Raw genomic sequence first — 115,343 nt, forward strand, 5'->3', positions numbered from 1 at the left:
CACATCCGAGATCCGGGCCGTCGACCACGACATCGCCCCCGGCGTGTATCCGGACATGACCGAGCACGGCTTCGCGGCCGACGAGTGGCCCGCGCTGTACGAGCAGGTGATGGCGGCGGACATCCTGGTCCTGGCCGGCCCGATCTGGCTGGGCGACAACAGCTCCGTCACCAAGAAGGTCATCGAGCGGCTCTACGCCTGCTCCTCGCTGCTCAACTCCCAGGGCCAGTACGCCTACTACGGCCGCGTCGGAGGCTGTCTGATCACCGGAAACGAGGACGGCGTCAAGCACTGCGCGATGAACGTCCTCTACAGCCTCCAGCACCTCGGCTACACGATCCCGCCCCAGGCCGACGCCGGCTGGATCGGCGCGGCCGGCCCCGGACCCTCGTACCTCGACCCCGGATCAGGCGGCCCGGACAACGACTTCACCAACCGCAACACCGCCTTCATGACCTGGAACCTGATGCACTTGGCTGCCCTGCTCAAGCGCTCGGGCGGCGTCCCCGCCCACGGCAACCAGCGCTCCGAGTGGGACGCCGGCTGCCGTTCCGACGCGGCCAACCCCGAACACCGCTGAGGGGCTCACGCCCGAGGTGCACAGAGCCGGCGTAGCCAAATGAGCAGCAGAGTCCCCCTGCTATGGTGCGCCGATGTCAACGATCAAGCAGTTCCAAGTCACCTTCGACTGCGCAGAACCTGAGCGGGTCGCTCGCTTTTGGTGCGAGGTGTTGGGGTACGTCGTACCGCCGCCACCGGAGGGGTTCGCCACTTGGGACGACTTCAAAGCCGCGCAGCCTCCTGAGCAGCAGGGTTCATGGTTTGTGTGCCAGGACCCTTCAGGTGTGGGCCCGCGCATGTACTTCCAGCGGGTTCCTGAAGGGAAGGTCGCCAAGAATCGGGTGCATCTCGACGTACGGGTCGGCACCGGACTCGTGGGAGAAGAGCGCCTGGCCACGCTTGAGGCCGAATGCGCACGACTGGTCGCGCTCGGCGCCGTACATGTGCGAACGCTGGTGGCCGATGAAGAGAACGAGTCGTGCATCACGATGCAGGACGTCGAGGGCAACGAGTTCTGTCTCGACTGAACATCCGCTGAGTCGGCGAGGTGGCGAGCCGTTTCCCTTGGACCTCTCCTGCAGGGTGAGAGGGCTGTCTGAACGGCCAGGAGCGCTCCTCGCGGCAGACCTCGCCTTCGGTTGGCCGACCTTCCCGACAGGAGGCTCACCGATCGGGTCAACGGCGAGGGGGAGTCATGCACGTTGGCGGCGGTGTCACACCGGTGGAGAGGCCCGGTCGAGAGAGAGGACGCGACGACGTGGATGTGTATGAGGCCGTGGACAGTCGCCGGGCCGTGCGGGCGTTCAGCGATGAGCCGGTGTCGAAGGAGATACTCGAACGAGTGCTGACCGCAGCGACGCGGGCTCCGTCGAGCGGGAACCTCCAGCCGTGGCATGTGTATGTCGTGACCGGCGAGCCCTTGGCCGAACTGAAGAGGCGTGCGACGGCCAGGGCGCTCGCGGGAGACCCGGGTGATGACCGGGAGTATCCGATGTACCCGGCCGAACTGACCTCGCCGTACCTGGACCGTTTTTCCGCCGCGGCCGCCCAGCGGTACAAGGCCCTGGGAATCGAGCGCGACGACCCCGACAGGCCCAGGAAGATCGCCGCCTTGAACTCGGAGGCGTTCGGGGCGCCGGTCGTCCTGTTCTGCTACGTCGACCGGACGATGGGGCCCGGACAGTGGGCTGACGCGGGGATGTACTTGCAGACGGTCATGCTGCTGTTGAGGGCGGAAGGGTTGCACAGCTGCCCCCAGGTCATGTGGACCATGTACCGCAAGACCGTCAGCCAGGCAGTCGGAGCCGATGACGGGCTCGTACTGTTCTGCGGTGTCTCGGTGGGATTCGAGAAGGAAGGCGCGCCACGGCTGCGTACCGGGCGGGCGGACCTGGCAGAAACAGTCAGCTTCATCGACGTGTGACCGCCCTGAACCCCTCATCGGCTGAACCCGATGGCGTGGATCGATCTGCTCGTCCTCCTTAGCCTCGTCCTCGTCCTCCGCCTCGTAGAAGGAGCACAGCTGGCCTGCCGGTAGTACCGGGGCGACCCCGCGGACTTCCCCCAGCGAGCCACCGCAGAGGAACCCGTTCGTGAACCCCTTGGCGGAGTGCTGGCCAGGCCTATAACCCTTTGACGGGCGCGCCGCCCAGCTCCGACGATCAGGCGCATGTCCGCCGCCCTGGCGCCTCTGCGCCACCGTCCGTTCCGTCACCTCTTCATCGGTACGACGGCCAACCTGCTCGGCAACGGGGTGGCGCCGATCGCCCTGGCCTTCGCCGTGCTGGACGCCACCGGCTCGGTCGGCTCGCTCGGGTTGGTGGTCGGCGCCCACTCCCTCACCAGCATCCTCTTCCTGCTGTACGGCGGGGTGTTGGCGGACCGGCTGCCGCGCGGCCCGCTACTGGTCGGCAGCAGCGTGGTCAGCGCCGCGAGCCAGGCGGTGATCGCCGCCCTGGTTCTCACTCACAGCGCCGCCATCCCGCTGCTCATGGTGCTCGCCGCGGTCAACGGGGCGTCAAGTTCCTGCTACCAGCCCGCCGCTCAGGCCCTGCTGCCCCAGACCGTGCCGGCCGAGTCCCGCCGCGCCGCCCTCGCGCTCTCCCGGATCGCGGGCAGCAGCGCGATGATCGTGGGCGCCTCGCTGGGCGGTGTACTGGTCGCCGCGGTCGGCCCAGGCTGGGGCCTGGCCGTCGACGCGCTCAGCTTCGCGCTCGCCGCCGCGTCCTTCGCGCTGGTCCGCGTTCAGGTCGTGCCGCCTGCGCCCAGCCCCGGCGTGGTGCATGAACTCCGCGTCGGCTGGCAGGAGTTCACTTCCCGCAGTTGGGTGTGGGTGATCGTGGTGGCCTTCTGCTTCCTCAACGCCGGCATCACCGCCTCGTTCACCGTCCTCGGCCCGGCCGTAGCCGACACCACCGGGATCGGCCGCACCGGATGGGGCCTGGCCGTCGCCGCGGGCTCACTCGGCGCGGTCGCCGGCGGCGTACTGTCGCTGCACTGGCGGCCCCGGCGCGCGATCCTGGTCGGCTGCGCGCTGATGAGCCTGACGGCGATGACCCCGCTGCTGCTCGCGCTCGCCCCGTACACCTGGGCGCTGGTCGTGGCCAACTTCGTGGCGGGCGTGGGCGTCGAGCAGGCCGGCGTCGCCTGGTACTCGACCCTCAACGAGCAGATCCCCGAGGACCGTCTCGCCCGCGTCTACGCCTACGACGATCTCGGCTCCTACCTCGCGCTCCCGCTCGCCCAGTTCGCCGCCGGACCCGCCGTACTCCTCCTCGGCCTCCACGCCACCCTCTACGCGGCCGCCGCGCTCATCCTCCTCGCCACCCTCGCCATGGTCGCCACCCCCTCCATCCGCGCGCTGGTCCCGAAGACCGCAGAACCGCTGCCCGCCTCCGAAGATCCCGTGCCTCACTGAGCTCGACTCTGAGCGAGGTCCCTTGAGCCAGTCCCGATGCTTGAAAATGACGCGGCTGATCCGTCTTTCTGGATCTTTCAGCGTCCTGTCCGGTTACGCAGTCGATTCTCCCCAAGCGCTCCCCAGCGCGCAGGAACGCTGAGTGACTGGTGCAAGTCTCGCTGTGGCTTGAGGGTCAGAATTCGGCCAACTCTCCATTCGCCAAGGCAGTTGCGTGCATGGTCGTGTTTGCGCTCTGGCGGTTCCCGGATTTCGCCGTGAAGATGCCCGCCGTACCGGCGAACGGGGGGCGGAATGGGGTTCGGGTGGGGCCTGCGTGTGCGGCCAGGTGCGGCGGAGGACGTGGTCCAGGGGCGGCCCGCCTCGAAATTCTGCAACCCATCATCGACATCCCCATCTCCGTGCAGCCCTAGCGGCTGTTGAGCACTACAACAGCCGCCTACCGCTTGGGCGCGAGTAGCTCGCCCGAACCTCGGACGATCAGTCGGGTGGGAACAGTGATGGTGCGGGCGCGCGTGCGGTCGCCGTCGAGTCGGGTCAGCGCGGTGGTCGCTGCCGTTCTGCCGAGTTCTTCCGGGTCCTGGGCGACGACCGTCAGGGCCGGCTCGAGTGCTTCGGCGAGTGAGACGTCGTCGAAGGCGACGACCGCGACGTCCTTGCGTTTGCTGCGGGCGAGTTCGGCGACTATCCCCAGCGCCATGATGTTGTTGCCGGCGAACAGGGCCGTGGGGGGATCGGCCAGGCCGAGGAGTTGGGCGGTCGCAGCCTCGGCCCCTTGCTGGTCGTGGGCATTGGTGACCAGCGAGCGGTCGTAGGAGATGTCGGCCTCCTGCAGCGCCGAGCGATAGCCCGCCAGGCGCTCGCGGCGCGTGTACAGCTTCACCGGCAGGTCACCGACAAATCCGATGCGCCGGTGCCCGTGGGCGATCAGGTGGGCGACACCGTCGTGGGCTCCGGCACGGTTGGAGCTGACGATGCTGTCCGTGGCGAGACCGACTCCGGGTCGGTCGAGGAAGATCACGGGCAGTCCCGCCGTACGGTGGGCCTTGAGGTGGGCGTGGTCGGCGCCGACGGACGGTACGACGATCAGGATGCTGACGCGGCGGGCGAGGAACTTGTCCGTCAGGGCGCGTTCGCGGTCGGGGTCGTCCGCGGAGGAGCCCATGAGCAGGGTCAGTCCGCGTTCGCGGACGGTGTCCTCGATGGCGCGGGCCACTGCTCCGAAGAAGGGGTTGGCGAGGTCGGGGATGACCAGGCCGATGGTGGTGTCGGGTCCGCCGACGCGGATGTTGCGGGCCATGAGGTTCGGCTGGAAGCCGAGCTTGGCCACCGCGGCGAGCACCTGTTCCCTGGTCTGAGCGGAGGCGGGCCCGTCCTCGTTGAGGACGCGGGAGACCGTCTTGGCGCTGACGCCGACTTCTCGGGCGACATCGGCCAGGGTGGGGCGGCGGTTCGCTGCCATGGAGGAAACCGTCTCCTGAGGGCTCTCGGTTCCGGCCGCGGCCTCGGCCGGAAACTGCGAGAGCTGGGTCGTGCTGTCAGGTGGCCTGGACTCCGGCGGCCTTCGCCGCCTCGGAATCCGCTACGACAGTATCTCCGGCCGCATCGACGGTGAGAGCGCCGGTCATGATGGCGACGACCTCGGCCATGGAGTAGTCGGAGGGTTTGATAACGGCGGCGCGCCGTCCGAGGCGGTGGACGTGGATCCGGTCGGCGATCTCGAAGACGTGCGGCATGTTGTGGCTGATCAGGACGACCGGCATGCCCTTGTCCCGGACCCGGCGGATGAGGTCCAGCACTTGACCGGACTCCTTGACGCCGAGCGCGGCGGTGGGCTCGTCCATGACGACGACACTGCGGGCCCAGGCGACGGAACGGGCAACCGCGACCGCCTGCCGCTGTCCGCCGGAGAGCGTCTCGACCGCCTGCGTCAGCGAGCGCAGACCGATCTTCAGGTCGGCCATGTGCTCGGCGGCCTCCTGGCGCATGCGCTTCTTGTCCAGCATGCGGAAGACGTTGCCGAGGACGCCGGGGCGGCGGAGTTCGCGCCCGAGGAACATGTTCGAGGCGATGTCCATGGAGGCGGCCACGGCGAGGTCCTGATAGACCGTCTCGATGCCGTGGGCACGGGCACTCTGCGGCCCGGAGAACTGGATCGGCTTGCCGTTGAGGCGTATCTCGCCCGCGTCGGGGACCACGGCGCCGGTGAGCGCCTTGATCAGGCTGGTCTTGCCCGCTCCGTTGTCGCCGATGACGGCGAGGACCTCGCCGGGCATCAGGTCGAAGTCGGCGCCGTCGATGGCGGTGACGTGGCCGTAGCGCTTGACCAGACCGCGGGCCTGCAGCACGGGGGTGGGGGAGGAGGTGGCGGTCATCGGGCCTTCTTCCGGGAGAGCTGGTCGACGGTCACCGCGAGGATCACCAGGACGCCGGTGATCAGGGTCTGGTAGATGGAGGCGACGCCCATCAGCTGCAGGCCGTTGCGGAAGACGCCCACGATGAGGACGCCGATGAAGGTGCCCAGGACCGATCCACGTCCGCCGAAGAGGCTGGTGCCGCCGAGGACCACGGCGGTGATGCTGTCGAGGTTGTCGGTCTGGCCGGCCTGCGGGTCGCCGACTCCGGTGCGGGAAATGAGCAGCAGGGCGGCGATGCCGTAGAGCAGACCCGCCACGGTGTAGATGCCGATGGTCAGGCGGGAGGTGCGGATGCCGTTCAGCCGCGCCGCTTCCTGGCTGTTGCCCAGGGCGTACACGTGCCGGCCCCAGCCGGTGTTGCTCAGCGCGTAGGCGAGGAGGAGGAACAGGGCGATGGTGACGAGGGAGCCGTAGGTGATGTCGGTGTGGCCGAGCGGGAAGGTCTCGCCGAGCGCCGTCAGCGGGCCCGGCAGGTTGGTGACCGTCTGCTCCTCGGAGTAGATGTGGGTCAGCGCGAACGCCACGTTGAGCATGCCGAGGGTGACGATGAACGGCGGCAGCGGGATCTTCTGCACCAACAGCCCGTTGAGCAGCCCGAAGCCGCCGCAGACGACCAGGCCCAGGGCGATGGCGGCGAGCGGGGGCAAAGAGCCCTCGGCGGCCATCTTGGCGATCACGATGCTGCCGAACGCCATCACGGCACCGCACGACAGGTCGATGCCCGCCGTGAGGATGATCAGGGTCTGACCGATGGCGAGGGTGCCGACGACCATGACCTGCTGCACGATCAGCGAGAAGTTCCCGCCGGTCAGGAACTGGTCGGTCGAGAAGGAGAAGAAGGCGCAGGCCAGGAGGAGGGCGACCAGGGGTCCGGTGGTCGGTGCCGTGAGCAGTCTGCGGGCCGTGGTCGGTGCTTTGAGCTCGGCGTACGGCGAGGACGTGCCCGGGGGTGTGGTCGTGGCTGTCATGCGAGGTCCTTGTCGGAAGACAGTGGTCGTTGTCCTTCCTGGTCGGAGGACAAAAGGACGAGCGGGCGGCCGTCCCCTGGTCAGGGAGAAAGGGACGGCCGCCCCGCTGAGGGGGCTACGGATCAGGCGGGTGGCTCAGCCCCAGCAGTTCTCCAGGCCGTAGGCGGTGTCCTTCGACGTGACGCCGTCCTGGGCCTTGTCGCTGATCAGCGTGACGCCGGTGTCGGTGTAACCGGACGCCTTCTTGCCGTCCTTGGCGTACGCCACGACAGCCTTGACGCCCTCGGCGGCCATCTTCAGCGGGTACTGCTGAGAAGTGGCGGCGATCTTGCCGTCCTTGACGGCCTGGGTGCCGGTGCAGCCGCCGTCCACGGAGACGATCAGTACGTCCTTCTCCCGGCCCTTGGCCTTCAGCGCGGTGTACGCGCCCAGGGCCGCCGGCTCATTGATGGTGTAGACGACGTTGATGTCGGGCTCCTTCTGGAGACAGTTCTCCATCGCCGTCTGGCCCTTGGCCTGGTCGCCGCCGGTGTCCTGGGCGCAGGCGACATCCTTGTCGGTGGCGCCGAAGCCCTTGAGGAAACCGTTGTGCCGCTGGACGCCGACGGAGACGCCCGGCGCCAGGTCGAGGGCGGCTATCTTCGCGGTCTTGCCCTTCATGGCGGCCTTGGCGTACTCGCCGATCAGCTCGCCGGCCTTGAGGTTGTCGGTGGCGAAGAGCGCGTCGACCGCGCTCTCCGGGTCGGTCGGGGTGTCCAGGGCGATGACCAGGACGCCCTTGGCGCGGGCCTTCTCGATCGCGGGCACGATGGCCTTGGAGTCGCTCGGGGTGATCAGGATGCCCTTGACCCCGGCGGCGACCATGTTCTCGATGGCGGTGACCTGACCGGCGTTGTCCCCGTCGAACTTGCCTGCCGCGGTGGACAGTTGGGCGCCGTTCTCCTTGGCGGCCTTCTCCGCGCCCTCCTTCATCTTCACGAAGAACGGGTTGGTGTCGGTCTTGGTGATCAGACCGACCTTGATACTGCCCGATCCAGTGCTCGCGCTGCCCGATCCGGATCCGGATCCACAGGCGGTCAGGGCGAGGGCTGCGACACCCGTGCAGGCAGCGGCTCTGAGCAAGGAGGAGGGCAGACGAGAGGTGCGTGACATGAACGACTCCTGCGGGATTGCGGGCGAGCGGCCGGCATCGAGGCATGCCGTCCCAAGATGTCATCGTTGACTTATGTCATCGTTGACACTTCTTGGCGAGGATGATGGACTCCGCCTCCAGGCAACGTCAATGCCTTGCACCCGTCACAAATCGGCAACGCCCGGGGCTGCCGCCCGCCCGAAGCCGCTTAACGACTGCCCGCAACGTGCCCGTTCTGCCAGCACGTTCCAAGAGAAGAGCAGCCCATGACCCCGCCTCGGATCACCGTCCTGGGAGAGTGCGTCGCCGACGCGTTCACCGAACCCGCAAGTACCCGGAACGAACTCGCCCTGCGCGTGCTCCCGGGCGGCGGACCGGCCAACACGGCAGTGGCCCTGTCCCGCCTGGGCACCCCGGCCCGCCTCCTCGCGCGGCTGTCCGGCGACGTGTTCGGCCGCCTCTTCCGGGCCCACCTGGAGGCATCCGGGGTGGACCTGTCGCACGCCGTCGAGGCCGCCGAGCCCAGCACGCTGGCCGTGGCCGAGCTGAACACCCAGGGCCAGGCCACATTCTCCTTCCACGCACAGGCCACCGCCGACTGGCAGTGGACGAGCGCGGAACTGGCCGGGGTGGACCTGGCCGACACCGCCTGCGTACACACCGGATCACTGGCTCTGGTCAAGGAACCCGGCGCGGCGGTGGTGGAGGACTTCCTGGCATCGGCCGCGCCCCGGGCCACCATCAGCATCGACCCCAACGTCCGGCCGCTGCTCGTACACCCCGACGTCTACCGCGCCCGGCTGGCGCACTGGTGCAGCCTCGCCGACGTGCTCCGGCTGAGCGAGGACGACCTGGAACTCCTGCTGCCGGGCACGCCGCCCGAGGAAGCGTGCGACATCTGGCACGCGGCCGGGGCGCGGCTCGTCGTGATCACGCGCGGTGCCGACGGCGCCTTGGCCTCGCTCGACGGCGAACGGGTCCAGGTGCCCGCCGTCTCGACGAGTGTCGCCGACACGGTCGGGGCGGGCGACTCCTTCACCGCCGGACTGCTGCACCACCTCGGCGCTCGTGGGCTTCTGGGTGGCCGGCTGACGGAACTCCGCCTGGACGATGTCGAGGAAGCCTGCTGCTTCGGCACCCGCGTCGCAGCCCTGACCTGCTCGGTCGCCGGCCCCAACCCACCGTGGCAGAGTCAACTGGCGCAGCTTGCCGCCACCGACCACGCGTGACGGGTGAGCATGCCGCTCAACAGGACATCATGGCCGAACCGTTGACGCATTGGCCGGATTGCCTCCATCATCGGGCCACTCGGTGTCATCGATGACACAAGTCAACGATGACACCCCTCGCCGATGCCGTGGACGACGGCGCCGGAAGAGGGCGTCACCTTTCGCCGGATCCGCGCCGGGCAGCAGGCTTCGTTGCGCGGACGGCCGCAGCACAGGAGACAGCATGAGCTCTGGACGTGTATCCCGGCATGCCCGTATACGGATGATCGCGGCGGTGGCGACCGTCTGCGCCCTGTCGGCGGCCTCGCTCGCCAACCAGGCCGTAGCCGCCGACACCCCGCCGCACTCCGAGACCTACCGCCCCCGGTTCCACTACACGCCGGACAAGAACTGGATGAACGACCCCAACGGTCTCGTGTACTTCGAGGGCGAGTACCACCTCTTCTACCAGTACAACCCCAACGGCAACTCGTGGGGAGACATGTCCTGGGGGCACGCGGTGAGCAAGGACCTCGTGCATTGGAAGGAACTGCCGCTCGCCCTGTCGCACGACGACAACGAGATGGTGTTCTCCGGCAGCGCGGTCGTCGACCGGGACAACACCACCGGCTTCGGCACGAAGAAGAACCCGGCCATGGTGGCGATCTACACCAGCTACAACAAGGCCACGGGCGTCCAGGCGCAGTCGCTCGCCTACAGCACCGACCGTGGCCGTACCTGGACCAAGTACCAGGGCAGTCCCGTCATCGACATCGGCTCCAAGGACTTCCGCGACCCCAAAGTCCAGTGGTACGCGCCGACCAAGAGCTGGCTGATGACGGTGTCGCTGTCCGCCGAGCGCAAGGTGCAGTTCTACACCTCCAAGAACCTCAAGGACTGGAAGCTGCAGAGCGAGTTCGGGCCGGCCGGCGCGACGGGCGGCGTGTGGGAGTGCCCGGATCTGTTCCCCCTCGCGGTCGACGGGGACAAGAAGAAGATCAAGTGGGTCCTGGTCGTCAACATCAACCCCGGCGGCATCGCGGGCGGTTCGGCCGCCCAGTACTTCGTCGGCGACTTCGACGGCAAGAAGTTCACCGCCGACGACAAGGGCACGTACACCCCGCCCACCGGCACGGTGGTGCAGGACTTCGAGGGCACGGACTTCGGTTCGTGGACGACCACGGGCAGCGCGTTCGGCCAGGCGCCGACCGCCGGGGCGGTGGACGGTCAGGGCACAGTCGACGGCTTCGACGGCAAGGGCCTCGCCAACAGCTTCCACTCGGGTGACGGCGCCACCGGCACCCTCACCTCGCCCGAATTCACGGTCGACAGCTCCTACCTGAACTTCAAGGTCGGCGGCGGGCGGCACCCGCACGAGCCCGGAACCGTCATGGAGCAGGGACCACTGCCGGAGGGCACGGTCCTGGCCGACTTCGAAGGCGGCAGCTACGGCGACTGGACGACGACCGGAGACGCCTTCGGCTCGGCACCGGCCACCGGCGCCATCGGCAACCAGCAGGAAGTCTCCGGATTCCTGGGCGACGGCCTGGTCAACAGCTACCTGAACGGCGACACCTCCACCGGCACCCTCACCTCGCCCGAGTTCACCATCGACAAGAAGCACATCGACTTCCTCATCGGCGGCGGCAACCACCCCGCCGGTTCCGCCGAACCCACCGCCCTCGAACTCGTCGTCGACGGCGAAGTGGTGCGTAGCGCCACCGGAAAGGACGGCGAGGCGCTCAACTGGGCTTCCTGGGACGTCGGCGACCTCGCCGGCAAGCAGGCGCAGATCAGGATCGTCGACGACAACACCGGCGGCTGGGGCCACCTCAACGTCGACCACATCATGCTGTCCGACGCCCCGACCCAGCCCGTCTCCCAGGAGACGTCCGTCAACCTGATCGTCGACGGCCAGGTGGTCCGCAGCGCCACCGGCGCCAACAGCGAGACCCTGGACTGGGCCTCCTTCGACCTGCGCCCCTACGCCGGCAAGAAGGCGAAGATCCAGATCGTCGACATGAACCATGCCGGCTGGGGCCACCTCCTGGCCGACCGGTTCACCGAAGCCGACACCGCCGCCAAGTCCGTCGTACAGCGCGCCGACTGGGCCGACTACGGCAAGGACTACTACGCGGCCGTGTCCTGGGAGAACGCACCGGGCGGCAAGCGGTACATGGTCGGCTGGATGAACAACTGGGACTACAGCGGCGCCATCCCCACCTCCCCCTGGCGCGGTGTGCAGAGCATCCCCCGGGAGATGGCCCTGCGTACGGTCAACGGCCAGATCCGGCTGACCAGCAAGCCGGTCAGCAGCCTGGAGTCCCTCCGGAAGAAGCGCCCGGCGACAGCGACCCGCGTAACCGTCAAGAGCACCACGCAGACCCTGATCGGCCCCGCGGCCCAGGGCAAGGCCCTCGACATCGAGGCGACCTTCTCCCTCAAGGACGCCGACCGCTTCGGTCTGAAGGTGCGTACCGGCGCCGACGGCGAGGAGACCGTCATCGGTTACGACACCACGACACAGGAGCTGTACGTCGACCGCACCCACTCCGGTGCTGTCGACTTCAACAGCACCTTCCCCGGCGTCCAGACCGCGCCTCTGAAGGCGAAGAACGGCAAGGTGAAGCTGCGGATCCTCGTCGACTGGTCGTCCGTCGAGGCCTTCGGCGGCAGCGGCGAGGCCGTCATCACCGACCAGATTTTCCCCGACCCCGCCAGCCAGGGAGTGCAGATCTTCGCCGAGAACGGCTCGGTGAAGCTGGACCAGGCCCGCGTCTGGCCCCTCGACTCCTACCGCGACTGACGCCGACTGATCCCGACTGTCCCCGACCGACTTCGACCACAGAGGACACCACACCGTGAACAAGACCCTGTTCGCCGAGTTCACCGCCCGCGAGGGAGCGCAGGACGAGGTAGCCCGCCTGATCCTGGAGTACGCCAAGAAGGTGCGCGAGGAAGAAGGCAACATCGCCTTCGACGTCTACACCAGGTCGGCCACCCCACGCGGCTTCTGGATCTTCGAGGTGTACCGCGACGAGGACGCCTTCCAAGCGCACTTGAAGGCACCGTACGGCGGTCCGTTCAACGCGGCGCTCGTCCCGCTGATCGAGGAAGACGCCTCGGTGCTGACCTTCCTCGATCCGGTGACCTGACCTGACCTGACCTGACCTGACCTCGCCCGATCCGATGACTGACGTCGGGCGCCGACGAACCCCAGGTGGCCGTACGACCCGCCGACCCCGCTCCGCGCATTCCGTCACAACCGAGCGGCCTGTGTTCAAGGTCGGTTGACCATTCTGCTCAGAGATAGTCGGCCTTACGTTCCAGGCACGGGATGGTCGAGCCCTCCGTATGGTTGGGCCGCCCAGGGGGTGCCGGTCAGGTTCTGCATCGACATCCAGGCGACGAGCCTCGGGTTCCGGCCGCTGACCGAGGACCGCGGTCTGCCGGAGGACGCCTCAAACGGACTGCGGGACGCGTTCAACGCGTGGGGCGGGCCACAGGACGCGCACGGAACGACATGGATCACATGGGTGAGCTGGCAGCCGCCGACTGGGACGAGACCGATCGGTCCGGCACGCTCAGCTCTCCATTTGGGAAGCCGCTGCGGTCTCGACTTCGGCTCGTCCCGTCCGGCGGTGGTCAGCCGCTCGTTCCATGGTCTGCGTCACTCTTGCTCCGGAGGCTGAGCTGTGGCTGACTGGCAGCGGCGCCGAGGGGGTGGGCATGGGCAGCTGGGTCGTGATCGCGGAGTACTACAGCAACGTGTACAGGACCGAATTCATCTGCCGTGGGCTGGAAACGAAGGACCAGGCACTGAAGGCACTCCGTGCTGCCCTCCACACGTACGTACCGAGCAAAAATATCGTCGAGAAGCGGCGCCACGTGTACCGCTTCGCCGACCAGGAGTCATACCTGGTGGTGATCAAAGGCAAGCTGACGGTGTGGGAGTGCACCCTGCGCATCGCGGAGCTGGTTTCGGACTCGACCGACCCGGCCGTGGCCAAGCGGGCGCAGATGGACGACGGCGCGGCAGAGGTGGCTGACGGGCCGCAGGACCGGATGCCGCCCGGCTACTGAGCGACAGACCGAACTCCGCTCGGGTCAACTGTTTTCGCGACCCAGCCGGAACTGGCAAGGCGCGTGCCGGTATCTGATCGCCGACCGACTCGACATCTCCGGCGCCCGGTGGCGCCTCGACGGTGCCGAAGCCGTTCTCAAACTCCGGACCGTCCACGGGAACGGCGACTTCGACACCAAACTGGTCTACAAACTGGTCGAGGCCGTGGACGAGAAGAACACGCCGCAAGGCAGGCGCTCGCGCCCGCGTGAGATCGGCATGGGGTCAGGAATGAACCGACGTCAGGCCGCGCATGGACGGAGGGCCACGCACTTCTAGACGGAAGTCATGCGCTCCTGGACGGAAGAGGGATGCCTGACCGCCGACGGTCGCTCTAGCGTCGAGCGGACCGATGACGACCCGGCCCCCAAAGGATCCTCATGCCCGTAATTTGCGCTCCGGCCTGGCTGCCCCGGTCCCTGCCCCGGTTTCGGCACCGCTGGGCGGCCGTGGCCGGCCTGCTGGTGCTGTCCCCGATCAGCGCGGAGTACCTCATCGGCTACGGCGAAAGCACGGGTCGGCCACTGGAGCTGCTGGCGGGCCTGCTCATCCTCGCGCCGCTCTACGGAACCGTCGCAGTGCTCATCCGCGAGATCACTCGGCGCACAGGTCGCGGCTGGCCGACGATCCTCTTGTTGAGCGCGGCCTTCGGGGTGATCCAGGCCGGCTTGATCGACCAGACCCTGTTCGACAATGTGGTCGATGCCGATGGCCCCGACTGGGCCACCCAGGCGCTGGTCACCCTCATCCCGGGCCTGGGGGTCGATGCGGCGCGCTTGCTGAACTATGTCGGGGGGCATGTGATCTGGAGTTTCGCCGCTCCGATCGCGGTGGTCGAATCCTGTGCCCCGCGCATCGCGAACCGGCGGTGGCTGGGCCCGGTCGGAGTCGGCGTCATGGTGCTGCTGTGGGCGCTGAGCGCCGCGCTGGTCCACAACGACACGGCAGCAGCGGACTCCACCGCCGGCCCGGCGCAGCTGATCGGCGCCGTAGTGGTCGCCATCGCCCTGATCGCCGCCGCGTTCACCGTCCGGCCTGCGAGGACCCGGTCGTCTGCGACGGCGCCGTCGTGGTGGCTGGTCGGCGGTGTCACAGGGGTTGCCTGGTGTGCCAGTCAGCTGCTGCCGGCGACCTGGGCGGGGGTGACGGTGAATGTGGTCGTCATGGTCGTACTCGGCTGGCTGCTGCTGCGCTGGTCGCGCCGCCAGGGCTGGGACCGCCGGCACGTACTGGCCGCCGCGGGCAGTGCCCTCGTCGTCCGCGCCGGGCTGTCCTTCCTGGTCGAACCGCTCGGCGACAACGTGGATTTCACGGTGAAGTACGCGGTCAATGCCGCGATGCTCGGTGGTGTCTCCGTCCTTCTCCTCATCGCCGCCCACCGACTGCGTCGACAGGAGCCGAGCGCATGCTGACCGTCCGCGGCATCTCCTACCTGGTCGGCGAGGCGAGCACCGATGACGTGCGGCGGGACATGGAGGTCATCGCCCGGGATCTGCACTGCACCACGGTGATGCTCATCGGGGACGGGAAGCGGTTGACCGATGCCGCCCGCACCGCCCTCGAGACCGGTCTCGGCGTCTACATCCGGCCCAGCGTTCCCGAGCTGCCTCAGCCGAAGCTGCTGGAGCACCTGGACGCCGTCGCCGAGGCGGCCGAAGAACTCCGCCGGGAACACCCGGACCGGGTGACGCTCCTGGTCGGCAGCGAGTTCTCCCACACCGTGCCCGGCATCGTCCCCGGACCCCGGTCGTTCCTGCGCCTGAAGCTCATCGTGCGTTTCCACCGCCTGCTGCGGCGCAGAATCGACCGGCGGCTCCACAGGCTGCTCACCACCGCCGTGACCACCGCGCGGCGCCGCTTCGGCGGGCCGGTCACCTACTCCGCAGCCGGGTGGGAACACGTCGACTGGTCGCTGTTCGACGTGGTCGGCGTCAGCTTCTACCGTTCCGGCCGCAACCGCACCACCTACGCAGACCGCCTGCGTGCCCTGGTTCGCGACCACGACAAGCCCGTCGTCATCACCGAGTTCGGGTGCGGTGCCTTCACGGGAGCCGACCAGCGGGGAGCCGGGTCCTTCTGGATCGTGAACTGGTTCGCCGTACCGCCGCGTATCCGCGGCGACCACTCCCGTGACGAGGCCGTCCAGGCCCGCTACCTCGGTGAACTCATCGACCAGTACGACGCCGAGGGCGTGCACGGCTGCTTCGTGTTCACCTTCGCCATGCCCGACTTCCCGCGTCACGAAGATCCGCGTCTCGACCTCGACAAGGCCGGCTTCGGGATCGTGGCAGTGACCGGCGACGGCGCGTGCAGACCCAAGGAGGCGTTCCACGAGGTCGCGCGGCGCTACGGCGACACAGCCGTGGAGGAATGACCGAGTGAGCGGAGCGGCCAGCATCCAACACCGAACCCCGAACGAGCCACGCAAACACTGCTCCAACGGGACAAGGGCTTCGCCGACGCCCTGCGTCTCGCAGACCGGCCGAGGACGCTCACATGACGGCGCCGTCGACCAGATCGAGGTCGGGCAGGTTCAGTGAGCAGATCCGCGCGGCCTCGTCGGCGGGTAGACCGAAGCGCCGCAGTAGTCCGCGGACGACCAGGTCCGCGGACGACGCGTCGTCTCGTTCGGGCTGCGCGTGCAGCAGCGATCCGAGGGCCAGTTGGGCGCTGACCGTCATCGCGAGGGCCAGGTCCAGATCCTCGACCTCGAATCGCCCTGCCGCCGCCGCGGTGCGGATGTCGCGCAGCGCGCGCGGCGCCAGGCCGCGATCGGAGTGGGCGACTTCAAGGCCGTGGTTGAGCAGAACCCGGCTGAGCTGTGGGTAGCGGCGGTGCAGCCGGCCCGTCATCCGGAAGCTCTGCGCGAACGCGACCGCCGGGTCCTCGATGTCCGCGGTAAGCCGGTCCACGAACCCGCCGAACCACTCCAGCGCGTCCTCTACCGCGAGACGGAACAGGTCCTCTTTGGTCTCGAAGTGGTTGTAGAAGGTGCCGACCCCGACATCGGCGAGCTCGGTGATCTCCAGGACCGCGACGTCGGTCCGCCCCGCAGGGCGCCCGGCCCGGAGAACACCCCGGACGGGCATGGACCCGGCGACCGTCCCGCTGACCTTCTTCCGCAAGACCTCGGGCTCCATCACCGGCCCGTACGACGAGATCGTGAAGCCCGCCCACGTCCGGTTCCTCGACTACGAGAACGAGCTCGGCCTGGTCGTCGGACGCCCCCTGGAAGTCGGCGCCACCGTGATCGCCGCCAACTGGAAGGACCACATCGCCGGCCTGGTCGTCACCAACGACGTCTCGACAGCCGTGCCGCCATGGACGACCTGCTCAAGTCGGAGCAGGTCGCCGGGATCGTGGCCGACCAGCAGACGGTCCTGACGGCCGTCCACGCGTACACCGTGGAACGGAGTGTGCCGGTCATCCGCGTGTGCGGCGGTCCCGCTTCAGCCCGGGGTTCTGCTTGACCAGCGTGCGCAGCAGTACGCGTCGGGGTGTCAGCCGCCCAGCTCCGCGCGCACGCCCTCGCTGTAGATCTGCACGAACGCCTTCGTCCCGGCGTATCCGGCCTGACCCGGCTGCGGGAGGAAGCCGCGGCGACCGTGTCGAACAGCTGCGCCCGCTGCCCGGCATCGGCCACGTCGCAGGCGATGACCTCGACCCGGACGGTGCCGGACAGTTCTTCGGCGAGATCGCGCAGCCGGTCCTCGCGCCGGGCCACCAGCGTGACGTCGTGCCCGCGCCGGGCCAACTCGCGTGCGATGTCGGCACCGATGCCCGACGAGACGCCGGTCACGACTGCGGTGGTGGTCGGCGTCGGCCGCTCGGCCATCGTCTCCCGTGTCACCCGCAGCCGCGACCACGTCTCCCGCTCGGCCTCCAGCCGCGCCGTCAACTCCGTGATCTGCGACTCAAGTTCCTACACCCGCGCCCGGGCAGCCACTTCCCGGGATCCAACTCCTCGAACAATGAGCCAGCGGCACCTCTCTGGCTCAGTGGTCCTAAAACGGCTGATCCTGGCGCATGACGTCGCCAATGACGGAGGCGACGTAGGGAAGGTCCCAGTAGACCGAGTGGGTCCACATACCGGTGCTGGCCTGGTGGCCGACGGGGAGGTCCACGGGAGCGGTGCCGTCGTGCAGACGGAACACCTTGGAAGCGGCGAAAGCCAGAACGTCCAGCGGCTCCCAGAGATTGGTCCAGCGGTTCAGGGAAGCCGGCAGGTGTACAGGCGTGTGTCCGGCGTAGGGAGAGAGTTGCCCTCCTCGGGGATCGCACACATGGAAAAAGGCTGCCTGGGAACCGAACGTGACAAGGGACTCGGTCCACAGAGGCACAGTGGCAGTGGCCATATCGACGGCGATGACACCGCCCAGGCTGTGGGCTGCGACACGCACCGGACGGTCAGGGCTGCGCCCGAGATCGGGGTGTACGTCGTCGATGACCTCGCGTACGCGGGCGTGGACGGCAGCCTGGTGGCGTTGGTAGACGAGCACGTCACCGAGGAAACGCGTGGTGCCGGGCCCGAACCGGCTCCGTACGGCATGGTTCAGCCGCGCGCCCACTGCCTGAACGGCTGCGCCGGCGACACGGTCCAGATCCTTCAACCGACGGCGCACCAGGGAACGGAGACGGCTGTCACCGTCGGCTCCTTGACCACGCAACCCGTAGTACGAGTCCTCCGAGTCGGAGTCAGCCTCATCCAGGAGCGCATGTGCCAGAGCGCGCCCGGTCTCGCCCAGCAGCTGAGCGTCGCTGGTACGAGAGAGCCACTCAGTGTCGGGCCACAGCTCCGCCACGTACTCGAGGATCTGATCCGGATCGAGACGATGACGGCTGCGGTCCCGCAGCCCGTCGTCCTCTCCGTCATCCCATTCGACGAGATGTGTCCGTAGGCTGGCCTCGACCTGCGAAAGCTGCTGGTTTTGGTCGACGGCTTCGGTGAACACCGGAGTGGAGAGGGGGGCGCCCACGACGTGCTCCGGTGCCTCGCTGTCGCGCAATATCTCCGGACCGGTCCGGTAGGCAGGAAGCGCGGCGTCGATGAACTGGTCCTGCGCGCCCAGGTCACCCCAGTGGACCGGAACCATGTCGACGCCGGACGCGGTGGCGAGTGCCGACACTGCCGTGGCGAACTCGTCTCGATCGCGGTTGGCGACGCCATGGATGACGAAGACCGGATCCTTCACGTAGTGACTCCCTCTATGCAGTGGTGTGTGCTGTCGCAGCAGGACTGCCGTACACGGCGTAGGCCAACCACGTCGGATCGCCGCCGTGAAGGTCACGGATCGTCTGCCGGGCCGCGAGAGAAGCCTGGCCGAGTGGCTGGCGCCGGCTGATCAACTGGTCGTAGAAGGCTTCCGCGAACTGCAGAGCTGACCGCGACCGTACGGGCCAGAGAGTGCCAACGAAGGCGCCTGCCCCCGCATTGAGGAACTGAGGTGCCCACCCCAGGCTCTCGCCGAACCAGTCGATCTCCCCAGCACTACGGCAGGCGTTGAAGAACACGAGTGGGCGATGAGGGCGCAGGGTGCGCAGTTGTGCCGCCGACGCCAGGTCGATGGGATCGAAGGGGCCGTCGGCCATCGTCACGCACGAGCCGGCTCCCGTGAAAGCGTTGTGGCAAGCGAAGTGGAGCAGGCCCGCATGTCCGCCCTCGATCAGTGCGGTCAGCGCCGCCCGCTCGGTCAGCACACCGCCGTCGGCTACCTCCTCGCCCAGCCGGGCCCGCAGGGAAGTCACTTCCTCGCTCGCGTCGGCAGGGGAGCCCGGCGGAACGACGAACGCCACGCCCGGCAGGCGCAGGCTGCGGACTCTGTCCTGCCCGAACACCCGGCGCACCACCGGAAGCCACTCGGCCAGGAAACCTCTGTCGTCCCGCCCCTCGTTCAACGGATACAGCAGCTCCCAGGGGACCATGTCGTGTTCCCCCAGGACCGTGAAGGCCGTCACGTGGTCGGCCTCATCCCAGAACTGGCTCTGGACTGCCTGGGGAACCGCAGACGTCCAGAGCTGTACGCCGTGACTGCGCAGGCGGTCTCGCAGCCGCCGCGCATCCCTGTCGCCGCCGTTGTTGTCCGCAGCGGCCCTTGCGGCTCTCCGCAGCTCGGCGTAGATCTGCTCGCTGGCCTTACGGGAGTCGCCGGCGAAGTGAATGATCTCCGGTGGGTGGAAGGTCTCGCCGATCAGTTGGAAGCTGAGCGTGCCGGCTGCCTCGTCCTTCAGCACCTGGAGAGTGACCTCCCCCGGATCGAAGGCCATGGAAGGCAGCGGCACATGGCGCTGAGGACCGTCCCTGGTGACACCGCCGTGCCCGACCGACAGCTGACAGGTCACCTCACCGAGGAAGGTGCCGCCCCGGAAGGCTCGCACGGTCACCCTGTGCAGCCCCGGCATCGGAGCCTTCAGTCGGAACAGCAGCACGTCTGAGTCCCGGCCGGGCATGACGTCCAACTCCTGCTGTAGTTCATCGATGACCACCAGACCGGGAGCATGGATGGTGATCAGGACTCGGGCACCGTCGGGAGGGAGGAATAACGGGCGAAGCGGTTGCACAGCTCGTCCACCCCGCCCGGTACCTCGGACGATCTGTACGTGCAGGGGCACTTCCCGCCCAGGAGACGTTTGCTCGGCCAGTTCCGCGACCAACTGGTGCGGTTCTGCCCAATCACCGGTGGCTGTCATGTCCGTCATAGGGGGACGGGGCGGCGGCGTGACGACGCGCTCGAATGCCGAGGGGCCTGAGCGCACGGCCGCGTCGTCTGGGGGAGGCTCGGGCGATCTGCCGCTCACTTCTTTCGACGGATCCTCACTGGAGTTTTGTGTGTACCAGGCCGGTGGTGTGTGGTTGACGTCGAGCTCGCCTGTGAGTTCAACGGCGCTCTCAGCATCGCGGTGGTCGTCCTCGGCAGGAACGGCCCATGCCGACGGCTGGTTATCCCGGTCTCTGGAAGGGATGGCAGGGGTGCGAGACTTGTTTTTTCTCGGGCGGGTGGACGGCTCGTCGGCCTCGTCAGCTTCTTCCGCCCAGGACCATCCGTCGTCCTCGGCACGTCTGCGTCGACGCGGCCGCTCCTGGGGGGCCGGTGCTGATCCGACGGTGCCTTGGATGGGGTGGCGCCGGTCCGGGTTGAGGAGGTTGAGGACCTGCGCCTCCATGTCGACGGTGGCGAGTTCGCCGCGGACGGCCATGGCGAAGAGCTGGGCGACCCGGTCCTTCTCGTCCTGTCGGCCCTCCTGGCGGATCTTCTCCAGGAAGTCCTTGGCCCCGGCAGGGTCGGCCGCCAGCATGAAGCTGAGCTGCTCCAGCTCCTCGCCGTGCAGCATGCGCCGGAACACTTCTTGCCGCTCCCGGGTCACGGCGGTCTCGACGCCCCGCAGGTTCTTCGCGTGCTCGATGGCGTGGTTGTCCGCTCCCAGGCGGACGTACAGCCGTACACGCAGCCCGAGTTCGGCCCCCAGATCGCTCCAGCGACCGCCGATGCACTCCCGGGTGATGACGCGGTTGGCCTGTTCGGCATCGGTCACCAGGTACGAGCGCGTGACCTCGCCCAGCCGTTCCAGGATCGGGGAGGTGAGCCGCTTGGCGACATCCGTTACCGCCTGGACGGCGACCAGATGGGGATCGTCCACCTTCCACTGGATGTCCACCTCGGCCTTGAAGAAGGCGGTGCTGCCGGCGGCCGGAAGCTCGATGCGTAGGGGCGTCACGAAGGTGCCGACCGCGATCTCGCAGACGGTGACGGGCCGGGCCAGCATCGGCTTGTCGACGTGCCGGACACCGAAGGCGGTGACCACGCTGTAGCCGCCGTTCCGGTAGAACACCACCGACGTTCTCTGGGCACTCACCGGTGGCACACCGCCCGTCGGCGAGTACTCCCGCAGGAGCGGGCCCGTAGGCCCCGCGCCCCCGGCCGCTGCGTCCGCGTCCTCAGCCATACCTTTCCTCCCCGTGCGTCCGCGTCCACTCCGGCAGCGAGACGGTGAGCCACCACAGGGCCGCCTGCGCGTTCGGGGGCGGATACTCCTGATCGCTCATCATTTGGCGTAGCAGCTAGCTCAGCCGCCAGTCCTGCTCCTCGATCGCCGGCGCCGCGAGTCCCGGCCGGGTCCACCGCCTCGGCTCGAAACTGTCGTCCGATTGCCTTCTGTTGGCGACTGCAGGAGGGCGTGCGGCGCCAGACTCTCCAACTTCGCGTCCATCAGCCCCTCTTGCTCACCTGGCTCTCGAAGACAACGGTACTCAGAAGCGGTCCGGTCCGATGGTTTTCGTTGGGTGCGGCTCCTCCTCCGCGGTGAGATCGTCGGTCAGGGCTGGAGTCCGGCGTTGTGCTGGTCGGGCGAGGGATAGAGGCGTTCGCGTTCTCTCGGGGCGTGGGTAGGCCCAGTAGGCCGGGAAGCCGCCGTCGCTGATGACGGCACGGAGGGTCTGCCGGTGATGTCGAGGCGGTCGGCGATCAGGTGGCGGGCTGCTCCAGGCCCATGCGCCCGCGAGGCTTGCCCAGGTCGCATGAGGTCATCCCGGACCAGGCCAGGTGCAGCGGCAGGTCGACGACCCCTTGGGCCGGGCCGTGCAGATCGTCCAGCGATTCCGGCAGACGACGCCGGAACGTTCTCCCGGTACAGCGCGAGATCGCCGACGACCTCGCCGCCTGTTCCGCCCGAAGAAGAGGGATGGGTTGTTGGTCATGACGCTCGGTTGACGCTCTGGGCGCCCCCACGCGAGGCAGTGAGCCGATGAACAGGCTCTGACCTGATCTTGTTCGGGCCTTGTCGAGGTCGACACCTTTCCGATGACGGACAGTTCCACGAGACCGGATCCGGCCGGTACGCCTACACTCGGGCGGCACCGCACGCTTTGTCGACGCCTTCGTCTCGCGCGCGACGGTCAGATCCGCTGACGGGATGACAGGCCCTGGCCCGTTCCGAGATGTTGGGTGTTCCGGGACAGTCCACGACGCGTGTTGGCCGTGGCGTGGGCGCGCAGGGCCCTGAGCAGAGGTCTGTCGTCGTCGGCACGGGTGGCCAGGACGACCCGGCTGGGTTCGGCGCCTTTCAGCGGGACCGTGGTCAGGTCGGGTCGGACCTCCTTGGCCAGGACGCTTGCCGGGGCGAGGGACACGGCCTGGCCGGTGGCGATGAGTTCGAGCTTGTCCTCCATGGCCGTGACGACGGGGCCGGTGGGCGCCCTCCTGCCGTGGGGGCGGGGGTCGACGCACCAGAACGCGTTCCAGTGGTCGTCGGGGAAACGGGGGAGGGGTTCCTCGGCGATGTCGTCGAGCGTGACGTGGTTCCGGTCGGCCAGTCGGTGGCCGACGGGCACCAGCAGCACCCGGGGCTCCTCGTAGAGGATCGTCACGCTCAACCCGTCGGGAGGGAAGGGCAGCCGGCCCAGCACCGCGTCCACCCGGCGTTCCAGCAAGGCCGGCTGGGGCTCGTTCCAGGCGAGGTAGCGGGTGTGTACGTCGGCGTCCGGGTGGCGGCGGCGCAGTTCGCGTACCGCCGGGGTGACGGTGAGGCCGGTGGTGAAGCCGATGGTGACGCGGTGCTGTTCGGCGGCGGCACGGGTCTGGGCCACCGCCTGGGCCGCCGAGCGCAGTAGCGGACTGGCCAACGGGCTTGCACAGAAGGCCGGTTGAGGAACAGCGACGAGGTGGACCGCCTCGCGCGGCACGATCGAGGGCACCCCGGCGTCGGCGTCGTAGCCCTGGCTCAGTTCGTGCTGCCTCCCGCTTCGGCGGACAGTTCCGCCCACTCCTCCCCTTCTCCCCCGTTCGAGGCTGGAGCCACTGGGTGCGAACGTCGCGCGCAGTCCAGGCATCCGAAGTGCTCGTGGTTGATCGAAGGAATCGCGCCCCCCAACCCGGTTACGCGACCGCCGGTCGCGCCCCGCATTCACATCAACTCCTGTCCCGGCGACGGCATCCGCGTCTGGCTCGCCTACCCGGCCACGAATGATCGAGTCATGAACGTCCTCGGCACCCCCCATGCTTTCGGCCAGCCCCCTCACAAGTGTGGGATCGCCTTGTGGGTGAAGGTGGGCGACGTCCCCGGGTTCGCCCAGGAGGCGGTCAGTTCGCTGGAGGGGAAGAACTGGAGGAAGCGGGGGTCGGCCTGGGAGCGGTCGACCAGGGTCTTCTCGACGATCAGCGAGTTGTACTGGTCGGCGGTCGTCTCGAGTGTTGGCGTTGAGGACGACCTCGTGGCCCCAGGTGCGGGCCCAGCGGGCGATGCCCGGCATGCGGGAGTGCTCGGGGGTCAGGCACTCGGCGGCGGTGACGTTCTCGCTGCTCGCCCAGATGCCGGTGGAGGTGTTGAGGACGATGGTCTGGTTGCCGAGCACGTGCCCGGGGTCTCGATCACGGCTACGCCGGGGCCGAGGATCAGGGAACCGTCGACGGGGAGGAAGGCGTCCGGCCGTACGTCCTGGTAGGTCTCCGGCTGGTACCAGGGCTGTTGCAGCGGGTGCAGTTGGGACATGGCCAGCAGTTCGTGGCGCTGCACCATGACCTCGGGGCCGCGGCGTCGGTCCACGACAGGGACTCCGGCACCGTGATCACATGCCGGTGGTCGACCAGGGCGTAGGGGGCGAAGGCGCCCAGGGTGACGCCCATGACCCGGTCGCCGACGGACCTGTGCCGCACGTCGGTGCCGATCGCGTCGACCTCGCCTTGGGCCGGGCTGACCGTCGTGCGGGGCTCCCTCGACGACCGGGCCGTGATGGCGAAGGCCTTCGCCGGCAGCGACGCCGTGATCTCGGCCATCGGGGTCGCCCTGCGCGCGAAGAAGCCCATCGACCTGATGCAGCGCACCCTGCCGGTCGTCACCGCCGCGGCGCAGGACGCCGGTGTCGAGCGGTTCGTGCTCGTCTCAGCGTTCGGTGTCGGGGATACGGCGGCGAAGGCGTCGTTCCTCGGGCGGCTTGTCTACAAGACGGTCGTTGCCGCGATCTTCAAGGACAAGGAGCTCTCGGAGGAGAGCCTTCCCGCGAGCGGTCTGAACTGGACGATCGTCCACCCGGTCAACCTCCAGGAGGCTCCGGCCGCATCCGCCGCCACGGTCAAGCGCCTCGACCGGGTCGCCAAGGTCCCCGGTCTGCCCACCCTTCCGTTCGTGAACGTCGCGCGCGCCCTTGTAGAGATCGCCGACGACCGCGGTCTCGCCGGGCAGCGGGTGCTGGTCACGACCGAGAAGGGGTGGAAGCCGCAGGGGGCACGCGGTCTGCGAGGGGCGTTCGTGGGGCGTTGCGCGCGGCCGGGCACCTGCGGGATCACCGCCATCCTGAAGACGTACGCGTGCGTACCTGGCGAAGCCCCGCCGTCTGGAACCGCGGGGCTTCCCTTGAAGCCGGTGCTGTCCATCTGGTCGATGAAGGCCTGGTCCGTGGCCTGACCCGCTGCGAAGGAGTACGAGGTCGCCGCGTTCTCGGCCTGGGTGTCGATCGCGGCCGTGGTGCCGCCGGCCTGGTTGAAGACCTGTTGCAGCGTGGTCTGGCCCCCCGGCCCGTGCGTAAACCTGGTCCCACAGTTGGAGTGTTCCCGCGTCGCCGCCGACGGCCAGGGTGCGGCCGTCGGGGCTGATGGCGAGGGCGTTGACCGCCTCGGCGGTGCCGCCCAGCGGGGCGGGGAAGACGGTGCGTAGCACACCCGCGCGATGGCGGAGGCTTCCGTCCCACAGGGCGACACGTCCGGTCTGGTCGCCCGCCGCCAGACGGGAGCCGTCGGTGGTGAAGGCCAGGGCGCCGATCTCGTCGCCCTGGACCAGACCGCGTCGGGTGACGGAGCCGGAGGGCAGGCGGGCGGTGTGGTTGTCACCGACGAGCAGTCCGCCGTAGGGACGGACGGCCAGGAGGTTGCCGGCCAGGCCCGGGAGCACGGCGGTCCGGTGGTGGTGCACGGTGTCCCACACTCGTTGCTCAGCTCCCCGAGGGGAAGTGGGGGAGGTGCGGGCCGTGTAGAGGCCGCGGCCGCCCGGCTCCGACGCGATGGAGACCACCGCCGCGTCGGAGCCGGGGGTCGTCAGGTCCAGCGTGGTTTGCGTACGGCCTCGGGTCATGTCCCAGACCGTGCGGAACGGGCTCCTCCATGGGAGAGGAGGATCTCGCGGCTGGTGTCGGAGACCGCCCTCGTGACCCGAGTCTCAGCTTTGTGTCGTTTCCTCTGCGGAACCGTCTTGATCGGAGTAGATCGCTGGGCTTGTGATCTGAGCTGTCGCGGGCCTCCCAAGTCGGCAGTCCATAGGTCTCGCATGCGTCGATGCCGTCGGCGAGGGCCCGCCGGCCTGGACGCGGGCTGCCGGAGCGGAACTCGCGCGGACAAGCCTCCGGGTGTGTGACCCTCTCGACTGCGCGGTGCGGTCGATGAGCTTTCCCGAGTTCCGCTCCGGATGGGTGGATCAGCGCAGTCCGGCGAAGAGATCGTTCTCGGGTACGGCCGCGCCGGTGGCGTCCTGGACACGTACGAAGGTCTCCATGCCCATCAACTCGCCGAACCTCTCCTTGCCCATCTTGAGGAAGAAGATGTTCTCGCCCTGACTGGCGTGCGCGGCCAGTGCGTCGAACTTCTGGCCGCTGAACGCGGTTGTGTCCACCCACGTGGTGATCTCATCGTCGGGGAGGCCGATCTCGGCCATCGCGGCGGCCTCGGCAGGATCCGGCTCCGGCATGTCCGGATGAAACTCGCGCATGATCTCCCCGAACCGCTGCATCCCTGAGCGGGGCATCGTCGTCCAGTACACCTTCGGTGTCAGCGCGGTCATCTCCAGTGCCGCCATCGTGATGCGGTGGGCCTGGATGTGATCGGGGTGGCCGTAGAAGCCGTTCTCGTCGTAGGTGACGACCACATCGGGTCGGTAGTGCCGCATGAGTTCCGCGAGTCGGGCCGCGCCTTCCTCCACGGGGGTCCGCCAGAAGGATCCGGGGGCGTCGTTGTTCGGCCAGCCCATCATCCCGGAGTCGGCATACTCCAGCATCTCCAGATCGCTGACCTTAAGGACGTCACAGCTCGCCTCAAGTTCTTGACGGCGCATCAGGGCGACGGCCGCCGGATCGTGCCCGGGATCGCCTGGCTTGACACCCCCCGGTCCGTCACCGCAACCGCCGTCGGTACACGTCACGAGAACCGTGCGGATGCCTTCCGCCGCGTACCGCGCGAGGACCCCTCCGGTTCCGGTGGCCTCGTCGTCGGGGTGGGCGTGCACTGCCATGAGCGTCAAAGGCCGGTCAGTCATCAAGCAGTCCTCCTGCAGAAATACGTCTTGGTCCGAGTGCGCCGCGGGCATCCCGCGACCTTGGGGCCCGGATCCTGCCGGGGCGGACGACCTTGCGATCTCCGTGTTCCCCGCCGTACGGCGCCGGTCCCTTGATCGATGCAACCGCGCCGGCCGGACCAACTGTTCCCGGCGCGGCCGCTTGGCCTTCCAGGCGTCGGCGTTTCAACGCCAGCGAGGTGCAGGCGCGACCTGCTTGTCTCAGCGCCACGTCGGATTTCGAGAGAGTCTGTCGCCAAGCGGTGAGAACGCACTCTTCCTCAGGAGAGCGATGTCGCTGAGTTTGGGAAGCACCTCGGTGCTTCCTTCGGGACCATGGTTGTGCTCTGCACGATGAAGGGCCCGAGTGTTGCCGAAGTCCAAGGTCGATCTGTACGCGGGGATCCGTCGTGACGCCATGACCACCTCATCACCGGCCTGGCCACGGCACTGAGCACCGGCATCGCCTCGCTACTCGCTGCCGTCTGGGTCTTGCTGCCGCCCGACAAACGTCCTCTGCCATCCGTCGCCTACGACCAACTCCCGCGGCCCCGCAGGCCCCGAGCTGTCGAAGACCGCCGAACGCGAGCCGATGTCCCATCTCCGCTCGGCTTCCTGGCCGAACTCCTCCTGTCCGAGTGCCTGGCGCGTGGGTGTCGCGGCTCTCTGGAGGGCTGCAAACCGCACCCCCGCCGATCGGCGGGGGATGGGCCTGCCATGTGGCTGGACTTTTGCATCGTGAGTAGTGCTTGGTGCTCTGTGAATAGCAGGTAAGACGCAGGTCATAGGGGTGGGGTCAGTTGTGGGGTCAGTTGGGGGGTGTCCCCACCCGTTGTGTCTCAAGCAGGACAGGCCTCCCCCGATCGGGCCTACTGGAGTGAGAGGTGTCGGCTGCGACCCGAACCTCGGGTTGATCTTGATCGCATTCTTTGAATGCGCAGCCCGACCCAGTGATCCGATGCGGCCGGCGGTTGGGGCCGCACTGAGGTGAACGACTCATGCGTTCGTGGATTTGTTACCGGATCACGGCTCATGACTCTGTGGCCTGTGCGTGGCCCGGGTCGGCTGCGCATATGTGTCAGGGTCGCCAGATTGCCGCCGTGACGGGCACCGGTCGGAACGGCTGGGAGGAACTGCCGTGACCTGCAACTCCCCTGACGGAGGTCCCGGGATCTGCCCGGACGATGCAGTCGCCGTCGAGCACCCTGCTGCCACGGGCAACGCTGGGGCCCGTACCGAGGCGGCGCTGGCGGCGGTGCTGGCCGAGGTCCTGCACACCGAGCGCGTGCCGGTGGACGGTCACTTCTTTGCCGATCTCGGCGCCGACTCCCTGGTCATGGCGCACTTCTGCGCCCGCCTCCGCAAACGCGACGACCTTCCCACCGCGTCCATGAAGGACATCTATCAGCACTCCAACATCCGTGACCTGGCGGCCGCACTCAACGGCACCCACCTGGCCCCCGCCCGCGCCGACGCACCATCCGGCACAGCGGTGCAGGCGCCGGCCAAGTCATCGAGCGACATGGAAGCGCCACTGGCCAAGGTGCTGGCCGAGGTCCTGCACACCGAGCGCGTGCCGGTGGACGGTCACTTCTTTGCCGATCTCGGCGCCGACTCCCTGGTCATGGCGCACTTCTGCGCCCGCCTCCGCAAACGCGACGACCTTCCCACCGCGTCCATGAAGGACGTGTACCGTCACTCCACGATCCGTGACCTGGCGGCCGCCCTCTTGCAGACCGACACATCTCCCGCTCCCGTCACGGCTGGTTCTGCGGAACCCGTGCAGAACGTCGAACCGATCGACACCCATTCCGGTCGGCCGTCCGGTACATGGCAGTACGTGCTGTGCGGCGCGGCCCAGTTGTTGACCTATGGCAGCATGTCGTGCCTGGGCGGCCTTGCTTTCGTCCGGGGCTATGCGTGGATCGTCGCCGGTTCCGGCACGGTGGACGTCTACCAGCGGGCGGTCCTGTTCGGGGCGGCGGCCTTCCTGGTCATGTGTGCCTTCCCGATCGCGGCCAAGTGGCTGCTCATCGGCCGCTTCACTCCACGCGGGATCCCGGTGTGGAGTTTCGGCTACCTGCGCTTCTGGTGGGTCAAGACCCTCATCCGGTCCAGCCCGGTCCGGCTCTTCATCGGCTCACCCGTGTACGCGATGTACCTGAAAGCACTGGGCGCGCACATCGGCAAAGGCGTCACGATCCTCACTCGTAACGTTCCGGTCTGCACCGACCTGATTTCCATCGGTGACGGTACGGTCGTCCGCAAGGACGTGTTCTTCTCCGGCTATCGCGCGTACGACGGCTGGATCGAGACAGGGCCGGTGACCCTCGGTGCTGATGTGACCATCGGTGAGCAGTCGGTCGTCGACATACATGTGTCGATGGGTGACGGCGCCCAGCTGGGCCACGCCTCTTCCCTGCACCCGGGACAGACCGTGCCGGCCGGCCAGGCGTGGCACGGCACGCCCGCGCAGCCAACCGACACCGACTTCCGGACTGTCGGCCCGGGGGCCTGCGGCACCCTGCGCAGGGCGCTCTACGGTTCGTGGCAGCTCGTCGGCGTGCTTCTGCTGTATCTGCCGCTGACCGTGGCGGGCGTGAGCATCGTGGTGTCCGCGGTGCCACAGCTCAACGCTGTGGCGACCATCGGATTGGCGGCCTTCGGCAGCTCGGCGTTCTACCTGGAGGCACTTGTCGCTTCCCTGATCGCCTTCTTCGGCGGCCTGCTGATCGGCCTGCTGGCGATCAGGACACTGCCGCGCCTGCTCAATCTCGTGCTCAAGCCGGGCAGGACCTACTCGCTGTACGGCTTCCACTACGGCGTTCAGCGCATGGTCACACGCATCACCAACATCAGGTTCTTTACCACCCTGTTCGGGGACAGCTCAGCGATCGTCCACTATCTGCGGTCCATCGGATACGACCTGTGCCGCGTCGAACAGACGGGGTCGAACTTCGGCTCGCTGGTCAAGCACGACATCCCGTACCTGACTCAGGTCGGCAGCGGAACGATGATCGCCGACGGCCTGTCGGTCATCAACACCGAGTACTCGGCCACCTTCTTCCGCGTCAGCCGAACCACGATCGGGCCACGCAACTTCCTGGGCAACAACATCGTCTATCTCCCACGAGGCCGGACCGGCGACAACTGCCTGCTCGCGACCAAGGCCATGGTCCCCGTCGACGGACCCGTCCGCGAAGGTGTCGGCCTGCTCGGCTCTCCCAGCTTCGAGATACCCCGCACCGTGATGCGCGACCGGCAGTTCGACGACCTGGCCACCGGCGACGAACTGCGCCGCCGCCTGGCCGCCAAGAACAAGCACAACGCGCTCACCGCGATCCTGTTCCTGCTGGTGCGCTGGGTGCACTTCTTCGGGCTCAGTGTCATCGCCATGGCCGCCGTCGACCTCTATCTCACTGTCGGCGCGGGAGTGTTCGCCCTGGCCGGCCTGCTCACACTCGCGTTCACCGTCTGCTACTTCGCGCTGGTCGAACGGATCGTCACGGCAATCCACCCTCTGAAACCGCTGTACTGCTCGATCTACGACCTCTCCTTCTGGCGGCACGAACGCTACTGGAAGCTGTCCTCCCACCGATTCGAACAGATCTTCAACGGTACGCCGTTCAAGACCATGGTCTGGCGCCTGCTGGGGGTCAGAATCGGAGGCCGGGTCTTCGACGACGGCTGCGCGCTGCCCGAGCGGACCCTCGTCACCATCGGGCACGGCAGCACCCTCAACGCCGCCACTGTCATCCAGTGCCACTCGCAGGAGGACGGCGCCTTCAAGTCCGACCGCATCACTCTGGGTGCGAACGTGACCGTCGGCGTCGGCGCCCTCGTCCACTACGGCACCACGGTCGGCGACAACGCAGAACTCACCGCTGACGCCTTCCTGATGAAGGGCGAGGAAGTGCCCCCTCGGGAGCAGTGGGGCGGGAACCCCTCGCGGGAGACGGGTGTCGTATCTGCACGGCGGAGCGATCGGCAACTGACTGATGGGGGGAGCGGAGCCAAGGAGTCTGTCCGAGTTCCATCCCGCCATGCGGTGACCTGAACTGCCCGCAACTCCTCGGCGGGCGCTTGTACTTCACCCTGCCGATGGGCGGCGAGACGCGTGGGCGCGTAGAGAGCCACCCTCCACAACCCGCGAAACGGATGGGCACAGCACCTCGCTGTGCCCATCCGTTTTGGTGTTTCAGCCCCGAACGGAGCGCAGCTGCACACGCTCAGGGCGGCAGCCCTCCAGGACGCTTACTCAGAGCCAATCTCGTCGCTTGAAAATGACGTACAAACTGGTACAAACAACCGCCATCAGGGCGATCGCAAAGGGGTATCCGAACACCCAGTGCAACTCCGGCATGTGCTCGAAGTTCATCCCGTAGATCGTCCCGACCAGCGTCGGAGCGAACAGAATCGCCGCCCATGACGAGATCCGTTTGATCTCCTCGTTCTGCTCGAACCCCGCCTCCGCCAGCGCCCGCATCTCCGCGTTCTGCTGCTGCGTGACCAGCGTCGCGTTGACCGTGAGGATCTCGGTGAGAGCCTGGCGGAAGCCGTCGACGCGCTCGCTGGTGTGGGTGACGTGGTCGGCCACGTCGCGGAGGTAGCGCTGGAGTTCCTCGTCCGTGCCGTATTTGGAGAAGCCGGCCATCAGGCCGTGCAGCATGCCGACCAGCGGGCGGGTGGCGCGCTGGAATTCGACCATTTCCCGGGAGAGTTCGTAGATACGGCGGGAGACCTCGGGGTCGCCGCGGAAGACCTCGGTCTCGATCTCGTCGATGTCGATCTGGACGCCTGACACCACCGGTTCGTAGCCGTCGACCACCGCGTCCAGTATCGCGTAGAGCACCGCTTCCGGGCCGAGCTTGAGCAGCTCCGGCGTCTCCTCCATGCGTCGGCGCACCGCCGACAGATCGGGGGCCGCGCCATGGCGGACCGTGATCACGAAGTCGGGGCCGACGAACACGTGCAGTTCACCGAAGTCGACCTCCTCGGGTGCGTCCAGGTAGCGGGCCGCTCGCAGGACCACGAAGAGCGTGTCGCCGTAGCGCTCCAGCTTGGGTCGCTGGTGTGCCTCCATCGCGTCCTCGACCGAGAGGGGATGCAGGTCGAACTCCGCGGCCAGGGAGAGAAGCTCCGCCTCCGTGGGGCGGGCCAGCCCGATCCACGCCATGCCGGACGGCTGGTCGCGCAGCTCGCGGTAGGTCTCGGCGAGGGTGGCGGGCGACGACACACGCACGCCGTCCCGGTACAGCGCCGCCTGCACGACGCTCGGCACTTCGGGGGAGTCGGGAGCGGTGGAATCCTCCGAAGGCGCCTGCTCCGGTGGCTTCGGTGGCTGCGGCGGGGTGGCGGCTCTGCGCCAGACGGACTTCATGGGGTTCTTCGAGGCGGGGCGTGTGCGTCGCTCGGACATCTCGGCTGCCTCCCGGTCGAGACGACGAGTGTGTGTGCGTGGTCTCGGAGCAAGATGTGCTTGATCTCGGAGCAGGATATACGGGGCGAATGGCATGGGCGGGGCGAGGCGATCCCGGCTTCCGTGAGAGTTTCCGTGAGGGTTGCGGACAGAAGGTGTCCGCAAGCCTCGCTAGCGTGCCCGGTATGACGAAGCGCAGCGCCAAGAAGACGACGGCCGCAGCGGGCCCCGTGCTCAGCACCCGCGCCCTCAATCGCGCCACCCTCGACCGGCAGCTCCTGCTGCGCCGCTCCCCGCTGTCCGCCCCGGCGGCCGTGGAGCATCTGGTCGGCCTCCAGGCCCAGGAGGTCAAGCCGCCGTACTACGCGCTCGCCGCGCGCCTGGACGGCTTCAGGCCCGAGGAGCTGTCCGGGCTGCTGGCCGACCGCGCTGCCGTGCGCATCGTCACCATGCGCTCGACGATCCACCTGCACACCGCCGACGACAGTCTCACCCTGCGCCCGCTGGTGCAGCCCGCCCGGGACCGCGAGATCAACTACTTCCGCGAGGGCCTCGTCGGCGTCGATCTGGACCGGCTCGCCGTACTCGCCCGCGACCTCGTCGAGGCCGAGCCGCGCACGATGAAGCAGCTCCGTGAGGCCCTCGGCGGTGAGTGGCCGGACGCCGACCCGCAGTCCCTGGCCGTCGCCGCCCGCTGCAAGCTCCCCCTCGTCCAGGTCACCCCGCGCGGAATGTGGGGCCGCAGCGCCCAGGTCTCCCTCACCACCGCCGAGCACTGGCTGGGCCGCCCCGCCGAGCCGGCCGCTTCCGCCGACGCCACGGTCCTGCGCTATCTGGCCGCCTTCGGGCCCGCCTCGGTGAAGGACATGCAGACCTGGTCCGGGCTGACCCGGATGCGCGACGCCTTCGAGCGGCTCCGCCCCGAGCTCGTCACCTTCCGGGACGGCAACGGCGTCGAACTCTTCGACCTCCCCGACGCCCCGCGCCCGGACCCGGAGACCCCGGCGCCGCCCCGCTTCCTGCCCGAGTTCGACAACCTTCTGCTCTCCCATGCCGACCGCACCCGGGTGATCCCGCCCGCGAACCACGGCCGCACCTGGCAGGCGAACACCGTCTACTGCCCGCTCCTGGTAGACGGCTTCCTCGCGGGAGTGTGGCGGATCCTCGGCGAGGACCTCGTCATCGAGGAGTTCACGAAGCTCACCCAGGCCCAGCGCGGGGAGGTGACCGAGGAGGCGGAGCGCGTGCTGAAGGTCATGCACCCGGAGACGCCGTACGACATCCGGTTCGGGACCGTCATCCCCTAGGGTCTGCCGTCGGCACGCCCGGCCCCGCCCCCGTCGTCATTCCGCCCGCCCCGTCACCGCGACCGTCACCCCGAGCCCGATCATCGTGCACCCGCCCGCTCCGCCTATCAGCGACAGCCGGCGGTCGGAGCCGGCGAACCAGGTGCGGGCCGCCGACGCGGTCAGGCCCCACAGGGTGTCGGTGACCAGGCCGATGGTGATCGGGACCAGGCCCAGCAGGAGCATCTGCAGGGCGACATGGCCCGCCGAGGGGTCCACGAACTGGGGGAGTACGGCGGCGAAGAACACCACGCCCTTGGGGTTGGTGACACCGACGAGGGCGCCGTCGAGGACCGTCCGCAGATCGCCGCGTGACGGTCCCGTCGGCTGAGCCTGTATCGCGGCCGCCTTCAGCTCCTTGCGGTGGCGGAACGCCTGCACGCCCAGGTAGACCAGATAGGCCGCGCCGGCCAGCTTCACCGTCAGATAGATCGCCACGGACCGCTCCACCAGGGAACCGATGCCCACCGCGACGGCGATCACGAGCAGATACGAGCCGAGGACATTGCCGAGGGCGGTCGCCACGGCGGTGCGGCGGCCGTGTGCCAGGGCGCGGCCGATGACGAACAGGACGCTCGGTCCCGGAATCACGATGACCAACAGCGACATCGCCGCGAAGGCCAGCAACCGGTCTGCGGACACCATGCCCATCACCTCCATCCGGCACCCATTCAAACAGGACCCACCGACAACGGGCATGGATACGGACATGTATGCGGGTTTACGAGGCGATCGGACATACGGGTATACGGGGCGTCGGACATGGATAGGGGGCGTTGCGGGCCGCTCGTGGAGGCCCGCAACGCCCCCTGGTCTTTCACCTGAGGTGTGCTCAGGAGACCTTCTGGGCGCCGTTCCCGGCTACGACTCGACCTGTTCGGTCACCTCGTCCGAGAAGGTGGTCAGCCGGGTGTAGACACCCGGGTAACCGGCCTGGGCGCAGCCCTCACCCCAGGAAACTATCCCTGCCAGGACGCCCCCGATGAGCAGGGGACCGCCGCTGTCGCCCTGGCAGGTGTCAACGCCGCCGGAGGAGTATCCGGCGCAGATCATGTCGGACTGGATGAAGTCCGAACCGTACGAGCTGCCGCAGCTGGAGTCGGAGACGGTCGGCACGGTCGCCGTCCGCAGCTGGTTGGAGGAGCTGCCGCCCGAGGAGGTGGTGCCCCAGCCCACGATGCGCGCGGTGGTGCCGGCCGCGTACACACCGGTGTCCGAGGAGTCGACGTAGGAGGCCGTCGTGTACGGCATCGAGGTCGAGAGGGTCAGCACGGCCACGTCGTTGCCGTTGGTGGCGTCCGTGTAGTCCGGGTGGATCCAGATGTCGCTGACCCGGCTGACCGTGCCGTTCGTGCCGTTGCGGTAGGTGCGGCCGCCGACGACCCGGACGCTGCTGGTGGTCTCGTCGACCATACAGTGCGCCGCGGTGACGACCTTGGTCGCGGAGACGAGCGTGCCACCGCAGAACTGGCTCTGCGAGGCGTCCGTGATCTGCATGACGTACGGGTATGCGGACGCCGTGGTCGTCGTGCCGCCCACGATGCGCGTGGACGCGGCCTCAGCGGTGGGGGCGCTGAGCAGGGCGGCCGCGGCGGCGGCCACGGTCGCCGTGACGACGGCGGTGTTTCTGGCACGGGTGAGCCCGAACATGAGTCTCCTCATTGGGGGTTGCCGGTGGGGGGTCGCGCGGGTGTGGGGGGTTGAGCACGAGGGCCGCGGGACCGGCCTCCGTGTGCCCGGCGAGCGGCACATCCACAAGGTAGGTCCCGGAAGTTCCCCTTCCCAATGAGGGAACCCCCTAAGGGAGTTGGGCAGGGAAAACCCTCGGTCGTGCCGGATAAACCCGCGCAGGCCGACAAGGACGGGTGAACTCAGGTCGTACGGCGCCTCGAACGCGCGGCGCCTCGAACGAGCGCCGCCCGGCGCCCGGACTCAGGTCGTACGACGTCCCGCCGCGAGTCTGACGATGTCGACCCGCGATCGGATCCCCAACTTGCGATAGACCCGGGTAAGTGTCGCTTCGACCGTTTTGACGCTGATGAACAGACGTCCGGCGATCTCCCGGTTGGTCGCGCCCTCCATGACGAGCGCGGCGACCTGACGCTCCATCGAGGCGAGGCCGTCCAGCCCCTCCAGGCCGTCCGGCGCGGCGACGGGGGCGGGCGCAGGCTCCGCGGGGCGCGCCTCGGAAGCGGCCTCGACCGCCGCTGCGACCCGCCGCAGCCAGGGCAGTGCCCGGCAGCGGCGGAACAGCCGGGCCGCCTCGTCGTACGACGTCGGGCCGGGAGCGCCGGTGCGCAGTTGGGCGAGGGCGAAGGCGGCCCTGGCCTCCTCCAAGCCGTAGCCCAGCTTGCCGAGCCGGTCCTGTGCCGACGTCAACTGGGCCATGGCGGCGTCCTGTTCGCCCCGTGCCGCGCGGATCAGCGCCTCGGCGCGGTCGAGGACGGCCAGCACGCTCTCCCGGTTCAGCCGCAACGCGTGCTCGCGCGTGACGCCGATGAGGTCCTGCGCCTCCGCGAACTCCCCGCTGCGCACCAAGGCCTCGGCGAGGTCGCCGTGCCAGCGGCCGCGCGCCGGGTCGGTGATGCCGAGGCCCTGCTCGACCTCGCGCACCCGGCGCAGCGAACGGACCGCCGCCTGTGTGTCCCCCGCCACCAGCTGGGCGTGGCCGAGGGCGGCCAGGGCACGGGAGACGTACATCTGGTCGCCGTCCTCCTCGGCGTGCTCCACCGCTTCCCGCGCCAGCGCGAGGGCCCGGTCCACCTCCCCGCCCGCGGCCTCCGCGAGCGAGGTCAGCACCGCGGAGGCCACCTCGCCGATCCCGGTGTCGCGGGCCAGCCGCAGGCTCTCGCGGGCCAGGTCGAGGGCGCGTCCGCAGTGGCCGGAGTGCAGCTCGGTCTCGGCGACCCCGCGCAGGAAGTGCACCTCGCTCTCCACCCACCCGTGCCGGCGCACCTCACGCAGCAGCGCGGTGACCGCCGCCCGCGCCTCGGGCAGCTGGTCGCTCATGATCAGCCAGCGGAAGCGGGAGTACCCGGCCCCGTTGTGATGGCACGCCACCCTCGGGTCCTGAGGCTCCTCCAGCGCACGCCGGATCGTCGCGGGGGCGTCCGGGTGGCCCATGAGCGTCTCGATCTGGGCCCGGAAGGCGAGCGCCATGAGTTCCGTGTACCGGTCGCCCGCCCGCGCGGCCAGCTCCGCCGAGTACGCGGCCTCCTCCCGGGCCTCGTCGAAGTCGCCCTTCACGAGCAGGGCGCGCCACGTCAGTTGGTAGTGGACCAGGGCGAGCAGCTGCGGGTCGTCGCCGGCGTCGGCGAGCGCCTGCGGGAAGATCGCGTCGACCTCGTTCATCGCATGGCCCGCCGTGTCGATCACGGCGATCCAGGCCCGCACCCGTTCCGCCGGCACGGTGGTGCGGGCGAGCACCTCGCGGGCGATGTCCCGGGCGAGGTCAAGCTCGCCGGCGGTGATGGCGTCCTCGACGGCCTGCAACCGCAGGGCCTCCGGGCTGGGACCTGTCGTTCGGGCCGGCCCGGAGTCGTGGGGGGCGGTGCGCTCTCCCTCGGCGGGGGCATCCCCGGCCGCGTTGTCGTCGGTCGCCGGCTTCCCCCCGGCTTCACGGCGCTGTTCCTCGCCGTCGGCCTGATCCGAAGGGCGGACCCTGTGTGCACCGTCCGCCGGGGTGTGCCGGGCGGCGAGCAGGCAGAGCTGCGCGGCGACCGACGGTGCTCCCCGGTCCCGGGCCAGGGTGGCGGCCTCGGCGAGGCTGGCGGCGACCTCGGGGTCGGTGCCGGTGGTCGCGAGGGCCAGGTGCCGGGCGCGTTCGATGGGGTCGGAGGCGGCTGTGGACAGCGCGGCGTGCGCGGCGCGGCGCTCCTGCGCGGGCGCCTCCGCGTACAGCGCGGCGGAGATCATCGGGTGCGCGAACCGTACGGCGGGCCCCTCGGGCTCGGTCGCCAGCAGCCCCAGCCCGGCGGCCTGGGCGGTCTCGGCCTCGGCGTTGTCACGGCCGGCCGCGTGCAGCAGGGCCAGCGTGGGGCGGGCGCCGGCGCTCGCGACCAGGAGGGTGCGGCGGGCCTCCTCCGACAGCATCTCCAGACGGTTCAGCACCAGGGCGCGCAGCGAGGTGGGCACCGGCAGAGGTTCGCCGGGGCGGGGCGGGGTGGGGTTCTCGGCGAGGGCGCGGCCCAGTTCGAGGGCGAACAGGGCGTTGCCGCCGCTGGTGCGGTGGATGTCCCGGACCGTGGAGCGGGGCAGGCCGGTGAAGCCGCGGTGGTCGAGGAGGGTGGACATCTGGGCGCGGGACAGCGGGCCCAGCCGTACGGCGAGGGTGTCCGGCGGGGACGCGCGTAGATGGCGGTCGTACTCCTGGCCCTCTGTCCGGACCGCGAAGAGCATCCGCACCGGGGTGTCCCCGAGACGGCGGGCGGCGAAGCCGAGGAGTTCGGCGCTGGCCGGGTCGAGCCACTGGAGGTCGTCGGCGACGACGAGGACGGGGCCGTTGTCGGCGAGGGCACGCAGGGCGGACAGCACGGCCAGGCGCAGGGCGAGGCCGTCGCGCTGGAGGGTGGACTCGCCGCGGCCGGTGAGTGCCGATTCCAGGGCGGTGAGCTGGGCGGCGGGGAGCCGGTCGGACACCTCGTCCAGGACCAGCCCGAGGAGGTCGGCCAGGGCGAGGAAGGGGAGGTGGGATTCGGACTCCGTGGGCGAGCAGCGCAACACGGTACGTGCCGTCCGGCCGCATTCCGTGGCCAATGCCCGCAGGATCGTCGACTTCCCAATTCCGGCAGGCCCGTGAAGCAGCACGCTGCCGCCCCGCCCGAGCTGCTCACGCGCCGCGCTGACCAGCTCCTCCCTGCCGATGACCTGGTCGGGGCGGCAGCTGGCAGGCTCCTTGAAGTCCCGTCGCACGGTCACCGCTCCCCTCCGTGTGTCGTGTTCGGGCCAATATTAGGCAACGGATCTTTGAAATTCGGACCGAAGGCATGGTGAGGCAAATAACAACCGGGGAGCATGGGGAAATTCAAGTCTCGGGTGAATGAATGAGAGGCGTCCGAGCGGGCCGGCCGGAGGGCGGGCGACCTGCGGCCCCGCGCATCGGCGGTCGTACGGCCCCTGCCGCTCTACGGCAGCAGTCTCGCCCGGCGAGCCGCCACCACCGCCTCACCGCGTGTGTGGGTGCCCAGCTTGCGCATGGCCGAGCGCAAGTAGCCCTTGACCGTCTCCGCCCGCAGCCCCAGCCGCTCGGCGGTGGCCGCGTTCGTCGCACCGGCGGCCACACACGCCAGTACGTCCAGTTCGCGGGGCGCCAGCCGCACGGCGTCCTGCGCGGCCCCGTCCGTCAGCAGGCCGCAGGCGGCCAGGAGCTCCGCGCGCAGGGCGGGGTCGCCGATGCGCGGGGCCAGCGCCCGCAGCGCGGCGTGCGCCTCGCGGACCTGCTCCCACGCGGCGTCCCGAGCGGACGGCACCGTCTGCGGACGCGCCGCCGCCAGCAGCCCCCGCACCTCGTCCCGCACCGCCAGCGCCTGCTCCACGTCCCGCGCCGCGTCCACGGCCGCCGTCAGCGTGCGGTCGCCCAAGGGCTGGGCGGTGCGCAGGGCGCCGTACAGGACACCGCGCACCCGGCGCCGTACGACGACCGGGACCGCCACCACCGAGCACAGCCCCTCCACGGCGACGGCGGCGTCGTACTCATGGGTGATCTGCCGTGAGGCCGAGTAGTCCGTGACCGCGCAGGGGCGGGCGAGGGCGACGGCCTTGCCGCCCAGGCCGTTGCCGGCGGTCACCGCGAGTCTGCGCAGGGAGTCGGTGGCCGTGCCGTTCAGTTCGCTGATGCGCATCCGACGGTGCCCGGCCTCGACCAGGCCGCCGAACGCGACCGGGAGGCCGGTCGAGCGGCGCAGGCGCACCAGTGCGCCCCTTATTTCCACCGATGCGGCCGCGTCCACTGCCACGTGCTCGCCCTTTCACCCGCTGTTTCCCGAGCGCACACCCCCGTTCGGGGGTAGTGAGACCCACGTCACGGATTACACGATGACAGAGAGCCGCCCGGCAAGGTCCGGTATCTAGGAGGACAGATGACGACGGGGACGGAGCTGTTCCGCAGCGCGCGGGACTTTCTGCTTCAGCACCGCGAGGATTACGCCACCGCCTACGAGGGCTTCGCCTGGCCGCGCCCCGACCGCTTCAACTGGGCGCTCGACTGGTTCGACGTGATCGCGGCGGGGAACGACCGCCCCGCGCTGCACATCGTCGAGGAGGACGGCACCGAGGTCCGGGTGTCGTTCGCCGAGATGGCCGAGCGGTCCGCCCGCGTCGCCAACTGGCTGCGGGCCCGAGGTGTGCGGCCCGAGCACCGCGTCCTCGTCATGCTCGGCAACCAGGTGGAGCTGTGGGAGACCGCCCTCGCCGCCATGAAGCTGGGCGCGGTCGTCATCCCGGCCACCCCGCTGCTCGGCCCGGCCGACCTGCGCGACCGGGTGGAGCGCGGACGCGTCCGCCAGGTGCTGGTGCGGGCCGAGGACACCGGCAAGTTCGACGACGTACCCGGCCGCTACACGCGCATCAGCGTCGGAGGGGAGCGGGAGGGGTGGCAGACCTACGAGGACGCGTACGCCGCCTCCGCCGAGTTCACCCCCGACGGGCCGACCGGGGCCGACGACCCGCTGATGCTCTACTTCACCTCCGGCACCACCGCCCGCCCCAAGCTGGTCGAGCACACCCACGCCTCGTACCCCATCGGGCACCTGGCCACCATGTACTGGATCGGCCTCAAGCCCGGCGACGTGCACCTGAACATCTCCTCGCCCGGCTGGGCCAAGCACGCCTGGTCGAACCTCTTCGCGCCGTGGAACGCGGAGGCGACCGTCTTCATCCACAACTACACCCGCTTCGACGCGGCCCGGCTGATGGCCGAGATGGACCGCGCGGGCGTCACCACCTTCTGTGCCCCGCCGACCGTCTGGCGCATGCTCATCCAGGCCGACCTGAGCGCGCTGCGCACCCCGCCGCGTGAGGTCGTGGCCGCCGGAGAGCCCCTGAACCCCGAGGTCATCGAGCAGATCCGGCGCGCTTGGAACGTCACCATCCGGGACGGCTTCGGACAGACCGAGACCGCCGTCCAGGTCTCCAACAGCCCCGGTCAGCCCCTGAAGACCGGCTCCATGGGCCGCCCCAGCCCCGGCTTCCGCGTCGAACTCCTCGACCCGGTCAGCGGCGCACCCGGCGCCGACGAGGGCGAGATCGCCCTCGACCTGTCCGGCCGCCCCGTCGGCGTGATGACCGGCTACCACGGCGACGCCGACAGGACGGCGGAGGCGATGGCCGGCGGCTACTACCGCACCGGCGACATCGGCTCCCGGGACGCCGACGGATACATCACCTACGTCGGGCGGGCCGACGACGTCTTCAAGGCGTCGGACTACAAGATCAGCCCCTTCGAGCTGGAGAGCGCCCTGCTGGAGCACGAGGCGGTGGCCGAGGCGGCCGTGGTGCCCGCGCCGGACGAGCTGCGGCTCGCGGTGCCCAAGGCCTACGTAGTCCTCGCGGAGGGCTGGGAGCCGGGCCCCGACACGGCCAAGGTGCTCTTCGAGCACTCGCGGGAGGTCCTCGCGGCGTACAAGCGCGTCCGCCGACTGGAGTTCGCCCCGCTGCCCAAGACGGTCTCCGGCAAGATCCGCCGCATCGAACTGCGCGAGGCCACGGCGGCAGGCTCGGACGCCGAGTACCGCGAGGAGGACTTCCGGTGACCGCACAGCTGTCGTACACGCACGGCACGAGCGGGACCGCTCTGCTCGGGGACACGATCGGGGCCAACCTGGACCGGGCGGTCGCCGCCTGGCCGGACCGGGAGGCGCTGGTCGACGTGGCGTCCGGGCGGCGCTGGACCTACGCCCGATTCGCCGCCGACGTCGACGAGTTGGCGTACGCGCTGATCGCGAGCGGGGTCGCCAAGGGCGACCGGGTGGGCATCTGGGCGGTCAACTGTGCCGAGTGGGTGCTGGTCCAGTACGCCACCGCCCGCATCGGCGCGATCATGGTGAACATCAACCCGGCCTACCGCACCCACGAGGTCGAGTACGTCCTCAACCAGGCCGGCATCTCGCTCCTCTTCGCCTCCGTCGGTCACAAGACGAGCGACTACCGGGCGATGGTCGAGCAGGTACGGGGCAGGTGCCCGCGGCTGCGGGAGACGGTGTACATCGGCGACCCGAGCTGGGCGGCGCTGATCGCGCGGGGAAGGCCGGTGCCGTACAAGGCGCTGTCCTGCGACGACCCGATCAACATCCAGTACACGTCGGGCACGACGGGCTTCCCCAAGGGGGCCACCCTCTCCCACCACAACATCCTCAACAACGGCTACTTCGTGGGCGAGATGATCGCCTACAGCGAGCAGGACCGGGTGTGCATTCCCGTGCCCTTCTACCACTGCTTCGGCATGGTCATGGGCAATCTGGCCGCTACGTCCCACGGCGCCTGCATGGTCATCCCGGCCCCCTCCTTCGACCCGAAGGCCACCCTGGAGGCCGTCCAGCAGGAGCGGTGCACCTCGCTGTACGGCGTGCCGACCATGTTCATCGCGGAGCTGAACCACCCCGACTTCGCCTCGTACGACCTCTCCTCGCTCCGCACCGGCATCATGGCGGGCTCGCCCTGTCCGGTGGAGGTGATGAAGCGGGTGGTCAGCGAGATGAACATGGCCGAGGTGTCCATCTGCTACGGCATGACGGAGACCTCCCCCGTCTCCACACAGACCCGGCGCGACGACGACCTGGAACACCGCACCGGCACGGTCGGCCAGGTCCTCCCGCACGTCGAGGTGAAGATCGTCGACCCGGCGACCGGAGTGACCCAGCCGCGCGGCACGGCGGGGGAGCTGTGCACCCGCGGCTACAGCGTGATGCTCGGCTACTGGAACGAGCCCGAGAAGACCGCCGAGGCCGTCGACGCCGGTCGCTGGATGCACACCGGCGACCTCGCGACGATGCGCGAGGACGGCTACGTCGAGATCGTCGGCCGTATCAAGGACATGATCATCCGGGGTGGCGAGAACATCTACCCGCGTGAGATCGAGGAGTTCCTGTACGCCCACCCCAAGATCGCGGACGTCCAGGTCGTCGGCGTCCCGCACGAGCGGTACGGCGAGGAGGTGCTGGCGTGCGTCATCCCGCGCGATCCGGGTGACCCGCTGACGCTGGAGGAGCTGCACGCCTTCTGCGACGGGCAACTGGCGCACTACAAGATCCCGAGCGGGCTGCGGATCCTCGACTCGTTCCCGATGACCGTGTCGGGGAAGGTGCGGAAGATCGAGCTGCGCGAGCGGTACGCCACGGGCGGCCAGGGGTCTGTCCGCCGGGAGAGGCCCTAGTCGCGGCGCATACAGACCCGGGGCCACCGGTCGAGGCCGAGCTCCGCCTCATGGGCGCGGATCCTCCGCAGCCCGGGGGTGAGCTCGGTGTCGTCCAGGACGCGGAAGCCGAGGCGTGTGTAGTACGGCCCGTTCCACGGCACCTCGGTGAAGGTGGTCAGGGTGAGGCCGGTCAGGCCTTCGTCGCGGGCGCGGTCGGCGGCGTACGCGAGGAGGGTCCGGCCGACGCCCCGGCGGGCGGAGTCCGGGTGCACCGAGACCTGCTCGACGTGCAGGGCGCCGTCGACGGGCTCGCCGATCAGATAGCCGATGGGGCCGTTGCCGTCGTCGCAGGCCACCCACGCGCGGCCCGCCCGCCGGAAGCCCTCCAGGACGTCCAGGGCGGGCGGCTCGTCGTCGGCGATCGCCGCCATGCCGAGGGCGCGGAAAGGGGCGCCCGCGGCGCGCTCCATGTCCTGGAGGGCCGGGAGCTCGGCGGGTGTGGCGGGGCGGATGCGCATGAGGGGAGTGTCCGTCGCGGACCACGGGGAGCGCGAGCGGATTACCGGGCGCCCGTCGCGTCCAGCTCGTCGGCGAGGCTGTTGACCGGCTGCGGGGTGCCCGTGAGGTCGAGGACGAACAAGGGGACGCCCAGGGTGTCGGCCCGGGTGCGGGCGTCGGGGGCGTATCCGGCGAGGGAGAAGTAGACGCAGGCCGTCGACTCCGTCATGGCCGTCAGCCACAGACACTCCACGTCCCGCAGGGAGGCCGGCTGTACGGTCGGGTCGACCTGGGCGAGCAGGCCGTGGGCGGCGATACCGATGCCGGTCGGTGGCCGCTGGTCGGCGCGGCGGATGTCGCGGTAGCCGAGCCAGCGCAGATAGACGGCGGCCGCCGTGACCGCGTCGCGCGCGGTGCGGATCGTGATGGGCTGGAAGGCACGGCGCGCGGCGGGCGCCTCGCGCGGCGGCGGCTCGGTGGCGTCCTGCGTGGTGCCCGTGGCCTTCTGCTGCCCGCCCGAGGCCTCCTGCGCCACCGGAACGCGCAGCACCGTCCCGCAGGGACAGCCCAGCTCCGGGCGGGGCCATTCGCCGTCCCGGCCGCACGCCGTACAGCGCACGCTGATCCATTCGTCGTCCCAGGTGCGATGGACGGCGGCCGTCGCGGTCCCGGTCGGGTCCAGGGACGGCGTGACGGGCACCCCGCACTCACACGGATAGGCGGGTGCCTCGTAGAGATGCTCGCGCCGGCAGGCCGGGCAGCGCACCGACACGCTCTCGGACATGGCCACTCCAGGACGACCTCGCATCGGGACAGCGGTCCCATCGTCCTCCAGAACGTGCCTGGTTGTCCGCCCCTTGACGGTCTTCACCCACCCACCTACATTACTTCCAGATAGTAGAAAATAGTTTCCGCGATACGGAATAAATGGCTCGCGGGACTGTCATCGTCACGGAATTGCTCACCGCGGGGCGCGACGGGAGTGCGAATCCGACAGCCGAAGCAGGAGTACTCAATGGCTCGTATGACCGCTGCCCGAGCGGCAGTCGAGATCCTCAAGCGCGAGGGCGTCAGCAACGCGTTCGGCGTGCCGGGCGCGGCGATCAACCCCTTCTACGCGGCGCTCAAGGCGTCGGGCGGCATCCAGCACACCCTGGCCCGCCATGTGGAGGGCGCCTCGCACATGGCCGAGGGCTACACGCGCACGCACGCGGGCAACATCGGTGTCTGCATCGGCACGTCCGGGCCCGCCGGCACCGACATGATCACCGGTCTCTACTCCGCGATCGGCGACTCGATCCCGATCCTGTGCATCACCGGCCAGGCGCCGACCGCCGTGATCCACAAAGAGGACTTCCAGGCCGTCGACATCGCCTCGATCGCCAAGCCGGTCACGAAAATGGCGGTGACCGTCCTGGAGGCCGCACAGGTCCCCGGCGTCTTCCAGCAGGCCTTCCACCTGATGCGCTCCGGCCGTCCCGGTCCGGTCCTCATCGACCTGCCGATCGACGTCCAGCTCACCGAGATCGAGTTCGACCCGGAGACCTACGAGCCTCTCCAGGCCTACAAGCCGGCCGCTTCCCGCGCCCAGATCGAGAAGGCGATCGGGATGCTGAACGCGTCCGAGCGCCCGCTGATCGTCGCGGGCGGCGGTGTCATCAACGCCGACGCCGCCGAACTCCTCGTCGAGTTCGCCGAGTTGACCGGCACCCCGGTCGTCCCGACCCTGATGGGCTGGGGTTTGCTGCCCGACGACCACGAGCTGAACGCCGGCATGGTGGGCCTGCAGACCTCGCACCGCTACGGCAACGCGACCTTCCTGGAGTCCGACTTCGTCCTCGGCATCGGCAACCGCTGGGCCAACCGCCACACCGGCAAGCTCGACGTCTACACGGCCGGCCGGAAGTTCGTCCACGTCGACATCGAGCCCACCCAGATCGGCAAGATCTTCGCCCCGGACTACGGCATCGCCTCCGACGCGAAGGCGGCCCTGGAGCTGTTCGTGGAGGTGGCGCGGGAGTTGAAGGCGGCCGGCAAGCTGCCCGACCGCTCCGCCTGGGCCGCGTCCGCGCAGGAGAAGAAGGCGACCCTCCAGCGCCGTACGCACTTCGACGACATCCCGATCAAGCCGCAGCGCGTCTACGAGGAGATGAACAAGGCCTTCGGCCCGGAGACCCGGTATGTCTCCACCATCGGCCTCTCGCAGATCGCCGGCGCCCAGATGCTGCACGTCTTCAAGCCGCGGCACTGGATCAACTGCGGCCAGGCGGGCCCGCTCGGCTGGACCATCCCGGCCGCGCTGGGTGTTGCCAAGGCCGACCCGGAGGCGCAGGTCGTCGCCCTGTCCGGCGACTACGACTTCCAGTTCATGATCGAGGAGTTGGCGGTCGGGGCGCAGCACAGGATCCCGTACGTCCACGTCCTGGTGAACAACTCCTACCTGGGCCTGATCCGTCAGGCGCAGCGGGCGTTCGACATCGACTTCCAGGTCAAGCTGGAGTTCGAGAACGTCAACTCGCCCGAGCTGGGCGTCTACGGCGTCGACCACGTCAAGGTCGCCGAGGGCCTCGGCTGCAAGGCGATCCGGGTGACGGACCCTGCCGAACTGGGCGCGGCCCTGGAGCAGGCCAAGAAGCTCGCCGCCGAGTTCCAGGTGCCGGTCGTCGTCGAGGCGATCCTGGAGCGTGTCACCAACATCTCCATGTCGACGACCAACGACATCAGCAACGTCGTCGAGTTCGAGGAGATCGCGACGGAGCCGGGTCATGCACCGACGTCGATCAAGACGCTGAAGGTCTGACGCCGCAGACCCTGAGGGGCGGTCCAACCGGAAGGTTGGGCCGCCCCTTTGGCGTTCCCCCGTGTTCCCCCGTGCTCCCCCGTCGCGGTGCCCGCCGCCCCCGTGTCGGCGGGCCCCGCGTGAGAAGAATGTGCCCGCTGCAGGGGGTGGTTGAAGCCTCCCGACGCCTGTTCAGAGGTTGATCTGAGGGTTCCGTAGCGGGAGTACGTCCGATGGCGTACGCGGTCTACTCCTCCCTCGCGGCTCACTCCTCCCTGAACACGCCGAAGAGCGCCGGGTACGGGACCGTCCGTACCCGGCGCTCTTCAGCCGGTGAGGTATTCGGTTGTGGCCGTCCGACGGCGCGAGGCTGGGCGCGACAGGACATTCGCGCCGCCGGACGGGGTCTGGAGGAGGAGGGCTTGGGACCGCGGCGGCAGCGATGGCCCCGGGGGCTCCTTCCCTCTGGTCGAAGAAGGAGGCCGGGACCTTCACCACCGCACTGGCTCGCACGCCGCCGCGGTCCTCACGTTGCCCGCGCCCGATCCGAGCGACCACCCCTCATCCGGGTCGATCGGCGATGGGGCGCGGGCGTGCGACCGACTCTTGACCTCCCGTCAGGAGTCGGACGCAGCCTGGGAATCCTGGGGGATCAGTCCTCGCGCAGGGCGCGGACCGCCTCCTCCACGCGCTTGCCGTACTCGGGGTCGGCGGCGTGGAAGTGGGCCAGGTTCTTCTCGATCACGTCGTCGCGGGAGACCTGGGAGAGGCCGCCGGCGATGTTGGCGATCAGACGCGACTTCTCCTCGGCCGACATGAGGCGGTACAGCTCGCCGGCCTGGAAGAAGTGGTCGTCCTTGGTGTGCAGGGGCGCCTCGTGGGTGCCCGTGTGGCCGTTCACCGCGAGCGGGGCCGACAGGGGACGACCGGTCTCCACCGGGCCGTCGTAGGAGTTCGGCTCGTAGTTCTTGGCGTGGCGGCCCTGGGGGTTGGTCGCCATGAAGCCGTCGCGGCCGTAGTTCTGCGCGGTCGTCGCCTTCGGGGCGTTCACCGCCAGCAGGGTGTGGTTGACGCCCAGACGGTAGCGGTGGGCGTCCGCGTAGGCGAACAGACGGCCCTGGAGCATCTTGTCGGGGGAGGGGCCGATGCCCGGCACGAAGTTGTTCGGGGAGAACGCGGCCTGCTCGACCTCGGCGAAGACGTTGTCCGGGTTGCGGTCGAGGACGAGACGGCCCACGCGCTGCAGCGGGTAGTCCTTGTGCGGCCACACCTTGGTGAGGTCGAACGGGTTGAAGCGGTAGTCGGCCGCCTCGGCCGCCGGCATGAGCTGGACATAGAGCGTCCAGGACGGGTGCACGCCCCGCTCGATGGCCTGGAGCAGGTCCGTCTGGTGGGAGTTCGGGTCCTTGCCCGCGAGCTCCGCGCCCTGCTCGGCGCTGAGGCAGCGCACGCCCTGGTTGGTCTTGAAGTGGTACTTGACGAAGAAGGCCTCGCCCTCGGCGTTCGTCCACTGGTAGGTGTGCGAGCCGTAGCCGTTCATGTGGCGGTACGACGCCGGGATGCCGCGGTCGCCCATCAGCCAGGTCACCTGGTGCGTGGCCTCGGGGGCGTGCGCCCAGAAGTCCCAGACGTTGTCCGGCTCCTGGCGGCCGGTGAACGGGTCGCGCTTCTGGGAGTGGATGAAGTCGGGGAACTTGATCGGGTCCTTGATGAAGAACACCGGGGTGTTGTTGCCGACGAGGTCGTAATTGCCCTCCGCCGTGTAGAACTTGAGGGCGAAACCGCGCGGGTCGCGGACCGCGTCCGCGCCGCCGAGGCTGTCGGCCACGGTCGAGAAGCGCAGGAACACCTCGGTCCGCTTGCCCACCTCGCTCAGGAAGTCGGCGTGGGTGAAACCGGTGACGTCGTCGGTCACCTCGAAGTGGCCGTACGCGCCGGAGCCCCGGGCGTGCACCACGCGCTCCGGAATGCGCTCACGGTTGAAGCGGGCCAGCTTCTCCAGGAGGTGCTGGTCCTGGAGCAGGAGCGGGCCGCCGACGCCGGCGGAGGCGGAGTTCTGGTTGTCGGCGACGGGGGCGCCGGACTCGGTCGTGAGCACGCGCTTCGACATCGTGGACCTTCCGTACGAGAGTCAGCGGGAAGCTTCGGAAAAGAACTTCCGCTTTGTGGAGCCTAGGTTTGGGGCGATCTGGACGTCAACACTTTGTTGAAATGGTTTCCGGGCGACACCACCGCCTGGGCGCGACAGGACAGGTGTCAGCGGCGGCGTCGCCCGGAAGTCTGGGAGGGGCTGCGAGCCCCTTAGAGCTGCGCTCCGGAGAGGCGCTCGACGGCCCGCAGCAGGGCCGAGTGGTCCAGGCCGCCGTCGCCCTGCGTGCGCAGGGACGCGACCAGCTGGGCGACCACGGCGCCGACCGGCAGCGCGGCGCCGACGTTGCGGGCGGCGTCCGTGACGATGCCCATGTCCTTGTGGTGCAGGTCGATACGGAAGCCGGGCTTGAAGTCCCGGTTCAGGAAGTTGTCCTTCTTCCGCGTCAGCACCGTCGAGCCCGCCAGGCCGCCGTTGAGGACGTCCAGCGCCGCCTTCAGGTCCACGCCGGACTTCTCCAGGAAGACCACGGCCTCGGCGCACGCCTGGATGTTCACGGCGACGATCAGCTGGTTGGCCGCCTTCACGGTCTGACCCGAGCCGTGCGGACCGCACAGCACGATGGTCTTGCCGAGCGCGTCGAGGATCGGCTGAGCGGCGTCGAAGTCGGCCTGCTCGCCGCCGACCATGATCGACAGTACGGCCTCGATGGCACCGGCCTCACCGCCGGACACGGGCGCGTCCAGGACGCGGATGCCCTTGTCCTTGGCCGCCTTCGCCAGGTCGACCGAGGTCTGCGGGGTGATCGAGGACATGTCGACCAGCAGCGCCCCGGACTTCGCGTTCTCCAGGATGCCGTCGGGGCCGTAGGAGATGGCCTCGACCTGCGGGGAGGCCGGAACCATCGTGATGACGACGTCGGCGTCCTTGACGGCCTCGGCGATCGAACCGGCGACGGTGCCGCCCGCCGCGGCGAGCCGGTCCAGCTTGTCCTGCTCCAGGGTGAAGCCGGTGACCTGGTAACCCGCCTTGATCAGGTTCTCGGACATGGGGGAGCCCATGATGCCGAGGCCTATCCAGGCGATCTTGGGGAGGTTGCTCATGATGGGGTGCCTCTCAAATACGGGGGTGTGTTCAGCGGGCGGCGCGCGCTTCGCGGGGCAGCCACTCGAAGACCTCGGAACTCGGCTGGTCGCCCGGCTTGTACTCCAGGCCGACCCAGCCGTCGTAGCCCGCCTTCGTCAGCTGGTCGAGCAGGTCCTCCAGCGGCAGTGTCCCGGTACCCGGAGCGCCACGGCCCGGGTTGTCCGCGATCTGCGCATGGCCGGTCTTCGACGCGTACTGCTCGATCACCGACGGCAGGTCCTCGCCGTTCATGGACAGGTGGTAGAGGTCCATGAGGAAGCGGGCGTTGCCCAGCCCCGTCGCCTCGTTGACCTTGTCGACGATGGCGATGGCGGCCGGCGCCGACACCAGCGGGTACAGCGGCGACTCGGGCTTGTTCAGGGCCTCGATCAGCAGGATCGCGCCGATCCGGTCGGCCGCGCGGGCCGCGAGGACCAGGTTCTCCAGCGCGAGCGCGTCCTGCTCGGCCGGGTCCACGCCGTCGACGCGGTTGCCGTACAGGGCGTTGAGCGCCTTGCAGCCGAGGGAGGCCGCGAAGTCGGCCGCCACGTCGATGTTGGCGCGGAACCGCTCCGACTCCTCGCCCGGGATCGACAGGGCGCCGCGGTCCGGGCCCGGGAGCTGACCGGCATAGAAGTTCAGCCCGGTGAGCTGGACGCCCGCGTCCTCGATCGCCTTCTTCAGGGCGTCGAGCTCGGACTGCTCGGGGGTGGGGGAGTCGATCCAGGGCCACCACAGCTCGACCGCGGTGAAGCCGGCCGCGGCGGCGGCCGCGGGGCGCTCCAGGAGCGGGAGTTCCGTGAAGAGGATCGACAGGTTGACGTTGAAGCGCTGGTCTGCGAATCCCATCGGGGGCCGCGCTCCTTCCGTGGTTTGAAATTCCGTATTACGGAAGTTGTTTTCTGCTTACTGGAAGATTGCCGTCGTGTGTCGCGGCTTGTCAAGAGGGTGTGTGGGCATGGCGGGGTGATCGCCGACCTGCTGTGACTTCCCCCACCCACCCTTGCCGCGGCGAGGAAGGCTTACCTACGTTCGATCGCATGTCCTCCCACGGCCCCGCTCCCGTCGAGTTCGCCGTCGACCTGAGCGCACACGAAATGCTCCGGCGGGCCCACGTCCTGGACGCCCTCGGCCCCGACTGGGACCCGGGCGAGGCGCTGCGCGGTGAGGAGGAGGCGTACGCACTGCTCTACTCCGGCCTCGACGCGGAGCAGCAGCGCGTGTACGACGAGCTGGTCTCGGCCGGTGTGCTCCCGCCGCGAGGGGACGGGCATGCTGCCCCGTGACCCGCAGGCGGACATCGGTCGCCGCGCCTGGGTTGCCTGCCCGAACTGCAACGACCATCGCGGGTGCGGCGACTGCGAGCAGGCCCGCACCTGCTCCGAGCACTGGCGCTACCTGCTCTCCAACACGGGCAGCCTGCTGCACCTGCAGTGCCGTTCGTGCACCCATGTGTGGACCCACGAGACGGGTTTCGGCGCCACCCGCTCCATCTGGCAGCGCATGACCGGCGCCTAGTGAGGCCGGTCGGCGGATCGCCCCCCGCTTTTCGGATGACCTCACCGTCTGGCACCACGGACGGCAAGCCGACCTGACCGAAGATCGCGGTCGGCGGTCATCCCCGGCCGCCGCCCGTCCGCCCGGAGGCAGCCGTGCAGATCCTGCTCATGGCCAGCGCGTTCAACAGCCTCACCCAGCGCGTCCATGCGGAGCTACGCGACCGCGGCCACCAAGTGGCGGTCGAACTCGCCCTGCCGGACGGTTCGTTGGCGGAGGCCGTGCGGCGGCACGCACCGCAGCTCGTCGTGGCGCCGATGCTGAAGACGGTGATCCCCGAGGAGGTGTGGGCGGCGTACCCGTGCCTCGTCGTTCATCCGGGGCCCGTCGGCGACCGAGGGCCGTCCTCCCTGGACTGGGCCATCCACGAGGGCGCCGACCGGTGGGGCGTCACGGTTCTGCAGGCCGACGCGGAGATGGACGCGGGCGACGTGTGGGCCTCCGTGCCGTGCCGGGTTCCTCCCGTGGCCAAGAGCGACCTGTACCGGGGCGAGATCGCCGACGCCGCGCTCGCGGCCGTCCTCCTCGCCGTGGAGCGCTTCGCGAGCGGAACCCACACTCCGTGCAAGCAGGACGAGGCGGGCCTGGCGGGCACCGCGTTGCGTGTCCGGCCGTACCTGGACCAGAGCGTCCGGCGGATCGACTGGGCCGCAGACCCCACGGCGACCGTAGTCCGCAAGCTGCGGGCGGCGGACTCGCAGCCCGGAGTGCTGGACGTGCTGCTCGGCGGTGAGTGGTACCTGCACGGGGGCCACTCCGAGAGCGCGCTGCGCGGCCGCCCGGGCGAGCTCCTGGCCACCAGGGCCGGAGCGATCTGCCGGGCCACCACGGACGGCGCCGTGTGGATCCCCGAACTGCGGCCCCGACGCCTGCCCGGGCGGCCGCCCACGTTCAAGCTCCCCGCCGTGCGGGCCCTGGGCGACCGGCTGCCGCCCCTGCCGGAGCTGGCGCCACCCCTGCTGCCCGACGAGCGGGAGGGCGCCTGGACGGACATCCGCTACCGGGAGGACGGCAGCGTCGGCTTCCTCTCGTTCTCCTTCCCGGGCGGCGCCATGAGCACCGAGCAGTGCGGGCGCCTCCTGGCCGCCTACCGGGAGGCATGCGCCCGCCCCACCTCGGTGCTGGTGCTGGGCGGGCAGCGGGACTTCTTCTCCAACGGGATCCACCTGGGCGTCATCGAGGCCGCCGCCGACCCCGGAGCCGAGTCCTGGGCGAACATCAACGCCATCGACGACCTCGTCGAGGCGATCCTGACCACCGCCGACCGGATCGTGGTCTCGGCCGTCGCGGGCAACGCCGCCGCGGGCGGGGTGATGCTCGCCCTGGCGGCCGACGAGGTGTGGTGCCGCTCAGGCGCCGTACTGAACCCCCACTACCGCCTGATGGGGCTGTACGGCTCGGAGTACTGGACGCACACGCTGCCGCGCAGGGTCGGGCCGGGCGTGGCCGAACGGCTCATGCGGGAGGCGCTGCCCGTCAGCTCGGCGAGCGCCCAGCGGCTCGGACTGGCCGACCGGGTCATCGACTGCGGTCCCGGCGAGTTCGCGCACGAGGTCGGCACCCTGGCGGCGCGGCTCGCGGCACTGCCGGGGACGGCGTCCCGGATCGCCGCGAAGAAGGCGGAGCTGGACCGGCAGGAGGCCACGACCCCGCTCGCCGCCTTCCGCGAGCGGGAGCTGGCCCGCATGCGCCGCACCTTCGACGACCCGGACGCTCCCTACCACGCCCTGCGCCGCGCGTTCGTCCACAAGCGGCGGCCCGGGTGCACCCCGCCGCACCTCGCTCCGCCCCCGGTTGCGTAAACCGGCTCTCCCACCACTGCCGCTCCTGTCACCGGAATGGCCCACAGTCGCGTTTCACCCCCACCGGACGGCTGATACGAAGAATCAGAGGGTCCGAAATGCTGGCCTTCATCCCTTACCTCCCTGGGAGGCGGTCTCATGACTGAGGCGACGCCGGATACGGTCGGCGCTGCGCGCACCACGGGCACGCCCGCCGACGAGACACCCACGATCCACATCCTCTGGATCAACGCGGGTCTGAGCTGCGACGGCGACTCGGTCGCGTTGACGGCGGCCATGCAGCCGAGCATCGAGGAGATCGTCCTCGGCGCGCTGCCGGGTCTGCCGAAGATCGCCGTCCACTGGCCGCTCATCGACTTCGAGTGCGGTCCGGTCGGCGGTGCGGACACGTTCATCGAGTGGTTCTTCAAGGGCGAGCGGGGCGAGATCGACCCGTTCGTGCTGGTCGTCGAGGGATCCGTGCCCAACGAGGCGATCAAGCCCGAGGGCTACTGGTGCGGCTTCGGGGACGACCCGGAGACCGGCCAGCCCATCACCACCAGCGAGTGGATCGACAGGCTCGCGCCGAAGGCCCTGGCCGTGGTCGCCATCGGCACCTGCGCGACGTACGGCGGCATCCACGCGATGGCCGGCAACCCGACCGGCGCGATGGGCGTTCCGGACTATCTCGGCTGGGACTGGAAGTCCCAGGCCGGCATCCCGATCGTCTGCGTCCCCGGCTGCCCGATCCAGCCCGACAACTTCGCCGAGACGCTCACCTATCTGCTCTACCAGGCCACCGGCGCCGCCCCGATGATCCCGCTGGACGACAAGCTGCGTCCGTCCTGGCTGTTCGGGGCCACCGTGCACGAGGGCTGCGACCGGGCCGGCTACTACGAGCAAGGCGAGTTCGCGGAGACGTACGACTCGCCGAAGTGCCTGGTCAAGGTCGGCTGCTGGGGCCCGGTGGTGAAGTGCAACGTGCCCAAGCGCGGCTGGATGAACGGGATCGGGGGCTGCCCGAACGTCGGCGGCATCTGTATCGCCTGCACCATGCCCGGCTTCCCCGACAAGTTCATGCCGTTCATGGACGAACCCCCCGGCGCCAAGCTGTCCGTCTCGGGCAGCTCCGCCTACGGCGCCGTGGTCCGCAAGCTGCGGAACATCACGGCCAGGACGGTGGACAAGGAGCCCAAGTGGCGCCGTACCGGAGAGCGGATCACCACCGGATACCGGCCGCCGTGGTGACGCCCCGCCACCCCTGATCCGCCTCAGCTTCGTGCCCCCCGGCACACCACACATGAACCCCCGCACAACGAAGGGCACGGCAAAAGACGATGGCAGCGAGGACGAAGGCGGCCGGCGACGGCAGCGGCCTGGTGGAGATGTCCTGGGACCCGATCACCCGGATCGTCGGCAGCCTGGGCATCCACACGAAGATCGACTTCAAGCAGAAGCGGGTCGCGGAGTGCTACAGCACCTCGTCGGTCTTCCGCGGCTACAGCGTCTTCATGCGGGGCAAGGACCCGCGCGACGCCCACTTCATCACCAGCCGCATCTGCGGGATCTGCGGCGACAACCACGCCACCTGCTCGGTGTACACGCAGAACATGGCGTACGGCGTGAAGCCCCCGCACCTCGGTGAGTGGATCATCAACCTCGGCGAGTCCGCCGAGTACATGTTCGACCACAACATCTTCCAGGAGAACCTGGTCGGGGTCGACTACTGCGAGAAGATGGTCAAGGAGACCAACCCCGGCGTCCTCGAACTCGCCGAGCGCACCGAGGCCCCGCACGCCGCGGAGCACGGCTACCGCACCATCGCCGACATCATGCGCTCGCTGAACCCGCTGGAGGGCGAGTTCTACCGCGAGGCGCTCCAGGTCAGCCGCTACACCCGGGAGATGTTCTGTCTGATGGAGGGGCGCCATGTGCACCCCTCCACGCTCTACCCGGGCGGCGTCGGCACGATCGCCTCCGTGCAGCTCTTCACGGACTACATGAGCCGCCTGATGCGGTACGTGGAGTTCATGAAGCGGGTCGTGCCCCTGCACGACGACCTGTTCGACTTCTTCTACGAGGCCCTCCCCGGCTACGAGGAGGTCGGCCGCCGCCGTGTCATGCTCGGCTGCTGGGGCGCGCTCAACGACCCCGAGTACTGCGACTTCACCTACGCCAACATGACGGACTGGGGCCGGCGGATGTTCGTCACGCCCGGTGTCGTCGTCGACGGCAAGCTCGTCACCAACGACCTCACCGAGATCAACCTCGGCATCCGCATCCTGCTCGGCAGCTCCTACTACGAGGACTGGCAGGGCCAGGAACAGTTCGTCACCCACGACCCGCTCGGCAACCCGGTCGACCCGCGGCACCCGTGGAACCAGCACACCATCCCCGCCCCGCAGAAGCGGGACTTCGACGACAAGTACAGCTGGGTGATGTCCCCGCGCTGGTTCGACGGCAAGGACCACCTCGCCCTGGACACCGGCGGCGGCCCCATCGCCCGCCTGTGGTCCACGGCCCTGTCCGGACTCGTCGACATCGGGTACGTCAAGGCCACCGGCCACAGCGTGGTCATCAACCTGCCCCGCACCATGACCAAGCCCGAGACCACCTTTGAGTGGAAGATCCCGCAGTGGAGCAACGCGCTCGAACGCAACCGCGCGCGCACCTACTTCCAGGCGTACGCCGCCGCGGTCGCCCTGCACTGCGCGGAGAAGGGCCTGGAGGAGGTCCGGGCCGGACGCACCCAGACCTGGGAGAAGTTCGAGGTCCCGGACGAGAGCATCGGCTGCGGCTTCACCGAGGCCGTCCGCGGCGTCCTCTCCCACCACATGGTGATCCGCGACGGCAAGATCGCCAACTACCACCCCTACCCGCCGACCCCCTGGAACGCCAGTGTGCGTGACAGCTACGGCACCCCGGGCCCGTACGAGGACGCCGTGCAGAACACCCCGATCTTCGAGGAGAACCCCCCGGAGAACTTCAAGGGCATCGACATCATGCGCGCCGTCCGCAGCTTCGACCCCTGTCTGCCCTGCGGCGTCCACATGTACGTCGGCGGCGGCAAGACCGTGAAGAGCCTGCACGTGCCCACCGGCCTGAGCGGACTGGGCGGATGAGCGCGAGCACGACGGCGCGGCCGGTGTCTGCGGAGGAGACCGGCCGCCGGGTCGAGGAGGTGCTCGACCGGTTGGCCACCAGCGGCGACCCGGCCGTCGCCGCCGCGGCCGAGGAACTCGTCCGGTCCCTCATGGACTTCTACGGCTCCGGACTGGCCCGTGCCCTCCACCTGCTGTCGGCCGCGCCCGGCGACCCGCTGGCACGGCTCCTCGGTGACGAACTCGTCGCGAGCCTGCTCGTCCTGCACGACCTGCACCCCGAGGATCGGGACACCCGGATCGGCCGGGCCCTCGACAGCGTGCGGGAGCATGATCTGGACCTCGTGGGCTTCGACGAGGACAGCGGCACCCTGACGTTGCGGGCGGCCGCCGCGGGCGGCGGCTGCGGCTGTGGCTCCGGGGCGGGCGCCCGGGAGGCCGCCGAGGCGGCGCTCGCCTGCTTCGTACCGGAGGTCAGGGCCGTCGAGGTCGAGGTGGAATCGGCGCCGACCCTGTTGCAGATCGGGACGAAGACCCGGTGACCGCGGCCACGGTCGGCCTGCGGAGGTTTCTCACCGAGCGTCCGCCGCAGCCCGAGCGGTGCGAACTGTGCGCGGTCGTGGTGCCCGAGGACCACCGCCACATGGTCGACACCGAGAAGCGCGCCCTCGTCTGCGTCTGCACCGCCTGCGCGGTGCTCATGGAGCGGCCGGGGGCTGCCGCGGGCCGCTTCCGCGCGGTCCCGGCCCGCTACCTCACCGACCCCGGGCACCGCCTCGACGAGCGGGCGTGGGAGGCGCTGCGGATTCCGGTCGGCGTCGCCTTCTTCTTCCGCAACGCGGCGCTCGACCGACTGGTCGCCCTCTACCCCAGCCCGGCGGGCGCCACCGAGAGCGAACTCGAACCGGACACCTGGACCGAGGTCCTCGGCGACAGTCCACTCGCCGCGCTCCTCGAACCCGACGTCGAGGCGCTCCTGCTGCGCCGCACCGACGGCCAGATCGAGTGCCACCTCGTCCCGATCGACGTCTGCTACGAACTCGTCGGCAGGATGCGCCTGTTGTGGCAGGGCTTCGACGGCGGCGCCGAAGCCCGGGCCGCCCTGGACGCCTTCTTCGCGGACGTCCTGCGCCGCGCCCGGCCCCTGGACGAGGCGGAGCGGCCGTGACCGAGTTCTCGTTCGCCTGCACCGGCGTCCGCGCCGACCGGTACGCCGCCGGACCCACCCTCGTCTTCCGGCTGCGCGTCACCGCGTCCGGCGACACCCCCGTGCACGCCGTCGCCCTGCGCTGCCAGATCCGCATCGAACCCGCCCGTCGCGGTTACGGCCCTACTGAGGCCGACGGGCTCACCGACCTCTTCGGCGAGCGCTCCCGCTGGGGCAGCACCCTCCAGCCCGTGCAGTTCGCCCAGGTCCCGCTGATGGTCTCCGCGTTCACCGGCGAGACCGAGGCCGACCTCGTCGTCCCCTGCACCTACGACACGGACATCGCCGCGACCCGCTACCTGGACGCCCTCACCGACGGGGAGGTCCCGCTGCTGATGCTGTTCTCCGGCACGGCGTTCACCGGAAGCGGCGGGTTCCGGGTGGAGCCCGTGCCGTGGGACCGCGAGGCGGCCTTCCGGATGCCGGTCGCCACCTGGCGGGAGGCCATCGAGCAGCACTTCCCCGGCTGCGGCTGGATCCGGCTGCCCCGCGACACCATGGACGCCCTCCTCGCCTACCGCTCCCGGCACGCGCTGCCCTCCTGGGAGGCGACGCTGACGGCACTGCTCGACACGGCCGCCCCACCGGGGAACGACCCGCTGCGCGCGCTCACCGCCACCGTCGGAAGGACCGAACCGTGACCGCCACCGCGTTCGCCCCCGCGACCGAGGAGCGCCTCGCCCTCGCCCGGCAGGTGGCCGACGCCGTGCTCTTCGAGGGGTACGTGCTCTACCCGTACCGCGCCTCGGCGGCGAAGAACCGGCTGCGCTGGCAGTTCGGAGTGCTGGTGCCGCCCGCCTGGGGCGCCGACTGCGAGGAGCACGACTTCCAGCACACGGAATGCCTGATGGAACCGAAGCCGGGCGCGACCCTCGCGGTCGAGGTCCGCTTCCTGCACACCCGGCGCCGCGCCGTGCAACGTGCCCTTTCCGATGGTGACTTCGAAACCGTGGCCGAACTCCACCTCGACGATCGGGTACTGGTGCCCTGGGACGAAGGAGCCGAGGAGCGCGTCGAGTTGGTCACTCCGGTCGGCCAACTGCTGGGCGATGGCGTCGAACTCCCCTTCCGTAAGCCGGCCGTCGAGGACACCGAGCCCGTCCTGGACGCCGCTGGCCGGACCGTGGGCCGACTGGTCCGGCGCGGCGCCGAGGTCAGCGGGGTGGTGCGGCTCTCCGCCCGCGAACTCGACGGCCCCTACCGGACGATGCGGCTCACCGCCGTCGTCGAGAACACCACCCCGTGGACGGCCGCGGAGGACGGCGCCGCCGACCGGGACGCGGCGCTGCCGCACTCCCTGGTCGCCACCCACCTCCTCATGGCCCTCGACGCGGGCTCGTTCCTGTCGATGACCGATCCCCCCGAGTGGGCCAAGGGCGCGGTCGCCGCCTGTCGCAACCTGCACACCTGGCCCGTCCTCGCCGGGGAACCCGGCCGCGCGGACCTCGTGCTCTCCTCGCCGATCATCCTGGAGGACCACCCGGCCATCGCGCCCGAAAGCCTGGGTGCCCTCTATGACGCCACCGAGATCGACGAGATCCTCGCCCTGCGCACCGCCGCCCTCACCGACGAGGAGAAACGCGAGGCCCGCGGCACCGACGCACGGGCCGCCGCCGTCATCGACCTCGCGGACTCGATGCCGGCCGAGGTGCTGGAACGCCTGCACGGCGCGGTGCGCGGCCTGCGGGAGGTCACCGGGGAGTCCGCCGGTTTCCCCGACGAGTTCGGAGTGCGGCGCCCCGACACGCCCTGGTGGGACCCGGCGAGCGACGCGGGCTTCGACCCGGAGCACGACCGGGCCATGGTCGACGGCCGGCCGGTCGGCAAGGGCAGCCGCGTCGAGCTGCGTCCCGGCCTGCGGCACACCGACGCACAGGACCTGTTCCTCCAGGGCCGCACCGCGACCGTCGAGGCGGTGCTGCACGACGTCGACGGCACGGTGCACCTCGCAGTGACCGTCGACGGCGACCCCGGCGCCGACATCCGCCGAGAGCAGGGCCGCTACCTGTACTTCCAGCCGGACGAGGTCGTACCACTGGAGGATCCCCGATGACGCGGACGCTCGTGGCCGGCATCGGCAACATCTTCCTCGGCGACGACGGCTTCGGCGTGGAAACCGCACGCCGGCTGGCCGAACGGCCCCTGCCCGCACACGTCGAGGTCGTCGACATCGGCGTACGCGGGGTGCACCTCGCCTACCAGCTCTTGGACGGCTACGACACCCTCGTCCTCGTCGACGCCACGGCACGCGGCGAGGCCCCCGGCACGCTGTACGTCATCGAGCACGACGGCCCCGGCGACGACGACACCGATGACGCCGGCGATGCCGCTCCCGCGATCGACGGCCACCGCATGACCCCCGACGCCGTCCTGGCGCTGCTGGACACCCTGTGCGCCGGCGCCGGCGGACAACCGCCGCGGCGCGTCCTGATCGTGGGATGCGAACCGGCCTCGATCGACGAGGGCATGGAACTCAGCCCATCGGTGGCCGAGGCCGTTCCGCAGGCCGTTCGGCTGATCGAAGAGTTGCTGGAGAGCGGCCCGTCGGCCTGGTCACAGGCCCCGACCGCCGAAGCTTCGACATGAGGAGAAACGGGATGAAGAAGATCATCGCTGCCGGCGCCGCCGGTGCCGCCCTGGCCGCAGCGGCCGCTGTCGTCACACAGGTGCTTCCCGACCTCAGGCGCTACCTCCGGATGCGCCGGATGTGAACCCACTCCCGGCGGGCCGCTGCCGGGCGACAGCCGGCGGTGTGCCGCCGCCTTGCGTCGAACGGCGTACCCGAGGGCCCGGCCACGGCGTGCCGGGCCCGACCGCCCGGGGCGCTCGCCTCTAATGAAGGCCGGCCCCGGGAGGACGAGGACCCATGCACGAGATGTCCGTCGCTCTGGCCGTGATCGACCAGGTGGAAACCGCCGCCGCGCAGACCTCGGGTGTCACCGCGGTGCGCTCGGTACGGCTCGAGGTGGGTGAACTCGCGGGTGTCGTACCCGACTCCCTCGCCTTCTGCTTCGAACTCGCCTGCGCCGGAACCCTGCTGGAAGGCGCCGAACTGGTCACCGAACCGGTGCCCGGACGGGCCCGCTGCACGCCCTGCGCGCACGCATGGGCGGTCGGCATGCCGCCCCGGCTGACCTGCCCCGCGTGCGACGGGGCGGACGTCGAGCTGATCTCGGGCCGGGAGCTGCGGATCGCCGACGTGCGGTGGGAGGGCGGCGACCCCACGCACGCGGCCACCCCTGAACCGATCTCCGAGGAGTGCTGAACCATGTGCCGTGTCGTCGACCTCCAGCAGGCCGTGCTCGCGAAGAACGACGCGACCGCCCACCTCCTGCGCACCCACCTCGACGCCCGGGGCACCACGGTCGTCAACCTGCTGTCCAGCCCCGGCAGCGGCAAGACCGCGCTGCTGGAAGGCGAACTGCTGCTGGCCCGGGAGCGGTCCGTGCCCGTCGCGGCGCTCACCGCCGACCTCGCCACAGAGAACGACGCGACACGCCTCGCGCGATCCGGAGTTCCGGTCAAGCAGGTGCTCACCGACGGGCTGTGCCATCTGGAGGCGGCGATGCTCGCCGGGCACCTGGACGGATGGCTGCCCGACGGCACCCGGCTGCTGTTCGTGGAGAACGTCGGCAATCTGGTCTGCCCCGCCTCGTACGACCTGGGGGAGACCCTGAGGGTTGTCCTCGCCTCCGTGACCGAGGGCGAGGACAAGCCGCTCAAGTACCCCACCGCCTTCGGCCTGGCCCATCTGGTCGTGGTCACCAAGACCGACATCGCCGAGGCGGTGGAGTTCGACGAGAGCGCGTTCCGCGCGAACGTGGAGCGGGTCAATCCGGGCGTGGAGGTGGTCCTGACGTCGGTGCGCCGGGGGCAGGGCGTCGGCGTGCTCCTCGACCGGGCGCTCGCCGCGGCCGGGGGCGGGCCGCTCCATACGCCGGTCATGGCCCGTCGGCCGGACACCGGTCACACCCACGCGCACTCGCACACGGACGCGGAGTACGCCGGTCATCCACACGTACACGCACCCGCGGCAGACGCGGTCGCCGCCCCTGCCGCCCCTCGCTCGTGAGCGCTCCGCCACAGTCCGCCGCTCTCGCCGCGGACCCGCCGAGCCGTCGCCGGGTGGTCGTGCGGGGCGTGGTGCAGGGCGTGGGCTTCCGGCCGTACGTGTACGGCCTCGCCACCGAACTCGCCCTCGTCGGGCATGTGACCAACACCCCGGACGGCGTCGTCGCCGAGGTCGAGGGCAGTGCCTCGGCCGTGGCCCGCTTCTGCGACCGGCTCGCGGTCCAGCCGCCTCCGCTGGCCCGCGTGGAGTCCGTCCACCACCAGGAGCTGCCCGCCGCCGGAGGCGAGGCGTTCACCATCCTCGCCTCCCGCACCGGCGGCCCGGCCCGCACCCTGGTCTCCCCGGACACGGCCACCTGCGCCGACTGCCTCGCCGAGCTGGCCGACCCGGCCGACCGGCGCCACCGCCACCCGTTCGTCAACTGCACCCACTGCGGGCCGCGCTTCACCATCGTCACCGGCGTCCCGTACGACCGGGCGAACACCACGATGGCCGGCTTCCCCATGTGCTCCGACTGCGCCCGCGAGTACGGCGATCCCGCCGACCGGCGCTTCCACGCGCAGCCGGTCGCCTGCCCCGCCTGCGGGCCCCGGCTGCGCCTGATCGTCCCCGGGTCCGAGAGCCCCGCCGGGGCGGACCCGGTCACCGAGGCCCGCGCCCTGCTCGCCCGCGGCGCGATCCTCGCCGTGAAGGGACTCGGCGGCTACCACCTCGCCTGCGACGCCACCGACGACACCGCGGTCCGTCTCCTGCGGCAGCGGAAGGCGCGGGGCGACAAGCCCTTCGCCCTCATGGCGAGGAGCGCGGACGAGATCGAGCACCTCGTCCGGCTGGGCCCCGAGGAGCGGAGCCTGCTCGAAGGCGCCGTCCGGCCCGTCGTACTGCTGCGGCGGCGCCCGGACCCGTCGTACGCCGCCGGGTCGGCGCGCCCCGCCGAGGCCGTCGCGTCCGGCAGCCCCGACCTCGGCGTGATGCTGCCGTACACCCCCCTGCACCATCTCCTCCTCGGCCTGCCCGGCGACCTGGACGGTCCCCGGCTGCTCGTCATGACCAGCGGAAACGTCTCCGGCGAGCCGATCGTCACCGACGACGCCGAGGCCCTGGAGCGACTCGCGCACCTGGCCGACGCCTGGCTCACGCACGACCGGCAGATCCAGGTGCCGTGCGACGACTCCGTGGTCCGGGTCTGCGACGGAGAGCCGCTGATCATCCGGCGCTCCCGTGGCTACGCCCCGCTGCCGGTCGCCCTTCCACTTCCCGTCCGCCCTACCCTCGCCGTCGGCGGCGACCTGAAGAACGCCTTCTGTCTCGGCGAGGGGCGGCAGGCGTGGCTGTCGGCGCACATCGGCGACATGGACGACGTCGAGACGCAGTACGCCTTCGAACGCGCCGTGGAGCAGCTGGAGTCCATCACGGGCGTACGGCCGAAGAGCCTGACGTGCGACCGGCATCCCGGTTACCGCTCCGCCGGGTGGGCCGACCGGAACGCGGCTGGCCGGACCGTCGTACGCGTCCAGCACCATCACGCCCACATCGCCGCCGCGATGGCCGAACACGGGCTGGACGGCACCCGGCAGGTGATCGGCGTCGCCTTCGACGGCACCGGGCACGGCGACGACGGTGCCGTGTGGGGCGGGGAGTTCCTGCTCGCGGACTACGACGGCTTCACGCGGTTCGGGCATCTCGCGTACGTCCCCCTGCCCGGCGGTGACACGGCGGTGCGTAGGCCTTACCGCATGGCGCTGGCCCAACTGCGCGCGGCCCGGATCGGCCGGCTCGACGACCTCGCCTGTACGGCCGCCTGCCCGCCCGACGAACTGCGCCTGCTGGAACGGCAGTTGGAGCGCGAACTGAACTGCGTCCCCACATCCAGCATGGGCCGGCTCTTCGACGCGGTCTCCTCGCTTGCCGGGGTCTGCCACCTGGCCGGCTACGAGGCGCAGGCCGCCGTCGAGCTGGAGGCCGCCGCACTGCGCGCGCCCGGCGACGACACCACCGCGTACACCTTCGAGCTCCTGGGAAGCGACCCGGTGCGGGCCGACCCGGCGCCTCTCTTCGCGGCGATCGTCGCCGACCTGCGGGAGGGCGTCGAACCGGCACGGGTGGCGGCCCGCTTCCACCGCGCCGTGACCGCACTGGTGCGCCGGATGTGCCTGCGGGCGCGGGAGCGGTACGGCTTGGACACGGTGGCCCTGACGGGCGGCGTGTTCGCCAACACGCTGCTCTCATCGGCCTGTTCGGCAGCCCTGCGCGAGGACGGCTTCACGGTTCTGCGGCACCGCCTGGTGCCGCCCAACGACGGCGGGCTGGCGCTGGGCCAGCTGATGGTGGCCGCCCGGAAGACGCCCCACGACTGAGCGACCACGACTGAGCGACCCGCGACCCCACAGCGAGGAGAGGCCCATGTGCCTGGCGGTACCCGGCAGAGTGCTGGACATCGAGGAGCGCGACGGCACCCGGATGGCCACCGTCGACTTCGGCGGCGTGGTCAAGGAGGTGTGCCTGGAGTACCTGCCGGACCTCCAGGTCGGCGAGTACGCCATCGTCCACGTCGGTTTCGCCCTGCAGCGGCTGGACGAGGAGTCGGCGAAGCAGACGCTGGAGCTCTTCGCCGAACTCGGCATGCTCCAGGAGGAGTTCGGCGACCCCTGGGAGATGGCGGCGGCGGAGGCGGGCGTGGAACCGGTGGAACCGGTGGAAGGGGTGCGTGGCCAGTGAAGTACATCGAAGAGTTCCAGGACCCGGAGCTGGCCCGTCGGCTCCTTGACGACATCCGGGCCACGGTGACCAGGCCGTGGGCGCTGATGGAGGTGTGCGGAGGACAGACGCACAGCATCATCCGGCACGGCCTCGACCAACTCCTGCCGGACGAGGTCGAGTTGATCCATGGGCCGGGCTGTCCTGTCTGTGTGACCCCGCTGGAGGTCATCGACAAGGCGCTGGAGATCGCCTCGCGGCCGGGGGTGATCTTCTGCTCCTTCGGCGACATGCTGCGTGTGCCGGGCACCGGCCGGGACCTGTTCCAGGTGCGCGGCGAGGGCGGGGACGTACGCGTCGTCTACTCGCCGCTCGACGCCCTGCGGATCGCACAGCAGAACCCGGACCGCGAGGTGGTGTTCTTCGGCATCGGCTTCGAGACGACCGCGCCCCCCAACGCCATGACGGTCCATCAGGCCCGCAAACAGGGCATCAAGAACTTCAGCATGCTGGTGTCCCATGTCCGCGTCCCGCCCGCCATCGAGGCGATCATGTCGTCGCCGAGGTGCCGGGTGCAGGGCTTCCTCGCGGCCGGGCACGTGTGCAGCGTGATGGGCATGGGGGAGTACCCCGAGCTGGCGGAACGCTTCCGGGTGCCGATCGTCGTGACGGGCTTCGAGCCGCTCGACATCCTCGAAGGCGTCCGCCGGACCGTACGGCAGCTGGAGCGCGGTGAGCACACCGTCGACAACGCCTATGCCCGTGCCGTGCGCGCCGAGGGCAACCCGACCGCCCGGGCCATGCTGGAGGACGTCTTCGAGGTCACCGACCGTGCCTGGCGGGGCATCGGGGTGATCCCCGACAGCGGCTGGCGGCTGTCGCCGAAGTACCGCGACCACGACGCGGAGCACCGCTTCTCCGTCGACGGGATCCGGACCGAGGAGCCTGCGGAGTGCCGTAGCGGAGAGGTTCTGCAAGGCCTGCTCAAGCCGCACGAGTGCGAGGCCTTCGGCACTCTGTGCACCCCCCGTACGCCGCTGGGCGCCACCATGGTCTCCAGCGAGGGCGCCTGCGCGGCGTACTACCTGTACCGGCGGCTGGACGTGCCCGCCACCGCGCCGGCCCGGGAGGCGAGCCCCGTTGTCTGACACGACCGATCTTCCCGCCCCGTCCCTCGACGTCGAGGGGTGGACGTGCCCGGCGCCCCTGCGCGACCGGCCGCGTGTCGTCATGGGCCACGGCGGCGGCGGAGCCCTCTCCGCCGAACTGGTCCAGCAGATCTTCGCCCCTTCGTACGGCGGCGAGGCGCTCTCCCAGATGGGCGACGCGGCCGTGCTCTCCCTGGGCGGGGCCCGGCTGGCGTTCTCCACGGACTCCTACGTCGTACGGCCGCTGTTCTTCCCCGGCGGCAGCATCGGCGACCTGGCGGTCAACGGCACCGTCAACGACCTTGCGATGAGCGGGGCCCGGGCCGCCTACCTCTCCTGCGGATTCATCCTGGAGGAGGGCGTCGAACTGGACACGGTCACCCGGGTCGCCGAGGCGCTGGGCGCGGCCGCGCGCACCGCCGGCGTGGAGGTGGCGACCGGTGACACGAAGGTGGTGGAGGCCGGACACGGCGACGGGATCTACCTCAACACGGCCGGCATCGGTGTCGTCCCGGCGGGTGTCGACCTGCGTCCGCAGCGGGTCGTCCCCGGCGACGTCGTGATCGTCAGCGGCGCCGTCGGTGTCCACGGGGTGGCGATCATGAGTGTCCGCGAGGGCCTGGAGTTCGGCGTGGAGATCGAGAGCGACTGCGCGGCGCTCGGCGGCCTGGTCGACGCCATGCTCGCGGTCACCGCCGATCTGCACGTGCTGCGCGATCCCACCCGGGGCGGCCTCGCGGCCTCCCTCAACGAGATCGCGGTCGCGTCCGGCACGGGCGTCGTCATCCGGGAACGCGACGTCCCCGTCCCGCCCGCCGTGGCGGGCGCCTGCGCCATCCTCGGCCTGGACCCCATGTACATCGCCAACGAGGGCAAGCTGGTGGCCTTCGTCCCGCGCGAGCACGCCGACGCCGTTCTGGCGGCGATGCGGGCCCACCCCCTGGGCGCGGACTCGGCGATCATCGGTGAGGCCGTCGAGTCCCACCCCGGCATGGTCGTGGCCCGGACCGGGCTGGGCGGAACCCGCGTGGTCGACCTTCCGCTCGGGGAGCAGTTGCCGAGGATCTGCTGAACCGGATCCGGGCGTCGCGGGAGCCGGCGGTCGGACGGCCGGGGCAGCCGGCTGACCCGGCCCCGCTCCAGCCGGCTCTCCGGGCGACGAGGAACGGCGGGCTCGGCACACGCGTGGTCGGGCGGTCGAGCGGCGGTCCGCGTGATCGGACGCGCGGGCGTGCCACAGCACCCGCGCCTGCCGGGTGTCGGCTCGTGGTCGACTCGGTCGGCGAGGGGTGCGGCGCCCGCAGGAGCGGGTCGGTGGCGGGCGCCGGAGTGGGCGGGAGACCCGGGGCGGGGTCGTGGCCCGGAGCGGCTGAGGCACGTGGCGCGAACGGTGCTCAAGTGATGCCTCTCGGACCCGGCGGGTCGGGCCTTCGTCGGCTACAGTCGCTGCTGGGCGGACGACCCGGCTCCGCCGCCATGAAAGTGATCGGCCTGCGGTGCATCGTGGCCCTGGTGCTGTCGATCGGTGCCTCCTGTAGAGCCCTGATGTGCCCTCGCGGTGGGCAGTCCGCCTGAAGTGCAGGTCAGAGGGGTGTCTTGGGGGCAGCATGCGATTGAGAGTGGAGTTCACCACCGAACCCTTCGACCTCGACGAGGCGCCCGCGCACGCGCTGGTGGCCCGTGAGGTCATCGAGGCGGCCGAGCTCGACGAGGTGGATGTCGGCCCGTTCGGCAACACGGCGGAGGGCGGTGCCGACGCCGTGCTCACCGCCCTGGACGCCCTGCTGCGCAAGACCCTGGAGGCCGGTGCCACCCGGATCTCCCTGCAGATCAACGTGATCGGGGAGGGCGAGCAGTGACCGGCACCGGCGAGGAGCCCTTCATCGCGGCCGTGAAGCCGCTGGTCGACGCCATGGGCGGCGAGATAATCCCGCCGGACGAGGCCGGCGCCGAGGATGTCGTGCTCTCCTGGGACGGCGCCGACGTCCTCGCCGTACGCCTGCCTCAGCTGGCCGACTCCCTGGACCACATCCTGGCCGCCATGGAGCGCCGCAAGGGCAAACCGCTGGCCGACCTGGACCGCAAGGCCAAGCAGGAGGTCGTGCGGATACTCGAGGCGCGCGGTGCCTTCTCCGTGCGGCACGGCGTGGAGACCGTGGCGAGCGCGCTCGGGGTGAGCCGCTTCACGGTCTATAACTATCTGAACCGTGAGAAGAACGCTTGAACCGGGGGAAGTGCGTCTGAACCGGGGGAAGTGTGCCTGAATCGGGAGAGGGGCGTCTGAGGCCTGGGGGGAGAACGGCTGAGGCAAACCCGCTCGTGTTTCGGCGGCGCGAATTTTCAACAAAGTGTTGACGTCTCGTCGTCGTAGGGCGTTAGCTATCGGCACGCCCGTTCAGCACGAAGGCCCTTCGCGGCCACGGAGGCTCCCGTGACGTCGAATTCCACGCCCCCGGGCCTGGCCCGGTTCAACGCCCTGGAGGAGCACGCGGCACATGCCGCTCTCCACGAGGCGTGCGCCGCCACGGCATGGGTCAAGCGGCTGCTCGCCGACCGCCCCTACGCCACCGCCGACGCCCTCTACGAGGCCAGCGACGCCGCCATGGCAGCGCTGACCGCCGAGGACCTGGCCGAGGCGATGTCCGGGCACCCGCCGATCGGCCGCCCCAAGCCGGGCGACCCGACCTCGGCCCGGGAGCAGCGCGGCATGGCCGGCGCCTCCGAGGAACTCAAGTCGGAGATGCTCGAACTCAACCTGGCCTACCAGGACCGGTTCGGCCATGTCTTCCTGATCTGCGCCACCGGCCGGACCGGTGAGCAGATGCGCGACGCGGTCAAGGAACGGATCGGCAACTCGCCGGAGCAGGAGCGGGAGATCGTCCGCACCGAGCTGGGCAAGATCAACCGTATCCGGCTCGCCCGCATCGTCGAAGAGGACTGACAGCAGCATGAGCACCAGCACCACCGCCTCGGTGTCCACCCACATCCTGGACACCAGCATCGGCCGCCCCGCGGAGGGCGTCGCCATCCAGCTGTCCGCCCGCTCGGGCCGGGACGCGGACTGGCAGACGCTCGGCGGTTCCGCGACCGACGCCGACGGGCGGTGCAAGGACCTGCCGGCCCTGCCGGAGGGGACCACACACGTACGGCTCGACTTCGCCGTGGAGCCGTATTTCGAGAAGAAGCAAGCCGATGCGCAGCAGGACGCCCCCGCGAATCGGGACAGCGGTGCCGTGTTCTTCCCCGAGGTGGCGATCACCTTCGCCGTGAAGCCCGGGGAGCATTACCACGTGCCGCTGCTGCTCAACCCGTTCGGCTACTCCGTTTACCGAGGGAGCTAGCAGACATGCCCACGATCCTGGGACAGAACCAGTACGGCAAGGCCGAGAACCGAGTCGTAAAGATCACGCGGGACGGCGCCACCCATCACATCAAGGACCTCAACGTATCCGTGGCGCTCTCCGGCGACATGGACGAGGTCCACTACTCCGGCTCGAACGCCAACGTCCTGCCGACCGATACCACCAAGAACACGGTGTACGCGTTCGCCAAGGAGCACGGCATCGAGTCGGCCGAGCAGTTCGGCATCCATCTGGCGCGGCACTTCGTGACCAGCCAGGAGCCGATCAAGATCGCGCGGATCCGCATCGAGGAGTACGCCTGGGAGCGGATCGACGCCTCCGACGCCAACTCCCAGTTCATAGGCGCGGACGAGGTCAAGCACTCCTTCGTCCGCAAGGGCCAGGAGACCCGGGTCACCCAGATCACCTACGACGGTGAGAAGTGGGAGGTCGTCTCCGGCCTCAAGGACCTCGTCGTGATGAACTCGACGAACTCCGAGTTCTGGGGCTACGTCAAGGACAAGTACACGACCCTCAAGGAGGCGTACGACCGCATCCTGGCCACCCAGGTCTCCGGCCGCTGGCGGTTCAACTGGACCGACGACGAGCAGCGGATGCCCAACTGGGAGAAGTCCTACGAGCAGACCAAGAAGCACATGCTCCAGGCCTTCGCCGAGACGTACTCGCTGTCGCTGCAGCAGACCCTGTACCAAATGGGTGCGCGCATCATCAACAACCGCAGCGAGATCGACGAGGTCCGCTTCTCCCTCCCGAACAAGCACCACTTCCTGGTGGACCTGGAGCCGTTCGGGCTGAAGAACGACAACGAGGTGTACTTCGCCGCCGACCGTCCCTACGGCCTGATCGAAGCCACCATCCTGCGGGACGGCTGCGAACCGAAGATCCCGGTGGACCTCACCAACCTGTAAGCCGACAACTCCATTTCGGCACCCGCGGCCGGAGGGGCGAGCCTGTGAGGCTCCCCGGCCGCGGTACTCAAATCCCCCAGGGTCCTGCCGTGCCCTCCGCTTCAGCACACATCGTCGAAAAGGGACGAATCATGGCAGCAGCCCAGCGCATCGTCATCGAGAACTGTGCGATCGCGACAGTGGACGCGAGCGACACCGAGTACGCCACGGGTCATGTCGTCATCGCGGACAACCGCATCGAGTCGCTCGGCGCGGGCAAGGCCCCGGAGGGCCTGGAGAACGTCGTACGCCGTATCGACGCCACCGGGCACCTGGTGACCCCCGGTCTGATCAACACGCACCACCACTTCTACCAGTGGATCACCCGCGGCCTGGCCACGGACCACAACCTCTTCAACTGGCTGGTCGCCCTCTACCCGACCTGGGCGCGCATCGACGAGCAGATGGTGCGCTCCGCCGCGCAGGGCTCGCTGGCGATGATGGCCCGCGGGGGCGTCACCACCGCCATGGACCACCACTACGTCTTCCCGAAGGGCTCCGGCGACCTGTCCGGCGCGATCATCGGCGCCGCCCGTGACATGGGCGTCCGCTTCACCCTCGCCCGCGGCTCCATGGACCGCAGCGAGAAGGACGGCGGGCTGCCGCCGGACTTCGCCGTCGAGACCCTGGAGGGTGCGCTCGCCGGGACCGAGGCGACCGTCAAGGAGCACCACGACTCCTCCTTCGACGCGATGACCCAGGTCGCCGTCGCCCCGTGCTCGCCGTTCTCCATCTCCACCGAGCTGCTCAGGCAGGGGGCCGAGCTGGCCCGCCGGCTCGGTGTGCGCATGCACACCCACGGTTCGGAGACCGTGGAGGAGGAGAAGTTCTGCCACGAGTTGTTCGGCATGGGCCCGACCGACTACTTCGAGTCCACCGGCTGGCTCGGCGAGGACGTGTGGATGGCGCACTGCGTCCACATGAACGACTCCGACATCGCCGCCTTCGCCCGGACGAAGACGGGTGTCGCGCACTGCCCGTCCTCCAACGCCCGCCTCGCGGCCGGCATCGCCCGTGTCCCCGACATGCTGGCGGCCGGCGTCCCGGTCGGCCTCGGCGTCGACGGCACGGCGTCCAACGAGTCCGGCGAGCTGCACACCGAACTGCGCAACGCCCTGCTGATCAACCGCCTCGGCGCCCACCGCGAGGCCGCACTGAACGCCCGGCAGGCGCTGCGGCTCGGGACGTACGGCGGTGCCCAAGTCCTGGGCCGCGCCGCCGAGATCGGCTCGCTGGAGCAGGGCAAGCTGGCCGACCTGGTGCTGTGGAAGCTGGACACGCTCGCCCACGCCTCCATCGCCGACCCGGTGACCGCGCTGGTCTTCGGCGCGGCGGCCCCGGTCACCGCGTCGTTCGTGAACGGCCGCCAGATCGTGGAGGACGGGCGGCTGCTCACGGCCGACGAGGACGCGATCGCCCGCTCGACGCGGGAGGAAGCGCAGCGCCTGGCGAGGATCGCCGCGCAGTAACTCCGTACCGCGAACTCCGTATCGCCGTACGGCACTTGATCTCCGGCCAGGAGGGACGGCTCCCGGCCGGTAGCCGTGGACCCGAGCGGGGTCCATGGCGGCCGTCGCCGGGGCGCGTGTTGGACGCACGCGCCCCGGAACGGTCTCCGTTTCCCCCAGAACGGGCCCGTCCCCGGTCCCGCACGACCATTTGCACCACCTCCATGAACCCACGTCAAAGCCGACGTGTTCAACCGACCGGAGGAGAGCCGCAGTGTCCGCCCAGAAGTCCGCTCACCCAGTCGACGAGAAACTCCCCGCCCTGAAGATGGCGACCACCGGTCTTCAGCACGTGGCCGCCATGTACGCGGGAGTCGTCGCCCCACCCCTGATCGTCGGCGCGGCCATAGGCCTGTCCGCCACCGACCTGACCTTCCTCACCGGTGCCTGCCTCTTCACTGCGGGCCTCGCCACCTTCCTCCAAACCATCGGCGTCTGGAAGATCGGCGCCCGGCTGCCGTTCGTCAACGGCGTCACCTTCGCCGGCGTCGCCCCGATGACCGCGATCGCCGCCTCCACCGAGCACAAGTCCGACGCCCTGCCGATCATCTTCGGCGCGGTGATCGTGGCAGGCCTCCTGGGCTTCCTGGCCGCCCCCTTCTTCAGCAAGGCGGTCCGCTTCTTCCCGCCGGTGGTGACGGGTACGGTCATCACCCTGATCGGCATCTCCCTGCTCCCGGTCGCCTTCGGCTGGGCCCAGGGCCCCAACCCGGCGGCGCACGACTACGGTTCGGCGACGAACCTGGGCCTTGCGGCCGCCACCTTGCTGATCGTCCTGCTTCTGCGCCGCTTCACCACCGGCTTCGTCAAGCAGATCGCCGTCCTGCTCGGCCTGGTCCTCGGCACGCTGATCGCGATCCCGTTCGGCGTCACGGACTTCGGCCCGGTGGCGGACGCGGACGTGATCGGCTTCCCGACCCCGTTCCACTTCGGCGCCCCGCAGTTCCAGCTCGCCGCGATCATCTCGCTGTGCGTGGTGATGGTGGTGTCGATGACCGAGTCGACGGCCGACATGCTGGCGCTGGGTGAGATCGTCGAGCGCCCGGCCGACGAGAAGACCATCGCGGCGGGTCTGCGCGCCGACACCCTCGGCTCGGCGATCAGCCCGCTCTTCAACGGCTTCATGTGCAGCGCCTTCGCGCAGAACATCGGCCTGGTGGCGATGACGAAGATCCGCAGCCGGTACGTCGTCGCCGTGGGCGGTGGCTTCCTGGTGCTGATGGGCCTGTGCCCGATGGCAGCGTCGCTCATCGCGGTCGTACCGCGCCCGGTCCTGGGCGGCGCGGGCGTCGTCCTGTTCGGTTCGGTGGCCGCCAGCGGTATCCAGACCCTTGTCCGGGCCGGCCTGGAGAAGGACAACAACGTCCTGATCGTCGCTGTCTCGCTGGCCGTCGGCATCGTCCCGATCACGGCGCCGGAGTTCTACCACGCCTTCCCGGAGACGGTGCGGATCGTGCTGGACTCGGGCATCTCGACGGGGTGCGTGGCGGCGGTGGCGCTCAACCTCGTCTTCAACCACCTGGGGAGGGGCCGGGACGCGCAGGACGTCACCCACCCCATGGAGGCGGGGGAGGAGATCACCGGGTCGGCGACCCGGGCCCCGGCCACGCCATGAGGTTGGCGAACAGCTCGGCCTGCTCGACGGCGTCGTCCAGCGCATGGTGGGTGTGACGGCGCCTCGACAGCAGCTCGCGCGGCATCGTGCCCTTCGCCACGGCCCGCAGGGGCAGACCCGCCTTCGTCGCGTACAGCGTCTTCATGTCCATACAGCCGGAGTGCCCGAAGGGGCTCGCACCGGTGAACCGGATCAGATACCAGTACAGGAAGGTCCAGTCGAACGACGCCGGATAGCCGGCCATCACCGGCTGGGCGCCCGCGCTCACCTCGCGCACCCATGCGGTGAACTCGGTGAGCGCGGCGGCAGGTTCGGCACCCTCGGTGCGGAGCCGCTCCCGGTCCAGGCCGCTCACCGCCAGGGCCTCAGGTACGAACTCCTCGCTGATCGGGCGGAGTTCACGGTAGAAGGTGTGCTTCTCCGGGTCGGCCGCCGTGAATGCGTCGGCGTCCTGCACCCCGGCGACAGCGGCGCCCAGGCTGAGCATGGAGTACGGCCCCGGGATCGGGCCGTCGGCCTCGATGTCGACGGAGATGTAGAGGCTTGGTTTCGTGCGTCGTGCGGACATGGTGGGGGAGCATCCCAGGTGTACGGGGCTTCCCGCATCCGAATTCCCCGCACGGCGACACACGCTCGCCCCGGCGGAACTCCGCGAGTCCTGCCGGGGCGAGTCGTACCGAGGTGCCGGGTCAGCGGGTGTAGGTGACCCGGTGCTCCTTCAGGGCGCCGCAGTTGGAGCCCGTGACCTGCACGTACACGTTGTTGATGTGGCCGCCCCAGTCGACACAGTGGGCCTTGCCGTAGACGTAGGTCGGTCCGGCGTACGACGTGTAGCGACCGTAGTCCTCGTCGTACTCCTCGGTGTCGGGGACGTAGACCCACGCGGACATGTCCACGGCGGTGCCCGGGTTGGTGCGGATGGTCGCCACGCAGTTCTCGCCGTTGGAGGCGTTGTACGTCAGGTAGACGGTGCCCAGCGAGCCGACCGGCGCCGAGTTCACGGTCTTGTAGCCGCTGCCGCAGACCTTCTGCGGCGTGGTGTTGGGCGCGGCGGAGGCGGGCGCCGTCAGGGCGGCCGTGGTCCCCACCGTGAGGGCCGCTAACGCGGCGGCGGACATCACAGAACGGGTGAATCGCATATTTCCCCCTAGTGACCATTGCGGGTGGTTGCTCCTGCATGATGTGACCCGCGGGGGATGCGAATGGTTGTGCTCAGTTCTGTTGTTCCCTCAGAGCCCGAACAGGCTCGGATCCGAGGCCAGTTCCTTGAAGTAGTCCTGCGGGTTGGCCACCATCCTGCGTTCCTTGAGATCCAACAGGCCGCCGACCGCCGTGAGTTCGGCCGCCACGGTGCCGTCCGTCTTGCTCATGATCTGCCGGATACGGAAGGTCTTGCCGCCGGACCACTCGAAGGCGCAGGTCACGTCGACCTCGTCACCGGCGAGCAGCTCCCGCTGGTACCGGATGGTCGTCTCCAGTGCGACGGGACCGACCCCCTTGCCTATGAGGCCCGTCTGGGTGATGCCCGCGGCCTGGAGCAACGACCAGCGGGCGTGCTCGGCGTAGTTGATGTACACGCTCTGATTGACGTGCCCCTGCACATCGGTCTCATAGCCGCGGACGGTGATCCGGACGGAGAACGGCTCGCTCACTGCTTCCCCTTGTCGCATTCGATGCCCTGTGCACTGATCGTTGCATGCAAGTCATGCCCGCCGCGGGGAAGCCAGCAAATATCGCACCCTTGTGCGGGGTTCGGTGTACTCGCCGACCTGCCAACCCGCCTCCTCCAGTGTGGCCGCGCAGGCCCGCAGGCGCGCGCCGTCGGGCTCGCGCACGGCGACGGCCTCCGGCTGCGGGGTCGCCCGCACCCGGTACCCCTCCTCGGAGTCCGGCTCGGCCGGAGGATGCCCGGCGGCCTCCAGCGCCAGCGCGGCGGCCTGCACCAGATGCGTACGCTCCCACGCGCACGGTCGGTCCATGGCCCCGTCCGGATGGGTCATCCGGCGCAGCTCCAGCAGCCCCTGCCAGGCACCGCGCACCTCACGCAGCCGGGCGGGGCCCGATTTCGGGGCGGCCTCCTCGCCGCCGATCCGCGCGGCGAACACACCGCCGGCCGCCGGAGCCTCGGACTCCGAGGGCGCCGTCGGCTCCGCATCCCGTGCCCGATGCCCCGCCGGCGTCAGAAAGTGATCGTGCGGCGGGCGCGGGTGCCGGAAGGCCAGCCCTCGCTTCACCAGCGCCGCGAGCTGCGCCTCCGTACCTCTGACCCGCCCGGTCACGGGGTCGGCGGCATCGATGACACGTCGCTGAGCTGCGGTCGGCGGTCTCGTCACGGCGTGCTCCTCCCCGGGCGCCAGGACACCGACCCCACCCCCTGTGAAGGCGTCGGCACCATCTGCTGGGAAGGCTACGACCCGGGTCTGACATTCCACCCCGAGATCACCGGCCGCCCATGCTCGGTGCCCAGTCGGCACAGCGCCCCCGTGGCCAGCTGGAACAGCGCCCCGTCCGCCGGCGGCAGCCCGAGCCGGCGGGCCGTGAGTACGCGCAGGAAGTGCCCGTGTGCCACGAGCATCACATCCCCGTCGTGGTCGCCGAGCGCCGCGTCCACCTTCGCCAGCATCCGGTCGGCACGCTCCCCGACCTGCTCGGGGCTCTCCCCGGGATGATCGGGCGGCCCGGGCGTGACCCCGTCCGTGAACAGGAACCACTCCGGCCGCTCGCGCTGGATGTCGACGGTGGTGATCCCCTCGTAGCCGCCGTAGTCCCACTCGCGCAGATCCGCGTCGACCCGCACGTCGTCCAGCCCGATCAGCTCGGCCGTCTCCCGCGCCCGCTGCAGCGGGCTGACGAAAACGGCACCGATCCGCTGCGACCGGATCAACGGCACCAGCCCCCGCGCCTCCTCCCGCCCGTGCTCGGTGAGAGGCACATCCGTCCATCCCGTGTGCCGCCCGGACCGCGACCACTCGGTCTCACCGTGCCGGACGAGAAAGAGGTCAGTCACGTGCGCACCCTTCCAGCTCACCTCCCCGGCACCCTGCCACAGGTGCGCGGCGGCCCGCAGGACGGACTGGGCCGGACGGCCGATCGTGCGAGCGCCGGGCGCACGTAAGGGATGAAGCGCCTCCCGTCAAGCGACGAACAGTCGGGGCTGGGGCGCCTGCCGGTCACAGGGGGAGCGTGGCAGACGACCGCCCGTGCGACCGCCGGAGCGGGGAGCGGACCGCGGAGGAGGACACATGTACCGCTGGCTGGGTGCCATGGCGATCCGTCGTCCCCGACTGGTCCTGCTCGCCGCGCTGGGCTTCCTCGTCCTGTCGGTGGTGGTCGGCTCGGGAGCGCCGGACCGGTTGAAGACCCAGGGATACGACGACCCGTCGTCCGACTCGAGTTTCGCGGCCCGCATGACCGCCGAGTACCGGGGGACGGCTCCGAACCTGGTCGTGGTGGCGCGGGCCCCCCAAGACGGTGTCGACGGCCCTGCCGCCCGCAGCGCCGGGCGGGAACTGACCCGGCGGCTCGCCGCCCAGCCACAGGTGAGCGACGTGTCCTCGTACTGGAACGGTGGCGCGGCCGAACTGCGCAGCCCGGACGGCCGCTCGGCCCTGCTGCTCGCACACGTCGACGGCGAGGGAGAGCAGCTCGGCTCCCGCGCCGAGCAGGTGCGCGAGACCCTGTCGGCCCCGACTGCGGATGGATGGTCCGCACTGACGGTGCACGTGGGTGGGGCGGCGCTCGCCGAGGCCGAGATGCAGGACATCACCGGCTCCGACCTGAAGCGGGCCGAGGCCGTCGTCCTGCCGGGCACGCTCGTGCTGTTGGTCCTGGTGTTCGGCGGTGTGGTGGCCGCGGCCCTGCCCCTGCTGATCGGGATCCTGGCCATCGGCGGGACCCTGCTGGTCCTGAGCCTGCTCGGCAGCGTCACCGATGTGTCGGTGTTCGCGCTGAACCTCGCCACCGCGCTCGGCCTCGGCCTCGGCATCGACTACGGGCTGCTGATCGTCTCCCGGTTCCGGGAAGAGCTCGCCGCGGGGCACGCGCCGCGCGAAGCCGCCCTTCGGACCGTGAACGCCGCGGGACACACCGTCTTCTTCAGCGCCGCGACGGTCTGTGCGGCGCTGGCGACCCTGCTGGTCTTCCCGCCGTACTTCCTGCGCTCCTTCGCCTACGCGGGCATGGCCGTGGTGGCCGTCGCGGCGGTGGCGGCCACCACGGTCCTGCCGGCCCTGCTGGTGCTGCTCGGCCGGCGCGTGAACGCGTGCGCGGTGCCGTGGCGCCGCAGCGTCAGGGCCGGCTCCGCCTCGCGATTCTGGGAGCGGCTGACCCGGATCGTCGTACGCCGCCCGCTGCTCGCCGCGCTTCCGGTCCTGGCCCTGCTGGCGGTGCTCGCGGCGCCGTTCACACACGCCGGGTTCGCGACCCCCGACGACCGGGCGCTGCCGCAGAGCGCGTCCAGCCGGCAGGCCGGGGACCTGGTGCGCAGCGAGTTCGCCGGCGGGAACGCGGGCGCCCTCACGGTGTTCACCACCAGCCCCACGCCCGAGGTCGCGCTCGACTACGCCCCACGGCTGTCCGCCCTGCCGGACGTGGCCGAGGTCAGGGGGCCGTCCGGAGTGTGGCGTGACGGTGAGCCGGTCGCCGAACCCGGCCGTGCCGCGACCGGCCCCGCGCCGTCCGAAGCCGGCGCTCCGGCGATCCTCTCGGTGGTGCCCTCGGTCGACCCGCGCTCGGACGCCGCCCAGCAACTGGTCCGCGACATCCGCAGGACGCCCACGCCCGCGGGCACCGAGATCCACGTCGGCGGTCCCAGCGCGGTGCTGGTCGACGCCAAGGACACGATCGCCGGGCGGCTGCCACTGGCGGCAGCCATGATCGGCGTCAGCACGTGCGTGCTGCTGTTCTTCTTCTCCCGCAGCCTGCTCCTTCCGCTGAAGGCGATCGCGCTGAACTGCCTGAGCCTCGCGGCGGTCCTCGGCGCCATGGTGTGGATCTTCCAGGACGGACACCTGGGGACCCTGCTCGGCTTCACGCCGGGACCGCTCAGCACCACCATGCCGGTGCTGCTGTTCTGCATCGTCTTCGGGCTCTCCATCGACTACGAGGTCTTCGTCCTGGCCCGCATCAAGGAGGCGCACGACGCCGGGCGGGACACGGCCGACTCGATCGTGACCGGGGTGGCCCGTACCGGCGGCATCGTCACGGCGGCCGGGGCCCTGCTCGCCTTCACCCTGCTGGGCTTCGGCACCTCCGAGGTGGCCCTGCTGCAGTTCTTCGGGATCGGCGCCGGCTTCGGCGTCCTCCTCGACGCGACCCTCGTGCGCGGAGTCCTCGTACCGGCGCTCATGCGGCTCGCCGGCGCCCTGAACTGGTGGGCGCCGCGTGCCCTCGGCGGCAGGACGCCGACTCGCCCGCCCCCGCTCCCTTGGCCTCCTCCACCACCCCCTCCGCCCCCGCCCGAACCCCTCTCCCACGACCCGTCCCGCACCGCCGCCCGCCTCGGGCACCCGAGCCAGAGCAGGTTTCCCCATGACTGACATCGCCCATGACAGCCCCGATGACATCGCCATAGTCGGACTCGGCTGCCGCTTTCCCGGCGCCCGCGACAGCCAGGCGTACTGGAAGCTTCTCCTCGACGGAGAGCGGCAGTTCGCCCCGGTCCCCAAGGACCGCTGGAACCACGACACGTTCCACGCACCCGCCGACCGGCGCGCAGACGACTCCGCGTACACCGACCAGGTCGCCTTCCTGGACGATGTGGACCGCTTCGCCGCCCTGCACTACGGCCTGCCGCCCCGCCGCGTTGAGGCCATGGACCCGCAGCACCGTCTGATGCTCGACGTGACCCGCGAGGCCCTCGACGACGCAGGGCTGGGCCGGGGAGGCTTCGACCGGGAGAGCACCGGCGTCTTCTTCGGCCTCTCGGTGTCCGACTACAAGGAGCTCATGGCGGCCCGCCTGCGGGCCATGACCCTGGCCGACGGGTCGCTCGGCGGCGCGGCCGACCCCGGCCTCCTGCAGGCTCTGAAGGAGGCGGCCACCGAGCAGCTCGGCCCCGTCCAGGCCTTCGCCCTGCCGGGAAGCCTGCTCAACATGGCGCCCGCCACCGTGAGCCGGCACTTCGACCTCGGCGGCCCCAGCTTCGCCGTCGACGCCGCCTGTTCCAGCGCCCTCGTGGCCCTCGACCAGGCGGTCCTCCACCTGCGCAGCGGGTCCTGCACGACGGCTGTCGTCGGCGGTGTCTACCTCAGCCTCACCCCGGACAGCCTCGTGGGCTTCTCCCGCCTGGGCGCCCTGTCGGCCAGCGGGGTGTGCCGCCCGTTCGACGAACGGGCCGACGGCTTCGTCCTCGGCGAAGGCGCCGGCGCCGTCCTCATACGGCCGCTTCAGGACGCCCTCGCCGCCGGTGACCGCGTCTACGCCGTCATCAAGGGCATCGGCTCGGCGAACGACGGCACCACCCCCGGACCCCTGGTGCCCAACCCCGAAGGCCAACTGCGGGCCATGCGCCGTGCCTACGCCGACGCGGGAGTGCCGCCCTCCGCCGTGGGCTTCATCGAGGCGCACGGCACGGGCACCTCCGTCGGCGACCGCGTCGAGGTGGAAGCGCTGCGCCGGCTGCGGACCGAGCACGCGGGCGGGGACCCCGGCCCGTGCCACCTCTCCTCGGCCAAGGCCCTCATCGGGCACTCGCTGTCCGCGGCCGGCATCGCCGGGCTGATCAAGACGGCCCTGGTCGTGCACCGCCGTACGGTCGTGCCTCAGCCGGACTTCAGCCCCCACCCGGATCTCGGGCTGGACGCCGCCGGTCTGCGTATCGCCGACACCGCCCGGCCGTGGCCGGACGGCGACGCCCCGCGCTGCGCGGCGGTCAGCTCGTTCGGCTTCGGCGGTACGAACGTCCATGTGGTCCTCCAGGAGGCCCCGGCACCGGCCCCCGCACTACGGCCGGTCCGCACCAGGTCCGTGGCCGAGCCCCACCTCGCCCTGATCTCGGCGGGCGGGCCGGAGACGCTCCAGGAGCACATCGGGGCGCTGCTCGACACCCTGGAGCACACGCCCACGCCGTCGATGGCCGAGGTCGCCCACACCCTGGGCGGGCGCGAGCCGCTGCCGAGCAGGCTCGCGATCGTGGCCGCCGACCCGGCCGAGTTCACCGAGCGGCTGCGGCGGGCGCGTCGGCAGCTGGCCGACGGCGCCCGGGGCGATCTCGGCGACGGTGCCTTCGCCGCCGACGCTCCGCTGCCGCCCGCCGAGCGGCGTATCGCCTTCGTCTTCCCCGGTCAGGGGAGTCAGCGGCCGGGCATGATGCGGGACCTCCACCAGAGGTTCCCCGAGTTCCGGCAGGCCGTCGACGGGCTGGGCGCGGTGGCCCGGCGGGCCGCAGGCGTCGACGTCGCCGGTCTGCTGTACGGCGGGACGGCGAACGGCCTCGACGAGGACCCGGAGCTCGGGCGGCGGCTGTCCCGCACGGAGGTGTGCCAGCCCCTGCTGGGCACCGTGCAGATCGCCGCCACCCGGCTGCTGGCCGCGTGCGGGGTCGAGCCCGACCTGGTACTCGGCCACAGCGTCGGGGAGTTCGCGGCGGCCGCGGCGGCCGGTGTGCTCACCGACGACGAGACCGTACGGCTGCTTGCCCACCGCGGTGCGGTGCTGCGGGACGCCGAGGGCGAGCCCCGTGGCGGGATGCTTGCCGTGCAGGCCGATGAGGAGACCTGCCGTGAGCTCGTGCGGGACATCGACGGCGTATGGCTCGCGTGCTTCAACCAGCCGCGGCAGATCGTGGTCAGCGGCGGCAAGGAGGGGCTCGACGCGCTGCGCCGCGTGTGCGTGGAGGCAGGCGTCGTGGCGGCCCCGCTCGACGTGTCGAACGCCTTCCACTCCCCGCGGCTGGCGCGCGCCGACGACGCCATGCGCACGGACCTCGAACGGCGTCCCCTCGCCGCTCCCCGCATGCCGTTCGTCTCGGCGGTGAGCGGGACGGTGTGCGACGAGCCCGAGCTGCTGCGCGAGCTGTGGTCGCGGCACGCGTCCGCACCGGTCCGCTTCGGTGACGCCGTGCGCGCCGCCCACGACGCGGGCGCCCGCGTCTTCCTCCAGGTGGCGGGCGGCGGTTCGCTCCTCACCTCGGTCCGCCGCAACCTCGCCGACCAGGGCGACGTCCACGTCGTCGCCGCCGACGGCACGGCGCCGGACGACACGTACGGGTTCCTGTGGGCCCTCGCCCGGCTCGCGGTCCTGGGCGTCCCGGTCGACCCCCGGGCCCTGGTGCGGGAGCGGGAACGCCGGCTGCTGGACCTGCCGGTGGCCCGGCTGGAGGCGCAGCCCTACTGGGTGCCGCAGGCGCGGCCCGCGCGCGACGAGCCTCGCCGCGGCGCCCCCGTTCCGACCCCGCCCGACACGTCGACGGGCGACCCGAACCAGGAAGACCGGATGACCGAGGAGAACCCGATGACCAAGGAGAACCCGATGTACGAACTGCTCGACCTCATCCAGCAGCAGGTGTCGGCTCTCAGGCGCCTCAGCGAGACGCTGCCCGCAGCCGCTGCTCCGGCCCCCGCTCCCGCCCCCGCCCTCGCTCCCACCCCGTCCTCCCAGCCGTGCGCCCCACCCGGTGCCGGCGCCGGTGACGAGGCGCAGGACGCCGTGTTCGAACAGGTCGCCCGCATCAGCGCGTTTCCGGTGGACCATCTGCGCGTCGACCAACTGCTCGTCGAGGAACTCGGGTTCGACTCGCTGATGCTGACCGACCTGTTCGCCTCGCTCAAGCGACGGTGGCCGTCCCTGACGGTGGACGAGGGATGTGCCCGGCCGACCGTCGGAAGCGTCGTCGCGATGATCACGGGCACCGCCGAGACGGCCGAACCGGTCACACCTCCCCTCACAGCCCCCGCCACCACAGCCCCCGCCCCCGCGGTCCCCGCACCCCCCGAGGAGCAGACCCGCATCGAGTGCTTCCCGGAGGTCACCGCACACCACGAGCGCATGGACACACTGCGCCGACTCCAGTTGCCCAACCCCTACTTCCTGGTCCACGAGGGCGGCATGACGGACCGGACGGTCGTCGACGGCCGGGAGCTCATCTCCTTCTCCGGCTACAACTACCTGGGCCTGGCAACGCACCCGCAGGTGACCGAGTCGGTGAAGGAAGCCGTCGAACGGTGCGGTACGTCGGCGTCAGCCAGCCGGCTGCTGTCCGGGAGCCGTCCGCTCCATGTGCGGCTGGAGACCGAACTCGCCCGCACGCTCGGGACGGAGGACGCGATCACCATGGTGAGCGGACACGCCACCAACGTCACCGTGATCGGGCATCTCGTCGGGCCGGGTGATCTGATCGTCCACGACGCGCTCGCCCACGACAGCGTCCTGCAGGGCTGCCGGCTCTCCGGCGCGACCCGGCGTCCCTTCCCGCACAACGACGCCGGAGCCCTGGACACCCTCCTCACCCAGGTCCGTCACCAGTACCGCCGGGTGCTCGTCGTGGTCGAGGGCGTGTACAGCATGGACGGCGACATCGCCGCCCTACCGGACCTCATCGAGGTCAAGCGCCGGCACGGGGCGCTGCTGATGGTCGACGAGGCGCACAGCATCGGAGTGCTGGGAGCCACCGGGCGGGGTGTCGGCGAGTACTTCGACGTCGAGCGGTCGGACGTCGACCTGTGGATGGGCACCCTGTCCAAGGCCCTGGCCGGGTGCGGTGGTTATGTCGCCGCGAGCCACGCCGTCGTCGAGTACCTCAGGTACACCGCTCCGGGCTTCGTCTACAGCGCGGGCATGACGCCCGCCAACACGGCCGCCTCGCTGGCCGCGCTGCGGCTGATGCGGGCCGAGCCGGAGCGGCTCGCGCGGCTGAGGGACAACTCCGCGCTGTTCGTGCGTCTGGCCCGCGAGGCGGGCGTCGACACCGGGGACAGCCACGACACACCGATCGTGCCGTGTGTCGTCGGGGATTCGGAGCACACCCTGCGGCTGGCCAGGGCGCTCTTCCGGCGGGGCGTCAGCGTCAACCCGATCCTGTATCCGGCGGTCCCCGAGGAGTTGGCCCGGCTGCGGTTCTTCGTCACGTGCGACCACACGCCCGACCAGATCCGGTTCACGGTGGCGGCGTTGCAGCGGGAACTGCGGGAACTGGGGGAGCTGCGGGACGTCGGCGTCGCCCGCGCCGCGTGACCCCGCGCCGCGTGACCCCGCGCCGACGTCCCCGCGCCGACGTCCTCGCACCGCGCTACTGGCGGTACCCGCTCAGGAACCGCCCGATCCGCCCGATCGCCGCCTCCAGGTCCTCCGCGTACGGAAGGGTCAGGATCCGGAAGTGGTCCGGGGTCGGCCAGTTGAAGCCCGTGCCCTGGACGACCTGGATCTTCTCCCGGAGCAGCAGGTCCAGGACGAACTTCTCGTCGTCGTGGATCTTGTGCACCTTGGGGTCGAGGCGCGGGAAGGCGTAGAGCGCGCCCTTCGGCTTCACGCACGACACGCCCGGGATCTCGTTGAGCTTCTCCCAGACCACGTCGCGCTGTTCGCGCAGACGGCCACCGGGATTGGTGAGCTCCCGGATCGACTGGCGACCGCCCAGGGCGGCCTGGATGGCGTACTGCGCGGGCGCGTTGGCGCACAGGCGCATGGAGGCCAGCATCGTCAGGCCCTCCAGATAGTCCTTGGCGTGCTGCTTCGGGCCGGTGACCACCAGCCAGCCGGAGCGGAAGCCCGCCACCCGGTACGTTTTCGACAGGCCGCAGAAGGTGAGGACCACCAGATCGGGGGCGAGGGCGGCGGCCGAGTGGTGCACGGCGTCGTCGTAGAGGATCTGGTCGTAGATCTCGTCGGCGAAGACCATGAGGCCGTGGCGGCGGGCCAGGTCGAGGATGCCCTCGACGATCTCCTTGGGGTAGACCGCGCCGGTGGGGTTGTTCGGGTTGATGATGACCAGGGCCTTGGTGCGGTCCGTGATCTTCGAGGCCATGTCGTCCAGGTCGGGGTACCACTCGGCCTGCTCGTCGCAGAGGTAGTGCACCGCCTTGCCGCCGGCGAGGGTCGTCACCGCCGTCCACAGCGGGAAGTCCGGGGCGGGGATGAGGATCTCGTCGCCGTCCTCGATCAGCGCCTGTACGGCCATGGAGACCAGCTCGGACACGCCGTTGCCGAGGAAGACGTCGTCGACGCCGACCTCCAGGCCGAGCGTCTGGTAGCGCTGGGCGACGGCCCGGCGGGCGGAGAGGATGCCGCGCGAGTCGGTGTAGCCGTGCGCCTGGGGGAGCATCCGGATCATGTCCTGGAGGATCTCCTCCGGCGCCTCGAAGCCGAAGAGCGCGGGGTTGCCGGTGTTGAGGCGCAGGACGCTGTGACCCGCCTTCTCCAGTGCGTCGGCGTGCTCGATCACCGGGCCGCGGATCTCGTAGCAGACCTCGCTGAGCTTGTTCGACTGCCGGAACTCCATGCGCGCTCGCCCCTCCGGTTTCGTGTGTTGCTTGGTTTTACCAAGTTCGAGCTTGGAAAGTCCAACAACATGTCTAGACTGCGTCGCATGTCACCTCGCCGAAGCTACGACCAGTACTGTTCCACCGCCCGCGCACTCGACGTGGTCGGCGACCGCTGGACCCTGCTGATCGTCCGGGAACTGCTGGCCGGCCCGCGGCGCTACACCGACCTGCATGCCGACCTGCCGGGCGTCAGCACGGATGTACTCGCCTCTCGGCTGAAGGACATGGAACGGGACGGCATCAGCACCCGCCGCCGGCTGCCGCCGCCCGGAGCGGCGTATGTGTACGAACTCACCCCGCGCGGGCGCGCGTTGCTGCCGGTGCTCCAGGCGCTGGGGGAGTGGGGCCAGGCCGAACTCGGCGAGCGGCGCCCCACCGACGCCGTACGCGCGCACTGGTTCGCGCTGCCGCTGCTGCGCGCCCTGCGGGAGGACGGGGACGGCGAGGGCCTCGTCGAAGTCCGGCTGGAGGAGGGGGACTTCCATCTGTACGTCGGTGCCGAGGACGGGCCGGTCTACGGGGACGGGCCGGCTCCGGGAGAGCCCGATGCGCGGCTGGTCCTCGACTCCGGGACGTGTGAGGCGGTCGCGCGAGGGGAGTTGAGTGTGGCCGACGCCGTGCGGGGCGGGCGCATAGAGGTGGCAGGGGACGGCACATTGGCCAAGGCCCTGCGTGACGGCTGAGCGACGGACAGCCCGCGTCCGTACGAAGACGAACAGCCCGCCGTACGAAGACGTACGACGGGCTGTCCCGTTCTCCTTGACGAGCCGTCAGGCGCCCGGCGGCACCCGCGACGGCCGCCCCGACCCGCGGGTCAGCGCGTACCCGCCGATCCCCGCGAGCGCGGCCAGCACACCGCCGATCGCCGTCCACACCCATCGGTCGGACCACCAGCCGGAGGCCCAGCCGTCGCTGGGTTCGAGGCTCGCGAGCAGGGCTTCGTCGGTCGACTCGTCGTCGCCCTGGGAGGCCGCCCCGGCGCCCGGCACCAGCGGCTCCGCCAGCGCCCCGTCCACCGCAGCCGATCCGCCGATGTCCTTGGCGTCGACCCGGACCTCGGCGTCGACCGGCAGCCCGAGGTCGGAGGTGGGCACGTCCACGGCCGTCAGCCGGATGTAGTACGTGCCCGGCAGCGGGTCGTTGCCCCACGGCTCCGACCAGGCCCGGACGGTGCGCAGCACGCAGGTCAGCTCGGCCGAGGCGGCGTCCGCCGCTGCCGTGCGCGTCTGGGCCCCGGACTGGCAGGACTGGCGGCGCCGCAGGCCGTCGTAGACGTCGATCTGCCAGGTCTCGGCGGCGTGGGTGTCGGGCAGCTTCACCGTCGCCTTGACGGTGGGGCGCTGTCCGGCGTCCGCCGGGAACGACCAGTACAGGAAGTCGCCCGTGGAGGCGCCGGCCGTGGCCGTCTGCCCCTGCTCGATCTCGGTCGCCGTACGGAAGGAGGTGCCCGCCTCGGTCGGCGCGCCGCCGTCCTCCGAAGCGCTCGGGGACGGCGAGGAATCGGCGACCGCCGGGGCGACCGCCAGCCCGAGCATCAGCATCGCGGCGCTCAACACACGTGTGATCCGCATCAGTTGGTCCTCCAGACCGCGACCCGCCAGCGTGACACCCAGCCCCAGACGAGACCGGCGAGGAAGCCGGTGAGGATCAGTCCGCCGAGCAGCCACCAGCCGCGCCCGAGGCCGAAGGAGGCCACATCGCTCGACTGCGCCGGCCCGTCCACGACATCGACCGTCAGCTCCAGCGGCAGACCGGGCGTGCTCTGCACCCCGGAGCCCGCCGAGAAGGAGTGGGTGACCTGGAGGCACACGGTCTCGGCGGTCGCGGTGTCCTCGTCGTCGACCTCGGCCTTCGGGTAGCGCAGGCCGGTCGACATGACATCCGTACGGCCGTTGCCCGCCGCCTCACCGCGCACGATCTCGCGGCCGTGGACCGTGACGGCCCGCAGCAGCACGCCGTACGACGGGTTCACGGCCCGGTCGGCCGACACGCTCACCGACGCGCGCAGCTCCTGGCCGGGCTCCACGTCCACGCGGTACCAGCGCTGCTGCCCGAACTCCTCGCGGTCGGTGTACAGGCCGGACTTCAGCGTGGGCGCCTTCGCGCACTGGTCCGCGCCCGTCGTCGCGACCGGCGTCACCACCGGGTCGGCCGCCCGGTCCACCAACTGGTTGACCTTGTCGGTGAGTTCCTCGGTGTGCTCGACCGAGGTGAAGGTGCCGCCGGTCGCCTCGGCGATGCAGCTCAGCTGCCGGCGCATCTTGGTGTTCGGGACCAGGCCGAGGGTGTCGATGGTCAGGCCGATGCCCTTGGCGGCGATCTCCCGGGCGACCTCGCACGGGTCGAGCGGGGCGCAGGTGTCCTCGCCGTCGCTGATCAGCACGATGCGCTTGGAGCCCTCACCGCCGTCGAGGTCGTCGGCCGCCTTCAGCAGCGCGGGGCCGATCGGCGTCCAGCCGGTCGGTGCCAGGGTCGCCACCGCCGCCTTCGCCTCGGTGCGGTCGAGAGGGCCGACCGGGTAGAGCTGTGCGGTGTCCTTGCAGCCCGTTTTGCGGTCGTCGCCCGGGTAGTCGGCGCCCAGCGTGCGGATGCCGAGCTGGACCTCCTCGGGGGTCGCGTCGAGCACTTCGTTGAACGCCTGCTTCGCCGCGGCCATCCGCGACTGGCCGTCGATGTCCCGCGCCCGCATCGAGCCGCTCACGTCGAGGACGAGGTCGACCTTGGGCGCCATCGCGCTGGTCTCATCGGCAACCGCCCCGGTCGGGAACGCCATCCCGGCCGCGAGCGCGGCGAGCAGGGCACAGGCCCCGGTCGCCAGCCGTGTTCTTGTGATCATCGGCGGATCCTATTGATCACAGGTGTCCCGCTTCAAAACGAGCTCAGAACACCTCGCTGACCAGCGGATTGGGCAGCCGGGCCCACTGGTCCCCTGGCGTCCCCGGCGACAGCCGCATCAGCGTCAGCGCCTTGGTGGGCAGCGGCTCGTCGCGCAGAGCGGCGAGATCGACGGTGCCCGGCAGATCCCGTACGACCGCCTCCAGCGCCGCGCGGAGCGCCGCGCCCGACCCCGCCGTACTCGCGAGCGCCCCCGCCGCCAGCGAGCCGAACAGCTTGCGGCGCAGGGCCGTCACATCGTCCGTGACGATCCTTCCGGTCAGCTCCGGTACCGGGATGCCGTGCCGGGCCAGCCGGGCCGGGCTGACGCGGATGTCGGCGAGGTCGCGGTAGACCAGGCGCACGGGGGAGCCGTTCGGCGACAGCACCACGAGCAGGTTCTGCCCGTGCGCCTCCAGCGCCACGCCCAGTTCCAGGAGGCGCAGCCCCACGGTGAGCGCGAGACGCGTGAACTCCGCCAGCCACGCCGGGGATTCGGGCAGCTCGGTGGTGGCGAGTGCGGCCACCGGCACGACCCGCTCGCCGGGCCCCGCGTACACCTGCGGCGACTCGCGCACCACCGCCGCCAGATCGGGCGAGTCGGCGGTGGCGGCCCCCAGCGTGCGGGTGACGTGCAGCAGCCCGTCCATGCGGGCCGCCAGGGTCTCCGCGAAGTCCGACAGTGTGGCCGACAGGCCGATCGAGTACACCGAGATGTCCCGCACCGACGACGTCAGCCGGGCGCTCAACGCGGTCTTGACGTGCGGCCCTTCGGAGAGGGCGAGCGTGCGCAGGGACATCAGCGGATGCGCGGGCATCCCACCCTCGTACGGCCGCTTGAGCACATGCTCGGCCTGCCACGGATGCACCGGGATCAGCAGTCGCTCCCCGTCCCGCAGCCCCGCCGGCCACTCCCCGGTCACCAGGCACCCGTCCGCCCGCGCCGGCACCGGCCCCAGCGTGACGACCGCCCGGTGCTCCGGCCCGTACGCCAGCTGCTCGGCCACCGAGAAGCCGGGCCGGGAACGGCAGTTGGGGTGGAACGGATGCCCGTCGACCACCCGCTGCTCCCACTCCCAGTCGTGCCGGGGCCACTCCTTCGAGTGGGGTTCCTGTCCCGCCCGCGACAGGGCCAACGAGGCGACGCTGTGGCCGAGTTCGGCGGCGAAGGACGTACCGCGCGGCACGGAGAGGTCGGTGAGCAGCCGGGCCGGATCGTCGTACGACGTCTCGTCGAGGCGTACGGCGGTGACGTACGCGGGGGTGGCGTACGGGTCGGCGTGCGGGCCGTGCAGCCGGCGGCCGTCGGAAAGGCACAGGGTGAGGCCCTCCCGGCCCGCCTCACGGCGCACGACCCAGGGCAGGGGCTCGTACGCGAGCGCACGCCACAGCCGGGTCAGCACGGCCGCCCGGGCCCCGGGCAGCTCGGCGGCGTACCGGGAGGCGAGTTCGGGGCGTACGTCGGCCAGTTCGGCGGCGACCTCGGCCTCGGCGCTGGGGAGACGGTGCACGGGCTGGCTCCTCGGGTACGAGTAGGGCGTCGGGGCATGCGCCGACGACAGACATACTGATCGTCTTCCCGCCTGAACGGACCGTAGAGACCGTCCTGAACGGACCGCAGAGAACGAGTGGATCGCGTGCACCTCAACCCTCCACCCGCCGCCGACGTCGCGGAACGCGCCGACGCCCACGCGGTCGCGCCCCTGCTCAACTGTCTGCTGCGCGAGGTGGCCGAACCGCACGGGGAGTCCGGCGGGAGGCATGTGTACCGGCTGCCCGGGTCGGGCCGGCTGCTGCGGGTCCTCGGCGGGCGGCGGCCCGCCCGGCCCGAGGTGCGATCGGGCGGCGCGTGGCAGCGCATCGGACACACCGAGCTCGTCAAGCTCGTTGCCGACGAACTGCGCCGCCACACCGGTCTGTCCAACCACGAACTGCCCGCCGAGATGATCGACAGCCGGGACGCGGTGGCCGCGTTGCTCACGGCACGCGCGCGTGCGACGCCGCCGGAGGACGCGTACCTGCGCTCCGAGCAGTCCCTCCTCACCGGCCACCCCTACCACCCCGCCCCCAAGGCGCGCGGCGGCGGCCCGGTCGCGGCCTGGCTGCGGTACGCCCCCGAGGCACACGCCCGCTTCCCGCTGACGCTGCTCGGTCTGCGCGAGGACACGGTCGTCGAGGAGGGCGACACCTCGGCCCTCGACGCCCTCGGCGAGGCCCCGCCCGGGTACCGGCTGCTGCCCGCGCATCCCTGGCAGCTCGACCTGGTCGGCCTCGCGGACGCCTTCGCCGACGGACGTCTGATCCGGCTCGGCACGACCGGTTCCGACGCCTGGCCCACGGCCGCGATCCGCACGCTGTACGCCCCGGAGCGCGACCTGTTCCTGAAGTTCAGCCTGGATGTGCGCATCACCAACGACATCCGCCGCCTGTGGCGCCACGACCTGCTGAAACTCCGCAGGACCGATACGGCGGCGTCCCGCGCGTTCACGACGAGCCCCGCGGCCTGGCTGTCCGACCGCGGCTACCGCACCGCCGACTTCGCCTTCGAGGAGCTGGCGGTCCTCGTGCGCGACGGCTTCCACGGCCACCTGCTGCCCGGCGCCACCCCGCTGCTCGCCGCCGGCCTCGTGGAGGGCTTCGAGGGCAGCCCGCTCGACGGGGCGACGGATCCGACGGCCTGGTGGGCGGCGTACCTGCGCGCGGTCGTGCCGCCCGCGCTCGCGGCCTTCGCCGACCACGGCGTCGTACTCGAAGCACACCTGCAGAACACACTGGTCGCAGTCGACTCTGACGGCCTCCCCGTGCAGGCGCTGTTCCGGGACGCCGAGGGCGTGAAGCTGCTCCCGGACATGTCCCGTGCGGGCGGCTGGGAGCGGCTGGTGTACACCCTGGTCGTGAACCACCTGTGCGAGGTCGCGGCGGCCCTCGCCGAGCGACACCCCGGCCTCGATCCCTGGCCCGCCGTACGCCGCGAACTGGCCCGCCACGACCTCCCGGAGATCACGGCCCTGCTCACCGCACCCACCCTCCCCGGCAAGACCAACCTGCTGCTGCGCTGGACCGGCGCGGACGGCGCGGACGCGCGCTATCTGCCCCTGCCGAACCCGCTGGCCATGACATGACCTGATTCGGGGCGAGTGTCAGTGGTCGTCCCTACAGTTCGGACTGATCAACCCCGACACTCCAGCTGAGATGCCCACAGCGCGTCGCGCGTCAGGGGTGTCACGAGCCGACTGAGATGGTCGCGAGGCCGACATCTTTGTGAAGGCGCACGCTTGCCGTGGTCGCGGCTTGATTGCACGTTCTGCAAATACTGCGCCGACCGCCGTGATGGCTCCCCGAGAGGCCTCCTCCACTGCGTCCAGAAATGTGCTCTGTCGCCTGAACATTTAGGTAAGTGCCCGAATAGGCGGTCATATTTAGGTCATCGCGGACGACGGTGTAACACGGCAGTGCATGCGGAACGCAGAAGCAGGCAGAAGCGGGGCGACAGCCCGGGTTGTATTTCGGCACCCGGAGTGAGCGCGCCTGACATGGCACCACGTCAGATCGGATTTCCTGTGAGCAACTTCGACCCGGTACCCGGATATCAGACGTACGACCAGCCGTCGGGCCCGGACCGCCGCTTCATGCGCCGCCAGGCCGCGACGCGGCGCACGGCCATCACCGTTTGCACGATCGCCGACATCGCGGCAGGTCTGCTCGGCCTGTGGATCCTGTTGTTCCTACTCGACGCGAACCAGGCGAATGTGTTTGTCGAGTTCGTGGGAGGAACGTCGGACTGGCTGGCCTGGTGGTCGCAGGACATTTTCACGATGGACAACGAAGGTCTGCGCGTCGTCCTTAATTACGGCCTCCCGGCACTCGTGTATTTGCTGATCGGCCACGGGATTTCCGCCCGGATCAACCGAGCCTGACAGCGGACCGGTCATTGCGGGCTGCGGCTGTTTCGGCTGTAGGGGCAGCTGCTCTCGTCGACCCGCTCCCTTTCACCCGCGTTACACGCGCGTGGTGTGCCGGTCCAGGACGGCGCGCAGCCGGTCGAGGTCTCCGTCCTCATGCACGCCCCGCTTCGGCAGGACATCGAGGCACATGATGTTGGGGTCCCGGCTGAGCAGGACGAAGTGGCCGGCCGTCTCCCGGTAGCCCTGAAAGACGGACCTCTTCTGGATCAAGGTGCTGTGGTCGCTGCGACAGGTGATCCCGGCCGGAGACACAGCGGCGCGGTACTCGCCCTGCCAGCCGACGATCCGCTGCACCTGGGCGGCCTGCAGCCGCGGGTACCCCCATACGAGCAGGACGACGAACAGGAACAGAACGGTCGAGACCACGTCGACATTTCCGGCCCACGGCGGAGATCAGCCATTGGCCTACCCACAGTGCGAGGAACACACCGCGCAGCAGTAGCCCGGTCCGCTTGACCCGCTCGCGGACCCGCAGGCCGACCAGTGTGTCCGCCTGCTGGGGACGGAACACCAGCCGGACTTCGGTCTGTTCGTCCGCGACATCGGCGGAGGCTTCCGCACTGCAGTTGGTGCTCTCGGCGCTGTGACCCTCAGCCGTGATTCCTCATTCCTGTCGACGCTTCGCGGCACCCATACCGTCATCGACGAACGAACTACTGGAAGGTTGCACGCTCCCTGTGACTTTCTTGTGTGTCGATCAACACGGCTGTGGCCTGTGATGCTCGCGAGGCGACATCCGCTTGATCGCTCGGGGGCCAGGTAGCGCTCTCCCGACTGACCGAGCGAGAGGGTGGGGTCCCATGAGCCCAGTGGACGGACACGTCCCGTGCGCCAGAGATGCGGTCGTGCGCCGCGTGAGTACAGCCTCTGCCGCGCTGGCGATGCTCCTCGCCGCCACGCTGACCGGCTGTGTGGATTCGACGGACGAGGGGAAGCCCGTCGAGTCCACGCAGCCCGCCGACCGGAGCCCGCAGGCCGCCCCCGCCGAGCCCCGCACCGCCGCCGAGTTCCTCGTCCGCGCCGAGCAGGCGATGGCCGGGCAGAAGGGCTGGACGTTCGCGGTGAAGGGCCGAGAGGGCCTGGTTCTGCGGGGCCAGGAGAACGCCGCGACCTACACGGCCACCGTGCGCCGGACCACGGGCGACCCGTGGGCGCTGCACTCCACTGGGGCCACCGTCAGCAAGGGCGTGAGCGAGCCCGAGGAGATCTACGTCGCCGACGGGACGGCCTACGTCAAGAAGGGCACGGCTGCCTGGGAGCACGGGCCCCTCGCCGACCCGGAGTTCGCGGCCAGGGTCGAGGACCCCCTCGCCACGCTCGAGGCGTTCCGGGGATACGGCGAGGAGGTCACCCTCACTGCGTCGGAGGACGGCCAGGATGGCCGAGTCGAACTGCGTGTCCGTACGGCGACGGGTCCGCTGACCGACGTACGGGACCAGGGTGTCGTACAGAAGGCCCTGCGTGAACTCGCCCCGACCCTGCGCCAGTTGCGCGCGGCCGGCGTGGCCGCCCCTGAGAGCGAGATCTCCGTGGGGGGCGTCGAGGAGTCGCTCGTCCTCGACGCCTCGACGTACCGGGTCACCTTGCACACTTTCACGTGCACCTTCCTGATCCCCTACGACGGGCAGCGCATCCGGTACGAGCAGGAGGTGACCGAGGAGACCTCTGGGACGTACAAGGGGACCGTCGTGCTGCCGAATGGGGTGACGGAGGCCAGGTGAGAGGGCGGTACGCAGGCCCTCAGTCCTTCCAGCCCCGGCCATAACCACTCCTCACCGGCGATCACCCTCGGTTACTATGCTCACTTCATGCCGGAGGCCGCCTTCTAGGTCGACCGTGGATTGCAAGGTCAATGAATTGGATGGCCTGGGAAAATGCTGAGAGAGGTTGCCGCGACCCGCTACGTCGAACCCCTGCGCTCCGGCGGCTCCGTCCCCGGCGTCGTCGAGGCCGACGACCTGGGCACCTATGTCGTCAAGTTCACCGGCTCCGCGCAGGGCCGCAAGGCGCTGGTCGCCGAGGTGATCGTGGGCGAGCTGGCCCGCGCGCTCGGGCTGCGCTTCCCCGAGCTGGTCCTGGTCCACTTCGATCCCGCGATCGCGGAGCACGAGCCGCACCAGGAGGTGCGGGAGCTGCACGCGGCCAGCGGGGGCGTCAACCTCGGCATGGACTACCTGCCGGGCGCGCGGGACTTCACGCCCGAGGTGGCCAAGAGCTTCCGCGTGGACTCGCTGGAGGCCGGCCGGATCGTCTGGCTGGACGCCCTGACCGCGAACGTCGACCGTACGGTCCACAGCTCGAACCTGATGGTCTGGCCGACGCTCGGCATCGCACCCCCGCACCTGTGGCTGATCGACCACGGAGCGGCTCTGGTCTTCCACCACCGCTGGGACGGCACGGACCCTGAGAAGGCGTACGACTTCCGCCACCATGCCCTCGGCCACTACGCCCCGGACGTGCGCGCCGCCGACGCGGAGCTGGCGCCCCGGGTGACCGAGGAACTGCTGCGCGGGATCGTGGCGGAGGTGCCGGACGCCTGGCTGACCGCCGAGGCGGGCCTCACGACGCCCGACGCGGTCCGTAAGGCGTACGTCGGCTATCTCCACGCGCGCGTGCGGGCGTCCTCGGCCTGGCTCCCCACAGACTTCCCCACCCGGGAGGAACTCGCCGCCGAGGAGGCCCTCCGGGTGGCGAAGACACAGCAAGGCCGGCCGAAGTGGCTGCAGCGGGTGCCCGACCTGCACGGCAAACCGGCCGCGGAACAGGATTGGTCGGTGCACCTCGGATGAGTGGCCGTGTAGAGATCGAGTACTGCACACAGTGCCGCTGGCTGCCCCGCGCGGCCTGGCTGGCGCAGGAACTGCTCACCACCTTCGAGGCGGAGCTGTCCGAGCTGGCGCTGAAGCCCGGCAAGGGCGGGGTGTTCGTCGTGCGGGTGGACGACGAGGTGGTCTGGGACCGGCGGGAGCAGGGCTTCCCCGAGCCGACGGCGGTCAAGCAGGCCGTACGCGACCGAGTGGCCCCGGGGAAGACCCTGGGCCACTCGGACAAGGCATCGCAGGAGTAGGTCAGCCCTTGAGCTGCTCGTACGCGGGCAGCGTCAGGAAGTCCGCGTAGTTCTCGTCGAGGGAGACCTCCAGGAGCAGGTCGTGGGCCTGCTGCCAGTGGCCGGCCGCGAAGGCCTCCTCGCCGATCTCGGCGCGGATGTTCGCCAGTTCCTCGGCGGCGACCTTGCGGGCCAGCTCCGGGGTGGCCTGCTCGCCGTTCTCGAACTCGACGCCCGCGTTGATCCACTGCCAGATCTGGGAGCGGGAGATCTCGGCGGTGGCCGCGTCCTCCATGAGGTTGAAGATGGCGACCGCGCCGAGACCGCGCAGCCAGGCCTCGATGTAGCGGATGCCGACCTGGACGGCGTTGACCAGGCCCGGGTACGTCGGCTTCGCGTCCAGGGAGTCGACGGCGATCAGGTCGGCGGCCTCGACGTGGACGTCCTCGCGGAGGCGGTCCTTCTGGTTCGGCTTGTCGCCGAGGACCTTGTCGAAGGACTCCATGGCGATCGGGACCAGGTCGGGGTGGGCCACCCAGGAGCCGTCGAAGCCGTCGCCGGCCTCACGGTCCTTGTCGGCGCGGACCTTCTCGAAGGCCACCTTGTTGACCTCGGCGTCCCGGCGGGACGGGATGAACGCCGCCATGCCGCCGATCGCGTGCGCTCCGCGCTTGTGGCAGGTGCGGACGAGGAGTTCGGTGTACGCCCGCATGAACGGGGCGGTCATCGTGACCGCGTTGCGGTCCGGCAGGACGAACTTGGCGCCGCCGTCACGGAAGTTCTTGACGATGGAGAACAGGTAGTCCCAGCGGCCGGCGTTCAACCCGGAGGCGTGGTCGCGGAGTTCGTAGAGGATCTCCTCCATCTCGTACGCCGCCGTGATCGTCTCGATCAGGACGGTCGCGCGGACGGTGCCCTGCGGGATGCCGACGTAGTCCTGCGCGAAGACGAACACGTCGTTCCAGAGGCGGGCCTCCAGGTGCGACTCCGTCTTCGGGAGGTAGAAGTACGGGCCCTTGCCGAGGTCGAGCAGGCGCTGGGCGTTGTGGAAGAAGTACAGGCCGAAGTCGACGAAGGCGCCGGGGACCTGCTCGCCGTCGATCTGAAGGTGGCGCTCGCCCAGGTGCCAGCCGCGCGGGCGCATGACGACCGTGGCGAGCTCGTCGTCGGCCTTGAGGGCGTACGACTTGCCCGACTTCGGGTCCGTGAAGTCGATGTTCCGGGTGTAGGCGTCCGCCAGGTTGATCTGGCCCAGGATGACGTTCTCCCAGGTGGGCGCGGAGGCGTCCTCGAAGTCGGCGAGCCAGATCTTCGCGCCCGAGTTGAGGGCGTTGATGGTCATCTTGCGGTCGGTGGGGCCGGTGATCTCGACCCGGCGGTCCTGCAGCGCGGGCGGGCACGGGCCCACCTTCCAGGAGTCGTCCGCGCGGATCGCGGCGGTCTCCGGGAGGAAGTCGAGCGTGGAGGTGCGGGCGATCTCGGCGCGGCGCTCCGCGCGACGGGCGAGGAGCTCGTCGCGCCGGGGCGTGAACCGGCGGTGCAGCTCGGCCACGAAGGCGAGGGCCGCCTCCGTGAGGACCTCCTCCTGCCGGGGCAGGGGCTCGGCGTCGACGATGGCCAGCGGGGACGGCGCTGGTGCGGACATGAGCTGTCACTTCCTTCAGCGAGCTACGTGGACGAGCTGTCGAGCTTCTGGCACCGGGTGCCAGTCTTCCCGGATAGGGCTGAGAACGCCCGTGGAACGGTCGGGCGCTTCTGAACAGTGGATACTAGTTTCCTCATGGTGGAAGTTCAATCGTTTGTTGATGTCGAGATTCTCTGAGTCGAGGAAAGACGGCGCTCAGTGCCACCTTGCTCACTCAAGGTGGCCCAGGTCGGCCTCCGTGTCGATGTCGTAGGGCAGCGCCACGTCCCCGCACTCGACGAGCGTGATCGCGCCCTCGTGCTCCTTCAGATAGGCGCGTGCTCCCCGGTCGCCGGTCGCGGTCGCCGCGATGCCTGCCCAGTGGGCGGCGCCGAAGAGCACGGGATGCCCGCGTACCCCGTCGTAGGCGGCCGATACGAGTGACCGCTCGCTCTCGTACGCGGCGAGCACCCGGGCCACCGCTTCGGACCCGATGCCGGGTTGGTCGACGAGGGAGACGAGCGCCGCCCGCGCCCCCGTCCCGGCGAGCGAGTCGAGGCCGGCGCGCAGGGAGGAGCCCATTCCGTCGGCCCAGCCCGGGTTCTCCACCAGGACGCAGTCTCCGAGCTCGGCCTGTTCCCGTACGTCGGCGGCCCGTGCGCCCAGCACCACATGCACGCGGGCGCAGCCGGCCGTACGCAGCACCCCGACGGCGTGCTCGACGAGCGGTCGGCCGCGGTGCCGGAGCAGTGCCTTGGGCCGTCCTCCGAGCCGGCGTCCACCGCCGGCGGCGAGGACCAGACCGGCGACCGGGGGCGCGTCCTTTTCCGTCATGCGTCCTGCATACCTGACACGTGCGCGAGTGCCCGACTTCCAACGACTGAATTTCCGCCCGCGCGGTGGCGCATCGGCAACGGGTGGCGTTTACTGACCCGCGTCCCCGGCGCCCGACCAGCGCCAGGGTTGCTCTATGGGGGAGCGGGACTACTGGCGCACAACGGCGTGCGAGGGGGAGTGCTGTGTTGCGGAGCTTGGGGCAGAGGTCGGTGACGGGCAGCGACGAGGACCTGAGGGTGGCGGAACTGCGGACGGCCGTGTCCCGTCTGCGCCGCGAACTCGCCGCGCACCCGGCCGAGTTCCCGGACCGGGGAATCGCCGAGGACGAACTCGCCGCGCTGGCCGCGATGACGACCCACGGGGTGCCGGAGATGCCGCGACTGCGGAGGTCGTTGCTGTTGATCGCGGGGGCGATCGGGTCCGTGAGCGCGCTGTCGCGGGGTTTGTCGGATGTTCGTGACGCCGTGGACCTGTTCGGCGAGGCGCCGCGAGGGCGGGGCTAGGGCAGATCCGGCGGATGGGTCAGGGCGGGCCCTGGAGGGTAGGGCAGGGCAGGCCCTGGCGGGCAGGCCCTGCCGTCACTTCCGGCTCCGCCTCATGACGCGGGGTTCTGGCTGGCCAGCGCCTCCGACAGCTCCCCGGCCACCTGCTGGAGCACCGGCACGATCTTGTCCGTCGCCGCCTCGGTGACCCGCCCGGCCGGACCGGAGATGGAAATCGCCGCCGCGGTGGGGGAGTCGGGGACGGAGACGGCCAGGCAGCGGACGCCGATCTCCTGCTCGTTGTCGTCGACCGCGTAGCCGTGGCGTCGTACGTCCTCCAGGGCCGCGAGGAAGCCGTCCGGCGTGGTGATCGTCTTCTCCGTGGCGGCGGGCATGCCGGTACGGGACAGCAGTGCGCGCACCTCCTCCGGCGGGAACCCGGCGAGCAGTGCCTTGCCGACGCCCGTGGAGTGCGGCAGCACGCGCCGGCCCACTTCGGTGAACATGCGCATCGAGTGCTTGGACGGCACCTGGGCGACGTACACGATCTCGTCGCCGTCGAGCAGGGCCATGTTCGCCGTCTCGCCGGTCTCCTCGACCAGCCGGGCGAGGTAGGGCCGGGCCCAGGTGCCGAGCAGCCGGGAGGCGGACTCGCCGAGGCGGATCAGGCGCGGGCCGAGGGCGTAGCGGCGGTTGGGCTGCTGGCGGACGTAGCCACAGGCGACGAGCGTGCGCATGAGGCGGTGGATCGTGGGCAGCGGCAGCCCGCTGCTCGCGGAGAGCTCGCTCAGGCCGACTTCGCCGCCCGCATCCGCCATCCGTTCCAGCAGGTCGAAGGCGCGCTCGAGGGACTGGACCCCACCGCCGTTGGATTTGGCGGAGTCGGTGGTGCTGGCGCTGGACGTCGGCACGGCGCGTTCCTTTCGGGACTGGCGGGAAGGGCAGAAGCCTACCCGGCAGTCGGTTGACTCCCCGGTTGTACGTAGCTACGTTCTGCTTGCTGGAATTCTAATTCCGCTTTGTGGAAACGTCCAGAGTGCGCGGGTTGGGTGCACTGTGGAGAAGTGTGCCCTTGACGGCGCGGAAACGGGAGTGAAGACTCCTTCAACAGAAAGTTGAATTCCGTTACGCGGAAGTAAACGGCGGCAGAGAGGGGTCCGGGTGTCCGACGCTGAACTGGTGCTGCGCTCGACGCGCGTCATCACACCCGAGGGGACGAGTGCCGCCTCGGTCGCGGTCGCCGGCGGAAAGATCACGGCAGTGCTGCCGTACGACGCCGAAGTCCCGTCCGGAGCACGCCTGGAGGACCTCGGCGACGACGTCCTGCTGCCCGGCCTGGTCGACACACACGTGCACGTCAACGACCCCGGCCGCACCGAGTGGGAGGGCTTCTGGACCGCCACGCGCGCCGCGGCGGCCGGCGGCATCACCACCCTCGTCGACATGCCGCTCAACTCCCTCCCGCCCACGACGACGGTCGACCACCTCCGCACCAAGCAGGACGTGGCCGCCGACAAGGCGCACATCGACGTCGGTTTCTGGGGCGGCGCCCTGCCCGACAACGTCAAGGACCTGCGCCTGCTGCACGAGTCCGGCGTCTTCGGCTTCAAGGCCTTCCTGTCGCCGTCCGGCGTGGACGAGTTCCCGCACCTGAACCAGGACCAACTCGCCCAGTCCCTGGCTGAGATCGCCTCCTTCGGCGGCCTGCTGATCGTGCACGCCGAGGACCCGCACCACCTGGACGCCGCCCCGCAGCAGGCCGGCCCCAAGTACGCCGACTTCCTGGCCTCGCGCCCGCGCGACGCGGAGGACACGGCGATCGCCCAGCTGATCGCCCAGGCGAAGCGCCTCCACGCGCGTGTGCATGTGCTTCACCTGTCGTCGAGCGACGCGCTGCCGCTGATCGCCGAGGCCAAGCGGGAGGGCGTACGGATCACCGTGGAGACCTGCCCGCACTACCTGACCCTGACCGCCGAGGAAGTCCCCGACGGCGCCAGCGAGTTCAAGTGCTGCCCGCCGATCCGTGAGTCCGCCAACCAGGACCTGCTCTGGCAGGCGCTGGCCGACGGCACGATCGACTGCGTGGTGACCGACCACTCGCCGTCCACGGCCGACCTCAAGACTGACGACTTCGCGACCGCCTGGGGCGGCATCTCCGGCCTCCAGCTGAGCCTGGCGGCGGTGTGGACCGAGGCGCGCGAGCGCGGTCACGGCCTGGAGGACGTGGTCCGCTGGATGTCCGCGCGGACGGCACAGCTCGTGGGCCTCGACGACCGCAAGGGCGCCATCGAGGCGGGCCGCGACGCCGACTTCGCCGTCCTCGCGCCCGACGAGACGTTCACCGTGGACCCGGCCGCCCTCCAGCACCGCAACCGCGTGACGGCGTACGCGGGCAAGACCCTGTACGGCGTCGTGAAGTCGACCTGGCTGCGTGGCGAACGCATCGTCCAGGGCGGCGAGTTCACCGAGCCGAAGGGGCGGCTGCTCACCCGCGACCACTGATACCGATTCCCCCGCACCCGCAGCGGCCGACTCCCGAAAGGCACACCCAAGTGACGGCGATACCGAGCTTCACCGGCGACGCGAACCCCTACGGCGGCGGCGACCCGTACGCGGACTACCGCACCGCCGACTTCCCCTTCACCCAGTACGCCAACCTCGCCGACCGCCGGCTGGGCGCCGGTGTCATCGCCGCCAACGACGAGTTCTTCGCCCAGCGGGAGAACCTGCTGGTGCCCGAGCGGGCCGAGTTCGACCCCGAGCACTTCGGGCACAAGGGCAAGATCATGGACGGCTGGGAGACCCGGCGGCGCCGCGGTGCCTCCGCGGAGCACCCGTGGCCGACGGCCGAGGACCACGACTGGGCGCTGGTCCGGCTCGGGGCGCCCGGCGTGATCCGCGGGATCGTCGTCGACACGGCCCACTTCCGTGGCAACTACCCGCAGGCGGTGTCGGTCGAGGGCACCTCGGTGCCGGGCTCTCCGTCGCCCCAGGAACTGCTCGCGGACGACGTGAAGTGGACGACGCTGGTGCCGCGCACGCCGGTCGGCGGCCACGCGGAGAATGGTTTCTCCATCGCCGTCGAACAGCGCTTCACCCACCTCCGGGTCAACCAGCACCCCGACGGCGGCATCGCGCGCCTGCGTGTCTACGGCGAGGTGGCCCCGGACCCGAAGTGGCTGGAGGTACTCGGCACCTTCGACGTGGTCGCCCTGGAGAACGGCGGCCAGGCCGAGGACGCCTCGAACCTCTTCTACTCCCCGGCGTCGAACACCATCCAGCCGGGCCGCTCCCGCAAGATGGACGACGGCTGGGAGACGCGCCGCCGCCGGGACCAGGGCAACGACTGGATCCGCTACCGCCTGGTGTCCCAGTCCCACATCCGCGCGATCGAGATCGACACGGCGTACCTGAAGGGCAACAGCGCGGGCTGGGCGTCGGTCTCCGTCAAGGACGGTGAGGACGGCGACTGGCAGGAGATCCTCCCGCGCACCCGTCTCCAGCCCGACACCAACCACCGCTTCGTGCTGCCCACCCCCGCCGTCGGCACCCACGCGCGCGTGGACATCTTCCCCGACGGCGGCATCTCCCGACTGCGCCTGTTCGGCTCGCTGACGGAGCAGGGCGCGGCCGGGCTGGCGGCGCGGCACCAGGAGCTGGGCGGCTGAGGACGGACTGCCTCGCGTCCTCAAGCGCCGGTACGGGCATTTCAGCCTGTCCGGCGCTTGAGGACGAGGCCCTTTCGGGGCCGAAGCGGGGGTCTGGGGGCCGCAGCCCCCAGCAACGGCCACCCCCACACACCCGCACCGCAATCCGGCCCAACCGCTGGAGGCCTACGCCGAGTGGCCCCCGTCCACCGAGAACTCCGCACCCGTGACGTAGTCCGCCCCGGCGAGGTACGCCACCGTCGACGCCACCTCGTCGGCCGTGCCGAAGCGCCCCAGCGCGGTCATCGCCGCCTGGCCGGGCGCGTACGGCCCGTCAGCAGGGTTCAGGTCGGTGTCGATGGGCCCGGGGTGGACGATGTTCGCCGTGATCCCGCGAGGGCCCAGCTCGCGCGCCAGGGCCTTCGTCAGCCCGATGAGGGCCGACTTGCTGGTGGCGTAGAGCGTTCCGCCGGGGCCCGGAACACGCTGCGTCATACAGGTGCCGACGGTGATGATCCGGCCCCCGGCGGTCATGCGGGCCGCCGCCGCCCGGGAGGCCAGGAAGACGCCCCGGACGTTCACGGCGAGGACCCGGTCCACGTCCGCGAGCGACAGGCCCTCCAGCGGGCCCAGCACACCGACCCCGGCGTTGTTCACGAGCACGTCCAGGCCCCCGAGCGCCTCAGCCGTACGCCCCACCGCGCCGGCCGCCTCCTCCGGGTCGGCGGCGTCCGCCCGCAGGGCCACGGCCCGCCGCCCCAGCGCCTGAACGGCCCGTACGACCTCCTCGGCCGCCTCCTTGCCGTGCACATAGGTCACGGCGATGTCCGCGCCCTCCCGCGCGAGCCGCAGCGCCGTAGCCGCACCGATGCCGCGGCTGCCGCCGGTGACCAGGGCCACCTTGCCGTGCAGGGTTCCGTGAGTGGCTGTCGTGGGTTCATAGGTGGTTGTCATGGGTCCAGTCCAGCGCCGCGCGAACCGAAGTGCTGGCGGCGAACGGACACCGAGATCGTGGGGCTCACCCATTGGCGCGGCGGTACCCGGCCCACCGATGAGTTGCGGGTGCGGATGGGGTCTGAGGTGATGACAGCAGACCGCACCCCCGAAAAGAGGCACTCCTCATGGGCAAGCTCGTCTCCACCCTCTTCGTCACGCTCGACGGCGTCTACCAGGCGCCCGGCGGCCGGGAGGAGGACACCCGCGGCGGCTTCGAGCACGGTGGCTGGGTCTTCCCGTACGCCGACGACGAATTCGGCCAGTTCATCAACGAGGTCTTCGGGCGCCCGGCCGCCTTCCTCCTCGGACGCCGGACGTACGACATCTTCGCGGGGTTCTGGCCGAAGGTGACCGACCCCGCCGACCCGGTCGCGTCCAAGCTCAACGCCCTCCCGAAGTACGTCGCCTCCTCGACGCTGACGGACCCCGAGTGGGCCGGCACCACCGTGATCAGCGGCGATCTCGCCAAGGAGGTCACCGCCCTGAAGGAGCGCACCGACGGTGAACTCCAGGTCCACGGCAGCGGCGCCCTCGTCAGGTCGCTGCTGGCCCACGACCTCGTCGACACCCTCCATCTGCTGACGTTCCCGGTCGTACTCGGCACGGGCCACCGCCTGTTCGCGGAGGGCGCCGTGCCCACCAAGTTCGAGCACACCGGGGGCCGCACGACGAGCACCGGCGTCGCCATCCACTCCTACGACCTGGCGGGACGCCCCGACTACGGCACGTTCGGGCTTCCCGAGAGCGCGTGACGACTCGTGCGCCGGCGTCCTCGCAGGAGATCCTCATGGAGATCGGGTGAGGACGTCGGGGCGCACGTTAACTTCCCGAAAACTCATCGGACTTGCCGGGAAAATCTCCAACGTTGTCATTGACATGCCACTGTCTACGCGCGTCATCATGAAGCCATGAGATTCCCCCCACGAATCACCCGCATCGGCGCCGCAGCCGCCGTCCTGTCCGCCCTCCTCGTCGGCGGCACGGTCACCGCGACCCCGGCGGCCGCCGCGGTCGGCAGCATCTGCTACAGCGACCTGCCGTCGCAGGCCTACGACACGCTCGACCTGATCGAGCAGGGCGGCCCCTTCCCCTACTCGCAGGACGGCACCGTCTTCCAGAACCGGGAAGGCATCCTGCCCAGCCAGTCCTCCGGCTACTACCACGAGTACACGGTGATCACGCCGGGCTCCTCCACGCGCGGTGCGCGCCGCATCGTCACCGGTGAGGAGAACCAGGAGGACTACTACACGGCCGACCACTACGAGTCGTTCGACCTGATCAACTACGGCTGCTGAGCCCCCGAGATCACGGTCGGCGCCGAGGAACGGCGCGATCGGCCGGAAGTCCGGTCCGCGTTCAGCCGGACTTCCGGCTCGCGGCGGCTGCGAACAGCGCGAACGCCAGCACGAGCAGTGCGACGCTCGCGTAGATCTCGAAGCCGTCGAGGAAGTCGAGACCCTGCACAAGGCCCCAGTCCCAGTCTGTGAACTCGTTCACCAGGCCGGCGACGCCCTGCGCCAGGGCGATGACTCCGAGGATCTCCAGCAACTGCTTCATGCCATGACTCTCGCCCCGCGGACCCCCCACGCCAATCGGCCGCGGGGCGAGCCATGTCCGACGGAAGTCCACGTTCCGGGTGACTCGCCGCGACCAAGGTCTCCGATGCCACGACTTTGGTCGTCGATCACGCCCGCGAGGGCGCGCCGGGGCCCCGTGCTGCGTAGATTTGTCGACCGTGAGTGGTGAAAAGCAGGTGTCCGCACCGCAGGCGTTCGCGGGGCGGCGCTGGCTGCTGCCCTCCGCCTTGATCAAGGAGTTCGACCTCGACCCCGAGCGCTCCGGACGCCCCCGGCGTACCGCGCGCGACTGGGTGGTCGACTTCTCCTGCTTCCTGCTGGCCGTGATCATCGGTCTGTTGGCCGCGGACACGATGAAGGACGAGAACCTTCCCGTGGGCTACGCCGCCTTCGACCAACTGCTGGGCGCGCTCTCCTGCGCCGCGGTGTGGCTGCGGCGCCGCTGGCCGGTCGGATTCGCCGCCGCCATGGTTCCGGTCGGCCTCTTGTCGAGCACCTCGGGCGGCGCCGCCCTGGTCGCCCTGTTCACGCTCGCCGTGCACCGGCCCTTCCGGTACGTGGCCTGGGTGGCCGGGACGTACGCGGTACTGAACCCGGTGTACTTCGTGTTCCGCCCCGAGCCCGACCTGTCGTACCCCTGGGCGGTCGCCCTGGCCTCGCTGCTGACCGTCACGGTGGTCGGCTGGGGGATGTTCGTACGGTCCAAACGGCAGCTCATGCTGAGCCTGCGCGACCGTGCCCGGCGTGCCGAGACGGAGGCGCGGCTGCGTGCCGAGCAGGCGCAGCGGCTCGCCCGTGAGGCCATCGCCAGGGAGATGCACGACGTCCTCGCCCATCGGCTGACCCTGCTCAGCGTGCACGCGGGCGCGCTGGAGTTCCGGCCCGACGCGCCCCGCGAGGAGATCGTGCGGGCCGCCGGTGTCATCCGGGAGAGCGCCCACGAGGCCCTCCAGGACCTGCGGGAGATCATCGGCGTGCTGCGGGCGGGCGAGCCCGACGACGCCGGCCGCCCGCAGCCGACCCTCGCGGCCCTGGAGGCGCTGGTCGCCGAGTCCCGCGAGGCGGGCATGAAGGTCACCCTCGTCCAGCGCGTCACCGACCCGGCGGCGGTGCCCGCCTCCGTCGGCCGCACCGCCTACCGCATCGCCCAGGAGGGGCTGACCAACGCCCGCAAGCACGCCCCCGGCACGGAGGTCACCGTGACGGTGACCGGAGCGCCGGGCGAGGGCCTGTCCGTGGCGGTGCGCAATCCCGCGCCCGAGGGCGAGGTGCCGCATGTGCCCGGCTCCGGGCAGGGCCTGATCGGCCTGACGGAACGGGCCACGCTGACGGGCGGCCGGCTGGAGCACGGGCCGGCCGCGGACGGGGGGTTCGAGGTGCGGTCCTGGTTGCCGTGGGGATGACGCCGGGCACTCCACACCGTCCGGCACCTGCACGCCGTACAACCGTGATTACGTAAGGCACATGACTGCGATCAGACTCCTCCTCGTCGATGACGACCCGTTGGTCAGGGCAGGCCTGTCCTTCATGCTGGGCGGTGCCGACGACATCGAGATCGTCGGTGAGGCGGCCGACGGCGCCGAGGTCGAGACGCTGGTCGACCGTGTCCGCCCCGATGTGGTCCTGATGGACATCCGGATGCCGTCGGTCGACGGGCTCACGGCCACCGAGCGGCTGCGCGGCCGGAAGGACGCCCCGCAGGTCGTGCTGCTGACCACCTTCCACGCCGACGATCAGGTGCTGCGCGCCCTGCGCGCCGGAGCCGCCGGGTTCGTGCTCAAGGACACCCCGCCCGCCGAGATCGTCGACGCCGTGCGCCGTGTCGCGGCCGGTGACCCGGTCCTGTCGCCCACCGTGACCCGCCAGTTGATGGACCACGCGGCAGGCACCGCCGCCGACACGCGCCGCACGCGCGCGCGTGAGCGGCTCAGCGCGCTCAACGACCGCGAGCGGGAGGTCGCCGTCGCGGTGGGCCGGGGCCTGTCCAACGCCGACATCGCCGCGGAGCTCTTCATGAGCGTCGCCACCGTCAAGACCCATGTCTCCCGCGTCCTGGCCAAGCTCGACCTCAACAACCGTGTGCAGATCGCCCTGTTGGCGTACGACGCGGGACTGCTGGAGGAAATGGAGGAACTGGAGGAGGACGGGCACTAGTCGGGGGGCCCGTGCGTTCTCGGTGTGGTGGGAGGGGGAGCGTCATGACAGACGTGATCGACCTGGGGGAGTTCGGAGAGGGGTTCCGCGAGAACCCGCATCCGGTGTACGCGCGTTTACGGGAACGGGGCCCGGTGCACCGTGTCCGGCTGCCCGACTGGCAGTCCGAGGTGTGGCTCGTCGTCGGGCACGAGGAGGGACGCGCGGCGCTCGCCGACCAGCGGCTCTCGAAGGACGGCGCCAAGGTCGGCTTCAAGTCGCTCGAGGAGGAGCTGATCGGGAAGAATCTGCTGGCCACGGATCCGCCCCAGCACACCCGGCTGCGCGGACTCATCGCGCGTGCATTCACCATGCGCCGCGTGGAGGAGCTGCGGCCGAGAATCCAGCGGATCACCGACAACCTGCTGGACGAAATGCTGCCGCGGGGCCGCGCCGACCTCGTGGAGTCCCTCGCTTACCCGCTGCCGCTCACCGTCATCTGCGAACTGCTCGGCGTGCCCGAGATGGACCGCGTGGAGTTCCGCAAGATGTCGACGGAGGCGATCGCACCCACCAGTCCGGGCAGCGAGGTCGACGCCTTCGTCGCCCTGGGCGCCTACTTCACCGACCTGATCGAGGACAAGAGGTGCGCCGGGCCCGGCGGAGACCTGCTGAGCGATCTGATCCGCACCACGGCCGAGGACGGCGATCGGCTCTCCCCGGACGAACTGCGGGGCATGGCCTTCATTCTGCTGATCGCCGGGCACGAGACGACGGTCAACCTCATCACCAGCGGCGTGCACGCCCTGCTCACCCACACCGATCAACTCGCCGCCCTGCGCGCCGACATGACCCTCCTCGACGGAGCGGTCGAGGAGATGCTGCGTTACGAAGGCCCGGTGGAGACGGCGACGTTCCGGTATGCCGCCGAGCCCCTGGAGATCGCCGGCGTCCCCATCGAGAAGGGCGAACCGGTGCTGGTCGGCCTCACCGCGGCCAACCGGGACGCGAGCCGCTACGCCGCTCCCGACACCTTCGACATCCGCCGCGACACCCGAGGCCACATCGCCTTCGGCCACGGCATCCACTACTGCCTGGGCGCACCCCTGGCCCGCCTGGAGGCCCGCACGGCGATACGGTCCCTGCTGGAGCGAACTCCCGACCTGGCGCCGGACGGTCCGCCGGGGGAGTGGCTGCCGGGCGTGCTGATACGGGGGATGCGGAACCTGCCGGTGCGCTGGTAGCGGACCGGGCGCCGTGGGTTTCCTGATCCGGACGTCACAGAGCCGCGGCCTGGGCCCCGCCCGCGATCTCCCCGAGCGCGACCGGTCTTCGATCCCGCCGCGACACCTCGCAGGCCTCCGAGATCCGCAGCGCCTGCAAGGCCTCCCGCCCGTCGCAGGGGTTGGCCCGCTCCCCGCGCACCACCTCCACGAACGCGTTCAGCTCAGCCTCGTACGCCGGCCCGAACCGCTCCAGGAACCCCGACCACGGCTTGTCCGCCGCGGGCGGCCCGGTCGGCTCGGTGGACGCGATGGGCGTACGGTCGTCCAGACCGACCACGATCTGGTCCAACTCCCCGGCCAGCTCCATGCGCACGTCGTACCCGGCACCGTTGAGCCGCGTCGCCGTCGCCGTGGCGAGCGTGCCGCCGTCCAGCGTGAGCACGGCCGCCGCAGTGTCGATGTCACCGGCCTCTCGGAACATCGCGGGCCCGGCGTCCGACCCGGCCGCGTACACGTCGACGACCTCGCGCTCGGTCACCCAGCGCAGCATGTCGAAGTCGTGGATCAGCGTGTCCCGGTAGAGCCCGCCCGACAGCGGCAGCCACGAGGCCGGTGGCGGCGCCTGGTCGCTGGTCAGCGCCCGCACAGTGTGCAACCGCCCGAGCCGCCCGGACCGCACCGCCTCGCGCGCGCCCACGTACCCCGGGTCGAAGCGGCGCTGGAAGCCCATCTGGAGAATCGTCCCGGCCGTCTCCACCTCCCCGATCGCCTGCAAGGTGCCCGGCAGATCGAGCGCTATGGGCTTCTCGCAGAACACCGGAAGCCCCGCCCGTGCTGCCCGACCGATCAGTTCGGCATGGGCGGACGTCGCTGTGGTGATCACCACAGCGTCCACGCCCCACCTGAAGATCTCGTCCACCCCGGGCGCCGCCGTCTCGCCCAGCCGGTGCGCCAGCGCCTGGGCCCGCGTGGCGTCCGCGTCCGTGAGGATCAGGGAGCCGACGTCGCGGTGCCGGCTGAGCGTGTTGGCGTGGATCGTGCCGATGCGGCCCGTACCGATGACCCCGATGCGCATGGAAACAAAGTGCGGGTTCAGTGCGTACGCTGTCAATGCATATGTCAGGACAATCGAACTACACTACTTCCCGTCAACAACGCGTAGAGCTACGCTCGGCCCGTGCCGAAATCAGAGGTGGACCCGACCGTGGAACTCGAGCTCAGTGTGGACCGGAGCAGTCCGGTGCCGTTGTACTTCCAGCTGTCCCAGCAGCTCGAGGCCGCGATCGAGCACGGAGCGCTCACCCCCGGCAGCCTGCTGGGCAACGAGATCGAACTCGCCGCACGCCTCGGCCTGTCCCGGCCGACCGTTCGCCAGGCCATCCAGTCGCTCGTCGACAAGGGCCTGCTGGTGCGCCGCCGAGGCGTCGGGACGCAGGTCGTGCACAGCCAGGTCAAGCGACCGCTGGAGCTCAGCAGCCTCTACGACGACCTGGAGTCGGCCGGCCAGCGCCCGGCGACCAAGGTGATCGTCAACACCGTCGTCCAGGCGTCCGCCGAGGTGGCGGCAGCGCTCGGGGTGGCCGAGGACAGCGACGTCCACCGCATCGAGCGGCTGCGCCTCGCGCACGGTGAGCCGATGGCGTACCTGTGCAACTACCTGCCGCCAGCCCTGATCGACCTGGACACCGCGCAGTTGGAGGCCACCGGCCTCTACCGCCTGATGCGCGCCGCCGGGATCACCCTGCACAGCGCCCGCCAGACCATCGGTGCCCGCGGCGCCACCGCCGCCGAGGCCGAACGCCTCGCGGAGGAGGAGGGCGCCCCGCTGCTCACCATGCAGCGCGTGACGTTCGACGACACGGGCCGAGCGGTCGAGTACGGCACCCACACCTACCGTCCGAGCCGGTACTCGTTCGAGTTCCAGTTGCTCGTGCGGCCATGAGCGCCGCTGTCGTACGGTCCTGATCCGGGACGGCCGGCGAACCCGGCTGGTCGCAATGTCCGGACAAAGCGCTGTGAGCTGCGCCCCCCTTTTCCGCCCCGTTCGGCACCCAGCGTGAGCGTGCGGCAGAATCGGCCCTGATGAGCACCTACCGCGACTTCACCGCCCCCATCGGCTCCCGCCGAGCCCCCGTGCTCCGAACGGTCGGCCCCCGGGAACGCAGGTCACACCTGACCGCACCCCGGGTTCCGACGGTCGGTATCGACATCGGCGGCACGAAGGTGATGGCGGGCGTCGTAGACGCCGACGGCAACATCCTGGAGAAGCTCCGCACGGAGACCCCGGACAAGTCCAAGAGCCCGAAGGTCGTCGAGGACACGATCGTCGAGCTGGTCCTGGACCTGTCCGACCGCCACGATGTGCATGCCGTCGGCATCGGCGCGGCCGGCTGGGTCGACGCCGACCGCAACCGCGTGCTGTTCGCACCGCACCTGTCCTGGCGCAACGAGCCCCTCAGGGACCGCCTCGCCGGTCGGCTCGCCGTGCCCGTCCTGGTCGACAACGACGCCAACTCCGCCGCCTGGGCCGAGTGGCGCTTCGGCGCCGGCCGGGGCGAGGACCACCTCGTCATGATCACGCTGGGCACCGGCATCGGCGGCGCGATCCTGGAGGACGGCCAGGTCAAGCGGGGCAAGTACGGCGTCGCCGGCGAGTTCGGCCATATGCAGGTCGTGCCCGGCGGGCACCGCTGCGCGTGCGGCAACCGCGGCTGCTGGGAGCAGTACAGCTCCGGCAACGCGCTGGTACGCGAGGCGAAGGAGCTGGCCGCCGCCGACTCCCCGGTGGCGTACGGGATCATCGAGCACGTCAAGGGCCAGATCGGCGACATCACCGGCCCGATGATCACCGAGCTGGCCCGCGAGGGCGACGCCATGTGCATCGAGCTGCTGCAGGACATCGGCCAGTGGCTCGGCGTCGGTATCGCCAACCTCGCGGCGGCCCTGGACCCCTCCTGCTTCGTCATCGGCGGCGGCGTCTCGGCCGCCGACGACCTGCTGATCGGCCCCGCGCGGGACGCCTTCAAGCGCCACCTCACCGGCCGCGGCTACCGCCCCGAGGCCCGCATCACGCGCGCGCAGCTCGGCCCCGAGGCCGGTATGGTCGGCGCCGCGGACCTGGCCCGCCTGGTCGCCCGCCGCTTCCGCCGCGCCAACCGGCGCCGGGTCGAGCGGTACGAGCGCTACGCGCGGTTCGCGGAGGCCCGCCGGTCGTCGCAGGGGTCGGCGTGACCGTGACCGTACCCCGCCAGGCCGACTCCCCGGACGAGCCACAGCAGCCGGCCGAGGACCGCCGCCACATGATCCGGCGCAGGGCGCTCACCCTGCTCATCATCGGGCTGCTCATCGGCGTGCCCGCCGGTTATCTGGTGATCTCCGCCAACCAGAGCCGCGACAGCGGCAAGGACAAGGAGGCGAAGTACTCGGCGACCGGTCTCACCGAGGGCTGGCCGTCCAGGGTCCAGCGCCGCATCTACCAGGTGACGATCCCGGTCCCGTCGTACAAGGTCGCGTACTACGAGACCAACAACTGGCGGACCAGCCGTCTGTACGTCCAGTTCGAGACGACCGGCGACAACCTCGACTCCTACCTGAAGACCATGGGCCTCGACCGGGACGACCTGAAGCCGGACGACATCTCCATCAGCGCCCGTGACCAGAAGATCACCGGCTGGGACTTCAAGGGCCCCGGTCCGTGGTACGGCCTCATCCGCGAGCAGAAGAACCCGCATCCCACGCAGGACCTCGTCGTGAACATGTCCGATCCGGACCATCCGTTCGTGTACGTCGTCTCGCGCACGGTTCCTTGATCAGGCCGTGAGGTGCGCGGCCCGAGCGGGCCGCCGGGGCCGATTGTCAGACCCCGCCCGTAGAGTCGAAGACGGTTGATCCGACTCGTGGGCGGGAGGTGACAGGACGTATGAGCGACAGGGTCGCGCACAGCGGCGGTGCCACGGTGGCCGAGCGTGCCGGGGAGACAGTCCCCGTCCGGCTCGCGGCCGTCTTCCTGCCCGCGCCCCTCCCGCGCGACGGGCGGATGGCCTTCTGGGATCCCGAAGGCGGCCCGCTGCCCGGTGTGGACAGCGAACTCACTGTCGTACGACGTCATGGAGCCGGAGTCCGCCGCAGGACCACCCCCGCGCTGTCGTTGCCGCTCGGCGAGGCGCTGCCGCTGCTCGTGCGCGCCCGGCGCGACCCGGCCGCCCACCCTGCCACCGCCTGCTGGGGAGCGGCCGCGCTGCACGCCCTGCGCCTCACCGCGCGCGGCCGGCTGCTGCCCGGCCTGACGCCGGCGGGCCACGACGCCTGGCGGGCGGGCCCTCTCGACCCGGACGACATCGCGCACCTGCGAGCGGTCGCCGCGGCCCTGCCCCACGAAGGGCATGCGGTCCCCCTGACCGGCCCGGGCCCGCTGCGGCTGCCCGAGCCGGAGGCGCTGATGCGCTCCTTCCTGGACGCGGTGGCGGACACCCTGCCCCGCACCCCGGCCGCCCCGCACGTCTCGGGGAGGCCCTTCGCCGCGCGCGAGGCCCAGCGCCTGCCCGACGCGCACGACTGGGCGGCCGAGGTCGCCGCGGGCATGGACGCGGGCGTGCGGATCTCGCTCCGCCTGGACCTGTCGGCCTACGACCTCTTCGACGACAGCGGGGAGGGCGGGGACGGCGTACGCAGTGCGGGCGCGGCGATCGTCCAGGTGCACAGCCTCGCCGACCCCACCCTCGTGGCCGACGCGGCCGCCCTGTGGTCCGGCGAGGCGGACGCGGCGTTCGGACCACGTGCGCGGGTGGACGCGGCGCTGGCGGTGCGGCGCGCGGCCCGGGTGTGGGCGCCGCTCGACCGGCTGACCGAGCACGATGCGCCCGACGCACTCGCCCTGTCCGACGAGGAGTTGGGCGATCTCCTGGGCGTGGCGGCGACCCGGCTCGCCGCGGCCGGGGTGGCGGTCCACTGGCCCCGGGACCTGGCGCAGGACCTGAGCGCGGCGGCAGTCGTACGCCCGGCACCGGGCTCGGCGACCGACGGCACCGGCTTCTTCGAGAGTGAGCAACTGCTCCAGTTCCGCTGGCAGTTGGCGATCGGTGGCGACCCGCTCACCGAGGCCGAGATGGACGCGCTCGCCGAGGGGCACCGCCCGGTCGTCCGGCTGCGGGACCGTTGGGTGCTCGTCGACCCCGGCCTCGTCCGCAAGGCCCGCAAGCGCGAACTGGGCCTGCTCGACCCGGTCGACGCGCTCTCCGTCGCCCTCACCGGCAGCGCGGAGGTCGATGGCGAGACGGTCGAGGCGGTACCGGTCGGCGCCCTGGCCGCCCTGCGCGACCGCCTGACGGCAGGGGTGCGGCCGGCCGAACCGCCGCCGGAACTGCGGGCGACGTTGCGGGACTACCAACTCCGGGGCCTGGCCTGGCTGGACCTCATGACGTCCTTGGGGCTCGGCGGTTGCCTGGCCGACGACATGGGACTGGGCAAGACGATCACGGTCATCGCGTTGCATCTGAAGCGCGCCCGTACGGCCCCCACCCTGGTGGTCTGCCCGGCCTCGCTGCTCGGCAACTGGCAACGGGAGATCACCCGTTTCGCGCCCGGCGTCCCCGTGCGCCGATTCCACGGCCCGGACCGCACCCTGGAGGACCTGGACGGCGGCTTCGTCCTGACGACGTACGGCACCATGCGGTCGACGGCACCGACCCTGGCGCAGCACGATTGGGGCATGCTCGTCGCCGACGAGGCGCAGCACGTCAAGAACCCGTACTCGGCGACGGCGAAGGCCCTGCGCACCATCCCGACACCCGCGCGCGTGGCGTTGACCGGCACACCGGTCGAGAACAACCTCTCCGAACTGTGGGCCCTGCTCGACTGGACGACACCGGGCCTGCTCGGCCCGCTCAAGTCCTTCCGCGCCCGGCACGCGCGCGCGGTGGAGAACGGCGAGGACGAGGACGCGGTGACCCGGCTGGCCGCCCTGGTCCGCCCCTTCCTCCTGCGCCGCAAGAAGTCCGACCCCGGCATCGTCCCCGAGCTGCCGCCCAAGACGGAGACGGACCACCCGGTCCCGCTCACCCGTGAACAGGCGGCGCTCTACGAGGCGGTGGTGCGTGAGTCGATGCTCGCCATCGAGACGGCGGAGGGGATGGCGCGCCGGGGCCTGGTCCTGAAGCTCCTCACGTCCCTCAAGCAGATCTGCGACCATCCCGCGCTGTATCTGAAGGAGGAGGCAGCGACGGTGACGGAGCGACTGGCCGCGCGCTCCGGCAAGTTGACGCTGCTGGACGAACTGCTGGACACGGTGCTGTCCGAGGACGGCTCGGTGTTGGTGTTCACGCAGTACGTGGGGATGGCCCGGCTGATCGCCTCCCACCTCGCCGCTCGGGCGGTTCCGGTCGAGCTGCTGCACGGTGGCACGCCGGTCCCGGACCGGGAACGGATGGTGGACCGCTTCCAGAGTGGTGCGACCCCGGTCCTGGTCCTGTCCCTGAAGGCGGCGGGCACCGGCCTGAATCTGACGCGTGCGGGCCATGTCGTCCACTTCGACCGCTGGTGGAACCCGGCCGTCGAGGAACAGGCCACCGACCGCGCCTACCGCATCGGCCAGACCCAGCCCGTCCAGGTCCACCGCCTCATCACCGAGGGCACGGTCGAGGACCGCATCGCGGAGATGCTCGAATCCAAGCGGGCCCTGGCCGACGCGATCCTCGGCTCCGGCGAGTCCGCCCTCACGGAACTGACGGCCCGTGAGCTGTCCGACCTCGTTTCGCTGCGGAGGGAGTCATGAGCGGGGTGGGTGAGTGGGGGAGTTCGGCCGGTGGGGAGGCGGAGAACGCGGGGAAGGCGGAGGAGGCGGAGAACACAGAGAAGGTGGAGAAGGCGGAGAAGTTCGAGATGTCCGCCGACGAGCCGCCCACGGACTCCAAGCCGGCCACGGACGAGCCGAGTCGACAGAGGGACTCCGAGCCCCGACCGGCCGACGCGGCACGCCGGGCGCTGCGGGCTGCGCGGGAGCGGCGAGAGGGGCGCGAAGGGCGGGAGGAGGCGCCGGGGAGGAGCGTGGGGCATGGGCATGGGGCGGTGCCGGGGGAATCGGCGGCTCGGGAGTCGGTGCCGGGGGATGTGGGGAGGCGGGGCGCGGGGGCGGCGGGTTTTGCGTGGCGGGGTTCGGTGGCGGGGGCGGCTGCGGGGGGTGTCACGGAGCGGGGTTCGGCGTCGGGGAGTGCCCCAGAGCAGGGCTCGGCGTCGGGGGATGTTGCGGGGCAGGGCGCGGCCGGGGAAGCCATCGGTCCTGGCCCAGCGGCGGGGGTGGAGAGTTCCGTAGGGCGGGGTGAGGCGTCGGGGCGTTCGGCAGGGCAGGGTGAGGCGTCCGCGACTTCGGCAGGGCCGGGTAAGGCGTCGGCGGAATCCGAGGGTCTGGATTCGGCGGCGAGGCCGCCGTCTGTCGGAGGGGAGTCGGAGCGGGAGAGGCACGACCACCCAGCACCTCGGCCGGGTGATGCGGCGCGTGCGGCGCTGCGGCGGGCGGTATCCCTTGCGGCCGGTGCCGGTGCCGGTGCCGGTGCGGGTGCGGGGTGGGCTGGTGCCGCCGGGGGAACTTCGGCGGAGGCTGCCGATGCCGTGTCGGGCGGAGGAGGGGCGCGTCCCGGTGCGGATGCGGATCGAGGCGATGTCGCCGGGGGATCCTCGGCGGAGGCTGCCGATGCTGATGGCGTGTCGGGCGGGGGACGGGCGCGTCCTGATGCGGATTTGGATTTGGATCGGGGCGGTGTCGCCGGGGGATCCTCGGTGGAGGCGTCCGACGCCGCGTCCCGCCGAGGAGAGGCACGTCCCGCGGATGTCGCCCGTGAGGCGTTGCGCGCCGCCCTGAAGGAGAGGCGGCTGGCTCAGGCGGACGCGGCTGACAAGCGAACCGAGGGCACACGACGGTCGCGCCGAACCGCGCCGACCGGTTCCGAGGGCCGACGAGGCGCGGGCAGCGGTGCAGAGGTCCGGCGTGTCCGTGATGTGCGGAGCTTGCTGGCGGGTGCCTTCCAGATGCCGCCCTTGGACTCGCCCGGCGATGACTCGGCTACGCCCGAACCGTCCGCGCAGCGGCGGAACCAGCCGACGAGCCCCACCTCGGCCTCGCGGTCAACTCCGGCCCCCGCCACACCTTCCTCCAAGACCACGGCACCCCTGCCGACCACCGACCGGCGCGCACTCAAGGGAGAGCCACCCACAGCGCACTCGGCGAGCACCAGCAACGAACCCTCATCTACTCCGGCACCTACTCCGGCCGATCCCACCGCACCCACGATCGACCCCCGCGGCGATTCCGCAACCGCACCCGCCGCACCCCCCGCTCCCACAGCACCCTCTGCCCCCGCAGCGCCCTCCGCACCCCACACATCCCCCGATCCGGCCGCTCCCGCCACCCCTCAAGTCCCCCGTTCCATGGCCGCCCCCGGCCGCGACGGTGAACTCCGCCGTACCTTCCCCGCCTTCGCCCCCCGCCCCTCCGACGGCGGCGCCCGCTTCGCCGAGACCTGGTGGGGCAACGCCTGGGTGACCGCTCTGGAAGAGGGCGCCCTCGACCCCAAGCGGCTTGCCCGCGGACGCGGTTACGCGGAGCAGGGGCATGTCGACGCCATCACCGTGACGCCGGGGCTTGTGCTGGCCTATGTGCGGGGCAGTCGGCCGCGGCCCTACCGCGTGCAGGTGCGGTTGCGGACGCTCGACGACGCCGACTGGGCGCGGTTCCTGGACGCCGCGGCCGATAGGCCGGGACATATCGCCGCGTTGCTCGACAAGGAGATGCCGCAGTCCCTCGCCCAGTGCGGCGTGCCCCTGCTGCCGGGCCCCGGCGACCTCGATCCGCACTGCAGTTGCCCCGACCGCGCTCACCCCTGCAAGCACGCCGCCGCCCTCTGCTACCAGACCGCACGCCTGCTGGACGCCGACCCCTTCGTCCTGCTCCTGCTGCGCGGCCGAGGTGAACGCGGGCTGCTCGACGCCCTTTCCCGTCGCAACGCGGCCCGAGCGGCGCGTGCCGCCCAGGAGCGGGAGCCGGCGCCCCTCCCGGGCGTGCGGGCCACCGACGCCCTCACGCCGGACCGCCGACTCCCACCCCTGCCGCCCCCGTTGCCCGTACCCGCGCACCCGGAGCAGCCCCCGGTCTACCCGGCGGCACCCGGCGGCCCGGACCCCTTCGCGCTGGACCAGTTGGCGACCGACGCCGCCGCCCGTGCCCACGCCCTGCTGAGCACCGGTCGCGATCCGGTCGCCGAAGTGACCCTGTGGCAGGACGCGGTACGGCTCGCC

The 115,343-nt window shown here is 70.5% G+C and carries 99 protein-coding genes and 2 pseudogenes (1 of these 101 running past the window's edge); 64 read left to right on the forward strand and 37 right to left on the reverse strand.

Annotated features, from left to right (window positions below; all coding sequences use genetic code 11):
• The 4 genes from BLU79_RS11165 to BLU79_RS11180 form a co-directional block, all read left to right on the forward strand.
• On the forward strand, window positions 1-580 hold a 580-nt coding region (locus BLU79_RS11165; RefSeq protein ID WP_107489287.1), incomplete at its 5' end, for a flavodoxin family protein.
• Window positions 581-653: 73 nt separating this feature from the next.
• Window positions 654-1,088 (forward strand): VOC family protein, encoded by a 435-nt coding sequence (locus BLU79_RS11170; protein WP_093905541.1) that lies wholly within the window; start codon window positions 654-656, stop codon window positions 1,086-1,088.
• A 230-nt stretch (window positions 1,089-1,318) separates the two neighbouring features.
• Entirely contained in the window at window positions 1,319-1,984 is a 666-nt protein-coding gene (locus BLU79_RS11175) for a nitroreductase (protein ID WP_093905542.1), read from the forward strand.
• Window positions 1,985-2,230: 246 nt separating this feature from the next.
• Window positions 2,231-3,478 carry an MFS transporter gene (locus tag BLU79_RS11180; protein ID WP_093905543.1) on the forward strand — a complete coding sequence of 416 codons (1,248 nt, stop codon included), beginning with the start codon at window positions 2,231-2,233 and terminating at the stop codon, window positions 3,476-3,478.
• A gap of 439 nt (window positions 3,479-3,917) precedes the next feature.
• On the opposite strand, the gene BLU79_RS11185 is transcribed toward BLU79_RS11180, so the two are convergent.
• From BLU79_RS11185 to BLU79_RS11200, 4 genes are all read right to left on the reverse strand, one after another.
• Window positions 3,918-4,940, reverse strand: a complete 1,023-nt coding sequence (locus BLU79_RS11185; protein ID WP_093905544.1) for a LacI family DNA-binding transcriptional regulator — start codon at window positions 4,938-4,940, stop codon at window positions 3,918-3,920.
• Between the two features lie 76 nt (window positions 4,941-5,016).
• Window positions 5,017-5,853 (reverse strand): ATP-binding cassette domain-containing protein, encoded by an 837-nt coding sequence (locus tag BLU79_RS11190; RefSeq protein ID WP_093905545.1) that lies wholly within the window; start codon window positions 5,851-5,853, stop codon window positions 5,017-5,019.
• The gene (locus BLU79_RS11195) at window positions 5,850-6,863 is read right to left on the reverse strand and encodes an ABC transporter permease (protein WP_093905546.1); all 1,014 of its coding nucleotides are present in this window, start codon (window positions 6,861-6,863) and stop codon (window positions 5,850-5,852) included. The genes BLU79_RS11190 and BLU79_RS11195 overlap by 4 nt, the downstream gene beginning before the upstream one ends.
• A gap of 135 nt (window positions 6,864-6,998) precedes the next feature.
• Window positions 6,999-8,015, reverse strand: coding sequence for a sugar ABC transporter substrate-binding protein (locus BLU79_RS11200; protein WP_093905547.1), 1,017 nt, complete (start codon window positions 8,013-8,015; stop codon window positions 6,999-7,001).
• Window positions 8,016-8,261: 246 nt separating this feature from the next.
• Between BLU79_RS11200 and BLU79_RS11205 the strand changes: the two genes are divergently transcribed.
• From BLU79_RS11205 to BLU79_RS11230, 7 genes and pseudogenes are all read left to right on the forward strand, one after another.
• Window positions 8,262-9,224, forward strand: a complete 963-nt coding sequence (locus tag BLU79_RS11205) for a carbohydrate kinase family protein (protein WP_093905548.1) — start codon at window positions 8,262-8,264, stop codon at window positions 9,222-9,224.
• A 223-nt stretch (window positions 9,225-9,447) separates the two neighbouring features.
• A complete protein-coding gene (locus BLU79_RS11210; RefSeq protein WP_093905549.1) occupies window positions 9,448-12,009 on the forward strand; it encodes a glycoside hydrolase family 32 protein in 2,562 nt (853 codons plus the stop codon).
• Between the two features lie 55 nt (window positions 12,010-12,064).
• Complete coding sequence (locus BLU79_RS11215; protein ID WP_093905550.1) at window positions 12,065-12,358, forward strand: putative quinol monooxygenase; 294 nt, start codon at window positions 12,065-12,067, stop codon at window positions 12,356-12,358.
• 574 nt (window positions 12,359-12,932) lie between these two features.
• Entirely contained in the window at window positions 12,933-13,286 is a 354-nt protein-coding gene (locus tag BLU79_RS11220; protein WP_093905551.1) for a hypothetical protein, read from the forward strand.
• A gap of 55 nt (window positions 13,287-13,341) precedes the next feature.
• Window positions 13,342-13,605 (forward strand): annotated as a pseudogene (locus BLU79_RS49910) (hypothetical protein); the annotation flags it as partial.
• A 101-nt stretch (window positions 13,606-13,706) separates the two neighbouring features.
• Window positions 13,707-14,738 (forward strand): hypothetical protein, encoded by a 1,032-nt coding sequence (locus BLU79_RS11225; protein ID WP_143052484.1) that lies wholly within the window; start codon window positions 13,707-13,709, stop codon window positions 14,736-14,738.
• Window positions 14,732-15,700, forward strand: coding sequence for a glycoside hydrolase family 113 (locus BLU79_RS11230; RefSeq protein ID WP_093905553.1), 969 nt, complete (start codon window positions 14,732-14,734; stop codon window positions 15,698-15,700). Before BLU79_RS11225 ends, BLU79_RS11230 begins: the two co-directional genes overlap by 7 nt.
• Window positions 15,701-15,818: 118 nt before the next feature.
• On the opposite strand, the gene BLU79_RS11235 is transcribed toward BLU79_RS11230, so the two are convergent.
• Entirely contained in the window at window positions 15,819-16,415 is a 597-nt protein-coding gene (locus tag BLU79_RS11235) for a TetR/AcrR family transcriptional regulator (protein ID WP_256333257.1), read from the reverse strand.
• Between BLU79_RS11235 and BLU79_RS11240 the strand changes: the two genes are divergently transcribed.
• Window positions 16,414-16,710, forward strand: a complete 297-nt coding sequence (locus BLU79_RS11240; RefSeq protein ID WP_371131843.1) for a fumarylacetoacetate hydrolase family protein — start codon at window positions 16,414-16,416, stop codon at window positions 16,708-16,710. The two genes, BLU79_RS11235 and BLU79_RS11240, sit on opposite strands and share 2 nt — an antisense overlap.
• Here BLU79_RS11240 and BLU79_RS48585 read toward each other — a convergent pair.
• The 4 genes from BLU79_RS48585 to BLU79_RS11265 all read right to left on the reverse strand — a co-directional run bounded on the left by BLU79_RS48585 (window position 16,616) and on the right by BLU79_RS11265 (window position 23,083).
• Window positions 16,616-17,161, reverse strand: coding sequence for an SDR family NAD(P)-dependent oxidoreductase (locus BLU79_RS48585; protein WP_218137768.1), 546 nt, complete (start codon window positions 17,159-17,161; stop codon window positions 16,616-16,618). The genes BLU79_RS11240 and BLU79_RS48585 overlap by 95 nt on opposite strands.
• A gap of 169 nt (window positions 17,162-17,330) precedes the next feature.
• Window positions 17,331-18,518, reverse strand: coding sequence for a hypothetical protein (locus BLU79_RS11250; protein ID WP_093905555.1), 1,188 nt, complete (start codon window positions 18,516-18,518; stop codon window positions 17,331-17,333).
• 13 nt (window positions 18,519-18,531) lie between these two features.
• Window positions 18,532-21,267 (reverse strand): SCO5717 family growth-regulating ATPase, encoded by a 2,736-nt coding sequence (locus tag BLU79_RS11255; protein ID WP_093905556.1) that lies wholly within the window; start codon window positions 21,265-21,267, stop codon window positions 18,532-18,534.
• A gap of 949 nt (window positions 21,268-22,216) precedes the next feature.
• Window positions 22,217-23,083, reverse strand: a complete 867-nt coding sequence (locus BLU79_RS11265; RefSeq protein ID WP_256333258.1) for a LysR family substrate-binding domain-containing protein — start codon at window positions 23,081-23,083, stop codon at window positions 22,217-22,219.
• Window positions 23,084-23,293: 210 nt separating this feature from the next.
• Between BLU79_RS11265 and BLU79_RS48155 the strand changes: the two genes are divergently transcribed.
• Together BLU79_RS48155 and BLU79_RS11275 are read left to right on the forward strand one after the other, a co-directional pair.
• A complete protein-coding gene (locus tag BLU79_RS48155) occupies window positions 23,294-23,761 on the forward strand; it encodes a hypothetical protein (RefSeq protein ID WP_177000981.1) in 468 nt (155 codons plus the stop codon).
• Between the two features lie 179 nt (window positions 23,762-23,940).
• Window positions 23,941-24,720 (forward strand): NAD(P)-dependent oxidoreductase, encoded by a 780-nt coding sequence (locus tag BLU79_RS11275; RefSeq protein WP_093905559.1) that lies wholly within the window; start codon window positions 23,941-23,943, stop codon window positions 24,718-24,720.
• A 138-nt stretch (window positions 24,721-24,858) separates the two neighbouring features.
• On the opposite strand, the pseudogene BLU79_RS47380 reads toward BLU79_RS11275, so the two are convergent.
• Window positions 24,859-25,383, reverse strand: a pseudogene (locus tag BLU79_RS47380) (WD40 repeat domain-containing protein); the annotation flags it as partial.
• A gap of 339 nt (window positions 25,384-25,722) precedes the next feature.
• On the reverse strand, window positions 25,723-26,556 hold the full coding sequence (locus BLU79_RS11285) for a PIG-L family deacetylase (protein WP_093905561.1): 834 nt from the start codon (window positions 26,554-26,556) through the stop codon (window positions 25,723-25,725).
• A 1,156-nt stretch (window positions 26,557-27,712) separates the two neighbouring features.
• Between BLU79_RS11285 and BLU79_RS11295 the strand changes: the two genes are divergently transcribed.
• On the forward strand, window positions 27,713-30,631 hold the full coding sequence (locus BLU79_RS11295) for a Pls/PosA family non-ribosomal peptide synthetase (protein WP_371131844.1): 2,919 nt from the start codon (window positions 27,713-27,715) through the stop codon (window positions 30,629-30,631).
• A gap of 201 nt (window positions 30,632-30,832) precedes the next feature.
• On the opposite strand, the gene BLU79_RS11300 is transcribed toward BLU79_RS11295, so the two are convergent.
• On the reverse strand, window positions 30,833-31,993 hold the full coding sequence (locus BLU79_RS11300; RefSeq protein ID WP_093905563.1) for a magnesium and cobalt transport protein CorA: 1,161 nt from the start codon (window positions 31,991-31,993) through the stop codon (window positions 30,833-30,835).
• A gap of 185 nt (window positions 31,994-32,178) precedes the next feature.
• On the opposite strand from BLU79_RS11300, the gene BLU79_RS11305 reads away from it, so the two are divergent.
• Window positions 32,179-33,300: a winged helix DNA-binding domain-containing protein gene (locus tag BLU79_RS11305; RefSeq protein WP_093905564.1), complete on the forward strand. Its 1,122-nt coding sequence runs from the start codon at window positions 32,179-32,181 to the stop codon at window positions 33,298-33,300.
• A gap of 36 nt (window positions 33,301-33,336) precedes the next feature.
• On the opposite strand, the gene BLU79_RS11310 is transcribed toward BLU79_RS11305, so the two are convergent.
• The 4 genes from BLU79_RS11310 to BLU79_RS11325 all read right to left on the reverse strand — a co-directional run bounded on the left by BLU79_RS11310 (window position 33,337) and on the right by BLU79_RS11325 (window position 39,293).
• Window positions 33,337-33,984, reverse strand: a complete 648-nt coding sequence (locus BLU79_RS11310) for a LysE family translocator (RefSeq protein WP_093906012.1) — start codon at window positions 33,982-33,984, stop codon at window positions 33,337-33,339.
• Window positions 33,985-34,200: 216 nt separating this feature from the next.
• The gene (locus BLU79_RS11315; protein ID WP_093905565.1) at window positions 34,201-34,989 is read right to left on the reverse strand and encodes a S1 family peptidase; all 789 of its coding nucleotides are present in this window, start codon (window positions 34,987-34,989) and stop codon (window positions 34,201-34,203) included.
• 282 nt (window positions 34,990-35,271) lie between these two features.
• Complete coding sequence (locus BLU79_RS11320; protein ID WP_093905566.1) at window positions 35,272-38,256, reverse strand: helix-turn-helix transcriptional regulator; 2,985 nt, start codon at window positions 38,254-38,256, stop codon at window positions 35,272-35,274.
• A gap of 206 nt (window positions 38,257-38,462) precedes the next feature.
• A complete protein-coding gene (locus tag BLU79_RS11325) occupies window positions 38,463-39,293 on the reverse strand; it encodes a helix-turn-helix transcriptional regulator (RefSeq protein ID WP_093905567.1) in 831 nt (276 codons plus the stop codon).
• Between the two features lie 123 nt (window positions 39,294-39,416).
• Between BLU79_RS11325 and BLU79_RS11330 the strand changes: the two genes are divergently transcribed.
• Together BLU79_RS11330 and BLU79_RS11335 are read left to right on the forward strand one after the other, a co-directional pair.
• Window positions 39,417-41,087: an AMP-binding protein gene (locus tag BLU79_RS11330; RefSeq protein WP_093905568.1), complete on the forward strand. Its 1,671-nt coding sequence runs from the start codon at window positions 39,417-39,419 to the stop codon at window positions 41,085-41,087.
• Window positions 41,084-42,706, forward strand: coding sequence for an AMP-binding protein (locus BLU79_RS11335; protein WP_093905569.1), 1,623 nt, complete (start codon window positions 41,084-41,086; stop codon window positions 42,704-42,706). Before BLU79_RS11330 ends, BLU79_RS11335 begins: the two co-directional genes overlap by 4 nt.
• Here the strand turns inward: BLU79_RS11335 and BLU79_RS11340 are convergent.
• Both BLU79_RS11340 and BLU79_RS11345 read right to left on the reverse strand, forming a co-directional pair.
• On the reverse strand, window positions 42,703-43,206 hold the full coding sequence (locus BLU79_RS11340) for a GNAT family N-acetyltransferase (protein ID WP_093905570.1): 504 nt from the start codon (window positions 43,204-43,206) through the stop codon (window positions 42,703-42,705). The genes BLU79_RS11335 and BLU79_RS11340 overlap by 4 nt on opposite strands.
• 41 nt (window positions 43,207-43,247) lie before the next feature.
• Window positions 43,248-43,970 (reverse strand): hypothetical protein, encoded by a 723-nt coding sequence (locus BLU79_RS11345; RefSeq protein WP_177000982.1) that lies wholly within the window; start codon window positions 43,968-43,970, stop codon window positions 43,248-43,250.
• Window positions 43,971-44,201: 231 nt separating this feature from the next.
• Here BLU79_RS11345 and gcl point away from each other — a divergent pair, with 231 nt between their 5' ends.
• Window positions 44,202-45,986, forward strand: coding sequence for a glyoxylate carboligase (gcl, locus tag BLU79_RS11350; RefSeq protein WP_093905572.1), 1,785 nt, complete (start codon window positions 44,202-44,204; stop codon window positions 45,984-45,986).
• A gap of 631 nt (window positions 45,987-46,617) precedes the next feature.
• Here the strand turns inward: gcl and BLU79_RS11355 are convergent.
• The 3 genes from BLU79_RS11355 to BLU79_RS11365 all read right to left on the reverse strand — a co-directional run bounded on the left by BLU79_RS11355 (window position 46,618) and on the right by BLU79_RS11365 (window position 50,028).
• Complete coding sequence (locus tag BLU79_RS11355) at window positions 46,618-48,075, reverse strand: catalase (RefSeq protein ID WP_093905573.1); 1,458 nt, start codon at window positions 48,073-48,075, stop codon at window positions 46,618-46,620.
• 191 nt (window positions 48,076-48,266) lie between these two features.
• Window positions 48,267-49,157: a 2-hydroxy-3-oxopropionate reductase gene (locus BLU79_RS11360; protein ID WP_093905574.1), complete on the reverse strand. Its 891-nt coding sequence runs from the start codon at window positions 49,155-49,157 to the stop codon at window positions 48,267-48,269.
• Between the two features lie 31 nt (window positions 49,158-49,188).
• On the reverse strand, window positions 49,189-50,028 hold the full coding sequence (locus BLU79_RS11365; RefSeq protein ID WP_093905575.1) for a TIM barrel protein: 840 nt from the start codon (window positions 50,026-50,028) through the stop codon (window positions 49,189-49,191).
• A 191-nt stretch (window positions 50,029-50,219) separates the two neighbouring features.
• Here BLU79_RS11365 and BLU79_RS11370 point away from each other — a divergent pair, with 191 nt between their 5' ends.
• From BLU79_RS11370 to BLU79_RS11480, 24 genes are all read left to right on the forward strand, one after another.
• The gene (locus BLU79_RS11370) at window positions 50,220-50,465 is read left to right on the forward strand and encodes a DUF6400 family protein (protein WP_093905576.1); all 246 of its coding nucleotides are present in this window, start codon (window positions 50,220-50,222) and stop codon (window positions 50,463-50,465) included.
• The gene (locus BLU79_RS11375; RefSeq protein WP_093905577.1) at window positions 50,452-50,697 is read left to right on the forward strand and encodes a hypothetical protein; all 246 of its coding nucleotides are present in this window, start codon (window positions 50,452-50,454) and stop codon (window positions 50,695-50,697) included. The genes BLU79_RS11370 and BLU79_RS11375 overlap by 14 nt, the downstream gene beginning before the upstream one ends.
• Before the next feature lie 134 nt (window positions 50,698-50,831).
• Complete coding sequence (locus tag BLU79_RS11380) at window positions 50,832-52,538, forward strand: enoyl-CoA hydratase-related protein (RefSeq protein ID WP_093905578.1); 1,707 nt, start codon at window positions 50,832-50,834, stop codon at window positions 52,536-52,538.
• A 138-nt stretch (window positions 52,539-52,676) separates the two neighbouring features.
• Window positions 52,677-53,765 carry an NADH-quinone oxidoreductase subunit B family protein gene (locus tag BLU79_RS11385; protein WP_093905579.1) on the forward strand — a complete coding sequence of 363 codons (1,089 nt, stop codon included), beginning with the start codon at window positions 52,677-52,679 and terminating at the stop codon, window positions 53,763-53,765.
• 89 nt (window positions 53,766-53,854) lie between these two features.
• Window positions 53,855-55,639, forward strand: a complete 1,785-nt coding sequence (locus BLU79_RS11390) for a nickel-dependent hydrogenase large subunit (RefSeq protein WP_093905580.1) — start codon at window positions 53,855-53,857, stop codon at window positions 55,637-55,639.
• Window positions 55,636-56,160 carry a hypothetical protein gene (locus BLU79_RS11395; protein ID WP_093905581.1) on the forward strand — a complete coding sequence of 175 codons (525 nt, stop codon included), beginning with the start codon at window positions 55,636-55,638 and terminating at the stop codon, window positions 56,158-56,160. The genes BLU79_RS11390 and BLU79_RS11395 overlap by 4 nt, the downstream gene beginning before the upstream one ends.
• Entirely contained in the window at window positions 56,157-56,786 is a 630-nt protein-coding gene (locus BLU79_RS11400; RefSeq protein ID WP_093905582.1) for a DUF5947 family protein, read from the forward strand. The genes BLU79_RS11395 and BLU79_RS11400 overlap by 4 nt, the downstream gene beginning before the upstream one ends.
• Window positions 56,783-57,466, forward strand: coding sequence for a DUF6084 family protein (locus tag BLU79_RS11405; RefSeq protein ID WP_093905583.1), 684 nt, complete (start codon window positions 56,783-56,785; stop codon window positions 57,464-57,466). The genes BLU79_RS11400 and BLU79_RS11405 overlap by 4 nt, the downstream gene beginning before the upstream one ends.
• Window positions 57,463-58,878: a hypothetical protein gene (locus BLU79_RS11410; protein ID WP_093905584.1), complete on the forward strand. Its 1,416-nt coding sequence runs from the start codon at window positions 57,463-57,465 to the stop codon at window positions 58,876-58,878. Before BLU79_RS11405 ends, BLU79_RS11410 begins: the two co-directional genes overlap by 4 nt.
• Window positions 58,875-59,411, forward strand: coding sequence for a hydrogenase maturation protease (locus tag BLU79_RS11415; protein ID WP_093905585.1), 537 nt, complete (start codon window positions 58,875-58,877; stop codon window positions 59,409-59,411). The genes BLU79_RS11410 and BLU79_RS11415 overlap by 4 nt, the downstream gene beginning before the upstream one ends.
• Window positions 59,412-59,422: 11 nt before the next feature.
• The gene (locus BLU79_RS49915; protein WP_371131845.1) at window positions 59,423-59,536 is read left to right on the forward strand and encodes a DUF6893 family small protein; all 114 of its coding nucleotides are present in this window, start codon (window positions 59,423-59,425) and stop codon (window positions 59,534-59,536) included.
• 155 nt (window positions 59,537-59,691) lie between these two features.
• A complete protein-coding gene (gene hypA / locus BLU79_RS11420) occupies window positions 59,692-60,090 on the forward strand; it encodes a hydrogenase maturation nickel metallochaperone HypA (protein WP_093905586.1) in 399 nt (132 codons plus the stop codon).
• 3 nt (window positions 60,091-60,093) lie between these two features.
• Entirely contained in the window at window positions 60,094-60,897 is an 804-nt protein-coding gene (gene hypB, locus BLU79_RS11425) for a hydrogenase nickel incorporation protein HypB (RefSeq protein WP_093905587.1), read from the forward strand.
• Window positions 60,894-63,254: a carbamoyltransferase HypF gene (gene hypF, locus BLU79_RS11430; RefSeq protein WP_093905588.1), complete on the forward strand. Its 2,361-nt coding sequence runs from the start codon at window positions 60,894-60,896 to the stop codon at window positions 63,252-63,254. Before hypB ends, hypF begins: the two co-directional genes overlap by 4 nt.
• A gap of 46 nt (window positions 63,255-63,300) precedes the next feature.
• Window positions 63,301-63,615, forward strand: coding sequence for a HypC/HybG/HupF family hydrogenase formation chaperone (locus tag BLU79_RS11435; protein WP_093905589.1), 315 nt, complete (start codon window positions 63,301-63,303; stop codon window positions 63,613-63,615).
• The gene (gene hypD, locus BLU79_RS11440) at window positions 63,612-64,742 is read left to right on the forward strand and encodes a hydrogenase formation protein HypD (protein WP_093905590.1); all 1,131 of its coding nucleotides are present in this window, start codon (window positions 63,612-63,614) and stop codon (window positions 64,740-64,742) included. The genes BLU79_RS11435 and hypD overlap by 4 nt, the downstream gene beginning before the upstream one ends.
• The gene (gene hypE, locus BLU79_RS11445; RefSeq protein WP_093905591.1) at window positions 64,735-65,814 is read left to right on the forward strand and encodes a hydrogenase expression/formation protein HypE; all 1,080 of its coding nucleotides are present in this window, start codon (window positions 64,735-64,737) and stop codon (window positions 65,812-65,814) included. The genes hypD and hypE overlap by 8 nt, the downstream gene beginning before the upstream one ends.
• Window positions 65,815-66,349: 535 nt before the next feature.
• Window positions 66,350-66,601 carry a YkoF family thiamine-binding protein gene (locus tag BLU79_RS11450; RefSeq protein ID WP_093905592.1) on the forward strand — a complete coding sequence of 84 codons (252 nt, stop codon included), beginning with the start codon at window positions 66,350-66,352 and terminating at the stop codon, window positions 66,599-66,601.
• Window positions 66,598-66,966 (forward strand): helix-turn-helix domain-containing protein, encoded by a 369-nt coding sequence (locus tag BLU79_RS11455; protein WP_093905593.1) that lies wholly within the window; start codon window positions 66,598-66,600, stop codon window positions 66,964-66,966. The genes BLU79_RS11450 and BLU79_RS11455 overlap by 4 nt, the downstream gene beginning before the upstream one ends.
• 207 nt (window positions 66,967-67,173) lie before the next feature.
• Window positions 67,174-67,683 carry a 2-oxo-4-hydroxy-4-carboxy-5-ureidoimidazoline decarboxylase gene (gene uraD / locus BLU79_RS11460; protein WP_093905594.1) on the forward strand — a complete coding sequence of 170 codons (510 nt, stop codon included), beginning with the start codon at window positions 67,174-67,176 and terminating at the stop codon, window positions 67,681-67,683.
• 7 nt (window positions 67,684-67,690) lie between these two features.
• Entirely contained in the window at window positions 67,691-68,083 is a 393-nt protein-coding gene (gene uraH / locus BLU79_RS11465; protein ID WP_093905595.1) for a hydroxyisourate hydrolase, read from the forward strand.
• Between the two features lie 5 nt (window positions 68,084-68,088).
• Window positions 68,089-69,012 carry a factor-independent urate hydroxylase gene (pucL, locus tag BLU79_RS11470; protein WP_093905596.1) on the forward strand — a complete coding sequence of 308 codons (924 nt, stop codon included), beginning with the start codon at window positions 68,089-68,091 and terminating at the stop codon, window positions 69,010-69,012.
• A 131-nt stretch (window positions 69,013-69,143) separates the two neighbouring features.
• Window positions 69,144-70,520: an 8-oxoguanine deaminase gene (locus BLU79_RS11475; protein WP_093905597.1), complete on the forward strand. Its 1,377-nt coding sequence runs from the start codon at window positions 69,144-69,146 to the stop codon at window positions 70,518-70,520.
• A 307-nt stretch (window positions 70,521-70,827) separates the two neighbouring features.
• Window positions 70,828-72,174: a nucleobase:cation symporter-2 family protein gene (locus BLU79_RS11480; protein ID WP_093906013.1), complete on the forward strand. Its 1,347-nt coding sequence runs from the start codon at window positions 70,828-70,830 to the stop codon at window positions 72,172-72,174.
• On the opposite strand, the gene BLU79_RS11485 is transcribed toward BLU79_RS11480, so the two are convergent.
• The 5 genes from BLU79_RS11485 to BLU79_RS11505 form a co-directional block, all read right to left on the reverse strand.
• Window positions 72,137-72,742 carry a 3'-5' exonuclease gene (locus BLU79_RS11485; RefSeq protein WP_093905598.1) on the reverse strand — a complete coding sequence of 202 codons (606 nt, stop codon included), beginning with the start codon at window positions 72,740-72,742 and terminating at the stop codon, window positions 72,137-72,139. The genes BLU79_RS11480 and BLU79_RS11485 overlap by 38 nt on opposite strands.
• Window positions 72,743-72,863: 121 nt before the next feature.
• On the reverse strand, window positions 72,864-73,313 hold the full coding sequence (locus BLU79_RS11490) for a spore-associated protein (protein ID WP_093905599.1): 450 nt from the start codon (window positions 73,311-73,313) through the stop codon (window positions 72,864-72,866).
• Between the two features lie 90 nt (window positions 73,314-73,403).
• The gene (locus tag BLU79_RS11495; RefSeq protein ID WP_093905600.1) at window positions 73,404-73,826 is read right to left on the reverse strand and encodes an acyl-CoA thioesterase; all 423 of its coding nucleotides are present in this window, start codon (window positions 73,824-73,826) and stop codon (window positions 73,404-73,406) included.
• Window positions 73,827-73,877: 51 nt separating this feature from the next.
• On the reverse strand, window positions 73,878-74,507 hold the full coding sequence (locus BLU79_RS11500; protein WP_093905601.1) for a hypothetical protein: 630 nt from the start codon (window positions 74,505-74,507) through the stop codon (window positions 73,878-73,880).
• Between the two features lie 74 nt (window positions 74,508-74,581).
• Window positions 74,582-75,181: a histidine phosphatase family protein gene (locus BLU79_RS11505; protein ID WP_093905602.1), complete on the reverse strand. Its 600-nt coding sequence runs from the start codon at window positions 75,179-75,181 to the stop codon at window positions 74,582-74,584.
• A 235-nt stretch (window positions 75,182-75,416) separates the two neighbouring features.
• Here BLU79_RS11505 and BLU79_RS11510 point away from each other — a divergent pair, with 235 nt between their 5' ends.
• Together BLU79_RS11510 and BLU79_RS11515 are read left to right on the forward strand one after the other, a co-directional pair.
• On the forward strand, window positions 75,417-77,711 hold the full coding sequence (locus tag BLU79_RS11510; RefSeq protein ID WP_093905603.1) for an MMPL family transporter: 2,295 nt from the start codon (window positions 75,417-75,419) through the stop codon (window positions 77,709-77,711).
• Window positions 77,704-82,344 (forward strand): type I polyketide synthase, encoded by a 4,641-nt coding sequence (locus BLU79_RS11515; RefSeq protein WP_093905604.1) that lies wholly within the window; start codon window positions 77,704-77,706, stop codon window positions 82,342-82,344. The genes BLU79_RS11510 and BLU79_RS11515 overlap by 8 nt, the downstream gene beginning before the upstream one ends.
• Window positions 82,345-82,399: 55 nt before the next feature.
• On the opposite strand, the gene BLU79_RS11520 is transcribed toward BLU79_RS11515, so the two are convergent.
• Window positions 82,400-83,608 (reverse strand): pyridoxal phosphate-dependent aminotransferase, encoded by a 1,209-nt coding sequence (locus BLU79_RS11520; protein ID WP_093905605.1) that lies wholly within the window; start codon window positions 83,606-83,608, stop codon window positions 82,400-82,402.
• Between the two features lie 87 nt (window positions 83,609-83,695).
• Between BLU79_RS11520 and BLU79_RS11525 the strand changes: the two genes are divergently transcribed.
• Window positions 83,696-84,334: a winged helix-turn-helix transcriptional regulator gene (locus tag BLU79_RS11525; protein WP_093905606.1), complete on the forward strand. Its 639-nt coding sequence runs from the start codon at window positions 83,696-83,698 to the stop codon at window positions 84,332-84,334.
• An 87-nt stretch (window positions 84,335-84,421) separates the two neighbouring features.
• Here the strand turns inward: BLU79_RS11525 and BLU79_RS11530 are convergent, their stop codons facing one another.
• Genes BLU79_RS11530 through BLU79_RS11540 form a run of 3 tightly spaced genes read right to left on the reverse strand, consistent with a single transcriptional unit; the run spans window position 84,422 to window position 88,036 of the window.
• Window positions 84,422-85,222, reverse strand: coding sequence for a hypothetical protein (locus BLU79_RS11530; protein ID WP_093905607.1), 801 nt, complete (start codon window positions 85,220-85,222; stop codon window positions 84,422-84,424).
• On the reverse strand, window positions 85,222-86,487 hold the full coding sequence (locus BLU79_RS11535; RefSeq protein WP_093905608.1) for a VWA domain-containing protein: 1,266 nt from the start codon (window positions 86,485-86,487) through the stop codon (window positions 85,222-85,224). The genes BLU79_RS11530 and BLU79_RS11535 overlap by 1 nt, the downstream gene beginning before the upstream one ends.
• Window positions 86,488-86,530: 43 nt before the next feature.
• Window positions 86,531-88,036, reverse strand: coding sequence for an IucA/IucC family protein (locus tag BLU79_RS11540; RefSeq protein ID WP_093905609.1), 1,506 nt, complete (start codon window positions 88,034-88,036; stop codon window positions 86,531-86,533).
• Window positions 88,037-88,162: 126 nt separating this feature from the next.
• On the opposite strand from BLU79_RS11540, the gene BLU79_RS11545 reads away from it, so the two are divergent.
• The gene (locus BLU79_RS11545; protein ID WP_371131846.1) at window positions 88,163-89,647 is read left to right on the forward strand and encodes an IucA/IucC family protein; all 1,485 of its coding nucleotides are present in this window, start codon (window positions 88,163-88,165) and stop codon (window positions 89,645-89,647) included.
• A gap of 438 nt (window positions 89,648-90,085) precedes the next feature.
• On the forward strand, window positions 90,086-90,442 hold the full coding sequence (locus tag BLU79_RS11550) for a hypothetical protein (RefSeq protein WP_093905611.1): 357 nt from the start codon (window positions 90,086-90,088) through the stop codon (window positions 90,440-90,442).
• Between the two features lie 81 nt (window positions 90,443-90,523).
• Here the strand turns inward: BLU79_RS11550 and BLU79_RS11555 are convergent, their stop codons facing one another.
• A complete protein-coding gene (locus tag BLU79_RS11555) occupies window positions 90,524-90,856 on the reverse strand; it encodes a hypothetical protein (protein ID WP_093905612.1) in 333 nt (110 codons plus the stop codon).
• Window positions 90,857-91,344: 488 nt separating this feature from the next.
• On the opposite strand from BLU79_RS11555, the gene BLU79_RS11560 reads away from it, so the two are divergent.
• The 3 genes from BLU79_RS11560 to BLU79_RS11570 all read left to right on the forward strand — a co-directional run bounded on the left by BLU79_RS11560 (window position 91,345) and on the right by BLU79_RS11570 (window position 93,557).
• Window positions 91,345-92,211: a hypothetical protein gene (locus BLU79_RS11560; protein WP_143052485.1), complete on the forward strand. Its 867-nt coding sequence runs from the start codon at window positions 91,345-91,347 to the stop codon at window positions 92,209-92,211.
• Between the two features lie 153 nt (window positions 92,212-92,364).
• The gene (locus BLU79_RS11565; protein WP_093905614.1) at window positions 92,365-93,279 is read left to right on the forward strand and encodes a HipA family kinase; all 915 of its coding nucleotides are present in this window, start codon (window positions 92,365-92,367) and stop codon (window positions 93,277-93,279) included.
• Window positions 93,276-93,557: an Rdx family protein gene (locus BLU79_RS11570; RefSeq protein ID WP_093905615.1), complete on the forward strand. Its 282-nt coding sequence runs from the start codon at window positions 93,276-93,278 to the stop codon at window positions 93,555-93,557. The genes BLU79_RS11565 and BLU79_RS11570 overlap by 4 nt, the downstream gene beginning before the upstream one ends.
• Window position 93,558: 1 nt before the next feature.
• Here BLU79_RS11570 and aceB read toward each other — a convergent pair whose 3' ends face one another.
• Both aceB and BLU79_RS11580 read right to left on the reverse strand, forming a co-directional pair.
• Window positions 93,559-95,181 carry a malate synthase A gene (gene aceB, locus BLU79_RS11575; RefSeq protein ID WP_093905616.1) on the reverse strand — a complete coding sequence of 541 codons (1,623 nt, stop codon included), beginning with the start codon at window positions 95,179-95,181 and terminating at the stop codon, window positions 93,559-93,561.
• 210 nt (window positions 95,182-95,391) lie between these two features.
• Entirely contained in the window at window positions 95,392-95,994 is a 603-nt protein-coding gene (locus tag BLU79_RS11580; RefSeq protein ID WP_093905617.1) for a nucleotidyltransferase family protein, read from the reverse strand.
• A gap of 185 nt (window positions 95,995-96,179) precedes the next feature.
• On the opposite strand from BLU79_RS11580, the gene BLU79_RS11585 reads away from it, so the two are divergent.
• Window positions 96,180-96,500 carry a DUF5955 family protein gene (locus tag BLU79_RS11585; protein WP_093905618.1) on the forward strand — a complete coding sequence of 107 codons (321 nt, stop codon included), beginning with the start codon at window positions 96,180-96,182 and terminating at the stop codon, window positions 96,498-96,500.
• A gap of 92 nt (window positions 96,501-96,592) precedes the next feature.
• Here BLU79_RS11585 and BLU79_RS11590 read toward each other — a convergent pair whose 3' ends face one another.
• Entirely contained in the window at window positions 96,593-97,390 is a 798-nt protein-coding gene (locus tag BLU79_RS11590; protein WP_093905619.1) for an IclR family transcriptional regulator, read from the reverse strand.
• 250 nt (window positions 97,391-97,640) lie between these two features.
• Here BLU79_RS11590 and allB point away from each other — a divergent pair, with 250 nt between their 5' ends.
• Window positions 97,641-98,981, forward strand: coding sequence for an allantoinase AllB (allB, locus tag BLU79_RS11595; protein WP_093905620.1), 1,341 nt, complete (start codon window positions 97,641-97,643; stop codon window positions 98,979-98,981).
• 50 nt (window positions 98,982-99,031) lie between these two features.
• Window positions 99,032-100,147: an allantoicase gene (gene alc, locus BLU79_RS11600; RefSeq protein ID WP_093905621.1), complete on the forward strand. Its 1,116-nt coding sequence runs from the start codon at window positions 99,032-99,034 to the stop codon at window positions 100,145-100,147.
• 165 nt (window positions 100,148-100,312) lie between these two features.
• Here the strand turns inward: alc and BLU79_RS11605 are convergent, their stop codons facing one another.
• Complete coding sequence (locus BLU79_RS11605) at window positions 100,313-101,080, reverse strand: SDR family oxidoreductase (RefSeq protein WP_093905622.1); 768 nt, start codon at window positions 101,078-101,080, stop codon at window positions 100,313-100,315.
• 167 nt (window positions 101,081-101,247) lie between these two features.
• Here BLU79_RS11605 and BLU79_RS11610 point away from each other — a divergent pair, with 167 nt between their 5' ends.
• Both BLU79_RS11610 and BLU79_RS11615 read left to right on the forward strand, forming a co-directional pair.
• Entirely contained in the window at window positions 101,248-101,874 is a 627-nt protein-coding gene (locus BLU79_RS11610) for a dihydrofolate reductase family protein (protein ID WP_093905623.1), read from the forward strand.
• A gap of 156 nt (window positions 101,875-102,030) precedes the next feature.
• Window positions 102,031-102,417, forward strand: a complete 387-nt coding sequence (locus BLU79_RS11615; RefSeq protein WP_093905624.1) for a guanyl-specific ribonuclease — start codon at window positions 102,031-102,033, stop codon at window positions 102,415-102,417.
• Between the two features lie 61 nt (window positions 102,418-102,478).
• Here the strand turns inward: BLU79_RS11615 and BLU79_RS11620 are convergent, their stop codons facing one another.
• The gene (locus BLU79_RS11620) at window positions 102,479-102,679 is read right to left on the reverse strand and encodes a hypothetical protein (protein ID WP_093905625.1); all 201 of its coding nucleotides are present in this window, start codon (window positions 102,677-102,679) and stop codon (window positions 102,479-102,481) included.
• Between the two features lie 178 nt (window positions 102,680-102,857).
• On the opposite strand from BLU79_RS11620, the gene BLU79_RS11625 reads away from it, so the two are divergent.
• From BLU79_RS11625 to BLU79_RS11635, 3 genes are all read left to right on the forward strand, one after another.
• Entirely contained in the window at window positions 102,858-104,102 is a 1,245-nt protein-coding gene (locus BLU79_RS11625; protein WP_093906014.1) for a sensor histidine kinase, read from the forward strand.
• 61 nt (window positions 104,103-104,163) lie between these two features.
• Entirely contained in the window at window positions 104,164-104,853 is a 690-nt protein-coding gene (locus BLU79_RS11630) for a response regulator (protein WP_093905626.1), read from the forward strand.
• A 44-nt stretch (window positions 104,854-104,897) separates the two neighbouring features.
• Complete coding sequence (locus BLU79_RS11635; protein ID WP_177000983.1) at window positions 104,898-106,076, forward strand: cytochrome P450 family protein; 1,179 nt, start codon at window positions 104,898-104,900, stop codon at window positions 106,074-106,076.
• Between the two features lie 34 nt (window positions 106,077-106,110).
• On the opposite strand, the gene BLU79_RS11640 is transcribed toward BLU79_RS11635, so the two are convergent.
• Window positions 106,111-107,133 (reverse strand): Gfo/Idh/MocA family protein, encoded by a 1,023-nt coding sequence (locus BLU79_RS11640; RefSeq protein ID WP_093905627.1) that lies wholly within the window; start codon window positions 107,131-107,133, stop codon window positions 106,111-106,113.
• Window positions 107,134-107,262: 129 nt separating this feature from the next.
• Here BLU79_RS11640 and BLU79_RS11645 point away from each other — a divergent pair, with 129 nt between their 5' ends.
• From BLU79_RS11645 to BLU79_RS11665, 5 genes are all read left to right on the forward strand, one after another.
• On the forward strand, window positions 107,263-108,000 hold the full coding sequence (locus BLU79_RS11645) for a GntR family transcriptional regulator (RefSeq protein WP_177001011.1): 738 nt from the start codon (window positions 107,263-107,265) through the stop codon (window positions 107,998-108,000).
• Window positions 108,001-108,140: 140 nt separating this feature from the next.
• Window positions 108,141-109,289: an ROK family glucokinase gene (locus BLU79_RS11650; RefSeq protein WP_093905629.1), complete on the forward strand. Its 1,149-nt coding sequence runs from the start codon at window positions 108,141-108,143 to the stop codon at window positions 109,287-109,289.
• Complete coding sequence (locus BLU79_RS11655; RefSeq protein ID WP_093905630.1) at window positions 109,286-109,867, forward strand: sugar kinase; 582 nt, start codon at window positions 109,286-109,288, stop codon at window positions 109,865-109,867. The genes BLU79_RS11650 and BLU79_RS11655 overlap by 4 nt, the downstream gene beginning before the upstream one ends.
• A gap of 110 nt (window positions 109,868-109,977) precedes the next feature.
• Window positions 109,978-112,827 carry a DEAD/DEAH box helicase gene (locus BLU79_RS11660; RefSeq protein WP_093905631.1) on the forward strand — a complete coding sequence of 950 codons (2,850 nt, stop codon included), beginning with the start codon at window positions 109,978-109,980 and terminating at the stop codon, window positions 112,825-112,827.
• 1,220 nt (window positions 112,828-114,047) lie between these two features.
• A protein-coding gene (locus BLU79_RS11665; RefSeq protein ID WP_371131847.1) for an SWIM zinc finger family protein crosses the window boundary here: on the forward strand, window positions 114,048-115,343 show its 5' portion. Its footprint extends 402 nt past the window's final position; 1,296 of the gene's 1,698 nt are visible here — the first part of the coding sequence; it begins with the start codon at window positions 114,048-114,050; its stop codon lies off the right edge, out of view.

It is taken from the genome of Streptomyces sp. cf386, assembly GCF_900103585.1.
Taxonomy (GTDB): Bacteria; Actinomycetota; Actinomycetes; order Streptomycetales; family Streptomycetaceae; genus Streptomyces.

What these genes read in the sequence shown, in the direction of transcription:
- BLU79_RS11170 (WP_093905541.1), top strand. Translation starts at nt 654, where the DNA reads ATGTCAACGATCAAGCAGTTCCAAGTCACCTTCGACTGCGCAGAACCT.
- BLU79_RS11180 (WP_093905543.1), top strand. Translation starts at nt 2,231, where the DNA reads ATGTCCGCCGCCCTGGCGCCTCTGCGCCACCGTCCGTTCCGTCACCTC.
- BLU79_RS11185 (WP_093905544.1), bottom strand. Translation starts at nt 4,940, where the DNA reads ATGGCAGCGAACCGCCGCCCCACCCTGGCCGATGTCGCCCGAGAAGTC.
- BLU79_RS11190 (WP_093905545.1), bottom strand. Translation starts at nt 5,853, where the DNA reads ATGACCGCCACCTCCTCCCCCACCCCCGTGCTGCAGGCCCGCGGTCTG.
- BLU79_RS11195 (WP_093905546.1), bottom strand. Translation starts at nt 6,863, where the DNA reads ATGACAGCCACGACCACACCCCCGGGCACGTCCTCGCCGTACGCCGAG.
- BLU79_RS11200 (WP_093905547.1), bottom strand. Translation starts at nt 8,015, where the DNA reads ATGTCACGCACCTCTCGTCTGCCCTCCTCCTTGCTCAGAGCCGCTGCC.
- BLU79_RS11205 (WP_093905548.1), top strand. Translation starts at nt 8,262, where the DNA reads ATGACCCCGCCTCGGATCACCGTCCTGGGAGAGTGCGTCGCCGACGCG.
- BLU79_RS11210 (WP_093905549.1), top strand. Translation starts at nt 9,448, where the DNA reads ATGAGCTCTGGACGTGTATCCCGGCATGCCCGTATACGGATGATCGCG.
- BLU79_RS11220 (WP_093905551.1), top strand. Translation starts at nt 12,933, where the DNA reads ATGGGCAGCTGGGTCGTGATCGCGGAGTACTACAGCAACGTGTACAGG.
- BLU79_RS11225 (WP_143052484.1), top strand. Translation starts at nt 13,707, where the DNA reads ATGCCCGTAATTTGCGCTCCGGCCTGGCTGCCCCGGTCCCTGCCCCGG.
- BLU79_RS11230 (WP_093905553.1), top strand. Translation starts at nt 14,732, where the DNA reads ATGCTGACCGTCCGCGGCATCTCCTACCTGGTCGGCGAGGCGAGCACC.
- BLU79_RS11240 (WP_371131843.1), top strand. Translation starts at nt 16,414, where the DNA reads ATGGACCCGGCGACCGTCCCGCTGACCTTCTTCCGCAAGACCTCGGGC.
- BLU79_RS11235 (WP_256333257.1), bottom strand. Translation starts at nt 16,415, where the DNA reads ATGCCCGTCCGGGGTGTTCTCCGGGCCGGGCGCCCTGCGGGGCGGACC.
- BLU79_RS48585 (WP_218137768.1), bottom strand. Translation starts at nt 17,161, where the DNA reads ATGGCCGAGCGGCCGACGCCGACCACCACCGCAGTCGTGACCGGCGTC.
- BLU79_RS11255 (WP_093905556.1), bottom strand. Translation starts at nt 21,267, where the DNA reads ATGGCTGAGGACGCGGACGCAGCGGCCGGGGGCGCGGGGCCTACGGGC.
- BLU79_RS48155 (WP_177000981.1), top strand. Translation starts at nt 23,294, where the DNA reads ATGAACGTCCTCGGCACCCCCCATGCTTTCGGCCAGCCCCCTCACAAG.
- BLU79_RS11275 (WP_093905559.1), top strand. Translation starts at nt 23,941, where the DNA reads ATGACCCGGTCGCCGACGGACCTGTGCCGCACGTCGGTGCCGATCGCG.
- BLU79_RS11285 (WP_093905561.1), bottom strand. Translation starts at nt 26,556, where the DNA reads ATGACTGACCGGCCTTTGACGCTCATGGCAGTGCACGCCCACCCCGAC.
- BLU79_RS11300 (WP_093905563.1), bottom strand. Translation starts at nt 31,993, where the DNA reads ATGTCCGAGCGACGCACACGCCCCGCCTCGAAGAACCCCATGAAGTCC.
- BLU79_RS11305 (WP_093905564.1), top strand. Translation starts at nt 32,179, where the DNA reads ATGACGAAGCGCAGCGCCAAGAAGACGACGGCCGCAGCGGGCCCCGTG.
- BLU79_RS11310 (WP_093906012.1), bottom strand. Translation starts at nt 33,984, where the DNA reads ATGGTGTCCGCAGACCGGTTGCTGGCCTTCGCGGCGATGTCGCTGTTG.
- BLU79_RS11315 (WP_093905565.1), bottom strand. Translation starts at nt 34,989, where the DNA reads ATGTTCGGGCTCACCCGTGCCAGAAACACCGCCGTCGTCACGGCGACC.
- BLU79_RS11330 (WP_093905568.1), top strand. Translation starts at nt 39,417, where the DNA reads ATGACGACGGGGACGGAGCTGTTCCGCAGCGCGCGGGACTTTCTGCTT.
- BLU79_RS11340 (WP_093905570.1), bottom strand. Translation starts at nt 43,206, where the DNA reads ATGCGCATCCGCCCCGCCACACCCGCCGAGCTCCCGGCCCTCCAGGAC.
- BLU79_RS11345 (WP_177000982.1), bottom strand. Translation starts at nt 43,970, where the DNA reads ATGTCCGAGAGCGTGTCGGTGCGCTGCCCGGCCTGCCGGCGCGAGCAT.
- gcl (WP_093905572.1), top strand. Translation starts at nt 44,202, where the DNA reads ATGGCTCGTATGACCGCTGCCCGAGCGGCAGTCGAGATCCTCAAGCGC.
- BLU79_RS11355 (WP_093905573.1), bottom strand. Translation starts at nt 48,075, where the DNA reads ATGTCGAAGCGCGTGCTCACGACCGAGTCCGGCGCCCCCGTCGCCGAC.
- BLU79_RS11360 (WP_093905574.1), bottom strand. Translation starts at nt 49,157, where the DNA reads ATGAGCAACCTCCCCAAGATCGCCTGGATAGGCCTCGGCATCATGGGC.
- BLU79_RS11365 (WP_093905575.1), bottom strand. Translation starts at nt 50,028, where the DNA reads ATGGGATTCGCAGACCAGCGCTTCAACGTCAACCTGTCGATCCTCTTC.
- BLU79_RS11370 (WP_093905576.1), top strand. Translation starts at nt 50,220, where the DNA reads ATGTCCTCCCACGGCCCCGCTCCCGTCGAGTTCGCCGTCGACCTGAGC.
- BLU79_RS11375 (WP_093905577.1), top strand. Translation starts at nt 50,452, where the DNA reads ATGCTGCCCCGTGACCCGCAGGCGGACATCGGTCGCCGCGCCTGGGTT.
- BLU79_RS11385 (WP_093905579.1), top strand. Translation starts at nt 52,677, where the DNA reads ATGACTGAGGCGACGCCGGATACGGTCGGCGCTGCGCGCACCACGGGC.
- BLU79_RS11390 (WP_093905580.1), top strand. Translation starts at nt 53,855, where the DNA reads ATGGCAGCGAGGACGAAGGCGGCCGGCGACGGCAGCGGCCTGGTGGAG.
- BLU79_RS11395 (WP_093905581.1), top strand. Translation starts at nt 55,636, where the DNA reads ATGAGCGCGAGCACGACGGCGCGGCCGGTGTCTGCGGAGGAGACCGGC.
- BLU79_RS11415 (WP_093905585.1), top strand. Translation starts at nt 58,875, where the DNA reads ATGACGCGGACGCTCGTGGCCGGCATCGGCAACATCTTCCTCGGCGAC.
- BLU79_RS49915 (WP_371131845.1), top strand. Translation starts at nt 59,423, where the DNA reads ATGAAGAAGATCATCGCTGCCGGCGCCGCCGGTGCCGCCCTGGCCGCA.
- hypA (WP_093905586.1), top strand. Translation starts at nt 59,692, where the DNA reads ATGCACGAGATGTCCGTCGCTCTGGCCGTGATCGACCAGGTGGAAACC.
- hypB (WP_093905587.1), top strand. Translation starts at nt 60,094, where the DNA reads ATGTGCCGTGTCGTCGACCTCCAGCAGGCCGTGCTCGCGAAGAACGAC.
- BLU79_RS11435 (WP_093905589.1), top strand. Translation starts at nt 63,301, where the DNA reads ATGTGCCTGGCGGTACCCGGCAGAGTGCTGGACATCGAGGAGCGCGAC.
- BLU79_RS11450 (WP_093905592.1), top strand. Translation starts at nt 66,350, where the DNA reads ATGCGATTGAGAGTGGAGTTCACCACCGAACCCTTCGACCTCGACGAG.
- uraH (WP_093905595.1), top strand. Translation starts at nt 67,691, where the DNA reads ATGAGCACCAGCACCACCGCCTCGGTGTCCACCCACATCCTGGACACC.
- pucL (WP_093905596.1), top strand. Translation starts at nt 68,089, where the DNA reads ATGCCCACGATCCTGGGACAGAACCAGTACGGCAAGGCCGAGAACCGA.
- BLU79_RS11475 (WP_093905597.1), top strand. Translation starts at nt 69,144, where the DNA reads ATGGCAGCAGCCCAGCGCATCGTCATCGAGAACTGTGCGATCGCGACA.
- BLU79_RS11480 (WP_093906013.1), top strand. Translation starts at nt 70,828, where the DNA reads ATGGCGACCACCGGTCTTCAGCACGTGGCCGCCATGTACGCGGGAGTC.
- BLU79_RS11485 (WP_093905598.1), bottom strand. Translation starts at nt 72,742, where the DNA reads ATGTCCGCACGACGCACGAAACCAAGCCTCTACATCTCCGTCGACATC.
- BLU79_RS11490 (WP_093905599.1), bottom strand. Translation starts at nt 73,313, where the DNA reads ATGCGATTCACCCGTTCTGTGATGTCCGCCGCCGCGTTAGCGGCCCTC.
- BLU79_RS11510 (WP_093905603.1), top strand. Translation starts at nt 75,417, where the DNA reads ATGTACCGCTGGCTGGGTGCCATGGCGATCCGTCGTCCCCGACTGGTC.
- BLU79_RS11515 (WP_093905604.1), top strand. Translation starts at nt 77,704, where the DNA reads ATGACTGACATCGCCCATGACAGCCCCGATGACATCGCCATAGTCGGA.
- BLU79_RS11520 (WP_093905605.1), bottom strand. Translation starts at nt 83,608, where the DNA reads ATGGAGTTCCGGCAGTCGAACAAGCTCAGCGAGGTCTGCTACGAGATC.
- BLU79_RS11525 (WP_093905606.1), top strand. Translation starts at nt 83,696, where the DNA reads ATGTCACCTCGCCGAAGCTACGACCAGTACTGTTCCACCGCCCGCGCA.
- BLU79_RS11530 (WP_093905607.1), bottom strand. Translation starts at nt 85,222, where the DNA reads ATGCGGATCACACGTGTGTTGAGCGCCGCGATGCTGATGCTCGGGCTG.
- BLU79_RS11535 (WP_093905608.1), bottom strand. Translation starts at nt 86,487, where the DNA reads ATGATCACAAGAACACGGCTGGCGACCGGGGCCTGTGCCCTGCTCGCC.
- BLU79_RS11565 (WP_093905614.1), top strand. Translation starts at nt 92,365, where the DNA reads ATGCTGAGAGAGGTTGCCGCGACCCGCTACGTCGAACCCCTGCGCTCC.
- BLU79_RS11570 (WP_093905615.1), top strand. Translation starts at nt 93,276, where the DNA reads ATGAGTGGCCGTGTAGAGATCGAGTACTGCACACAGTGCCGCTGGCTG.
- aceB (WP_093905616.1), bottom strand. Translation starts at nt 95,181, where the DNA reads ATGTCCGCACCAGCGCCGTCCCCGCTGGCCATCGTCGACGCCGAGCCC.
- BLU79_RS11580 (WP_093905617.1), bottom strand. Translation starts at nt 95,994, where the DNA reads ATGACGGAAAAGGACGCGCCCCCGGTCGCCGGTCTGGTCCTCGCCGCC.
- BLU79_RS11605 (WP_093905622.1), bottom strand. Translation starts at nt 101,080, where the DNA reads ATGACAACCACCTATGAACCCACGACAGCCACTCACGGAACCCTGCAC.
- BLU79_RS11610 (WP_093905623.1), top strand. Translation starts at nt 101,248, where the DNA reads ATGGGCAAGCTCGTCTCCACCCTCTTCGTCACGCTCGACGGCGTCTAC.
- BLU79_RS11615 (WP_093905624.1), top strand. Translation starts at nt 102,031, where the DNA reads ATGAGATTCCCCCCACGAATCACCCGCATCGGCGCCGCAGCCGCCGTC.
- BLU79_RS11620 (WP_093905625.1), bottom strand. Translation starts at nt 102,679, where the DNA reads ATGAAGCAGTTGCTGGAGATCCTCGGAGTCATCGCCCTGGCGCAGGGC.
- BLU79_RS11630 (WP_093905626.1), top strand. Translation starts at nt 104,164, where the DNA reads ATGACTGCGATCAGACTCCTCCTCGTCGATGACGACCCGTTGGTCAGG.
- BLU79_RS11635 (WP_177000983.1), top strand. Translation starts at nt 104,898, where the DNA reads ATGACAGACGTGATCGACCTGGGGGAGTTCGGAGAGGGGTTCCGCGAG.
- BLU79_RS11640 (WP_093905627.1), bottom strand. Translation starts at nt 107,133, where the DNA reads ATGCGCATCGGGGTCATCGGTACGGGCCGCATCGGCACGATCCACGCC.
- BLU79_RS11650 (WP_093905629.1), top strand. Translation starts at nt 108,141, where the DNA reads ATGAGCACCTACCGCGACTTCACCGCCCCCATCGGCTCCCGCCGAGCC.
- BLU79_RS11660 (WP_093905631.1), top strand. Translation starts at nt 109,978, where the DNA reads ATGAGCGACAGGGTCGCGCACAGCGGCGGTGCCACGGTGGCCGAGCGT.